Annotated in this window: 106 protein-coding genes, 7 tRNA genes, 2 pseudogenes and 1 riboswitch (1 of these 116 cut by a window edge); of the genes and pseudogenes, 49 read left to right on the top strand and 66 right to left on the bottom strand. The window is 64.6% G+C overall.

Annotation, left to right across the window (positions count from 1 at the left end; translation table 11 throughout):
• The 9 genes from QRN07_RS15940 to QRN07_RS15900 form a co-directional block, all read left to right on the top strand.
• Positions 1-933, top strand: the 3' portion of a protein-coding gene (locus tag QRN07_RS15940; protein WP_285241542.1) for an ABC transporter substrate-binding protein. Its footprint begins 612 nt before the window's first position; the window shows 933 of its 1,545 coding nt (coding positions 613-1,545); its start codon lies off the left edge, out of view; its stop codon occupies positions 931-933.
• 123 nt (positions 934-1,056) lie between these two features.
• On the top strand, positions 1,057-2,061 hold the full coding sequence (locus tag QRN07_RS15935; protein ID WP_285241541.1) for an ABC transporter permease: 1,005 nt from the start codon (positions 1,057-1,059) through the stop codon (positions 2,059-2,061).
• On the top strand, positions 2,058-2,960 hold the full coding sequence (locus QRN07_RS15930) for an ABC transporter permease (protein ID WP_285241540.1): 903 nt from the start codon (positions 2,058-2,060) through the stop codon (positions 2,958-2,960). Before QRN07_RS15935 ends, QRN07_RS15930 begins: the two co-directional genes overlap by 4 nt.
• Positions 2,957-3,940 (top strand): ABC transporter ATP-binding protein, encoded by a 984-nt coding sequence (locus QRN07_RS15925; protein WP_285241539.1) that lies wholly within the window; start codon positions 2,957-2,959, stop codon positions 3,938-3,940. Before QRN07_RS15930 ends, QRN07_RS15925 begins: the two co-directional genes overlap by 4 nt.
• Positions 3,937-4,740, top strand: a complete 804-nt coding sequence (locus QRN07_RS15920; RefSeq protein ID WP_285241538.1) for an ABC transporter ATP-binding protein — start codon at positions 3,937-3,939, stop codon at positions 4,738-4,740. Before QRN07_RS15925 ends, QRN07_RS15920 begins: the two co-directional genes overlap by 4 nt.
• A gap of 106 nt (positions 4,741-4,846) precedes the next feature.
• Positions 4,847-5,584 (top strand): alpha/beta hydrolase domain-containing protein, encoded by a 738-nt coding sequence (locus QRN07_RS15915; RefSeq protein ID WP_285241537.1) that lies wholly within the window; start codon positions 4,847-4,849, stop codon positions 5,582-5,584.
• A 32-nt stretch (positions 5,585-5,616) separates the two neighbouring features.
• A complete protein-coding gene (locus QRN07_RS15910; protein ID WP_285241536.1) occupies positions 5,617-7,248 on the top strand; it encodes an amidohydrolase in 1,632 nt (543 codons plus the stop codon).
• Positions 7,249-7,310: 62 nt separating this feature from the next.
• Positions 7,311-7,829: a DUF3237 domain-containing protein gene (locus tag QRN07_RS15905; protein ID WP_350224298.1), complete on the top strand. Its 519-nt coding sequence runs from the start codon at positions 7,311-7,313 to the stop codon at positions 7,827-7,829.
• Positions 7,830-7,874: 45 nt separating this feature from the next.
• A complete protein-coding gene (locus QRN07_RS15900; protein WP_285241534.1) occupies positions 7,875-8,432 on the top strand; it encodes a MarR family winged helix-turn-helix transcriptional regulator in 558 nt (185 codons plus the stop codon).
• 71 nt (positions 8,433-8,503) lie between these two features.
• Here the strand turns inward: QRN07_RS15900 and QRN07_RS15895 are convergent.
• From QRN07_RS15895 to QRN07_RS15850, 10 genes and pseudogenes are all read right to left on the bottom strand, one after another.
• Positions 8,504-9,120 (bottom strand): annotated as a pseudogene (locus tag QRN07_RS15895) (transposase); the annotation flags it as partial.
• Positions 9,121-9,201: 81 nt separating this feature from the next.
• Positions 9,202-10,677 carry an alpha/beta hydrolase domain-containing protein gene (locus QRN07_RS15890; protein WP_285241533.1) on the bottom strand — a complete coding sequence of 492 codons (1,476 nt, stop codon included), beginning with the start codon at positions 10,675-10,677 and terminating at the stop codon, positions 9,202-9,204.
• 26 nt (positions 10,678-10,703) lie between these two features.
• Positions 10,704-11,078, bottom strand: a complete 375-nt coding sequence (locus QRN07_RS15885; protein ID WP_285241532.1) for a nuclear transport factor 2 family protein — start codon at positions 11,076-11,078, stop codon at positions 10,704-10,706.
• Positions 11,079-11,159: 81 nt separating this feature from the next.
• Positions 11,160-12,776: an amidohydrolase gene (locus QRN07_RS15880; protein ID WP_285241531.1), complete on the bottom strand. Its 1,617-nt coding sequence runs from the start codon at positions 12,774-12,776 to the stop codon at positions 11,160-11,162.
• On the bottom strand, positions 12,773-14,482 hold the full coding sequence (locus QRN07_RS15875) for a dipeptide ABC transporter ATP-binding protein (protein ID WP_285241530.1): 1,710 nt from the start codon (positions 14,480-14,482) through the stop codon (positions 12,773-12,775). Before QRN07_RS15875 ends, QRN07_RS15880 begins: the two co-directional genes overlap by 4 nt.
• A gap of 74 nt (positions 14,483-14,556) precedes the next feature.
• The gene (locus QRN07_RS15870) at positions 14,557-16,122 is read right to left on the bottom strand and encodes an ABC transporter substrate-binding protein (RefSeq protein WP_285241529.1); all 1,566 of its coding nucleotides are present in this window, start codon (positions 16,120-16,122) and stop codon (positions 14,557-14,559) included.
• 14 nt (positions 16,123-16,136) lie between these two features.
• The gene (locus QRN07_RS15865; RefSeq protein ID WP_285241528.1) at positions 16,137-17,108 is read right to left on the bottom strand and encodes an ABC transporter permease; all 972 of its coding nucleotides are present in this window, start codon (positions 17,106-17,108) and stop codon (positions 16,137-16,139) included.
• Entirely contained in the window at positions 17,105-18,064 is a 960-nt protein-coding gene (locus tag QRN07_RS15860; protein ID WP_285241527.1) for an ABC transporter permease, read from the bottom strand. Before QRN07_RS15860 ends, QRN07_RS15865 begins: the two co-directional genes overlap by 4 nt.
• Positions 18,061-19,788 (bottom strand): CocE/NonD family hydrolase, encoded by a 1,728-nt coding sequence (locus QRN07_RS15855; protein WP_285241526.1) that lies wholly within the window; start codon positions 19,786-19,788, stop codon positions 18,061-18,063. The genes QRN07_RS15860 and QRN07_RS15855 overlap by 4 nt, the downstream gene beginning before the upstream one ends.
• A gap of 3 nt (positions 19,789-19,791) precedes the next feature.
• Positions 19,792-21,099 carry an NtaA/DmoA family FMN-dependent monooxygenase gene (locus QRN07_RS15850; protein ID WP_285241525.1) on the bottom strand — a complete coding sequence of 436 codons (1,308 nt, stop codon included), beginning with the start codon at positions 21,097-21,099 and terminating at the stop codon, positions 19,792-19,794.
• Between the two features lie 461 nt (positions 21,100-21,560).
• Between QRN07_RS15850 and QRN07_RS15845 the strand changes: the two genes are divergently transcribed.
• From QRN07_RS15845 to QRN07_RS15835, 3 genes are all read left to right on the top strand, one after another.
• Entirely contained in the window at positions 21,561-22,136 is a 576-nt protein-coding gene (locus QRN07_RS15845; RefSeq protein WP_285241524.1) for a MarR family winged helix-turn-helix transcriptional regulator, read from the top strand.
• Positions 22,137-22,173: 37 nt separating this feature from the next.
• On the top strand, positions 22,174-23,319 hold the full coding sequence (locus tag QRN07_RS15840) for a flavin reductase (protein ID WP_285241523.1): 1,146 nt from the start codon (positions 22,174-22,176) through the stop codon (positions 23,317-23,319).
• Positions 23,320-24,053: 734 nt separating this feature from the next.
• Positions 24,054-25,175 (top strand): agmatine deiminase family protein, encoded by a 1,122-nt coding sequence (locus tag QRN07_RS15835; RefSeq protein WP_502934795.1) that lies wholly within the window; start codon positions 24,054-24,056, stop codon positions 25,173-25,175.
• 658 nt (positions 25,176-25,833) lie between these two features.
• On the opposite strand, the gene QRN07_RS15830 is transcribed toward QRN07_RS15835, so the two are convergent.
• Positions 25,834-26,400, bottom strand: a complete 567-nt coding sequence (locus QRN07_RS15830; protein WP_350224297.1) for a PadR family transcriptional regulator — start codon at positions 26,398-26,400, stop codon at positions 25,834-25,836.
• A 185-nt stretch (positions 26,401-26,585) separates the two neighbouring features.
• On the opposite strand from QRN07_RS15830, the gene QRN07_RS15825 reads away from it, so the two are divergent.
• Positions 26,586-27,680, top strand: coding sequence for an aromatic ring-hydroxylating oxygenase subunit alpha (locus tag QRN07_RS15825; RefSeq protein ID WP_285241522.1), 1,095 nt, complete (start codon positions 26,586-26,588; stop codon positions 27,678-27,680).
• A 35-nt stretch (positions 27,681-27,715) separates the two neighbouring features.
• The gene (locus tag QRN07_RS15820; protein WP_285241521.1) at positions 27,716-28,726 is read left to right on the top strand and encodes a PDR/VanB family oxidoreductase; all 1,011 of its coding nucleotides are present in this window, start codon (positions 27,716-27,718) and stop codon (positions 28,724-28,726) included.
• 205 nt (positions 28,727-28,931) lie between these two features.
• Here QRN07_RS15820 and QRN07_RS15815 read toward each other — a convergent pair whose 3' ends face one another.
• Entirely contained in the window at positions 28,932-29,399 is a 468-nt protein-coding gene (locus QRN07_RS15815) for a MarR family winged helix-turn-helix transcriptional regulator (RefSeq protein WP_285241520.1), read from the bottom strand.
• Positions 29,400-29,524: 125 nt separating this feature from the next.
• On the opposite strand from QRN07_RS15815, the gene QRN07_RS15810 reads away from it, so the two are divergent.
• From QRN07_RS15810 to QRN07_RS15780, 7 genes and pseudogenes are all read left to right on the top strand, one after another.
• Positions 29,525-30,457, top strand: coding sequence for an SDR family NAD(P)-dependent oxidoreductase (locus QRN07_RS15810; RefSeq protein ID WP_285241519.1), 933 nt, complete (start codon positions 29,525-29,527; stop codon positions 30,455-30,457).
• 16 nt (positions 30,458-30,473) lie between these two features.
• Positions 30,474-31,367, top strand: coding sequence for an amidohydrolase family protein (locus QRN07_RS15805; protein WP_285241518.1), 894 nt, complete (start codon positions 30,474-30,476; stop codon positions 31,365-31,367).
• Positions 31,368-31,517: 150 nt separating this feature from the next.
• Positions 31,518-31,661, top strand: coding sequence for a hypothetical protein (locus QRN07_RS15800; RefSeq protein ID WP_285241517.1), 144 nt, complete (start codon positions 31,518-31,520; stop codon positions 31,659-31,661).
• 63 nt (positions 31,662-31,724) lie between these two features.
• The gene (locus QRN07_RS15795) at positions 31,725-32,180 is read left to right on the top strand and encodes a MaoC family dehydratase (RefSeq protein ID WP_285241516.1); all 456 of its coding nucleotides are present in this window, start codon (positions 31,725-31,727) and stop codon (positions 32,178-32,180) included.
• A gap of 8 nt (positions 32,181-32,188) precedes the next feature.
• A complete protein-coding gene (locus tag QRN07_RS15790) occupies positions 32,189-33,718 on the top strand; it encodes an acyl-CoA synthetase (protein WP_285241515.1) in 1,530 nt (509 codons plus the stop codon).
• 316 nt (positions 33,719-34,034) lie between these two features.
• Positions 34,035-34,463 (top strand): annotated as a pseudogene (locus QRN07_RS19800) (NAD-binding protein); the annotation flags it as partial.
• Positions 34,464-34,626: 163 nt separating this feature from the next.
• Positions 34,627-34,956: a carboxymuconolactone decarboxylase family protein gene (locus tag QRN07_RS15780; RefSeq protein WP_285241513.1), complete on the top strand. Its 330-nt coding sequence runs from the start codon at positions 34,627-34,629 to the stop codon at positions 34,954-34,956.
• Positions 34,957-35,373: 417 nt separating this feature from the next.
• On the opposite strand, the gene QRN07_RS15775 is transcribed toward QRN07_RS15780, so the two are convergent.
• Positions 35,374-35,880 (bottom strand): hypothetical protein, encoded by a 507-nt coding sequence (locus QRN07_RS15775; RefSeq protein ID WP_285241512.1) that lies wholly within the window; start codon positions 35,878-35,880, stop codon positions 35,374-35,376.
• A gap of 176 nt (positions 35,881-36,056) precedes the next feature.
• Here QRN07_RS15775 and QRN07_RS19795 point away from each other — a divergent pair, with 176 nt between their 5' ends.
• Positions 36,057-36,341, top strand: a complete 285-nt coding sequence (locus QRN07_RS19795; RefSeq protein WP_350224296.1) for a winged helix-turn-helix domain-containing protein — start codon at positions 36,057-36,059, stop codon at positions 36,339-36,341.
• Here the strand turns inward: QRN07_RS19795 and QRN07_RS15770 are convergent.
• From QRN07_RS15770 to QRN07_RS15730, 9 genes are all read right to left on the bottom strand, one after another.
• Positions 36,310-37,527 carry an alpha/beta hydrolase gene (locus QRN07_RS15770; RefSeq protein ID WP_285241511.1) on the bottom strand — a complete coding sequence of 406 codons (1,218 nt, stop codon included), beginning with the start codon at positions 37,525-37,527 and terminating at the stop codon, positions 36,310-36,312. The genes QRN07_RS19795 and QRN07_RS15770 overlap by 32 nt on opposite strands.
• Positions 37,505-37,963, bottom strand: a complete 459-nt coding sequence (locus tag QRN07_RS15765; protein WP_285241510.1) for a hypothetical protein — start codon at positions 37,961-37,963, stop codon at positions 37,505-37,507. Before QRN07_RS15765 ends, QRN07_RS15770 begins: the two co-directional genes overlap by 23 nt.
• Positions 37,960-38,976 (bottom strand): hypothetical protein, encoded by a 1,017-nt coding sequence (locus tag QRN07_RS15760; RefSeq protein ID WP_285241509.1) that lies wholly within the window; start codon positions 38,974-38,976, stop codon positions 37,960-37,962. Before QRN07_RS15760 ends, QRN07_RS15765 begins: the two co-directional genes overlap by 4 nt.
• Positions 38,973-39,575: a hypothetical protein gene (locus QRN07_RS15755; RefSeq protein WP_285241508.1), complete on the bottom strand. Its 603-nt coding sequence runs from the start codon at positions 39,573-39,575 to the stop codon at positions 38,973-38,975. The genes QRN07_RS15760 and QRN07_RS15755 overlap by 4 nt, the downstream gene beginning before the upstream one ends.
• Before the next feature lie 399 nt (positions 39,576-39,974).
• Entirely contained in the window at positions 39,975-40,988 is a 1,014-nt protein-coding gene (locus QRN07_RS15750; protein ID WP_285241507.1) for a hypothetical protein, read from the bottom strand.
• A gap of 1 nt (position 40,989) precedes the next feature.
• A complete protein-coding gene (locus QRN07_RS15745) occupies positions 40,990-41,628 on the bottom strand; it encodes a hypothetical protein (RefSeq protein WP_285241506.1) in 639 nt (212 codons plus the stop codon).
• 32 nt (positions 41,629-41,660) lie between these two features.
• Complete coding sequence (locus QRN07_RS15740; protein WP_285241505.1) at positions 41,661-42,116, bottom strand: hypothetical protein; 456 nt, start codon at positions 42,114-42,116, stop codon at positions 41,661-41,663.
• 231 nt (positions 42,117-42,347) lie between these two features.
• The gene (locus tag QRN07_RS15735; protein ID WP_285241504.1) at positions 42,348-43,478 is read right to left on the bottom strand and encodes a tyrosine-type recombinase/integrase; all 1,131 of its coding nucleotides are present in this window, start codon (positions 43,476-43,478) and stop codon (positions 42,348-42,350) included.
• A gap of 87 nt (positions 43,479-43,565) precedes the next feature.
• Positions 43,566-43,647, bottom strand: a tRNA-Leu gene (locus QRN07_RS15730).
• Positions 43,648-43,850: 203 nt separating this feature from the next.
• Here QRN07_RS15730 and QRN07_RS15725 point away from each other — a divergent pair.
• Positions 43,851-44,456, top strand: a complete 606-nt coding sequence (locus QRN07_RS15725; protein ID WP_050684085.1) for an ANTAR domain-containing response regulator — start codon at positions 43,851-43,853, stop codon at positions 44,454-44,456.
• Between the two features lie 78 nt (positions 44,457-44,534).
• On the opposite strand, the gene pyk is transcribed toward QRN07_RS15725, so the two are convergent.
• The 11 genes from pyk to hisI all read right to left on the bottom strand — a co-directional run bounded on the left by pyk (position 44,535) and on the right by hisI (position 59,781).
• Positions 44,535-46,025 (bottom strand): pyruvate kinase, encoded by a 1,491-nt coding sequence (gene pyk / locus QRN07_RS15720; RefSeq protein WP_050684084.1) that lies wholly within the window; start codon positions 46,023-46,025, stop codon positions 44,535-44,537.
• Between the two features lie 64 nt (positions 46,026-46,089).
• Complete coding sequence (locus tag QRN07_RS15715) at positions 46,090-47,547, bottom strand: glutamate synthase subunit beta (RefSeq protein WP_050684083.1); 1,458 nt, start codon at positions 47,545-47,547, stop codon at positions 46,090-46,092.
• On the bottom strand, positions 47,540-52,150 hold the full coding sequence (gene gltB / locus QRN07_RS15710; protein WP_285241503.1) for a glutamate synthase large subunit: 4,611 nt from the start codon (positions 52,148-52,150) through the stop codon (positions 47,540-47,542). The genes QRN07_RS15715 and gltB overlap by 8 nt, the downstream gene beginning before the upstream one ends.
• A gap of 264 nt (positions 52,151-52,414) precedes the next feature.
• Positions 52,415-53,569, bottom strand: coding sequence for a prolipoprotein diacylglyceryl transferase (lgt, locus tag QRN07_RS15705; protein WP_056599716.1), 1,155 nt, complete (start codon positions 53,567-53,569; stop codon positions 52,415-52,417).
• Positions 53,570-53,572: 3 nt separating this feature from the next.
• Positions 53,573-54,382 carry a tryptophan synthase subunit alpha gene (trpA, locus tag QRN07_RS15700; protein ID WP_050684080.1) on the bottom strand — a complete coding sequence of 270 codons (810 nt, stop codon included), beginning with the start codon at positions 54,380-54,382 and terminating at the stop codon, positions 53,573-53,575.
• Positions 54,379-55,710: a tryptophan synthase subunit beta gene (trpB, locus tag QRN07_RS15695; protein WP_285241502.1), complete on the bottom strand. Its 1,332-nt coding sequence runs from the start codon at positions 55,708-55,710 to the stop codon at positions 54,379-54,381. The genes trpA and trpB overlap by 4 nt, the downstream gene beginning before the upstream one ends.
• Positions 55,711-55,810: 100 nt before the next feature.
• Positions 55,811-56,632: an indole-3-glycerol phosphate synthase TrpC gene (trpC, locus tag QRN07_RS15690; protein ID WP_285241501.1), complete on the bottom strand. Its 822-nt coding sequence runs from the start codon at positions 56,630-56,632 to the stop codon at positions 55,811-55,813.
• Positions 56,632-56,919: an HGxxPAAW family protein gene (locus QRN07_RS15685; RefSeq protein ID WP_050684077.1), complete on the bottom strand. Its 288-nt coding sequence runs from the start codon at positions 56,917-56,919 to the stop codon at positions 56,632-56,634. Before QRN07_RS15685 ends, trpC begins: the two co-directional genes overlap by 1 nt.
• Before the next feature lie 126 nt (positions 56,920-57,045).
• Positions 57,046-57,675: a Trp biosynthesis-associated membrane protein gene (locus tag QRN07_RS15680; RefSeq protein ID WP_050684076.1), complete on the bottom strand. Its 630-nt coding sequence runs from the start codon at positions 57,673-57,675 to the stop codon at positions 57,046-57,048.
• Positions 57,675-59,237: an anthranilate synthase component I gene (locus tag QRN07_RS15675; RefSeq protein WP_050684075.1), complete on the bottom strand. Its 1,563-nt coding sequence runs from the start codon at positions 59,235-59,237 to the stop codon at positions 57,675-57,677. Before QRN07_RS15675 ends, QRN07_RS15680 begins: the two co-directional genes overlap by 1 nt.
• Before the next feature lie 100 nt (positions 59,238-59,337).
• Positions 59,338-59,781: a phosphoribosyl-AMP cyclohydrolase gene (gene hisI / locus QRN07_RS15670; RefSeq protein ID WP_050684074.1), complete on the bottom strand. Its 444-nt coding sequence runs from the start codon at positions 59,779-59,781 to the stop codon at positions 59,338-59,340.
• A 111-nt stretch (positions 59,782-59,892) separates the two neighbouring features.
• Between hisI and QRN07_RS15665 the strand changes: the two genes are divergently transcribed.
• On the top strand, positions 59,893-60,537 hold the full coding sequence (locus QRN07_RS15665; protein WP_050684120.1) for a TIGR03085 family metal-binding protein: 645 nt from the start codon (positions 59,893-59,895) through the stop codon (positions 60,535-60,537).
• 70 nt (positions 60,538-60,607) lie between these two features.
• Here QRN07_RS15665 and hisF read toward each other — a convergent pair whose 3' ends face one another.
• The 15 genes from hisF to QRN07_RS15590 all read right to left on the bottom strand — a co-directional run bounded on the left by hisF (position 60,608) and on the right by QRN07_RS15590 (position 72,409).
• Positions 60,608-61,384, bottom strand: a complete 777-nt coding sequence (gene hisF / locus QRN07_RS15660; RefSeq protein ID WP_050684073.1) for an imidazole glycerol phosphate synthase subunit HisF — start codon at positions 61,382-61,384, stop codon at positions 60,608-60,610.
• Positions 61,385-61,429: 45 nt separating this feature from the next.
• Positions 61,430-62,290, bottom strand: a complete 861-nt coding sequence (gene hisG, locus QRN07_RS15655) for an ATP phosphoribosyltransferase (RefSeq protein WP_050684072.1) — start codon at positions 62,288-62,290, stop codon at positions 61,430-61,432.
• Between the two features lie 90 nt (positions 62,291-62,380).
• Complete coding sequence (locus QRN07_RS15650) at positions 62,381-62,644, bottom strand: phosphoribosyl-ATP diphosphatase (RefSeq protein ID WP_009358176.1); 264 nt, start codon at positions 62,642-62,644, stop codon at positions 62,381-62,383.
• A gap of 96 nt (positions 62,645-62,740) precedes the next feature.
• Positions 62,741-63,226 (bottom strand): 6,7-dimethyl-8-ribityllumazine synthase, encoded by a 486-nt coding sequence (ribH, locus tag QRN07_RS15645; protein WP_050684071.1) that lies wholly within the window; start codon positions 63,224-63,226, stop codon positions 62,741-62,743.
• A gap of 18 nt (positions 63,227-63,244) precedes the next feature.
• Positions 63,245-63,973: a GTP cyclohydrolase II gene (ribA, locus tag QRN07_RS15640; RefSeq protein ID WP_050684070.1), complete on the bottom strand. Its 729-nt coding sequence runs from the start codon at positions 63,971-63,973 to the stop codon at positions 63,245-63,247.
• Positions 63,970-64,728 (bottom strand): 3,4-dihydroxy-2-butanone-4-phosphate synthase, encoded by a 759-nt coding sequence (ribB, locus tag QRN07_RS15635; RefSeq protein WP_285241500.1) that lies wholly within the window; start codon positions 64,726-64,728, stop codon positions 63,970-63,972. Before ribB ends, ribA begins: the two co-directional genes overlap by 4 nt.
• A complete protein-coding gene (locus tag QRN07_RS15630; protein ID WP_050684069.1) occupies positions 64,725-65,369 on the bottom strand; it encodes a riboflavin synthase in 645 nt (214 codons plus the stop codon). The genes ribB and QRN07_RS15630 overlap by 4 nt, the downstream gene beginning before the upstream one ends.
• The gene (ribD, locus tag QRN07_RS15625; RefSeq protein ID WP_285241499.1) at positions 65,369-66,484 is read right to left on the bottom strand and encodes a bifunctional diaminohydroxyphosphoribosylaminopyrimidine deaminase/5-amino-6-(5-phosphoribosylamino)uracil reductase RibD; all 1,116 of its coding nucleotides are present in this window, start codon (positions 66,482-66,484) and stop codon (positions 65,369-65,371) included. Before ribD ends, QRN07_RS15630 begins: the two co-directional genes overlap by 1 nt.
• Positions 66,484-67,206 carry a nicotinamide riboside transporter PnuC gene (pnuC, locus tag QRN07_RS15620; protein WP_056599735.1) on the bottom strand — a complete coding sequence of 241 codons (723 nt, stop codon included), beginning with the start codon at positions 67,204-67,206 and terminating at the stop codon, positions 66,484-66,486. The genes ribD and pnuC overlap by 1 nt, the downstream gene beginning before the upstream one ends.
• Before the next feature lie 97 nt (positions 67,207-67,303).
• Positions 67,304-67,453, bottom strand: a riboswitch (FMN riboswitch).
• A 39-nt stretch (positions 67,454-67,492) separates the two neighbouring features.
• On the bottom strand, positions 67,493-68,170 hold the full coding sequence (gene rpe / locus QRN07_RS15615) for a ribulose-phosphate 3-epimerase (protein ID WP_050684066.1): 678 nt from the start codon (positions 68,168-68,170) through the stop codon (positions 67,493-67,495).
• A gap of 53 nt (positions 68,171-68,223) precedes the next feature.
• Positions 68,224-69,807 (bottom strand): RsmB/NOP family class I SAM-dependent RNA methyltransferase, encoded by a 1,584-nt coding sequence (locus QRN07_RS15610; RefSeq protein ID WP_285241498.1) that lies wholly within the window; start codon positions 69,805-69,807, stop codon positions 68,224-68,226.
• On the bottom strand, positions 69,804-70,724 hold the full coding sequence (gene fmt, locus QRN07_RS15605) for a methionyl-tRNA formyltransferase (RefSeq protein WP_285241497.1): 921 nt from the start codon (positions 70,722-70,724) through the stop codon (positions 69,804-69,806). Before fmt ends, QRN07_RS15610 begins: the two co-directional genes overlap by 4 nt.
• On the bottom strand, positions 70,721-71,308 hold the full coding sequence (gene def / locus QRN07_RS15600; protein WP_285241496.1) for a peptide deformylase: 588 nt from the start codon (positions 71,306-71,308) through the stop codon (positions 70,721-70,723). The genes fmt and def overlap by 4 nt, the downstream gene beginning before the upstream one ends.
• Positions 71,309-71,371: 63 nt before the next feature.
• On the bottom strand, positions 71,372-72,232 hold the full coding sequence (locus tag QRN07_RS15595) for a cytochrome (RefSeq protein ID WP_285241495.1): 861 nt from the start codon (positions 72,230-72,232) through the stop codon (positions 71,372-71,374).
• 105 nt (positions 72,233-72,337) lie between these two features.
• Positions 72,338-72,409, bottom strand: a tRNA-Val gene (locus QRN07_RS15590).
• A gap of 327 nt (positions 72,410-72,736) precedes the next feature.
• Here QRN07_RS15590 and QRN07_RS15585 point away from each other — a divergent pair.
• From QRN07_RS15585 to QRN07_RS15555, 7 genes are all read left to right on the top strand, one after another.
• A tRNA-Gly gene (locus QRN07_RS15585) sits at positions 72,737-72,809 on the top strand.
• Between the two features lie 47 nt (positions 72,810-72,856).
• Positions 72,857-72,927: transfer RNA gene (locus QRN07_RS15580), tRNA-Cys, on the top strand.
• Positions 72,928-72,967: 40 nt separating this feature from the next.
• A tRNA-Val gene (locus QRN07_RS15575) sits at positions 72,968-73,039 on the top strand.
• Between the two features lie 59 nt (positions 73,040-73,098).
• Positions 73,099-73,171 (top strand) — tRNA-Gly (locus QRN07_RS15570).
• A gap of 32 nt (positions 73,172-73,203) precedes the next feature.
• Positions 73,204-73,275, top strand: a tRNA-Val gene (locus QRN07_RS15565).
• Positions 73,276-73,451: 176 nt separating this feature from the next.
• Positions 73,452-73,712, top strand: coding sequence for an antitoxin (locus QRN07_RS15560; RefSeq protein ID WP_050684119.1), 261 nt, complete (start codon positions 73,452-73,454; stop codon positions 73,710-73,712).
• A 169-nt stretch (positions 73,713-73,881) separates the two neighbouring features.
• Positions 73,882-75,102, top strand: a complete 1,221-nt coding sequence (locus QRN07_RS15555; RefSeq protein ID WP_285241494.1) for a benzoate/H(+) symporter BenE family transporter — start codon at positions 73,882-73,884, stop codon at positions 75,100-75,102.
• Between the two features lie 27 nt (positions 75,103-75,129).
• Here the strand turns inward: QRN07_RS15555 and zapE are convergent, their stop codons facing one another.
• Positions 75,130-76,167, bottom strand: a complete 1,038-nt coding sequence (gene zapE, locus QRN07_RS15550; protein ID WP_285241493.1) for a cell division protein ZapE — start codon at positions 76,165-76,167, stop codon at positions 75,130-75,132.
• Between the two features lie 215 nt (positions 76,168-76,382).
• Here zapE and QRN07_RS15545 point away from each other — a divergent pair, with 215 nt between their 5' ends.
• The 4 genes from QRN07_RS15545 to QRN07_RS15530 are packed head-to-tail and all read left to right on the top strand — an operon-like array spanning position 76,383 to position 78,821.
• The gene (locus QRN07_RS15545; protein WP_285241492.1) at positions 76,383-77,306 is read left to right on the top strand and encodes a sulfurtransferase; all 924 of its coding nucleotides are present in this window, start codon (positions 76,383-76,385) and stop codon (positions 77,304-77,306) included.
• Positions 77,307-77,332: 26 nt separating this feature from the next.
• Entirely contained in the window at positions 77,333-77,791 is a 459-nt protein-coding gene (locus QRN07_RS15540) for a SufE family protein (RefSeq protein ID WP_050684059.1), read from the top strand.
• Positions 77,792-77,800: 9 nt separating this feature from the next.
• Positions 77,801-78,295, top strand: a complete 495-nt coding sequence (ybaK, locus tag QRN07_RS15535; RefSeq protein WP_285241491.1) for a Cys-tRNA(Pro) deacylase — start codon at positions 77,801-77,803, stop codon at positions 78,293-78,295.
• A complete protein-coding gene (locus QRN07_RS15530; protein WP_285241490.1) occupies positions 78,288-78,821 on the top strand; it encodes a hypothetical protein in 534 nt (177 codons plus the stop codon). Before ybaK ends, QRN07_RS15530 begins: the two co-directional genes overlap by 8 nt.
• A gap of 24 nt (positions 78,822-78,845) precedes the next feature.
• Here QRN07_RS15530 and QRN07_RS15525 read toward each other — a convergent pair whose 3' ends face one another.
• On the bottom strand, positions 78,846-80,105 hold the full coding sequence (locus QRN07_RS15525) for an alpha/beta hydrolase family protein (protein ID WP_285241489.1): 1,260 nt from the start codon (positions 80,103-80,105) through the stop codon (positions 78,846-78,848).
• Positions 80,106-80,208: 103 nt separating this feature from the next.
• Here QRN07_RS15525 and QRN07_RS15520 point away from each other — a divergent pair, with 103 nt between their 5' ends.
• The 9 genes from QRN07_RS15520 (at position 80,209) to QRN07_RS15480 (ending at position 90,312) form a co-directional block, all read left to right on the top strand.
• Complete coding sequence (locus QRN07_RS15520; protein ID WP_285241488.1) at positions 80,209-80,700, top strand: hypothetical protein; 492 nt, start codon at positions 80,209-80,211, stop codon at positions 80,698-80,700.
• Positions 80,701-80,714: 14 nt separating this feature from the next.
• Complete coding sequence (gene msrB, locus QRN07_RS15515) at positions 80,715-81,242, top strand: peptide-methionine (R)-S-oxide reductase MsrB (RefSeq protein ID WP_082178153.1); 528 nt, start codon at positions 80,715-80,717, stop codon at positions 81,240-81,242.
• A gap of 144 nt (positions 81,243-81,386) precedes the next feature.
• The gene (locus QRN07_RS15510) at positions 81,387-82,754 is read left to right on the top strand and encodes a DUF6421 family protein (RefSeq protein WP_285241487.1); all 1,368 of its coding nucleotides are present in this window, start codon (positions 81,387-81,389) and stop codon (positions 82,752-82,754) included.
• Entirely contained in the window at positions 82,751-83,476 is a 726-nt protein-coding gene (locus QRN07_RS15505; protein ID WP_285241486.1) for an SDR family oxidoreductase, read from the top strand. The genes QRN07_RS15510 and QRN07_RS15505 overlap by 4 nt, the downstream gene beginning before the upstream one ends.
• Positions 83,477-83,560: 84 nt before the next feature.
• Positions 83,561-84,652: a threonine aldolase family protein gene (locus QRN07_RS15500; RefSeq protein WP_056599751.1), complete on the top strand. Its 1,092-nt coding sequence runs from the start codon at positions 83,561-83,563 to the stop codon at positions 84,650-84,652.
• Between the two features lie 57 nt (positions 84,653-84,709).
• Positions 84,710-85,360 carry a DUF3000 domain-containing protein gene (locus QRN07_RS15495; protein WP_056599754.1) on the top strand — a complete coding sequence of 217 codons (651 nt, stop codon included), beginning with the start codon at positions 84,710-84,712 and terminating at the stop codon, positions 85,358-85,360.
• Positions 85,361-85,418: 58 nt separating this feature from the next.
• Positions 85,419-86,753: an HRDC domain-containing protein gene (locus QRN07_RS15490; RefSeq protein WP_285241485.1), complete on the top strand. Its 1,335-nt coding sequence runs from the start codon at positions 85,419-85,421 to the stop codon at positions 86,751-86,753.
• 119 nt (positions 86,754-86,872) lie between these two features.
• A complete protein-coding gene (locus QRN07_RS15485) occupies positions 86,873-88,147 on the top strand; it encodes a thiolase family protein (protein WP_285241484.1) in 1,275 nt (424 codons plus the stop codon).
• A complete protein-coding gene (locus QRN07_RS15480) occupies positions 88,144-90,312 on the top strand; it encodes a 3-hydroxyacyl-CoA dehydrogenase NAD-binding domain-containing protein (RefSeq protein WP_285241483.1) in 2,169 nt (722 codons plus the stop codon). Before QRN07_RS15485 ends, QRN07_RS15480 begins: the two co-directional genes overlap by 4 nt.
• Before the next feature lie 152 nt (positions 90,313-90,464).
• Here QRN07_RS15480 and QRN07_RS15475 read toward each other — a convergent pair whose 3' ends face one another.
• The 3 genes from QRN07_RS15475 to QRN07_RS15465 are packed head-to-tail and all read right to left on the bottom strand — an operon-like array spanning position 90,465 to position 94,089.
• Positions 90,465-92,474 (bottom strand): ABC transporter ATP-binding protein, encoded by a 2,010-nt coding sequence (locus QRN07_RS15475; protein ID WP_285241482.1) that lies wholly within the window; start codon positions 92,472-92,474, stop codon positions 90,465-90,467.
• 2 nt (positions 92,475-92,476) lie between these two features.
• The gene (locus QRN07_RS15470) at positions 92,477-93,220 is read right to left on the bottom strand and encodes an energy-coupling factor transporter transmembrane component T (RefSeq protein ID WP_285241481.1); all 744 of its coding nucleotides are present in this window, start codon (positions 93,218-93,220) and stop codon (positions 92,477-92,479) included.
• Between the two features lie 50 nt (positions 93,221-93,270).
• Complete coding sequence (locus tag QRN07_RS15465; protein ID WP_285241480.1) at positions 93,271-94,089, bottom strand: ECF transporter S component; 819 nt, start codon at positions 94,087-94,089, stop codon at positions 93,271-93,273.
• 219 nt (positions 94,090-94,308) lie between these two features.
• On the opposite strand from QRN07_RS15465, the gene QRN07_RS15460 reads away from it, so the two are divergent.
• On the top strand, positions 94,309-95,733 hold the full coding sequence (locus QRN07_RS15460; RefSeq protein WP_285241479.1) for a mycothione reductase: 1,425 nt from the start codon (positions 94,309-94,311) through the stop codon (positions 95,731-95,733).
• A gap of 29 nt (positions 95,734-95,762) precedes the next feature.
• Here QRN07_RS15460 and QRN07_RS15455 read toward each other — a convergent pair whose 3' ends face one another.
• The 8 genes from QRN07_RS15455 to QRN07_RS15420 form a co-directional block, all read right to left on the bottom strand.
• On the bottom strand, positions 95,763-96,788 hold the full coding sequence (locus tag QRN07_RS15455; protein ID WP_285241478.1) for a nucleoside hydrolase: 1,026 nt from the start codon (positions 96,786-96,788) through the stop codon (positions 95,763-95,765).
• A gap of 6 nt (positions 96,789-96,794) precedes the next feature.
• The gene (locus tag QRN07_RS15450; protein WP_285241477.1) at positions 96,795-97,772 is read right to left on the bottom strand and encodes an aldo/keto reductase; all 978 of its coding nucleotides are present in this window, start codon (positions 97,770-97,772) and stop codon (positions 96,795-96,797) included.
• 10 nt (positions 97,773-97,782) lie between these two features.
• On the bottom strand, positions 97,783-98,343 hold the full coding sequence (locus QRN07_RS15445; RefSeq protein ID WP_056599766.1) for a hypothetical protein: 561 nt from the start codon (positions 98,341-98,343) through the stop codon (positions 97,783-97,785).
• The gene (locus tag QRN07_RS15440; RefSeq protein WP_056599793.1) at positions 98,340-98,921 is read right to left on the bottom strand and encodes a DUF402 domain-containing protein; all 582 of its coding nucleotides are present in this window, start codon (positions 98,919-98,921) and stop codon (positions 98,340-98,342) included. Before QRN07_RS15440 ends, QRN07_RS15445 begins: the two co-directional genes overlap by 4 nt.
• Positions 98,922-98,953: 32 nt before the next feature.
• Entirely contained in the window at positions 98,954-100,927 is a 1,974-nt protein-coding gene (gene dxs, locus QRN07_RS15435; RefSeq protein WP_285241476.1) for a 1-deoxy-D-xylulose-5-phosphate synthase, read from the bottom strand.
• Between the two features lie 128 nt (positions 100,928-101,055).
• Positions 101,056-103,866 carry an aconitate hydratase AcnA gene (gene acnA, locus QRN07_RS15430; RefSeq protein ID WP_056599772.1) on the bottom strand — a complete coding sequence of 937 codons (2,811 nt, stop codon included), beginning with the start codon at positions 103,864-103,866 and terminating at the stop codon, positions 101,056-101,058.
• Between the two features lie 152 nt (positions 103,867-104,018).
• Positions 104,019-105,404 (bottom strand): class I SAM-dependent RNA methyltransferase, encoded by a 1,386-nt coding sequence (locus tag QRN07_RS15425; RefSeq protein ID WP_285241475.1) that lies wholly within the window; start codon positions 105,402-105,404, stop codon positions 104,019-104,021.
• Positions 105,404-107,377, bottom strand: coding sequence for an APC family permease (locus tag QRN07_RS15420; RefSeq protein ID WP_285241474.1), 1,974 nt, complete (start codon positions 107,375-107,377; stop codon positions 105,404-105,406). Before QRN07_RS15420 ends, QRN07_RS15425 begins: the two co-directional genes overlap by 1 nt.
• A 118-nt stretch (positions 107,378-107,495) precedes the next feature.
• Here QRN07_RS15420 and QRN07_RS15415 point away from each other — a divergent pair, with 118 nt between their 5' ends.
• A complete protein-coding gene (locus tag QRN07_RS15415) occupies positions 107,496-108,170 on the top strand; it encodes a potassium channel family protein (RefSeq protein WP_050684037.1) in 675 nt (224 codons plus the stop codon).
• Positions 108,167-108,934, top strand: a complete 768-nt coding sequence (locus QRN07_RS15410; RefSeq protein WP_285241473.1) for a potassium channel family protein — start codon at positions 108,167-108,169, stop codon at positions 108,932-108,934. The genes QRN07_RS15415 and QRN07_RS15410 overlap by 4 nt, the downstream gene beginning before the upstream one ends.
• Before the next feature lie 46 nt (positions 108,935-108,980).
• On the opposite strand, the gene QRN07_RS15405 is transcribed toward QRN07_RS15410, so the two are convergent.
• The 4 genes from QRN07_RS15405 to dut all read right to left on the bottom strand — a co-directional run bounded on the left by QRN07_RS15405 (position 108,981) and on the right by dut (position 111,527).
• Positions 108,981-109,835, bottom strand: a complete 855-nt coding sequence (locus QRN07_RS15405; RefSeq protein ID WP_285241472.1) for a DUF3159 domain-containing protein — start codon at positions 109,833-109,835, stop codon at positions 108,981-108,983.
• Entirely contained in the window at positions 109,832-110,191 is a 360-nt protein-coding gene (locus QRN07_RS15400) for a single stranded DNA-binding domain-containing protein (protein WP_050687989.1), read from the bottom strand. Before QRN07_RS15400 ends, QRN07_RS15405 begins: the two co-directional genes overlap by 4 nt.
• On the bottom strand, positions 110,184-110,900 hold the full coding sequence (locus QRN07_RS15395) for a DUF3710 domain-containing protein (RefSeq protein WP_285241471.1): 717 nt from the start codon (positions 110,898-110,900) through the stop codon (positions 110,184-110,186). Before QRN07_RS15395 ends, QRN07_RS15400 begins: the two co-directional genes overlap by 8 nt.
• A 96-nt stretch (positions 110,901-110,996) precedes the next feature.
• Positions 110,997-111,527, bottom strand: coding sequence for a dUTP diphosphatase (gene dut / locus QRN07_RS15390; RefSeq protein WP_050687991.1), 531 nt, complete (start codon positions 111,525-111,527; stop codon positions 110,997-110,999).
• A 157-nt stretch (positions 111,528-111,684) separates the two neighbouring features.
• Here dut and QRN07_RS15385 point away from each other — a divergent pair, with 157 nt between their 5' ends.
• Both QRN07_RS15385 and sepH read left to right on the top strand, forming a co-directional pair.
• Complete coding sequence (locus QRN07_RS15385) at positions 111,685-112,173, top strand: DUF3093 domain-containing protein (RefSeq protein WP_050687992.1); 489 nt, start codon at positions 111,685-111,687, stop codon at positions 112,171-112,173.
• A 129-nt stretch (positions 112,174-112,302) separates the two neighbouring features.
• Complete coding sequence (sepH, locus tag QRN07_RS15380; protein ID WP_285241470.1) at positions 112,303-113,628, top strand: septation protein SepH; 1,326 nt, start codon at positions 112,303-112,305, stop codon at positions 113,626-113,628.
• Between the two features lie 149 nt (positions 113,629-113,777).
• Here sepH and QRN07_RS15375 read toward each other — a convergent pair.
• Positions 113,778-114,286, bottom strand: a 509-nt coding sequence (locus QRN07_RS15375) for a hypothetical protein (RefSeq protein ID WP_285241469.1), incomplete at its 5' end; no start/stop codon positions are given.

The raw sequence follows: 114,286 nt of genomic DNA, 5'->3' as shown, positions 1-114,286 counted from the left end.
GAGGGAAATGTCAAGGAGAATTCGTTCACACTGGTCAGAAACGAGAGGTTTGGAGGAACGAAGCCCAAAATCAAGAAGCTGGCGTTCAGCGTCGTGGCCGACACCCCGACCAGCGTCAAGCGGTTGCAGAGCGGAGATGTTGACCTCGTTCCCACATTGCCACAGGACGTGTCGGATCAGATCTCAGGGGATCTGACGGCTCCGATGGTCGACGGCCTGGCGAGTATGTTCATCGTGCCGAATAACCGCGAAGGCAGCTTGTTCCATGACGCGCGCATCCGCAAGGCCATAGCGTGGGCTATCGATCGCAAGACACTCGCGACTCCGGCGTACGGCGCTGATGCCAAAGTACAGACCGGTCCTTACCCTGTCATAGCCGAATACCCACAACCCGTAAAGGTCTATTCCCAGCAGGATGTCGCGCAGGCGAAGACGCTGCTCAAAGGGACGGCTTGCCAAAGCGGCTGTACATTCACCGCCAGCTACTTCGCCAGTGCTTCCGACGACGCTGGACGTGTGGCCACCGTGCTACAGCAGCAGTTAGAGCCGCTTGGGATGAAAATGAACATTCAGCCCGTCGAGGATCAGCAGTTCATCCAGAATTCCATCAACGGCGGATTCGACCTCAATGTCGTCACTTTCAGCAAATTCAATGTGCCGAGTTCCGCCGAGGGCATCTTCGATCCGAAATCCACCATGTGCATTTTCGCTGGTTGCAACAACGATGACATAGAGCCCGCGTTCAGGGCCCTGTTCGGGGCGCAGACACCACAACAGCAGGAAGCGGCATCCACTCACGTTCTGCAGGTTTTCGAGGACTGGACTCCGATCATCCCCATTGCAGGTGTGACGAGTCGCTACGGTGTTCGCTCAAATCTCGTTGACGTCATTGGCCTGCAGCCGAACTCGGAGTTCTGGATTGCAGGGCAGTAGGCTGCGCGCCGAAGTGTGGGATGGCGTGTTCCCTGGGGCAGAAGAAAACTATTTGAAAGCTGCCGCTGGCACCCTCCTTCCTGACAAGCCGGCTCCTTCATTTCCGGCGTCTGGTCAGCACGGATGAGCGCCACAGTAGAGGTGATTTCAACCACCCCCAGCGGCCACGGAAGGCAGCGCGGCTGGAAGCGTTTGATGCGGAGAGTCGCGCGGAGCGTTCTGCAGCTCGTGATTGTTGTCGTGCTGATTGTGGTCGGAACTGCCGTGCTTGTGCGTCTGGTGCCCGGCGATCCTGCCCAGTCAATTTTGGGTATGCAAGCTACGCCCGAGTCACTGGCTGCCCTGCGCGCTCAGCTTGGTCTGGACCAACAGCTCTCTTCCCAGATCCTGAGTCAGCTCTCAGGGCTCATGCACGGAGACTTCGGGACTTCGATGACAACTCAGCGGCCCGTTATTTCCATGGTTGGCAGCGCACTTCCCATCACGCTGTCGCTAGTGGTCACGGGAATTCTGTTCGCGCTGGTTATCTCCTTCCCGCTTGGTCTCCTGCCCGCCTTCGGAATGGGGCGCCGGGGCGTTCACGCCCTCCGTATCTCCATGGTCGTACTTGTTGCCATTCCGTCCTTCCTGGTCGGAATCTATCTATTGATCTTGTTCAGCGTTCAGCTTCACTGGGCGCCCGCGGGAGGTTGGTCGAAGGACGGGCTGAATGCATTGCGCTATCTTTGGCTTCCCAGCCTGGCTCTTGCACTGTTCATGACGCCGATCTTCGTCCGATCCATTGAGCGAGAGACGACGAGGCTGATGAGTGAGGAATTCGTGGAAGCTGCGATCAGTCGTGGTATATCCCGGGTGTCCCTAATCACCCGCCACGTCTTGCCGAACGTACTTCTTCCCGTCATCACTCTCATCGGGTTCAGTATGGCGGTACTGATTGGAGGTGCTGTGATCATCGAGGCTCTGTACGGGATTCCGGGAATCGGTTCAGTGGTAGTGACCGCTGTCGGGCAGCGCGATTACCCGGTGATCGTAGGGGTGACGGTTTTCACAGGGATTTTCACGGTCGTCATAAGCCTCATCACTGACGTCGTCTACACCATCGCTGACCCAAGGGTGCGTGTCCAATGACTAACATTCCTCTCAACACGCTCGTCGCCGCGCAGCCTAGGAAGCGACGTTCCAAAGAGCGCGGCTCGTTGCCCATAGTAGCTGGCGTTCTGGTGCTGGTGTTCTTCATCGTCATGAGCTTCCTTGCCCCTATCCTGGTCGGACATGGCCCGAATGCAGTGAGTGGTCCCCCGCTGGACCCGCCCTCTCCTGGGCACCCGTTCGGCACAGATGTTCTCGGGCGCGACGTTTTCGCCCGCACGTTCGTCGCCGTTCACGTCGACTACCTGGTAGCAGTACTTGGCGCATTGATTTCCCTCGCCATCGGCACCATTTTGGGCACTCTGGCCGGCACAGCCAAGCGGACGCAATGGGGTACGGTCCTGATGCGGGTAACGGACGCGCTCATTGCCGTACCCTTTCCGTTGCTGATTCTCATGATCCTGCTTACGGTCGGTAATCAGGTCAGTGTGCTGGGGACGGCTCCGGGAGTGTTTCAAATCCTCGTCGGTGTCGTCACCGTGGGCTGGTCGATTTACGCACGGCTCGCACGGGCGGAGTCTTCCGGACTGAGGTCGCGGGAGTATGTTATTGCCGCCGAACTCATGGGGTATGGGAAGTATCGGATTACATTCCGCCACATCATGCCTGCGGTGATTGCGGTCACAGGTACTTACGCTGTCGCCGATGCCGTGATGATCGTCGGGTTCGTGGCCAGCCTCCCGTTCCTGGGGGCCGGGGTCCCCCCGCCCACTCCGGAGTGGGGATCCATGATGTACGAAGGACGGGCGTCGATTGTTTCCGCTTGGTGGCAGGTCATATTTCCTGCGCTTGCTCTCACCGTCTCGGCAGTCGCAGCGTCGATCATCGCCGACGGATTGCTTGATCGAACTTCGAAGAAACTGAGGAAACACGAATGACTCTGCATACTGCTTCGGGTGCGCAGCCAACCCTGCGAGTCCGAGACCTTGAGTTCTCGTTAGGGGATAATGTCCGGCTGGGCCCGATCAACTTGGAGGCCGCGCCCGGAACGACCTTGGGTGTCGTAGGAGAAACGGGTTCGGGCAAGTCGCTGCTGTGCCGCGCTCTCGTCGGAATGCTAAGCCTCACAGGTGGAACTATCGATGCTGGCTCAATTAAGTTCCAGGGTGAAGAGTACGCGCGGGCCGACCGCCGCCGGTGGGCTCACTTGCGACAGCGACGCGTCGGGTACATGCCGCAGGCCTCAATGGCGGGCCTCAATCCTGTGCGCAAGGTGGGTGGTCAACTTACCGAGATTCTCGCCGGTTCCCGGGCAGCGAAGGTCGAGAAGGCGCGCTTGCTGATGCAACAGGTACAGATGCGCGATCCTGACCAGGTTCTTCGCAGCTATCCACATGAGCTCTCCGGCGGGATGCGTCAGCGCGTAATGCTGGCATTCGCACTGGCAAGCGATCCAGCTATTGTGGTCGCCGACGAACCAACGACGGCACTGGATGCGACAGTCCAGAACGAGGTGCTCCGCCTGATCCAGCAAGTGCAGAAAGAACGCGACATGGCCATGGTGCTGGTCTCCCATGACATGCGCGTGATCCGCCGCGTATGCGATCAAGTGGCGGTGATGTATGGCGGCCGCATTGTGGAGATGGGCCCCACAACAACCGTTCTCTCCACACCGTCCCATCCATATACGAAGGCGCTCCTACAGGCAGATCCTATGCTTGCCCAGCGCAAGACGATGCTCGGTGCCATCGGAGGCGCGCCCCGACCTCCCGCCGAATGGCGGGACGGTGGTTGTGTCTTCCGCGAACGGTGCCCACTGGCCACTGAGCTTTGCGCCAGCCAGGTGCCTGAACTACGGACCGTGCGCGAGGGTGCCACTGCGGCGTGCCACTATGCAGAGGAGGTCCTGGCGGCATGAGCGACATTCCGGCAGTCGAGCTATGTGATGTTCGCTATCGCTACAGGAGAGGCGGCCCTGAAGTCTTGAAGGGCATTTCTCTCACAGTTGGCGCCGGCACGATCATGGGCCTCGTGGGTGAGAGCGGATCTGGGAAGTCAACCTTGGGAAGACTGATAGTAAATGAGCGCCAGCCGACTGGGGGCAGCATACTCATCGAAGGTAGCCGCTGGGATAGCCAATCGCGGAAAAACGGCCTGCGCCGATCTGTGCAGATGGTATTTCAGGACCCGTTTGCCGCACTGAATCCTTATCTGACCCCCGTCGCCGCCGTAACTGAAGCGGTTGCCGTCGCGGACAGGCAAGGACTACCCACCGCACGGGAGCGTGCGATCGCACTGCTCAGGCAGGTTGGTCTAAGTGGCGCCATCATCGATCGCGCGCCCAGTTCCCTTAGCGGCGGCCAACGACAGCGTGTGGTGATCGCGCGCGCCTTGGCCTGCCGCCCTCGGATCCTGGTGGCTGATGAGGCGACGTCCGCGCTCGATGTTTCTGTGCAGGCACAGATTCTGAACCTTCTCATGGGGCTGCAGCGGGATCTCGGATTGACGATGCTCTTTATCAGTCATGACATATCGGTTATAGACCACCTGACCGATGAGGTGGCCGTCCTCAAGGATGGCCTGATCGTCGAAAGCGGTGCGACGGAGCAGATCCTGAACGCGCCGCAGCACGACTACACTCGCGCTCTGCTCTCGGCGTTCCGAGAATCCGATCGCGAGCAGGACATGGACAGGATGAACCGGGGGCAACAGGTCTGAGTCCCCGCGGACACTGCCGTTGTGGACTCAAAGGAAACAGATGATGCGCCTTTTTCGTATCAAACCAACACCAATTCCACTGAAGACCTAGGATGAGGCACTCCACATGATTTACGAGCTTAGCGGTGCGACGGAATCACCATCGCACCTCCCCCAGCAAATCTCGGAGAATGTTGCCGTAATCAAGGACTCTGGCTACGACATCCGAGAGTTCACAATTACCGACATGGGACGCCAGTTCGCAGAAAACAACGGCGCTATGCCCCACCCGGTGCTCGCAACGTCTTATTTCACTAACCATGTCCTTACTGTCGTCCCGCTCCGACCTGAGAGGTTCAGCGGATATGTCCATTTAGAGCTTCTGAACCCTTCCGGCGGAGTGGAGTCGTCCATGTTCTGGCCCGATGCAGCCGGGTACGTCCTGCGGCGTGCCGACGCCTACGTAGGGCTCACCTGCAAGAGCGTCATCGTCGAGGCGCTCAAGAGGAGCGCGCCTGACAGGAATGCACGATTGTCGGTGGAGTATGACGGTCTTCTCTGGGACGCGATCGCAGCTGTAGCACGAGCTCTCCGCGCCCCCGCAGGTGGCGGACTGCTTCCGGGCCTCAAAGGGGCGGAACGAATCGTCGCGAACGGATCATCGCAGTCAGGCAGTTTCCTCCGCAGCTATCTGTCGGGGCATCGCGCACTCTCAAGAGGTGAAACGCGTGCTCTGTACGGATCGCTACAGGTGTATAGGGAACGCGTTGAAAGGCGATTAGCGGAGCTCGTCGAGCGGCGTTGGTACCTGCCTGAGCACACCCCTGCTGCCCTTAACCTCGCCCTCGGCGGCGTCCGATTCTGATGGTCCGAAATGAGCTCGACAGGAGACAGGCAATGAATTCCACGATTTTTACAAACGGTTCAGTCTATGTGACCGGGGTCGGTTCGCGACCGGCCTCGGTCGGCGTTGTCGATGGTGTTATCGCTGCAATCGGCCCCCGCGAGGAAGTGCGCGACCGAGTCGGTCATGCTGATGAAGTCGACCTTGCCGGCGGTCTGCTGAGCCCGGGTTTCATCGACGCCCATTTACACCCGATGATGGGAGGCACGGAACGCGGTCAGTGCGATCTCAATCATGCGACAAGTCGTGACGAGGTTCTGCGGATCATTGCCGAATTCGCAGCCGCCCTGCCCAAAGATGCGTGGGTGGTCGGCGGAGGTTGGCAGCAGGACCTTTTCCCAAACGGTCTGCCAACCCGCCAGGAACTGGACGCGGCAGCGGAGGGCCGCCCGGCCGTGCTACGCAGCGCGGAGAGACACAGCGCCTGGGCGAGTAGCGCGGCTCTACGTGAGGCGGGCATCAACTCGACCACACCTGATCCTTCCGACGGTCGCATCGAGCGAGAAGCGGACGGCTTCCCATCCGGGGCGCTGCACGAGGGAGCCATTATACTCGTCCAGTCCATCGCGCCCGAACCTGACTTGCACGCAATGCATCGCGGGCTGCTCGTTGCCCAGGATCACTGCTTCTCGCATGGGATCACCGGCTGGCAGGATGCCCTTCTCCGAATCCATGACAACGGTGTTGATGCCCTGGACGTCTACCTTCACGCATTGGCTCGTGGCGACCTGATCGCAAAAGTTCGCGGAGCTCTGTGGTGGGATCGCAATCGAGGGACTGACCAGGTTGCCGAGCTGATCGATCGTCGAGATCGTGCACGAGAATGGGCCCCCCGATTCCGTGCCGACTCCATTAAGATCATGTTGGACGGCACCTGTGCCAACTTCACCGCGCTGCTAACCCAGCCCTACCACGACAGTCACGGCCATCCGACCGATAACCAAGGAATGCGGCTGGTACCGTTTGAGCAGCTGGGGTCTGCCGCCAGGCAACTCGACGCCGCCGGCTTCCAAATGCATTTTCACGCCCTCGGCGATCAGGCAGTTCGTGATGCACTCGATGCGATTTCGCCCCTTCCCCGCCCAGCCGAGCGACGACATCACTTGGCACACTTGCAGGTTGTGCAGCCCAAAGATGCGGATCGTTTCGCCGCGCTCGGGGCGATCGCGAACCTGCAACCGCTTTGGGCCCAGAATGACGCGTATATGCAGGATTTGACTATTCCGTTCCTGGATCCTGACCTTCGCGGGTTGCAGTATCCCTTTGGAACCCTAGAGAAGGCTGGTGCCCGGTTCGCGGCCGGAAGCGATTGGCCCGTCTCCGACATCAATCCAGTCGCAGGTATGCACGTTGCCGTAAACCGGCAAGCTGCGGGAGCCCCGGGCACCGAGCGCTTCCTTCCGGAGGAAGCATTGTCGCTGACTTCGATTTGGGATGCATATACAGCTGGTTCTGCCTACCTCAACGGACAAGAGGACAGAGTTGGCAGGCTTTCCGTCGGGTATGACGCCGACTTTGCGATCTTCGACGTTGACCCATTCGCGCAATCTCCCGAGCAAATTGGTGAGGCACGAGTGACGTCGACTTGGGTCGACGGACGTGAAGTTTTCTCTCGCCACGTTTAAGCCTGGGCGGAGCGCGGAAGCGCCTTCTCCCTGCATCTGTCTGCTTCCCTAACAATCTCACAATGTCCGGATCCCGGGCACGATCATGTCTCGCGGAATCCGATCCGCAGAAAGGAGCCCCCATGCGTGAACCAGGGCTAGAACTACTCTTCGAGGCCACCGGCGCCCTCTCACCAACCGTCACTATCGGTAACACTGCCCAGGGACTCGAAAGGGTAATTCCTATACCCGCAGGAGGGCCATTCGAGGGCCCACGTATCCGAGGAACCATGGTCGGAGGCTATGACTGGCAATTGACCCGGCCGGATGGCGTCACCGTCATCGATGCGCTTTATCTTCTCGAAACGGACGACGGCGTCCACTTGCGCTGCCGCAACCGCGGGCTTCGTCGCGGGGATCCGGCTGTTATGCAGCGGTTGGCAGCTGGCGAAGATGTGGACGCTGACGAGTACTACTTCCGATGCGTGCCCGAATTCTCCGCTCCAGCCGGACGGTACGGATGGCTCAACGACAGCGTCTTCGTCAGCACAGGCGCGCGGTACCCTGACGCCATCAAGGTTCGCTTCTACCAACTGACATGACGCGCGGCAATGTAACCGACGTACCGCGAAGCCCAAGGTATGGTGATGACGATGACAGTGCAACAGGAACCGCCGAGTCCCCCTGACGACAGCTTTCTAAGGTTCGTGAAAGCGGCCGGGGATCGCACCGTTGCCGAGCTGGGGCATCTCGGAAGTGGACCCGGCGTGATATTGACGTTGCTCCTGCGGCGCGCTTCGCGGCTGATGGCTGACAGCGACACACTTGAGCTTCCCGACGGGCTCACCTGGGCAGGCTTCCGCGTTTGCTTCACCTTGTGGGTCGCAGGCCCCCTTGAACCCCACCGTCTGGCCTCATTCACGTCCATGAGTCGCGCCGCAATTAGCGCCGCACGCAAAGCGCTCGAGGCCCAACAGCTCGTTACATCTGTCGCCTCATCCACCGACCAGCGTTCGATTCTCATGTCGCTGACGCCAAAAGGTGGCGACCTCACCCGGGAGATCCACGAACGCGCTATGCGTAGCGCTACTGCAACGCTTAGCGCCCTGACACTCCCCCAGCAGCACATGTTGGTAGGGCTCCTCGGGCAGCTCGTGGGCGATGATACGACCGACATCGATCGGTCCGTCACTGACTTGGGATGAAGTGATGGATGGCCATGACAGTGCTTGGCGGTTTTAGAGGTAGTAAGCGGTGAGGGACGGGTGTTGGTGCGCCAGCTGCGCCAGATCCCGGGGGCAGGCGCAAGGACTTTTGAGGCGGCTCGTGCGTAGACACCTTCGAGGGTACGCCCGCCGTGGTGTTCCAGGTCGAGTTGGCCTTTGAGCGTGTCCAAGACCGACTCTAACCATTGGCGGATCCCGCCGAACCGCCCGAACCGTGGTTTCTCGTTTTTGCGGTTCGGCCGGATCAGCATGACACCGAGGTCTTTGGTGATGAACCGTTCAAAGTGACGGCCGGCGAGGATGACTTGCCCGGCGTGGATGTGCCTGTGCTCGCGCTCGAGCAGCGCCTGGGCGACTTCGCGTTCCCCGAGTTCAGGGTTCGCGAGCCCCAAATCACAGGCATGCCTTCGGGGGTGATAATCAGATAGAGCCGGAATCCCCAGAAGAAGCGCCAGTGCGAGGCGCAGGACCCACAGTCTGCGTGGCCGGACAAGTCGGAGCGTTTGACGGTTCCCCGGGACATACTGCAGTGCAGCGGAGTGGAGTCGATAAGGCGCAGGATCTCGTGCCAGGACGGGCCAGCGTGGTGGCGGGAGACTAGCGGTCCTGCCGCCGGGACCCGCTTATCGTACCCGGACTGGTCCGGAATCTCCGGGAAGTGGCGGGTTTAACACCCTCCGCCAACAATTGGCAGACCCCCGGCGCAAACAGCATCGGGGGTCTGCTCTGCATAAGGCCTAGCTAGGAATTACTCATCTAGGTGTGACGGATATTTTTCACATGCCGCCCGTATGGCCAGCTCCGTGTGCTCGGGCAGTAGCCAGCCCTGGCTTACCAGCTGGGCAGCACGGCGCCTTGCCAGCTGCGCATATGCGGCTTCGCCGCCGTATCTGGCATCGGCCTCCGCCCGCGTGAAGGGGACGTGTTCCCAGGGACGCATGATGTGTCGTTGGCTAGGCACGACATGCATGCGTACCAGGGGCAGCTCGATCTCCAGGTAGCGCAGTCCGCCCATCGCGTGCCCGGTCTCATCGTGTACTGGGACGATCCCCGTGTAGTCGACCCCCAGAGTGTCGCGTGTCAATGCTCTTGGCACATCGAACGGGATCGGGTCTGCCCGCGGGGGCGGGGTGCCTTCGCTCCACAGCACCAGATGCGTGATGGTGGCCGCGATGAGCCATTGGCTTCCATTGTGGCGCGGCGGATCTTCGCTGTCGAGGTCTTCTCCATCGGACAGCCCATTCTCAGAGCGTCTCGCTGATGTAGGAAGTAGCCCTGTCTCATGGCCCCGAGCTGGCACCTGGTAGCAGCGGTACTGGTCGCCAGGCAGGTCGCTGTCAGGGCGTTGGTGCCAGAGGTGCTGCACTGCCTCGTCCTCGCTGAGGTATTCGATGACCGGAACCGGTGGCCGGCTGATGGTACGCCTGTGGTCATCAAGAGCAATAAGGCCAGGCAGCGACTCAGTTGGAGTGTAGCTCGTATCCAGCTCCATCTCCCCGTCTCGGTCGATTTCGACGTAGCCCATCGGACCAAAGCCTCCGCTCGAGACTCCTATGAGGTAGCCATCTATAATCTGCGACTCTGCTTCGCCGCCGTTGGGCACCCCTCCAGCGAGGGCGGACGAGTGCTCCTCATGGAACCGCTCCGAGAGGTAACTGCGGAGGAAGCTTCCGGATTGGGACCAACCAGTGGCGAAGCGCCTCGACGGCGCACGCAATCCAAGGAGCATACCTCCAGCCTCCTCTTGATGCGTTGCCCCCGCTACTGAACCCAGAAGATCCCAGATCATGCTGTCATGCGGGATCAATAGAGATCCGTAACGCTCCGGATCGCGGCTACGAAGGTCAGCAATAGTTACCGACTTGCAAGTCACCCCGAGGTAGGCATCGCCGCGGGCCATCAGGTGGAAGCCGGCGTCCGGCCAGAACATCGGGAAGTCTGAACCGCTTGAAGGGTTTAGTAATTCAATATGGACGACGCCGCTGAAGTCGGCGTCACGCTCCGGAGCGATAACCATCACCCGTGTGGCGTATCGCTCAGACGAAGGGATGGCATGGGGTGTCCGAAAAACGCGGGCTTCACCGGATACCCGGTACTCGCGGCTTCGATATCCTGCCGAAGCCAGCGATGGATGGGTCAGTGTGTCCCACCCATCCGGGGACAGGAATGGCGGTCGGTCCGCGAGTTGGGCAATCTCTTCTACGAGAAGGTTCAGCTTGGGCATTTCACATTCCTCTGTTTTGAATCTACTCATCGAATTCGGGTGATCTTTCGCTGGTCGAGCGTATACGTCATTTCTCCGGCCAGTTGGATGATCTCGCCCTTGACGTAGGGGCGGAGCGGAGAGTCCGGCCAGTCCTCGATGACTTCGAGCGTGTTCTGGACCAACGCGCGGATACGCGTCTCATCGGCCTCCAGAACTTGCGCACGGACGTTCTCGCGCAGATGGCGCCACGCCACTCGGTAGAAGTCAAAGAATGCGTCACGGCCCACGAGGTCGTCCATCGCGCCATCCCAGTCAAAGACGATCTCGCTGTGTAGGTAGCGCTGGAGTGCGCCGATGTCCTGTGAATTGAACGCAGACAGATAATCGTCGTACCAAGTTTTAAGTGAAACATCCTGCATGGTTGATCCTATTCTTCGAATACCGTACTGAATGGGGCGGCGGTGGCTCCAGAGCGAGTCATGATCGGCCGTGGGCCGCGTTCACGTACGCCGCCCGGCCACGAAGGTTGCAAGAACCGGCACATCCTCTAGTGCATCCGCCTCGACTGTCAGCGGGTCTGATTCAAAGATGGTGAGGTCCGCGAGAGCGCCCAGTGCGATCACACCTTCGGTTGTCTCCGCGCCGTGAAGAGTCGCTACGGCCGACGTGTAGGCCGTCAGTGCCTGCCTGGCCGTAACTGCTTCCGCGGGCAGCACGGGGTCCATGTCGGTTCCGGGTGCGCGCCGCGTCCGCGCCATGGCCATGATGGTCCGTGGATCGAACGGCCCGGTTGGCCAGTCCGAACCCAGCGCCACGACGACTCCCGCCTCGATAAGGGAGCGTACGCGGAAGACAGTTCCGGTTCGCTCGGCAAGTCTGCGTGAGAAGACACTGGAGCCATCGACACCGAGCGACATGGCAGCATGTGCCGGCTGCATGCTGGCGATCGCGCCGCTAGCGGCGAACTCATGGACGAGGTCGTCGTCGGCGATCTCGACATGTTCGATGCGGTGCCGGGGTGAATTCTCCCGCCGTTCAAGCGAGGCGATGACTCGCAGCGCGTGTTGGACCGCGGCGTCACCAATGGCGTGCGTTGCCGTGGGGATCCCTGCGTCGTGGAACTGCCGCAGAACGGCCGAGTACTGCTGGGGATCGTCCCAGACTGAACGGGTCGATTCGCCGAAGGTGTCCGCTTCGCGGAGCCACGCTGTACCGTTGTCGATTGTGCCGTCGAGGAAGAACTTGGCCCCCTCGATCATCCAGTCCCTGCCACCTACGCCTTGCATGCGTATGATCTCATCGATCGTGTAATCGCCGTCTTGCGCCCCACTGCGGCACACCGGTGAGAGCCGGACCCGCAGTGGCAGGTCTGTGTCTGCTTCGATTAGCTCGAGAGCAGACACACAGCTCTGATCGAACGTGAGGGAGTGTGTCGCGGTCAGGCCGCTGGCCGCCATCTCGCGCAGCAGCTGCAGGAGTGCGTCGGCGCGCTCCCGGTCGCTCTGCACGGGCGCCATGTCTTCGACGAGCCGCATCGCGGCGAACTCTTTCAGGTATCCAGTCGGTGCTCCCGCCGTGTCGAGCACCACCTCGGCAGCGCCTGGCAGCGGAGTCGCCCCGGTAATCCCTGCCTCTTTCAACGCGCAGGAGTTCGCCACACCAGCATGGAAGTCAATAAGACGGAGGAAAACGGGATTCTTCGGGCTTCCAAGGTCGAGGGTTTCACTGTTTGGGTCTCCCTCGAAAACTTCGGGATGTAAGTCGCGACCGATGATCCACTGACCGGGATCCAATCGCGCTGCCTCCGCCGAGAGCCTCGCGACCAGTTGCCTGGAATTCTGGACTTCACCAAGGTCGATGCCGCGCATGCCGAGCAAACCGTGCACCGGGTGTGAGTGCGGGTCTGACAGACCAGCGCAGACAGTAGCGCCGGCGAAGTCGTGGTGGGATGTGGAGCCGGCTACCGGCCAGTCTGCCACTTCGGCGGAAGTGCCGAGGGCGACGATTCGGCCTCGTCGCACTCCAAGCGCGCTGATTCCGGTTTGGCCTCCCTCACCGGTATCGATGCGCCCGGCCGTCACGACGAGGTCGAGGGGAATGTGGGAGTCACTGATCATGCTGTATTCCTTTCTTGCGCCAGCTCGGTGGCCTGAAGCAGCTGCTGTGTGTATTCCTCGCGCGGGGCTGAAAACACCGTCTCTGTTTCTCCGTACTCGATGAGTTCCCCCTGCCGCATTACGGCCACGCGGTGCGAGAGGTGCCGGATGACCGCAAGGTCGTGCGAGATGAAGAGCATGGTCACGCCCGTGCGCGCTTGGATGTCGGCTAGGAGATTGAGGATCTGCGCCTGCACTGAGACGTCGAGTGCGCTGGTTGGCTCGTCCAGCACGATAAGTTCCGGGTCTGTCGCCAGGGCGCGTGCAATTGCGATGCGTTGACGCTGTCCACCCGAGAATTCGTGCGGGTACCGACTTGCCGCGTCGGCCGGAAGCGCGACAAGTTCGAGACACTCCTCCACTCGCGCCGCGACGGCGGGGCCGCGCCGGCCTTGGGCTGACATGGGCTCAGCGATCGACCGGCCTACGGCGTGCCTTGGGTCAAGAGTGTCGTTAGGGTCCTGAAAAACGATTTGTACTCGACGGCGATGGTCACGTAGTGCACGACCCCGCAGGGTTGCGAGGTCCACTCCTTCGTAACTTACCGTTCCGCTTGTTGGGGCCTCGATACGCATGGCCAGCTTCGCGAGGGTGCTCTTTCCCGAGCCCGATTCACCGACCACACCGAAGGTCTCGCCGCGACGTAGACCGAAAGTGATGCCCTTGAGCGCTTGGGTATGACCAAAGGACGATGTGCGGTAGTCCTTGGTGACCGCGTTGAAGCGAACGAAGGATTCAGGCCCCTCGGGATCCCAGCCGCTGAGCGTCGGGGTTGGCTCGACGAGCGTCAAGGCCGTCGTTGAGGGGCGGGCCTCAGAATCCGCCGACGATGTCTGCCGCTCCATCACTTCGCTGACGACGCTCAACCGTGTCCGGGGCGGGATATGAGCTCCAGGGGCGCACTGGAGTAGTGCAGCGGTGTAGGGGCTCCGAGGGGACTGGAGCACCTTCCCTGCCCCGCCTTCCTCCACGATTCGGCCCTTGTACATGACGTTGATGCGGTCGCAGTTGGCGCCGATCATCGTCAGATCGTGGGAAATCAAGAGGATGCCCAGATTGAGCCGGTCCCGAAGCTCGAGCAGCAGAGACAGGATCTGGGTCCGTACGGTGACGTCGAGCGCAGTGGTCGGCTCGTCCGCGACCAGCAGTGCCGGATCGGCCGCGAGTGCAATGGCGATCATTACACGCTGCCGCTGGCCGCCCGAGAGCTGGTGGGGATATTGGCGCATGCGCATCTGTGGATCCGGCATGTGGACCAGTTCAAGGAGTTCAAGGGCTCGTGCGCGGGCTGCCTGGCGAGTCGCGAGCTTGTGGATACGCATTACCTCGACAATCTGGTCGCCGATGGACATTACCGGGTTGAGCGCTGTCATTGGCTCCTGGAAGACCATTGAGGCCACTCGCCCGCGCAACGCCCGGAGCTGACGTTCGCTGGCTGTTAGAAGGTCGCGTCCTGCGACCTCCAGGCGCTCGGCTTGGATCATGGCACTCGGTGGAAGCAGCCCCATCGCGGCCGTGGCGATCGTCGACTTGCCTGATCCGGATTCGCCGATTATGCCGACGACCTCACCTGGGGCGACATGCAGCGAGACGTCGGATACCACGGGCGCGCCCGGGCCGTAGGCGATGCTGAGCCGCTCGACGTGGAGGGCATGCTGCTGGTTCATTGCTCGGTCCTTTGTTTAACCGGGGGGTTCCCGCCGGAAGGCGGGAACCCCGTTCGCTGTTGGGCTTGGACGTCTCAGCCTTGGAGCCAGGCGTCTTTCAGGTGGATCCGGCCCATGAAGGGGTCGGGCTTGTAGCCCTGCACCTTCGTGGAGAGGAACTCGTAGCCGAGTACGCGCGAAGCAGGAATCAGCACCAGTACATTTTTGGTGTATTCGTCTGTTGCCTGCTGAGCCAGCTTTTGACGCTTCTCGGGGTTCGGCTCGTGGATCATCTGCAACACAAATGCACGGGCCTGTTTGGCATCGGGGTTTTCTCCCCAGAAGTCGAGTACGCTCCCGCTTGTAGGCGCGAAATAGCCACTGATGTCGGACTGGGCGATGGCCGGGATCATGATGAGTCCGGAGGGAGCTGGCGCTCCGCCGAAGATCGCTGAGATCGTTGACCAGGCTTCTGCTTTGAGGTTGAGTGTGATTCCGACACGCTTGAGCTGTTCTTTGATCACTTCGAGGATGGGGACATCGGCCGCATTGATGTCTCCCGCGTAGGTGAGGTCGATGGAGATATCGCTGAGCCCCGACTTCTTTATTAGGCTCTTCGCCTCCTCGAGGTCGTGCTTGTAGTAAGGAGCATCAGCGGGATTCTGCTCGAGTTTGCGCGGATCGCCTGGCGGTATCGGCAGTGCTGACTCGCCCTTACCGGTCATGCCCACGCGGATGATCTCGTCGCGGTCCATCGCGAGCGAGACGGCACGGCGTACGTCGATATTCTCCAACGGCGTCCCGGCTGCGGAGATCATCAGGGACATGTTCCGCAGCACGGGCGCGGCGCCCGCAACGAATCCCGCGGCCTTGGCCTGGTCGGCGATGACTGGGTCGGTGACCTCAGCTGCCTCAAGAAGGCCTTGCTGCAGCATAGCTAGCCGGGTGGAGTTGTCGGGGGCTTGCACCCATTCGATGCCGTCGAGTTTGACGTCATTGGCACTGTGGAACTTCTCGTTCTTCTTAAGCGTGAGCTTGACGCCGTCCTGCCAGCTGTCGAAGACGAATGGGCCGGAGCCGTCGGCCGAGCGCATGCGCTCATCCTTGGGGGTGCTCTCGTACCATTGCTTGCTGAAGATAAACATGCCCGACCATGCCGAGGCAATCGGAAGGAAGGACCCGTTCGGCTGGTCGAAGGTGACTACGACCTTGCCGCCGTCGGCGACACGCGCCTGTGAAAATCCAGCGAGCTGGTCGGGCGCGTTTGGCGCGGCGGCGGAGATTGAGTATGCGACATCCTCGGGGGTGAGCGGTTTACCGTCTGCGAAGGTGACGTCATTGCGGATGGTGAAGTCGAATGTCCTGCCGTCGGCAGACTCTGTCCAGGCGCTGGCGACGCCCGGCTGGATTTTGCCGGCTTCGTCGACGGTGAGCAGCGTCTCGTACATTTGGGCAAGCACGATGCGGTTGGCCAGAGCTTGGGTACCTTCGACAGGGTCCAGACCACCGACTACCGGTAGGGAGTCGACGCCGTAGCGGAGCACCCCGCCAGTTCGTGGGGAATCTTGTGACGTTGGGGCCGGGCCGCTGCAGGCGGTCAGAGCAAGTGTGGTTGCGAGTGCGGCGCCGATGCCGACTCGCAGGAGCGTGCGTTTCTTCATGCTTGATACTCCAATCAATAAATGTCGGTAGTGCGTGTGGTGGTGTGCTGCTGGCGGGGGTCGGGCGTGAGGTCCTCCGTATGCTTCGTGGCCCCGCGGGCCGGTCTCCAGCCGGCGATCAGCGCCATCAGGGCGCTCCACCGGGTGCGGGAGCCGCCGCGAATGACCCTCTGTAAACCATCAGCGAGCAGGTTCCAGGCGACCACTTGCAGAAGAATGAGGATGGCAGGCAGCACGATCAGATGTGGATACACGAGCATGTACTTTTGAAACTCATTGACCATTCGGCCAGCGGAGGGGCTCGGGGGCGGCGTACCTTGGCCGAGGTAGCTAAGGGTGGCCTCGACGAGGACGGTCTGGCCGGCGATGCCGGCCGCGGTGACAAGCAGGGGCGTGAGTACGTTCGGAAGGATGTGCCCGGTCGCAATGCTCCAGCGAGAGCACCCTGCAATCTCGGCTGCAGTCACGAAACCGCGTTCTTGGACGGCGAGCATGGGACCTCGCATGATGCGCGCGAGCACCGGGGCGAACAACACCGTCATGGTCACAAGAAGTGTGATCATTCCTGGCCCAAGAATGGCTTTCACTACGAGTGCCAGGAGCAGGCCGGGAATCGAGAGTACAAGATCGGCGCCGCGCATGATAATCAAGTCCCAGAGACCACCGAAGTAGGATGCGACAAGTGCCAGGGCTGTGCCCACAACCGCTGCAAGGAGCGTGGCAACTACAGCGAGCAGTAGCCCGCTGAGCGCTGCGGTCGAAAGTCGGGCCGACATCTCTCGTCCTAGATTGTCGGTGCCGAGCAGGTGCTGGGGTGATGGAGCGGACAGGGCGGTGGATCCATAACCCTCCGCATCGACTCCGGGCAGCAGGCTCGTCAGCGCGAAGAGCGCAAGGCCGGCGAGCAGAGCGATTCCGAGCCACAGCTCCCAGTTTCCGCCTCGCTTGTGTGTGTAACGCCTTGGGGTTTGTGCGGTTGCGGTCACTTCTTCACCAGCCTTACTCGAGGATCAATCACGGGGTAGCTCACGTCGACGAGCAGATTGATCACGACATAGAACGCGCCGAGGATCACGACGTAGCTCTGGATTGCTGGGTAATCGCTCGTGTTCATAGCCGTGATAAGTGCGGTCCCCATCCCAGGCAGCGAGAACACGTTTTCGATGACGACGGTGCCACCGATTAGAAGTGCCAGCGAGGTTCCGATGACTGTAACGACCGGGATCATGCTGTTACGGAGCGCATGTGCGAAGACGAGCCGTAGATGAGAGGCGCCCTTGGCGCGCGCGGTGCGAATATAGTCCTGATCGAGGGCATCTAGCAGCGAGCTGCGTACATAGCGGGTCAGCACGGCCCCGCTTGCGAGACCGAGCACGATGCCAGGAACTAGCAACGACATGATGTTCTTTGTAGGGCTCTGCTCCCACGGCACGTAACCAAGTAGGGGAAGGCGGAGCGTCAGCGAGTTGACGACCACCACGAGGGTCGCGGCGATGAACTCCGGGAGCGCGAGCAGGATGAAGGCGAGTGCTCGGATCGAGACATCGGGTACCCTGCCACGCCAATAGGCCGAGGCCGTTCCGAAGCACAATCCGAAGATCACCGCGACGATTGTGCCGATGACGGCCAGTTCGATCGTTACGGGCAGGCGGGTCGCGACCTGATCCTGGAGCAGTACGGGCAAGGTCAGCGAGCGGCCGAGGTTGCCCGTGAGAAGTCCGCCGAGCCATGTGAGGTACTGCTCGGGCCAGGGCCGGTCCAGACCTAGTTGCGCCCGGATGGATGCGATGTGTTCGGGTGTGGCGGAGTTGCTGTTGACGATGTTGGCAACCGGGTCCCCTGGGATAAGCCGGACGATCAAGAAGCACAACACCGAGAGGGCAAACAGCACAGCAACTGCGGCTGCTACGCGTCCTGCAATATAACGGAGCAAAGGACTCACCACTGCCCGTCGCGGACAGAGGCCTGGTCGACAGGTATCCGCAGACGACTGTCGTAACAGGGCCCCGCCAGAAGTGTCCAGGCGCCGCGGTTGCGCAGATCCTCGTGCAGGATCTGCAGCGGAGGACGTCCGGCAACTGGGGGCCGCACGTTGTAGTCTCTGCCTTGCACCACAAGCATCAGGCTCTCGCCTGCGGCGAAGTGGGTCGCCTGTGGCCAGACCTCAATCTCAAGTGGTACGGGCACTCCGGTTTCGAGCGTCTGTTCGCCCGTGTGCGGGTGCCAAGGTACGAGTGCTGTCGAGCGAACCGGGTCAAGTGCGCGATGGCTTGCACGTAGCCATCCAAGGGCGACCGGACCATCGGAGAACAGGGCATTAATGGGAAAAGTCACTTCGTCTCCAGCGCGATCCAGCTTGCGCACGATGACGAAAACGTCTGCGTCGAGCGCGACCTCCGGATCGGCCCCTTCGCCAAGGTCGACGCGCAGCCACAGCCGAAGGGACATCGGGCCGATGAGGTCGGTGTCGCGGTCGAAGACGTAGCGGAGCTCCACTGACTCACTGAGTGGGTCGATCCGCAGCTCTCCGGCTGGTGTGACCTCAGGGGTGAGCTGGCGGGTCGCCATGTCAAGGTTTAACGAACGGTAGTCCCCAGCAGGGGGCCAGAAGGCTTGCTCAACCCACCGTGCGCGATTCTTGCGGGGATCGTCCCGTACCTCGAGCCGTACACTCGGCCATCGCTCGAGCCCGCGGTCCTCCCCCTTTAGGAAGGTGTCAAAAAACGCGAGTTGTCTGGCCCGGCTTTCCGGGGCGTAAAACTGACGCCATTTCTTCTGGCCGTGCACCTCAAGCCACTTTTGTTCGGAACCTATTGCGGAGTACGCCGCGAGCGTGCCACGAGTGTGGAGGCCGTGGTCGCTCCAGGACGCGACCACATATGCCGGGATGTCGATCTCATGCAGTTGCCCGTATTTATCGGCATAGTAGGGATCGTCGAGTGGGCGGGCTATTACGTTCGCCTCAGGATCTTCGGTGCCGTTCAGCGAGTACGAAACATTCTGGGAGACCCGTGGCCGGAAGCCAGTCTCGGGGATGCCGCCGTGGTAGGCGAACTCCCGATACCAATCCGAGAAGCACTCCCACGGGTTGATGGCCTTCAGCGACGGCGGACGAGCAGCTGCCGCCTGGTACTGACTCCCCGCCAGGTAGGACACGCCCAGCATGCCGACGTTACCTGAGCACCAGTGCTGGCTGCCGATCCACTCGATAGTGTCATAGAGATCCTCGCGTTCCTGGGGGCCGTTGTGCGGGAAGATTCCCTCCGAATGCCACAGTCCGCGTGGGTCCACGAGCACGACGGCGTAGCCGTTCGCGCACCAAAATACGGGATCGGGCGCCTCGAAGCCGGTCAGAGGCGAGATCCACTCCGGGTCAACGTCTGCCCCCGGGAACATGCGGTCCGTGACCCAGTGTTTTCCGTAAGGTCCCCATGCAAGCAAAACAGGGTAAGCCTCCTCGTACTCCGGGAGGTAGGCGTCAGCATAGATGGTCGTGTTGTCACGGAGGACGATGGCGAGGTCCTTCTCGAGCCGCAGGCCATGTGTCGTGATACTCTCCCGCCGCAGAGGCGGCGGCGCCGGCTTGCCGACGACCTCGCTCGGATGAACGCCAGGCCGAGTGATTGTCGTTCGTGATGTCTTCATGGTTCCCTCGCTGATCGTCATCGGTCAGAACCGCACATTCGGGCGGGGCAGGCCCAGATGGTCGCGCAGAGTATTACCTGTGTATTCGCTTCGGAAGATGCCGCGGTCCTGTAGCTCGGGCACGAGCTTGCTGCAGATACGTTCGAACCCGTCAGGGTTATAGGGAGCATTGAGGTTGAAACCGTCGCACGCCCCTGAGTCGAACCACTGCTGCATTCGATCTGCCACCGTGGATGGGGTTCCAACGATCCACTGGTGGCCGGTGGATCGTGCACGATCAAGAACCAGCTCGCGAAGGGTAAGGCCGCCGTCCACGGCCTTACTCCGGAAGATGTTCTGCCTGCTGCTCAGCCGCTCCGGCGCTGGGAAGCGGTCTTCCGGGACACGGTCATCGAGGTCGATGTCATCGATATCGATACCAAGCTGGGCTGCGATCTCCAGGCGCCCTTGACCGTAGTCCAGCAGTTCCCCGAGCGCCTGCGCAATCTCATTCGCCTCGGCTGCAGTGTCGGCGACTACCGGAACGATGCCCGGCAGGATCTTGACGTGGCCGGCGTTGCGGCCGGCTTCCGAGATAAGCCCTCGACACTCCTCGGCGAACTCCACAGCAGCGGGAAGCAGAGACTGGGCGGTGTAGATTGCATCAGCAACAGCACTTCCGAGTGCCTTGCCTGGCCCTGACGAACCGGCCTGCACGATCACCGGGCGCCCTTGAGGTGAACGCGGCCCCGGGATTGGACCCTCGACGTTGAAGAATTCTCCTTCGAAATTGAGCCGGCGCAGCTTTCCCGGATTGAGCCATTGACCGGCGGCACGGTCGACGAGCACTGCGTCATCCGACCAACTGTCCCAAAGCGCGAGCACGACCTCCACGAACTCTTGCGCACGGCGGTAACGCTCGATCGGGTCAGGCACTTGTTTGATTCCGAAGTTGGCGAACCCGTCCGTTGAGGTTACGACATTCCACCCTGCCCGGCCGCCCGAAAGGTGGTCCAGTGCGGCCAGTTGACGAGCCGCGTTGTAGGGCTCGGTGAAACTGGTCGAGAGCGTACCGATGAGGCCGATTTTCGTCGTGCGGGCTGCGATGGCAGAGAGCACGGTCATCGGCTCGTAGAAGCCGTTCATCATCGTGTCACCGCGCATGGCTCCGTTTGCATGGGAGATGTCGCCGAAGAACACCGCGTCCAGTTTGGCCTTCTCGGCCATCTGCGCAAGAGATACTACGAATTCGAGGCCCGGGACCTCTTCGGCGCGGCTACCGGGAAGCCGCCAGCTGTTGCGGTGGTAGCCCAAGGGCAGCAGGAAGGTCGTGAGGGTCATCTGGCGGGTCATGCGATGCCTTTCGGGTACTTGGGGTCAAGGGAGAATTGCGGCTTTCACTGGTAGTCAGCCACACAATCCCGATCGCGTTCTGCCAGGGCAGCCCACGTAGTCATAGTGAAATGCGGAAATCCGCTCTAGAGATCCGTAGCAAACAATCCGGGTGGGGATATCGGCCTCTGCCGTTCGGTGACGACTTTGACATTGACGCTCCATCCATTTTGGCAACTTCACTGCGGCGCCTTACTGGCCCGGCTCGATCGTCTTCGGCGGCTCCACTTTGTGCTGGAGATCACGCTAACACCGCTTCGCAAAGTAGTCAATCAGTGAACTACTTTCAGAGAAAAGTCCGCCGAGAGCCTTGCTTTTACTGGAGAATGAACCCAAGATGGTAGCAAATAGCTGAACTAGTTCCACAGATCGAGGGTTCTAATCTGGGAGCAGACCTCCTCATCGGGGCAGAGAGAGTGCAAATGAGCGAAACAGTCGAATCTCCGGACCTTGCGACGGTTAACCAGGCCGGGGACCGCTTTGGCACGTTCCTTGATCGTGCTCGGAGCCGCGCCCGTGACGAATTCGCCGATGCAAGATTGGAGGACGCCGCCGCAATCGGTTTGCTGCTTCGCCGCGTCAATCGCCTCATGTTAAACGACGCGGAGGATGAGGTATTGCGGCCAGCAGCTCTCTCCTGGACCGAGTTCAGGGTCTGCTTCTCGCTATGGATAGCGGGTCCGCAGCAGCCGCACGAAGTTGCAACCTCTACAGCTATGAGCCGGGCCTCAGTCTCATCCACGATGAAGACGCTTAAGAAGAAAGAGCTGGTCACGACGCGCGATTCCAAGACCGACCTGCGATCGATCGTTATGACCCTAACCCCAACCGGTAGCGAGTTGGTAAGCCACGCGCACGCCAGGCATCTCGCTCTCATCGACGAGTGGCTCAACCCCCTCTCCGCACCCGAGCGGATGGTTTTGCAAGGACTCCTCGGCCAGATCATGCTCGGGCCGCGCGCCCGGCCCTATGCCGACGGACATGCCGTGAACAGCTGACCGCGACGAAACTCCTCAAATACACGAAAGGCCATTCATGCCAGTGAACCTCCCGCAGCTTCCTCCCATCGATGACGTCGCATTTCGCAACGTCATCGGCCACTTCGCCTCCGGCGTAACCATCATCACCACCACCGAAGGTGACCAGCTTTTCGGTACTACAGTCTCGGCCTTCAGTTCACTTTCAGTTGACCCGCCGATGGTACTCGTCTGCTTGAACCAATCGAGCAGCACGCACGATGCACTCCTGAGCACCGGGAAGTTCGCTGCGAATGTGCTATCGTCCGCCCAAGGCGAGTTGGCAGTACGATTTGCCCGTCCGCTTGATAATCGTTTTGAGGGGCTTCGGCTTGAGACCGGGGCTGCAGGCCAGCCACTGCTTCCCGGTCGGCTCGCAGGTATGGAATGTGCCGTGGAAGAGACGCACATCGGGGGTACCCATACCGTCTTCTTCGGGCGGGTGCTTAGCGCGGAAGCCCACCTCGGTGAGCCACTCGCCTACTACCGCGGACAGTTCGGGGAGTTCCATGAGACCCGTGAACGTCATGCATTCCTGGCTGCTCGCCGCTGGATCCTGCAGCGCGCGGTGACAGTGGGCAGTGAGGTCGACCTCGAACACATGGCATCAGACTTTGGCATCACGACGACTACCGTCTACAACACGCTGATGCGGCTGACCGCAGCAGGGCTGGTGGACAAAAACGAGGCCGATGGTTCCTTCACCGTCACACCGCTAACGGCAGATGCAGTGGATGGCGTGTATCGCACCCGTTATGCGCTTGAGAGCGGCGTGATCGATAAATACCTTAGCGACGCAAGTGATGACGAGATCGCATCGCTCGTACTGAACGCCCAGAATCTTGCCGCGATGCCGCTGGAAACCAGCGGTGACCTGGAGGCTTTCCTCGAGCTGAACCTTGACTTCCACGCTGCGGTCGTCGGGCTGGCGCACTCACGCGACCTGGTCGACCGCTTCCGGGAGTGCAGCCTCGCTGCGGCTTGGCTGGGAACCTACGACGACAAACTTTGGCAGGAGCGCCGCGGCCACAATCTGCTGGCATCCTATGTGCGCGCCCTAAGCGAACGCGACGTGGACGCTGCAAAGGGACTTTTACGTGAGCAGAACGATCTCGTCCGCGGTGCCGTCCGCAGCGCTGTACACGCTTGGGGCGGAGTGTTCTAAATGGCTACTGCCCTTTCCGTCTCAACGCACTTGTAAGGAAAACCGCCAATGGAACCGGACCTCAGAATACAAAGCAAGCACGGTCCCGAAGATAGCCACGAGCTTTTAGGACGAATTGTGAAGGTCATGGAAGCGGGCACCATGGTCCGGGTGGGACGCGTTGAATGCGTGAGCGCGAACGGAGACTTGATCTGGATTGAGGCTTCAGGTTGTGAACCCAGGGCCCTCTACGGCCTGGCGCTTGGCCACAGCGTTGTTCCCGTGGAGTAACAACGTGAGCACGGATGGCGTCACCGCCGGTAGCAGAGCAGGCTGCTATGCAGATGCTTCTCCTCGACAGCGTGATAGTCGTGTGATATCGGAAGCAATCGATTCACAAGGAGAGCATGGATGTCCTGTCGAAGACCTTCAGCCCGGCGAGTATATCCAAGCCTGGCACAACGGGAAGATCTATCACTCCGGAAGCGTCGTTAGGACATTTCCTTCATTGGGGCTGGTCAACCTTTTGAGCCCGGACGAGACCAGAGTGCGTCTCATCGATGCGGAGGTATTTTTCATCATCAAGACCCACGGACAGGTACTCGTGGAGCTCTGATGGGGTCTCCGACGAACCTTAGAGAGAACCAACGGCAGTCCAATATTGACATTTCCAATAAAGGGCCGTCCGGGCAGGCATCGTCGACGCGTATGGCCTGCTTCGGAGCCCCTGACGAATCGAAGGAACCGGATCACACATGACCTCCGCCGATATAGCAAAAGCCGCATCTGCCGCCCCTCTTGCCGCCACCCTACAAAGCCGTATGCCAGCCGAATGGGAAACGCATGACCGGACCTGGATGGCCTTCCCTCCAGCCAACGCCACCTTCGGCGCTAAGGGAAGCCCAACCTTGGAGCGCGCCCGCACCGCTTGGGCCACCGTAGCGCAAACGATCGCCAGGTATGAGCCGGTGACCGTCCTGGCTGACCCCGGCGACTTGGACGCGGCCAGAACTTGGCTTGGTGGTGGTATCACCGTCATCGAAGTGCCCTTGGATGACGCGTGGCTAAGGGACAGCGGCCCCACTTACACGCACCAAGCAGATGGGTCCCTGTCGGCCGTCGACTGGGTCTTCAACGGCTGGGGAGCCCAAGCCTGGGCTTCGTGGGGCAACGACCAGAACGTGGCCCGCGCTGTAGCGTCCGCAGCCTCGATACCGGTCAAGCGGAGTTCCTTGGTGAATGAGGGCGGCGGTTTCCACGTAGACGGTCAGGCAACCGTTCTGTTGACCGAAACCGTTCAGCTCGATCCGGGCCGCAATCCTGGCGCAACCAAGGAAAGCGTCGAAGACGAGATTCATGCGGCGCTGGGTACCACCAAAGCCATTTGGCTGCCAAGAGGACTCACTCGTGACTACGACGAGTTCGGCACCCGCGGCCATGTTGACATCGTGGCGGCATTCGCGGGCCCGGGCACTATACTGCTACATCGCCAAGATGACCCTACACATCCCGACTACGCTGTCTACCTACAAGTCAAGTCCGTCCTGGAACGCGAGATTGATGCTCAGGGTCGTCCGCTGCGCCTTGTTGACGTTCCAGCCCCTACCTCGCTCAGAGATGAAGAAGGCTACGTCGATTGGTCGTACATCAACCACTACGTTGCCAACAACGTCGTCATCCTTTGCGCTTTCGATGACCCAAATGATGCCATTGCGCAAGGGATTTTGGAACGCGCCTACCCTGGCAGGACGGTGGAACTGGTGGATGCCCGGGACATTTTCGCCTTCGGCGGCGGAATCCACTGCATTACCCAGCAACAGCCCGCGCCGGCTTCGGGCAACGGGAAGCGAACACGGCATGAGCGCTCAACGTCGTAGAGGCAACCATCACTCTGCTGCGGTCGGCGTCGAAAGCAGGTGAAATCACTAACGAGCAACTGGTGCGCCGGTACCTGCAGCGGATCGAAGAATTTGATTCGTCCGGGATGTTCCTCTACGCACTGGTGGTGATCAGCCCTGATGCGATCAAAGAGGCGACCGCCTCCGGTAGACGGCGAGCAATGCAAGCGGTGCTTGGGCCCTTAGACACAATCCATTTGGTAGTCCGCCCCGCATTGAGCACGACGCCGTTAGGGTCCGCTCCATGCACCCGCCCACCTCCGGCAGGCGCCCCTCGACGCTCGTAAGAGTTAGTGCCGAGCGAGTGGTCGTGCACCGCCCCTCCGGACAACAACCAATGTGACGATGACAGCCCGAGCGGCTTTGCCACGACTCGCAGGGGCAGGGGTTGCCAGCCCCTCGCATGGGCACGTGCGGATGAGGCATGGCTCAGGGCCACCACGGCTCGCCGTAGTACTCGCCTGAAATTGGGCTGATGTTGGCTGGGATATGCATCTGCGCCGGGATTTCTTGGGCTCGTTGGAGGGCGTTCTTGGCCACCAGGTAAAGAGCTGCCGCGGAAGCCGACCGGGGAATGCGCAAGGCAGACCTGCACCGGAGGTCCGCCGGAAGTTAGGAGCCAATCGGCTTGTTGCAGTCAGGAAGCACCATCTAATGAATCAACGAGTTTCAGGCCGCGTCGGGCCCACTCTATTTCCGTCTCAGCGCGGGCGATCAGACCCTCATAGGTGAAGATCTTGTAAGCGGTGGTGCGCCGCCGGTCCGCTTCCGGGGTCACGGCGAGGCGTTTGCTCAGCATCACATTCGTGCCCGTCCGCAGTTCATTGATCATGCCCTCCCACTGTCGCCTGCGGAGAGTGTGGTAGTAGATGTGGGCCTGCATGTGCGCCCTCGCAGACTCCGGGTCGGCCCATTCCAGATAAGCCGCCTTCAGGTGCACCGGATCCCGCTCACGGGAGTACTCCAACGGTGTGTTCATCCACGCCCGGAACGCTGCAATGCCGGACTCCGTTATCCGATACCGCGTCTTCTTGCTGTTCGGACCCCAGGGTATTTCTTCCGCGGCCAGGAGCTCGCCCTTTTCCATCCGCCTCAGCTCCGGGTAAATCTGCGAATCCGGGGCATGCCACACATACGCAACTGATGATTCGAAGCGTTTTGACAGGTCGTAACCCGTCATCGGCTCCACCGACAGCAGCGCCAACAGTGCGTACCGGAGACTCACAGAATGACCCTCTTTTCCTTCAACTCTAGTCAATAACTATATCCATAGATAGTCTGGAATCAAACGCACTAACTATGCCGATAGTTATCTAAGTGGGACAGTCCATCGTTCCCTAGCAACCCTTCGGCGCCATTGTCGACGCCCACTGTGTATGAAGGAAAACCATGACTGCTGCCAATACCCAGAGCTCCACAACCAATAAAGTTCTCGGCTATCCCTTGAACGTCTGGTACGTCGCCGCCTGGGACAAGGAAGTGACCCGTCAACCAATGTCGCGGAAAGTCGCCGGCCGCTCGCTGGCGCTTTATCGCACAGAGGACGGCAAGGCAGTGGCCCTTGCCGACGCCTGTTGGCACAGGCTCGCGCCGCTGTCCCTCGGCAAGACCCTCGGCAAGGACCAGATCCAGTGTCCCTACCACGGCATCGTGTACAACTCGGCTGGACGCTGCGTCTCCATGCCAGCGCAGGAGACCATCAACCCCAGCGCAACGGTTCCGTCGTTTCCCGTCGTCGAGCGCCACCGCTACGTGTGGGTTTGGCTCGGTGACCCAACCAAGGCCGACGCCGGGCTGGTGCCCGACATGCACCAGTTGGATTCATCGGCGTGGGCAGGCGACGGCGAAACCATTTACGCGCCGTGCAATTTCCAGCTGGTGCTGGACAACCTGATGGATCTCACCCACGAGGAATTTATTCATTCCTCTTCCATCGGACAGGACGAGCTGAGCGAATCGGACTTCGTTGTTACCCACGATGACAGCACCGTCACCGTTGCACGCTGGATGTTCAATATTGATGCTCCTCCGTTCTGGCTCAAAAATATGCGCGACAAATTCCCAGGCTTCGAAGGCAAAGTCGACAGGTGGCAAATCATCACCTACCGATCCCCGTCAGTGATCAACATCGATGTTGGAGTCGCCAAAGCAGGGTCAGGAGCATTTGAGGGTAACCGCAGCCAGGGCGTAAACGGCTTCGTGATGAATGCCATCACCCCTGAAAGCGAGAAATCCTGCCACTATTTCTGGGCATTCATGCGCAATTATCGCCTCGACAGCCAACTGATCACGACTCAGTTGCGGCAGGGAGTCCATGGTGTGTTCGGTGAGGACGAAGCCATGCTTAAGGCCCAACAGGCTGCCATTGATGCCAACCCGGACTACGAGTTCTACAACTTGAACATCGATTCCGGCGGCATGTGGGTTCGGCGCCTGATCGAGCGACAGCTGCAATCCGAAGGCCGTCTGGTTTCCCTCGCCTAGAGCGGGACAGACAGAACTAAAAAGGTGAAATTGACATGGCAGCAACAAACATAGAGGTCTGGCAACGGGGAACAGTTGTTGAGGTCCAGAAGATCGCCACCAACATCCAACGGATCGTACTCGCGTCGGATCTTCCCAAAAAAGCAGAACCTGGCACACATGTTGACGTGAGGGTCCGCATTGAGGGGCACGAGGACACGAGGTCCTACTCAGTCGTCGAGTCAAGCGAGGACGGCACGCACCTCGTCATTAGTGTTCTGAAGGTTCCCCTGTCCCGGGGCGGATCGATCTTCATGCACAACCTCAAAGCGGGCGATGTGCTTGAATTCACGCAGCCGTTGCAGAACTTCCCACTCCGAGTCGGTGCCGAACGCTACATCTTGTTGGCAGGTGGCATAGGCATCACTGCGATGACCAATATGGCCAAAGTCCTGAGGAACCTGAGCTTGGACTACACCTTGGTCTATGCCGGCCGCAGCCGCGCGGCGATGGCCTATGTGGAGGAGCTACGGCAGCTCCACGGCGAGAAGCTGGCCGTCCACATCGATGACGAGGGAACGCCGCTGAACGTAAACGAACTCGTTGCAGGCGCCACGGACGATACCGAACTGTACATGTGCGGGCCCATCCGTCTCATGGACGCCGTCCGCCGTACCTGGATCGAACGCGAACTCAGCTACCCCAACCTGCGCTACGAAACATTTGGCAACAGCGGCTGGCACGACCCGGAGGAATTCATCGTTCGGGTTCCGAATCTGGGACTGGAAGTTACGGTGGGACAGGAACGCTCCATGCTCGAAGCTCTCGAGGATGCCGGCGCGGATATGATGTTCGATTGCCGGAAAGGCGAATGTGGACTTTGTGAGGTAAGAATCCTCAAGCTTGACGGGGCCATCGACCACCGCGATGTCTTTTACAGCGCCCGCCAGCGGGCCGCCACCGAGAAGATGACATGCTGCGTGTCACGGGCAGTCACCTCACGAAAAGGCCTGATGGCCAGCGCCTCCCTCCCCGGCCCCGCGGTGGTGACCGTAGAGATTTCCTGACCATAGCGAATGTAGCCCAACGCGGAATGCCCGAGACACAGCGCGTCCTGCCGTCGGCATTCCGCTGCAGGATCGGACCCAGGGGGAGCAAGAGAACAGGACCTGCAACGAAAGTGGTGTGGTGCCATTAAACGGCTCATCCTCAGGAACCGTAATGCGGGCGACCCCGCCTGGCCTCTCCGCCACTGGAGTTGAAGGCTGTGCCTCAGCGGTTGAAGGCTACGCGCGCCAGCAGCTCGCGCAGTGTTTCCTGCTCCGCCGCGTTCAGCTGATCCAGTGCTATGGATGCACCCTGTGCGGTGACCAGACGCGCCTTCCTGTACAACTCGTGCCCGGCGGATGTTCCCGCAATAATCTTGGAACGTCGATCCTTGGGATCGGCGCGGCGCTCGACGAGTCCGCGGCTCTCCAGGTGATCGACCAGAGGCACAATCTGACTGGGTTCCAGGGAGAGGAAGTCAGCCAGTTCCCGTTGCGTGGGAGCGAGACCGCTGCAGGACAGGGACAGCACCGAGTAGGAACGGACCTTCAGCCCCAATGGCTCCAGCAGCTCATTGGCCCTCGCGACGCCCAACGCGCGGGTTCGTGCCGTCAAAAATTCGATTTCACCTGCCAGTTCACACGAGAGGAAACGATCAATCGGGTCGGTGCTCGTACTGCTTTTGCTTACCAAGTCAGTGCCTCGAGAAGTAGATAATAAAATTAATCATTGATTTTTTTAAGAGTTTAAGTTCTTATGTACCAAGCAAGGTTCCCACGATGCTTTGGTGGGAACAACACCACTTTGAAGGAGCGGACATGTCACTGGCAGGAAAAGTAGCGGTAGTCACCGGTAGCGGGCGTGGCCTCGGTCTGAGCTATGCCCAGGAGCTGGCCCGCCTGGGTGCCGCCGTGGTTATCAACGACGTCGACGCCGATGTCGCGGCAAAGGCTGTGGACTCGATCGTTGGCACGGGCGGCAACGCCGTAGCCGTGGTGGCGCCGGTTGGCTCCAGCGAAACCGCCAAGGCACTGGTTGCGGCAGCCACCCGGAACTTCGGCCGACTGGATATCCTTGTCACCAACGCCGGAGTGCTGCGTGACAAGTCCATCCTGAAGATGACCGACGAGGACTTCGATCTCGTCATAGACGTACACCTGCGTGGCACCTTCACGTGCGTTCGCGAAGTGTTCGGCTACTTCAAGGAAAACGGCGTCGCCGGGCGCATTATCACCATCGGTTCGCCCACGGGCCAGCGCGGAAACTTTGGCCAAACCAATTACGCAGCTGCCAAATCCGGCATCGTGGGGATGGTGCGCACTTGGGCGCTGGAGATGAAGCGCACGGGAGTCACCGTTAACGCGGTCATCCCGGTCGCGGCCACCGCCATGACCAAGACTGTCCCCTTCTTCGCCAAGGCCGTGGAGGCCGACGAGCGCGGCGAGGCAATGCCAGATTTCTTCCGCAAGGATCTGGGCTTCGGCACCGCCGACGATGTCGCCGGGCTGATCGCGTTCCTGGCCTCGGAGGAAGCGGGCAAGATCACCGGTCAGGCCATCGGTGCCGGCGGAGACCGCTTGCAGCTGTGGAGCCACCCGGACGCCATTATTTCTGAGTTTCATGACGGCGGCTGGGACTACTACACCCTGCAGGACCAGTTCGATGCACTCTTCGGCGACAAGCTGCAGTCAGTAGGCGAGTCCTTCCCCGAGCTTCCGGCCGAGCTGCAAACCGAAGCGGCAGCAAAGTAGCAAGGAAACGCACGCCATGAGCGTCCGCTACGAATCCGGGATCGACCCCGGGTCGATCACCGCGATTGACATGCATGTCCATGTTGAGGTCGACGACTGCGGTCACAAGGCCATGCCTGAGGACCTCTTCGAGGCATCGGCCGCCTACTTCAAGTCCGAGGAGCGCACTCCCTCAGTGGACAGGATCGCCGAGGTCTACCGTGAGGCGAGGATGGCCGCGGTCCTGTTCACCGTCGATGCACGCACCGCGCTGGGACATGAACCGAACTCGATCGATGACCTGGTTGCCGGGGCGGCGCGCAACAACGACGTGCTGATCCCCTTCGGCTCGGTTGATCCGCGCACCGGTCGGGCCGCCGTCGCCGAGGCCCGCCGTCAAGCCCAACAGCTCGGCGTGCGTGGCTTCAAGTTCCACCCCTCGCTGCAAGGCTTCGACCCCTCCAGCGAAGAGTTCTACCCGCTCTGGATTGCACTCGAGGAACTCGGGCTGCCATGCATTTTCCACACCGGACAGAATGGCATGGGTGCCGGGCTACCCGGAGGACGCGGCATCAAGCTGCGCTACTCCAACCCACTGCTCCTTGACGACGTGGCAGCCGACTTTCCGGGCCTAACGATCATCATGGCGCACCCCTCGATGCCCTGGCAGAACGAGGCCAATTCGATCGCCACGCACAAGGCGAACGTGTACATCGACCTTTCCGGCTGGAGCCCGAAGTACTTCCCGGCCTCGCTGGTGAAGATGAGCAACAACGTACTGGCCACCAAGGTGCTCTTCGGAACCGATTACCCGCTGATCACCCCTGAAAAGTGGCTCGGCGCCTTTGCCGAGCTGCCGCTCAAGGACGAGATACGCCCGCTGATCCTGAAGGATAACGCGGTCCGGGTCCTGGGACTGAACTCTACATGACCGGCTGCGCCGGGAGTGAAGCTGGGCAGGGCCGAGAGCAAAACCAGCCTGCGGATCATGCAGGAGAACCTGCCCGGTAGCTCACCAAGGTCACCGCGTCCCTTGCCACGTTAGGCCAGCCTCACCCAGGCGCAAGACAAAGGCATCTACGTGGACGAGAACTCAGCGATGGCCAAAACATTGACCGCGCGGATGCTGCGGGAGACCGCCGCGCTGGCCCGGGAAGCCTGCGGGGGCAACGAGCTAAACGCGTTGATTCTAGGACACGCCACCGCCGTCGGGGCTTTCCGCTAGACGGAAGCCTCGGCGCTACCAGCGATACCCAAACCACCATTATCTATTGAAGGAGGACCCTTCATGGGCCAGACAGTTCTTTCCTACGAGCAGCTCGCAACCGCCGCTGGCACCGACCTGGGTTACAGCGAGTTCAGGATGGTCACTCAGGACCAGGTCAATACGTTTGCCGATGCGACAGACGACCACCAGTGGATCCATACCGACCCGGAGAAAGCCAAAGAGGGCCCGTTCGGTGGGCCGATCGCCCACGGCTACCTCTCGCTAAGCCTGCAAATCGCATTCTGGTCCGAGCTTTTCGATGTCACCGGTGTGAGCACCCGGGTCAACTACGGCCTGGACAAAGTCCGCTTTCCATCACCGGTGCCGGTCGGCGCACAGATCCGCATGAAGGCACAGATCGCAGAAGTCGAAGAGGTCAAGGGCGGCTACCAGATCGCCGTCGACCAGGTCGTCGAGGTCGACGGCGCCCCGAAGCCCGCCGTCGTCTCGCGCGGCATCTACCGCTTCTACGCCTAAGACCTGTGATGTTGAACCAAGGATTGGGAAGCTGGATCCACAAACGCCGGGTCAAGTCCCGAGGGCACACCGCCATCACCGACGGCTCCTTGACCCTGACATACGAGCAACTGGCCGAGCGCATTGACCGGTTGTCCAACGCCCTGACGGGACACGGCGTCAAACGCGGGGACCGGGTGGCCTATCTGGGCAACAACCACCCCGCGTTCCTTGAAACGCTCTTCGCCTGCGGAGGCATCGGCGCGGTCTTTGTTCCCCTCAACACCCGCTTGGCCCCGCAGGAAGTGGCATTCGCCCTTGAGGATTCCGGAACGAACCTACTCATTAATGCCCGGCAGTGCGACGACCTGGCCCTGGCGGCCAGCACCGTGGCGCGCATAGCGGGTCGACTCGTCGTGGAATCAGGGCCCAACGTCGGGTCCTATGAGAAGGCGATCCGCGCGGCCTCGGCAGAGCACCAGGAGTGTGCCGTTTCGCTAAACGACACGTGCATGATCCTCTACACCTCCGGAACCACAGGGAACCCCAAGGGCGCCATCCTGACCCATGGGAACCTGACATGGAATGCCTTGAACGTGCTGGTCGACTACGACGTCACCAGCACGCAGGTGGCGCTGATGATTGCCCCGATGTTCCACGCCGCTTCCCTGGGCATGGGTGCGCTGCCGACGCTGCTCAAGGGAGGCACCTTGGTCCTGCAGGACAGGTTCGAACCTGCAGCCGTCCTGGCTGCCATTGAACACCACGGCATCACCACGCTTTCCGGGGTGCCCACGACTTACCAAATGCTGAGCGAAGATCCGAACTGGCATTCCACCGATCTTTCCTCGATCCGCATGCTCACCTGCGGCGGATCGGCGGTCCCCATGCGCGTGCTCGACGCCTACGAGGCTCGTGGACTGTCGTTCTCCGGCGGATACGGCATGACCGAAACTTCCCCGGGCGCCACATCGCTTCAACCCCGTTACTCCCGGGAGAAGGCAGGGTCGGCCGGGCTTCCGCACTTTTTCACCGATATCCGAATTGTTAACGCCGAAGGCCGGGACGCAGTTGGAAATGAGGTCGGGGAGATACTCATCCAGGGCCCCAACGTCATCCCCGGATACTGGAACAGGCTCGACGCCACGGCGAGTTCCTTTCAAGACGGAAGCTGGCTCAAGTCCGGCGACATGGGCTACGTCGATGACCAGGGGTTCTTATACATCGCCGACAGGATCAAGGACATGATCATTTCCGGCGGGGAAAACATATACGCCGCCCAGGTCGAGCAGGCCATCATGGAACTGCCTTCAGTGGCCTCCGTAGCGGTCATTGGGGTCCCCGACGAGAAGTGGGGTGAGTCCGTTCACGCCGTTATCGTTCCCTCCGAGGGACGCTCTGTCACCAGGGAAGACATCGTCGCGCACCTGGACGGAAAACTGGCGCGGTACAAGATCCCGCGGACTGTCGATATCGTCCAGGATCTGCCTCGCACGGCCAGCGGAAAAATCCGCAAGACCGAGCTGCGCGAGACTTACCGCAGGAGCACCCTGGCATAGCACAGTACCCAAGTGACTGCCACGGGCAAGCTGCCTGCGATCGCCGCATGTATTTGCAATTTCGGCGCGTCGATGCGCTACCCAAGAGCACGTGCAGCGGATGCCGCATGTCCCGACGCCGCCGTGACCGTCACGCGGATCCCCTCAGACGGGATCCGCGTTTAGCGTGCACCCTGGGTGAGCGCCAGGTTCGCCCCGAAGGATCCTCCTCGATGATCATCGACATGGGATCATCGGAACCGGGCAGCACCGACGCACTCGCGGAAGAAGCTGATACAGGGGCATCGCCTACGTCGACGCCCCAGTCTCAGGTGGTGTGGCGCGTGCCATCACCGGTGAGCTAGCCATCATGGCCGGTGGGACAACAGAGGCGTTCGATGCCGCCTCACCGCATCTGCAACCCATGGGTTCCAACATCGTGCACGTGGGAAAGACAGGGACCGGTCATGCCGCCAAGGCGCTGAACAATCTGCTTTCGGCGGCCAACCTGTCCGCTGCGGCAGAAAACCTCTGCGCCGCCGCGGCAGTAGGCAGCAAGCCCGAAAACATGGTCAAAATCATCAATGGCTCCACCGGACGCAGCCAGGCAACCGAGGTCAAATACCCCCGCCATATCCTCACCCGAAAGTTCGACTCGGGATTCGCCATGGATCTCATGCTCAAGGACCTTCGCATCGCCCGCAGCATCTTCTCCGACCATTCGATCGAAGCCCCCGTTGTCCTTGCGGCCGAAGCAACGGCTCAGACTGCGCGCGGCCACCTGGAAGCAAAGAGCCCGGATCACACCGAACTCGTTAGGCACTACGAACGCGCCAACGGGATGCTTCTGCGGGAAACCGAATCCCCGCTCACAGCGCACCCTGGACCGCAAATCCAAAGAACTGATCTTCATCGTCAGCCTCACCGTGATGCGGGCCGCCAAGGGCCACATCCAAAGCCACATCCGTGTAGCCCTGGACCTGGGACTGACATCGACAGAGATCCTCGAAGCCATCGAAATCTTGCTGCCAGAGGCCGGCATTGTTGCCTTCCAGGCAGGCTTGGAAGCATGGCGTGAAGTCGTTGGCGTGGACGGCATCGAACCCACAGTCCAGGTACACAATGCGGCAGCGGCGCCTCCTAGCGGCCGTTCAGCCATAGCCCAGTGGTTGTCCCTGCCTGTTCCGGCCGGGACAACCAGCCGGCGTTCAACCGTTTCATCCGAGAAAGAAATTACACGTACCCGACACTACTTTTGAGGTGGTGGCAACCTACAAAACTACCCCCGGCTCCGAAAACGATGTATTGGCCCACTTGCGGCGCCTTGCCGAAGCCAGCAGGCAGAAGGACGGGAACTGCAGTTCTTACTTTTTCCATGTTGTTCAGCAAGAATGGAGCCATGCCACGGATCACGCAGCCTCACGACGACGCCTGGTCGCCAGACGTTGAAGACGCTGTGGCTACGTTCGGGAACCGCTCACGGAATGAGATTCTGAGGTTCCTGACGGCTAACGGTCCTGCGTCCAGAGGGGACATTGTCGCAGCGGTCAGCGCCGGTGAGCCCAGGGTCGCTAAACACCTCATAGCCCTTGAACAGGTCGGCGCCATTGAGGTCGATGTGGAGGCCGGACGGCGCCACGGCCGCTCTCCTCGCTACTCAGCCAATCCTGCCCGCATCAAGGAGTTGCTGGACGCCCATCTCCGGTATGTCTTGGAGGAGTAGCCGCGGCACTCTCCCCATTCGGGTGCAAGCCGATGTCTTTGTTCAGGTACTCGGAGATTGCACGAAGCGTCTCCGGCGAGACGTCCCCGAGCGTCCTAGCAGCGAATGACTTCACCCGGGCTGCCCTCAGGGACTTCACAAACTCCAGCTGCGAGTCGATGCGTTCGGGAACGTCGCCTTCGACGCCGTTCAGCAAATAGGAGGGATCAACGTCGAACATCTCGCAGATAGCGGCAAGCAGCTGCGGATCGCTGACCAGGCGGCCTGTTCCATCCTTCATGTAGAACCATCTTGCTCGAGAGATCTTGATTCCTCGAGACCGGAGTCCGGCCTCAATCTCCCTGAAAGTGACGGGCAAACCCCTCTCGGCTACAACGACGTCGAGGAGCAGGTTTAACCGGCGGGCAAGTGTCGCCTGTGGTGACAACTCGCCGTTGCGGCTAGCGTCCTTTGCTGGCATGCTCCACTGCCTCGTTCCAATAGAAATACTGCTGCGTTGCCCTCAGTATTCCGCGAGCGCCGTGACTAAACAATCAACCCCACCTTGAATCTACTCCGCTGCTTGCATGAGGCGTATCCTGTTGCTGTAGACCCGTCTACAGCAACCATCCGCCATATACCTGAGCCGTGGTTTGAATGTCCACATCCATCCTGATGAACAGAACACGGAGCCAGATCCTTCGCTTCCTCATCAGAAGTGGGCCATCAACCCTTGGCGTCTTGGCATCAGGAATTCACGCTTCTCGAAGGACGGTTCGGCGTCATCTCCTCGTCCTTGAGTCGGCTGGCTACATTCAGGCTTTGGCGGACGAGCGTTACTCCGCTCACGCCTCATTCGTCGAGTGTCAGCTCATTGACCTAGCGGCCCAGTACTCACCGCAAGTGCCTCCTACGCCTGCGCGCCCGCTTGTTCAGGACTAGCGCCGGCTAGCGGGAGGCCGTGGAACCACTCCTCGACCGATCGCTCCCACTTTTCGGGGTGGACATTCCACTCAAGAGCGTGGCCCACAGATTCAAACTCCACCAATCTGACTAGGTCCGGCCTGAGACTGGCAGCTTTCTTGGATGCTTCGAAGGGCGTTGTGTCATCCCTCTTTCCGTGGAGTACGAGGATCGGCTTGTCCAGTTCAGTTGCTCGCGCCAACCAGTCCAGGGAATCGAGACATATGGGTTCAGCAAGGCCGGTCACCCACCGGAGGGCTTTGGATCGAAGAATGGTGAAACCCAGCTGCACAAATGGACGAGGAAGTCCCGCCGCCCTGCCGTTCGCTGCCAGGGTCGTTCGCCAGTCGAAAACTGGCGCGTCGAGAACCATCCCAGCTACTCGCGAGGAATTCGGCGACAGGGCCGCTGTTTGAAGGGCGATGGAAGCGCCCAGTGACCACCCAAAAAGGACAATGCGTTCAGCGCCATTGGAAATGGCGTAGTTGATGCCGGCCTCGACGTCGCGCCACTCGGTCTGGCCGAGTCCGTAGCGGCCATCGTACGACGGCGGTGCGTCGCCGTCGTTGCGGAACGAGACTACCAGCGACGTCAGTCCCAGACGCCTTGCGACCGGTATGCCGCGAAGAGTGCCTGCCCGCTTACCGCCCATACCGTGGATATGGACAGCCCACGTTCTAGGAGCTGCGACAGCGGTGGACGGGTCAAATCTCCAGGCCGGGGCGACACCATTGGCGACTGGAATCTCTACGTCTTGGTACGGCAGACCAAGTTGCTCCGGTTTCGAGTAAATGTACCCACTCCAGATACCTGCCGCGGCCTGTTGGATGTCCCCGGAGTCCACTCGTTCAACCACGCGGATTACGGCCCGTCGCTCGGGGTGGGACTCAACGACCGGACCGAGGCATGCGTGGCCTGTCCCCTGCTGAAACCAAAAGCTGTATCGTCCCGCCGCTCTCGTTTGTTTCGAAGCGGGAAGTTCGATTTCCAGCGATCCGTCTCCATTGGTGTGCACGGCCAGAACATCCAGATACTCACGACGGCTGTCTTTAGGCACTACAACTTGACGGGCGAAGTACGCTGCACCGGCGACGCCTGCAAGCAAAGCTACGGCGGAAGCAATAACTCCAACTCCCAAAGCCCTACGACTGGTTGCTGCCGGCATCGTCCGCCCCCTGGGCCCTCTGGCGTTCGTCGATCACTTGGCGGAGCTTCATCAGGGTTTCCGGAGAGATACCCTGCAACTGACGAGCGGCGAAGTTCCGCACACGTGACTCACGCAGGGCACGAAGAAGTTCCAGCTGAGCCTCTACAAGCTTTGGTATCTCGCCGACATCATCCAAGAGGTAGTGACGGTCCACTCCAAAGAACTCTGCCAGGTTACGAAGCAGCACCGGATCTGTTGCCAGGGAGCTATCTCCACTTCTCATGTAGGCCCAGCGGGAGCGGGAAAGTGGCGTTCCACGCTTGATCATGTGCCTGTTGATCTCGGGGTAAGTCAATGCTTCCGATCCCTCAGCCTCATAGAGGTCAAGAAGGAGGTTGAGCTTTCGTGCCAATCTGATCTGAGGGGTTTCGGACGAACCGTCATCATCCGTCATATCGCGCGTTCCCCCTTCCGCCTGCGAACTGAACCTTGACGCACGAAAGCTCCCGCCAGATAGTTCTCAACAGCGTTCAAGACCTTGAGGTCGTGAATGTCCAAGGAGCTGCCTAATCCGGGCTCAATTAGGAGTGCGTCCTGTACTTCAACAAGCATCCTATGGAGTCTTTGGGCCCGGTCCTGTTGCGTGATCATCTCAGTGCCTCGCACGAGCCGAACGTCTTGCCGTTTCTTGGTCGTCTTTTCCCAGATTCTCGTGAGGTCGCTAACGAGCTCCACTTCTGTCGCGGATTGCTTACGGCGGAGAACTCGACGCGCCACAGGCGGGATGGCCAGACCTACGCACAAGAAAACCATGGCAGCAACGAATGCCGCATCATAAATAGTCGAGACAGAACGCATAGCATTCAAGCGGCCCTGCAGGTGCAGAACGTCCATCACCAGGACCAGGATTACCAGGAAAACGGCAAAGGCACAGCCAACTCCGATGAGAGTGAACGATGCGCGGAAGTACGGCCTAAACATGTCTCCGCGGAACCGGAAACATGTAATGCCGGTAACACTTACCACGAAGCCTATGTACAGGAACTGGACGGATGAATAGAAGGCGGCAGGCCACTGATCCCCGTAATCCGCCATGAAACGAGTGGAACTTCCCTGAGTGACGATGGCACTGAAGCTGGCTGCAAGGCCAACGATCACCCCGGCCAAGAGAATCATGCCGCCACCGTCTCGTTTCTCGGCCGTTCCGTCGGGCGTTGCCGCCCGAATGATTGCTCTCGAGAGGAAGTAGATTCCAACGACCATGGCTACATTCGCGGCGAGGTCAACAAAGTTTCGACCGCCCAATAAGGAATCGACGCCTACATAGACCTGATCGATATTCAGCGTCAGCGCGACTGAAATCGTGATGGCGGCCGTCAGCACGCTCTGATCGCGGCGAACCCGGATTCCAGGGAGTAGACAAATGACGAGCAGCCAGATCAAAATTGCGGCCGCAACCTGGATCATTCAAAAACCCTCTCGAACGATCTGGGTTCCCTGGCGCTGTTCCTGATTGCTGCTGCGAAGAGATCCGCGAGCGATTCCGCAGCGGCCTCCAAGTCATCAGCGAAGCTGCTCCTGGCAAGGACGCGTGAGACGAGACCCGCGGAAAGGTTCGGGAACAGAACTTTCATGTAGTCGGCAGGCACGACCAACTCGTCGTGCCTCAAGACCATGTGCCCGAGTTCGTGCAGGACAAACTGTTGCCGGTGCAGCCCAGATGGACTGACGGCGTGCAAGATTATGTCGACGTCGTCCGTGGACAGCCACAGACCACAGACCGATCCACCATTCAGTACTCCGGCAGCTTCGATCTGTATGGGCCGACGCCTGACACCTTCGACCACTTCGACGAGTCGTTCCAGGTTCAGATGGTTCGGGAGCGCCAAAGAGTCAAAGGCGTTAGCGGCGCGTTCCGCGGGTGATTGTCCCGAGGGCTTTGAGTCGTTGTTCATCAGCATCCCCAGTGATGCGTTCCCGTTGGTTCGTTGGTAGTCCAGCACGGAGTCTCCGGAGTTGGGCTTTGGCGAACCCTCACTTCCATTGAACGCCTTCGCTCTGGACATGTCCAGAGTTGGGAGGTAGGGCTGGCGGGCGAGCCATCACCGTCCCTAAGTCATGTTCTTCCCCACAGGAATGCGCATGAAACGCCAACGGACATCAGCACGATTGGACTTTGACATGGACCTTGAATTTTTTGAACCCTCCGAAGCTGCAGCGCTCATGCGTTGCACGGAAGGATGGCTGCGGGACGGGGCTGCTGCTGGCCGATTTCCGCACGCATGCTGGGGTAAAGGAAAGATCGTTTTCACGTCTGATCACATAGCGGAAATAGCCAGATTAAATGAAGTTTCGGCCCCTGCGGACCGGTCTTCCTCGAATCCAAAAACAGGCCCTGGTAATGGCCGGCTCATAGGAACGCGGGCACAAAAGAGGGCGGCGTAGCGTCAAGCGGGTTGCGTACCCTACTCGGTGACTAACTCCAACTGGCTCTGCAAGACCGACTTGAGTGCCTTATATCGCTCTTCCAGTGCTGTCATGGCGTCCCTAATCACTTCGATCCTGCGACCTTTCCAGTTCGTCGCATCCTCTACGTAGAGCCGATTGAACCGAGGGATCAGAGAGTAGGCGAGAAACAAGCTTGTTTCCAGCATCACGTCGGCCCTATTTAGTTGATCAGGAAAGTGGAGTCCGTTCTTTCGGATCTCGAACCCTCCATCGACGTGCAATTTGACTTCATACGAGTGGTTATCGTCTCCAACGTAGTGAACGAAACTGATGTCTATTGGTCCAAGCGTGTCTACTTCAGCGACTGCGGTCAGGAAGTTCGACCGTTCAAAATCGACCCCGCAGCGGAGGTCGGCTGTGCGGCTTGCGCCGTCTCGGCTGCTGACGCCCGAAATCATGTCAAGGACGAGATCCTCCGCCAGCTGTGGTTGATCCCGGTGTTGCACAGCGAGCCAGAGGAAAATCTCCTCGTCGGAAAGTCGCAGATGAGACTCCCCCTTTTCGATCCTAATCGTCGGATCCGCGCTCTGGAGGATCCTGTTCAAGGACGCAATTGCACCGAAGCGTTGGTTCAAGTAGGAACGTGTCCGGGTTGAAAACAACAGCCCTATTCGACCAGTGGAGGGCTCAGTGACTATTACGTCGACGGCGTTTAGTTTTCGCGTTAGGAGTGGGTCCACTTCATTCTGATCCTTGAAACCCGAAGGTGAAGGGTCCCAGAAGTAGAAGCGTGCCTTCAGCATCTCAGGAAGCACATCAGTTGCAGGCTCGATGACAGGTTTTGAACGCGGCGGTGCGACACCCACCTGCCTTAGATTCGATTCGTAGTTGTCCGTGCTCGCCCAACCGCCCTTGAAGCCATCTAGGCTCGGCTGCATTCCTGACATTGCGTCGCGTATCTCGGCTAGCGTCATGGCTGACCGGGAATGCATCGGCAGCACTCTGACGGAATCTTGGCTCATCGTGGGCATCTTAGCGTCCTACTACTCGGAAAAAACTGGCATTTTTTGAACGCCAGATAAGTGCGTTCAGGTAGAGCTTCATAAAGGGATTCTTGTGGTGGAAGACGTAGTCGATATTGAATTCGTCACCTACCGGGGTGGACTCGTCCCTCCATCTGACCTCTGCCCAGTGCCAAGGTCCTGGTCTCCTGGGAGCCTTCCCAAGATCTATAGTAAATCCATTTGATCGGTCATCGGGCACGACTGACGGGACACCTGCTGTCTTCGACGACGCTTCACAGGTCGGCACAACCGAGGCCTGATCGATCCGAATCTGGAGTTGCGCACCGCAGAGCGCGTTTAACCTCAGAATCTGGTATCCCAACCAACCCGCCGAGGGCGCTGAAACTTTCAGAGAATAGACCTGTGATTCGGCATTGCCTGGCCGAATTCTTGCCACTACCTCGGAGATTGGGGCGTCTTCGCCTTTGACGCTCCAAACAACCTTGATTCGCGGCCAACCCAGAAAAATCTGGAGCAGAAGCTCAAGCGTGATCGCGGAGATAATTGCCGCGAATAAGAACTGAACCGGCTCTCCAAACATCGGAAAAGTCTGCTCAGCCCATGGTTCAAGCGACAGCGTGGTCCAGGCGGCCATAGCCACCTTCATGGCGTTTCCAAGAACGCCGAATATTCTGTTCGTCAAGAGAGGCGGAGCTCCCGCCACGCTGACCTCAACAGCCTCTCGGCTTCCTGAACGATAGACGTCTCAACGTAGCCGCGACGTCGTATGCTGACCCGCATCCCCGTCGAGGACTCAATGAGGTTGACTCCAACTACATAGAGACCGGCGTATTCGTCATGCAGAGATGCTTCTAGCTCGTCCCCGCCGTGGGTTGCGAGCAATTCGACTAAGTCATCGGAGATTTCGGCTTGCTCATTTGCATCCAAGGGGACGAGATAGGCATCGGCCAGCATGAATGAGGACACGACAAACCCGTGAAGCGAGGCGTAGTTGGCAAAGCGTAAAAGGTCCTGGCTTCCGAGATGCAGCTCGCTTCCTGCAGGCGTTCTGCCGGGAAAAGTCGAGCCAACCCTTCCAATGCACAGGTCAGTACCGCCGTCCGCGGACGGGCTTAGCACCACCTTGCTCATCATTGCTCCATTGTGTCGGATACCTCCGACTTTGTCGCATCCGTATGACATCCTGCGAGCGTTTTCTTCCATGCATGTTTGAAGTTGCCTCCCGCGGTGAGCAGGACGATTACCGAGCCATGTGTACGCAATGTAACCGCCCGGCGCATACCAACGGGCGTCCAGCTAGGCTTCGGAGTTTCACAGCAAGGGCTTTCAGCTAGCAAACAACACTAGGCGAGCGGCTATCGTCTTTCACCGCATGAACGCAGACACCGACCTCTCCGTCGCATCCGCCCCAGCTTGCAAGGCCTCCGGCATGAGGTGCCCATAGACACCCTCTGTGGTCCGAGTTGACGCATGGCCCAACCGACGCGAGATCGTGAAGATGGGGACACCGTCCTGAATCAACCACGAAGCGTGTGTATGCCGAAGATCGTGAATGCGTGGATTTTTGCGCAAGCCGCGTTCTTGGGCAGCTCTCACTGCAGGCATCCAGTAGTGGTGCCAGAACAACTTGTGCACAATCCGTTCCCCTTTTGGAGTGGTGAAAAGCAAGTCGGTGCTCGGGCGACCAGCCACCAAAGGAATCAAGAGGTCCACGAGAGCAGGGTTCAACCCGATGGTCCTCTTGCCGGCGCCCGTCTTCGTTGGCCCGATGTAGAACTGGTTCTTCCCATCACGCTTCCAAGCCTTGTTGATCCGAGCAGTGGCCGGCTTGCCCAGCAGATCGATGTCCGCAACGGTCAGAGCCGTCGCCTCGCCGAATCGCGTCCCTGTCATAACCAGGAAGTTCGTGAAGTCCCTGTACCGCTCCCCCATGCCATCCATGATCAGTCCGAACTCCGCGTGGGTGAGGAACATCATCTCGTCCTCAGCCTTCTCGACGCTCGGCAGCTGGACGCCACGGCAAGGATTGCGCGTGATGTACCCGAGCATCTCCGCGGTATTCATCGACGCCGAGATCAGGCCGTGCACATTCTTGATCGTCTTGGGCGATCGCCCCTTGGCCATCATCGACTTCACCCAGTAGGCGATCAGTCGATAGTCCAGCTTGTCCACGGGAACATGGCCGATGACCTTCTTCACATGGAGATCGAGCATCGTCTGATACGTCTTCACCGTGCCGCTCGACGGCCGGATCAAGAGGTCAATATGTTCCTGAATAACCTCGGCGACAGTCGGCACGCGCTTCTGGTTTGTGAGGATCGCGTGCTGGGCGATTTCGAAGTTCTGCCCATTGGCGTCGAGCAGTCGCTTGAGCGTTTCTGCCTCGGATTCAGTGGCGACAGTAAGACCCTGGGCTTTGCCAGTCTTAGGGTCACGCCAGCGGACCATAAAGGACTGAGAACCGTCCTTTTTGGGTCGTCTAGAGATGCTGGCCATGCATAAAACGCTACGCCGCTGTACACAGTTTTAGGGGTTTTGTACACAGTCAGGGGCCATATAGGCCCCTGACCTGCGACATTACTGTGCCCGAGGTGGGACTCGAACCCACACACCTTTCGATACCGCATTTTGAGTGCGGCGCGTCTGCCAATTCCGCCACTCGGGCGCGGAATACACGGAGGGGAACGGAAACCCCACGAAGGAACTGTGAGCAACGCGATCACTCCATGTACGCGGAATTACTCTACATGCAGATAGGCTGAATCCCAGAATCGCGCCGCTGACGCCGCAATTGACCATGCAGGCCATGTACAGCAGCGGTGGCACCTAAGATAGTGATGTCCCGCCGTACCTTTCCAAGGAGATCCCGTGACTGAACAGACGGAGTCAAAATCCACGTCCCAGCCGGCGCGCCGCGTCATTGTGGCTGAAGACGAAACCCTTATCCGCCTCGACATCATCGAGATTCTGCGCGGCGAAGGTTATGACGTTGTGGGCGAGGCGGACAACGGCGAAAAGGCGGTCCAGCTCGCCGAGGAACTCAAGCCTGACCTGGTCCTGATGGACGTGAAGATGCCCGTCATGGACGGCATCTCCGCGGCAGAGAAGATCGTCAAGGCCCGCATCGCCCCCGTGGTGCTGCTGACGGCGTTCAGCCAGAAGGAACTGGTGGAGCGGGCCCGCGACGCCGGCGCCATGGCCTACGTGGTGAAGCCCTTCACCCCGGCGGACCTCATCCCCGCCCTGGAGATCGCCCTGTCCCGCCACGAGGAGATCAAGGCCCTCGAAAGCGAGGTCTCCGACCTTCAGGAGCAGTTCGCCACCCGCAAGCTGGTTGAGCGCGCCAAGAGCCTGCTGACCACCAAGATGGGCCTCACGGAACCGGAAGCATTCCGCTGGATCCAGAAGACCTCCATGGACCGCCGCCTGAGCATGCGCGAAGTGGCCGAGACCATCATCAACCAGGTCAACTAAGGCCGCAGAGAACACCAGACCTAAAAGGGAAGGTCCCCGCCGCGGCGGGGACCTTCCCTTTTGTCTTTCAGAAGCCTGCTAGGACTTCTTCTTCTTTTCCGGCCAGGGGCCGAGCTTTTCCTTGTTGCTGGTCGCTTCGCCCGTGTACGTCGAGTCGGCGAGGTCGCCCACCTTGTGCACCTTCAGCGAGTTCGTGGAACCGGCCTTTCCGGGAGGGGAACCGGCAGCGATAACCACCAGGTCACCGTCTTCCACCAGTCCCATTTCCAGCAGGCTGCGGTCCACCTGGGCGGTCATCTCGTCGGTGTGGTCCACCATGGGCACCAGCACCGGCTGGATTCCCCAGGTCAGGGCCAGCTGGTTCCAGACCTGCTCCACCGGGGTGAACGCGAAGACCGGCTTGATGGGGCGCAGGCGGGAAAGCCGGCGTGCCGAATCACCGGACTGCGTGAACGCACAGATGTACTTGGCGTCCAGCTGGTCGGAAATCTCGACGGCGGCACGGGTGATGGCGCCGCCACGGGTCTTGGGCTTGGTCCCCAGCGGGGGGACGCGCTCCAGGCCGTGGACCTCGGTGGATTCGATGATCCGGGCCATGACCTTGACGGTTTCGATCGGGTACTTGCCCACGCTGGTCTCGCCGGAGAGCATCACGGCGTCAGCACCGTCCAGGACGGCGTTGGCGCAGTCGGAGGCCTCCGCGCGGGTGGGGCGCGGATTGTCGATCATGGATTCCAGCACCTGGGTGGCCACGATGACCGGCTTGGCCCAGCGGCGGGCCAGCTCGATGGCGCGCTTCTGCACGATCGGCACTTCCTCAAGGGGAAGCTCCACACCCAGGTCGCCACGGGCCACCATGATCGCATCGAACGCGTCGATGATCTCGGAGAGCTGCTCCACGGCCTGCGGCTTTTCGATCTTGGCGATCACCGGGACGCGGCGGCCTTCTTCGTCCATGATCTCGTGCACGCGGACAATGTCCTGCGCGTCGCGTACGAAGGACAGGGCGATCAGGTCCACGCCGCGGCGCATGGCCCAACGCAGGTCGTCCTCGTCCTTTTCACTCAGTGCGGGAACGTTGACGGCAACGCCGGGCAGGTTGATGCCCTTGTTGTTGGACACCATGCCGCCGACGGTCACTTCGGTGACCACCTTGACGTTGTCCACGGCCGTGGCGCGCAGCGCCACCTTGCCGTCGTCGATCAGCAGCGCGTCGCCCACGTTGACGTCCTCGGTGAGGCTCTTCAGCGTGGTGGAGCAGATCTCCTTGGTGCCGGGGACGTCCTCGGTGGTGATCGTGAAGACATCACCAACGGCGAGGGCGTGCGGTCCATCAACAAAGCGGCCCAGGCGGATCTTGGGACCCTGCAGGTCGGCCATGATGGCAACCGGCTTGCCCAGGTCCGAGGCGGCCTTGCGGACGTTCTCGTAGGTGCTGTCGTGCACGGTGTAGTCACCGTGGCTCATGTTCATCCGGGCGACGTCAACGCCGGCTTCCAACACCGCCCGGGTGTTTTCGTAGCTGGCAATTGCCGGGCCGAACGTGGCCACAATTTTTGCGCGTCTCATATACCTACCCTATTGGTAACTTGCATTGGTTAAGTTGTCGTCGAGGTGAACCCTCGGTGCATCTCTACAGGACGGCGATGGCCCGGTCGGTGGGCGCCACGGGTGCCGGCAGGATGGTGCTGCCCATCAGGAACTTGTCCACGGCAGCTGCCGCGGCGCGGCCCTCGGCGATGGCCCACACAATCAGGGACTGTCCCCGGCCGGCGTCGCCGGCCACAAACACACCTTCGGTGCTGGTCATGTAGTAACCGTCGCGGGATACGTTGCCGCGGCCGTCGAACTCGGCGTTCACCTGGTCGGTGATGCCTGCCTGCTCCGGGCCTGTGAAGCCGAGCGACAGGAACACCAAGTCTGCGGGGATGACCCGCTCGGTGCCGGCCTTGGGCAGGCGCTTGCCGTCCACAAACTCGGTCTCGGCCACCTTCACGCCGGTGAGTTTGCCGTCCTCCCCCACAAACGAAACGGTGGAAGCGAGATACGTCCGCTCGCCACCTTCCTCGTGGGCGCTGGCCACCTCGAAGAGGGTGGGGAATGTGGGCCAGGGCTGGTGCCCGGCTCGTTCCGCCGGCGGCTGCTTACCGATGGCCAGGGTGGTCACCGACGCGGCGCCATGCCGGTGGGCGGTGCCCAGGCAGTCGGCACCGGTGTCGCCGCCGCCCAGGATGACCACGTGCTTGCCCTGCGCATGTATCTGGTTCTCGACGGACTCCCCCGCCACCACACGGTTCGCGGGCACCAGGTAATCCATGGCGTAGTGCACGCCGTCCAGGTCCCGGCCGGGAATGGGCAAGTCGCGGGGAACGGTGGCGCCGGTGCAAACCACGACGGCGTCGTAGCGCCTGCGCAGCTGCTCCCAGGTCACGTCGGTGCCCACCGCAACGCCGGTCCGGAAGCGGGTGCCTTCGGCCTTCATCTGCTCAACGCGGCGGTCAACCTGCTCTTTTTCCATCTTGAAGTCGGGGATGCCGTACCGCAGCAGGCCGCCGATCTTGTCGTCGCGTTCGTACACGGCGACGGTGTGGCCCACGCGGGTCAGCTGCTGGGCCACGGCCAGGCCGGCCGGGCCGGAGCCCACCACTGCCACGGTCTTGCCGGTCAGGCGGGTGGGCGGCAGCGGGGTGACCCAGCCGTTCTCAAACGCCTCGTCGATGATGGAAACCTCAACCTGCTTGATGGTCACGGCCGGCTGGTTGATGCCCAGGACGCAGGACGCCTCGCAGGGTGCCGGGCACAGCCGGCCCGTGAACTCGGGGAAGTTGTTGGTGGCGTGCAGCCGCTCAATCGCTTCCTCGCCCTTGTCCCGCCAGGTGAGGTCGTTCCATTCCGGAATGAGGTTGCCCAGCGGGCAGCCCTGGTGACAGAACGGCACACCGCAGTCCATGCAGCGCCCGGCCTGGCTTTTCAGGACGCCCTTTTCCTGGGCCTCGTAAACTTCCTTCCAGTCCATGATGCGGACGGGAACGGGACGGCGTGGCTGGGTTTCACGCTGGCGTACTTTCAGAAATCCGCGTGGATCAGCCACCGGTCACCTCCAGGATTCGAGACCAAACTTCTTCGCCATCGGGGTCAAGGCCCTCTTCGATGGCGTCGAGACGGGTTTGCAGGACGGCCGCGTAGTCACGCGGCAGCACCTTGGTGATGCGGGCGGCGGTGTCATCGAAGTTCTCGAGGAGGCGCGCCGCCAGCAGGGAGTCAGTTTCTTCAACGTGCTTGACCAGCAGGCCATGCACAATGTCGCGGTCCTCGGCATCCAGCTCCTTGAGCTGGAGTTCCCCGGACTGCAGGGCTTCCTTGTTGACCCGGGCAGTGTCCAGGTCCAGGAGGTACGCGGTACCGCCGGACATGCCTGCGCCGAAGTTACGGCCGGTGCGGCCGATGATCAGCGTCTGGCCGCCGGTCATGTACTCGCAGCCGTGGTCGCCGATGCCTTCGACGACGGCCGTGGCACCGGAGTTGCGGACCAGGAAGCGTTCGCCCACCTGGCCGCGCAGGAACATTTCGCCGCTGGTGGCGCCGTAGCCGATCACGTTGCCGGCAATGACGTTGGTCTCGGCCTTGAACACGTTCGTGCGGTCCGGCCGGACAATGATGCGTCCGCCGGAAAGGCCCTTGCCCACGTAGTCGTTCGAGTCGCCGAACAGCCGCAGGGTGATGCCGGCGGGCAGGAACGCGCCCAGCGACTGGCCGGCGGTTCCGTTGAGGGTCACGTCGATGGTGTCGGTGGCCAGGACGTCGGTGCTGAACGTCTTGGTGACCACGTGACCCAGCATCGTGCCCACGGACCGGTCGGTGTTGATGACGTCCACGGTGATCTTGACCGGGCTGCGGTCCGTCAGGGCCTCGGTGGCCATGGTGATCAGCCGCTGGTCGAAGTGCTTGTCCAGCTCATGGTTCTGGCCGGTCATGTTCCGCAGCGGGGCGTCGTCGTCGAACTCCAGCCCGTGCAGGATGGGGTCCAGGTCCAGGCCGTCGGCCTTCCAGTGGTCCACCGCTTCGCGGGCGTCGAGGACCTCGGCGTGGCCGATCGCGTCCTCAAGGCTCCGGAAGCCGAGTTCCGCGAGCAGTTCGCGGACTTCCTCGGCCAGGAATTCGAAGAAGTTGACCACAAATTCGGGCTTGCCGGTGAAGCGTGCCCGAAGTTCCGGGTTCTGCGTGGCAACACCCACGGGGCAGGTGTCAAGGTGGCAGACGCGCATCATGATGCAGCCTTCCACCACCAACGGAGCGGTGGCGAACCCAAATTCCTCGCCGCCCAGCAGCGCGGCAATAACCACGTCGCGGCCGGTCTTAAGCTGGCCGTCCACCTGCACCACCACACGGTCGCGCAGGCCGTTGAGCATCAGCGTCTGCTGCGTCTCTGCCAGGCCGAGTTCCCAAGGAACACCGGCGTGCTTGAGCGAGTTCAGCGGCGAGGCGCCGGTTCCGCCGTCGTGCCCGGAAACCAGTACGACGTCGGCCTTCGCCTTGGTCACGCCGGACGCCACGGTGCCGATCCCCACTTCGGAGACAAGCTTCACGTGGACACGCGCCGACGGGTTGGCACGCTTCGCATCGTAGATCAGCTGCGCGAGGTCCTCGATGGAGTAGATGTCGTGGTGCGGCGGCGGGGAGATGAGTCCGACGCCGGGTGTCGAGTGCCGCGTCCGGGCCACCCAGGGGTAGACCTTCTGCGCCATCAGCTGGCCGCCTTCGCCGGGCTTGGCACCCTGCGCCATCTTGATCTGGATGTCGTCGGCGTTGGTCAGGTAGAGGCTGGTCACGCCAAACCGGCCGGACGCGATCTGCTTGACGGCGGAGCGGCGCTTGGGATCAAGCAGCCGGTCCACGTCCTCGCCGCCTTCACCGGTGTTGGACTTGCCGCCCAGCTGGTTCATGGCAATGGCCAGCGTCTCGTGGGCTTCCTGCGAGATGGAGCCGTAGCTCATGGCGCCGGTGGAGAACCGCTTGACGATGCTGGAGACCGGCTCCACCTCTTCGAGCGGAACCGACGGCCGGTTGTCCTTGAACTTCAGCAGCCCGCGGAGCGTCATCAGGTTGGTGGACTGGTCATCCACACCTTTGGTGTACTGCTTGAAGATGTCGTAACGGCGCTCACGCGTGGCGTGCTGCAGCCGGAACACCGTCTCCGGGTTGAACAGGTGCGGCTCGCCGTCGCGGCGCCACTGGTACTCGCCGCCGCCCAGGAGCGGGCGGTGGGGCTGCTCGATGCCGCCCTCGGGGTAGGCCATCTGGTGCCGGGCCGAAACCTCCGCGGCAATCACGTCGAGGCCCACGCCGCCCAGCTGGGAGTGCGTGCCGGCGAAGAATTCGTCCACCAGTTCCTGGCCCAGGCCCAGCGCCTCGAACGTCTGGGCGCCGGTGTAGGACGCCACGGTGGAGATGCCCATCTTGGACATGATCTTCAGGACGCCCTTGCCGAGGCCCTTGATGAGGTTGTAGACGCCGTCCTGCGCGGTGACCCCGGTGACGTCGCCGGAGCTGATGAGCTGCTCCACGGATTCCATGGCGAGGTAGGGGTTCACGGCGGACGCGCCGTAGCCGATCAAAACGGCGACGTGGTGCGTTTCGCGGACGTCGCCAGCCTCGACCACCAGGGCGGTCTTGGTGCGGTTGGCGCTGCGCAGCAGGTGGTGGTGGACGGCGCTGACCAGCAGCAGGGACGGGATGGGTGCCCACTGTGCGTTGGAGTCCCGGTCGGAGAGCACAATGTACTGCACACCGCGGTTGATGGCGCCGGAGACCTGCTCGCAGATTTCGGTGAGCCGGGCACGGAGCGCGTTTTCGCCGCCCTCGGGGCGGTACAGGCCACGGACCTTCATGGCCACGCGGTCGCCGTCGGGGCTTTCGATGTTGGCGATTTTGGCGAGCTGGTCGTTGTTGATCACCGGGAACGGAAGCTGGACCTGCGGCTGCCGGACCTGTTTGGTGTCCAGGAGGTTGCCGTTGGGGCCGATGGCGCACGTCAGGGACGTGACCAGTTCCTCGCGGATGGCGTCCAGCGGCGGGTTGGTGACCTGCGCGAACGACTGCACAAAGTAGTCAAAGAGCAGGCGGGGCCGCTTGGACAGCACAGCCACGGGGGTGTCTGAGCCCATGGCGCCCAGAGGCTCGGCGCCGGTGCGGGACATGGGGCCCAGCAGGATCTTCAGTTCCTCGGTGGTGTAGCCGAAGGTGCGCTGGCGGATGTTCACGGAGGCGGCCGTGTGGACCACGTGCTCACGCTCGGGCAGGTCGTTGAGGTCGATCAGGTTGTCCTTGACCCATTCGGCCCACGGGTTGGCCGCGGCAACTTCTGCCTTGACCTCTTCGTCGTCGATGATCCGGCCGGCGTCCGTGTCCACCAGGAACATCTTGCCGGGCGAGACGCGGCCCTTCTTGACCACCTTGGAGGCTTCGACGTCGATCACGCCCACCTCGGAGGCGAAGATGATCAGGCCGTCTTCGGTGATCCAGAACCGGCCGGGGCGCAGCCCGTTGCGGTCCAGGGTGGCACCCACCAGGTTGCCGTCGGTGAAGGAGACGGCGGCGGGGCCGTCCCACGGTTCCATCAGCAGGGAGTGGTATTCGTAGAACGCGCGCCGGGCCGGGTCCATCGTGGCGTGGTTTTCCCAGGCCTCGGGGATCATCATCATGATCGAGTGCGTGATGGGGCGGCCGGATAGCCACAGGAGCTCGGCAACCTCGTCGAAGGACGCCGAGTCGGAGGCCCCGGGGGTGCAGATGGGGTACAGCTCTTCCGGGGAATCCCCCAGCAGCGGGTTGGCCAGCTGGGACTGCCGGGCGCGCATCCAGTTCCGGTTGCCCTTGACGGTGTTGATTTCACCGTTGTGGGCGATGGTGCGGAAGGGCTGGGCCAGCGGCCAGGACGGGAACGTGTTGGTGGAGAAGCGCGAGTGGACGATGGCCAGCTTGGTTTTGAACCGCTTGTCCGAGAGGTCCGGGTAGAACGGCTCGAGCTGCGCGGTGGTCAGCATGCCCTTGTAGACGATGGTGCGCGAGGACAGCGACGGGAAGTACACCCCGAACTTGTTCTGCGCACGCTTGCGGATCCGCCAGGCGCGGGAGTCCAGCTCGTTGCGGTCCAGTTCCTCGCCCGTGGCCGAGGCAAGGAACGGCTGCGAGAAGTAGGGCATGCAGGCACGGGCCATGGCACCCACAAGGTCTGCCACGATTGGGACTTCGCGCCAGCCGAGAACGGCGAGGCCCTCATCTGCCGCGAGGCCTTCGATGCCGGCCTTGGCGGCGTCGGCTTCGCGCTGTTCAGCCGGCAGGAAGGCGGTGCCTGCCACGAACTGGCCGGGCGCAGGCAATTCGAATTCGGTGACCGCCCGGAAGAACTCGTCGGGGATCTGCATCAGCAGGCCCGCACCGTCGCCGGTGCCTTCGTCAGCGCCAACGGCACCGCGGTGCTCAAGGTTGCGCAGGGCCGTGAGGGCGGCGTCAACAATGTCGTACCCGGGTTCGCCGCGGAGCGTGGCGATGATCGCCAGGCCGCAGGCGTCCTTCTCCTGCTCCGGGTTGTACAGCCCGCGTGCCTCCGGCAGGTTGGCGAAGCGCTTGAACGGCGAAACGGCAGCCTGGGACTGATCGGGTTCCGACCAGCTGGGCGTTGGTGTTGGGGTCATGGGAGACGTCCTTCCTCATGAAAGTGCGTATGGAAGGGACGCCATTGGCCCCACTCGTGTCCACGCCAAGTGACGGGCGCAACAAAGTGTTACTTACTGGAAATTGTAGGCCAGCACGGCCTGCTGAACTAACAGTTACGCAGGCCCCTGACCAAGGCCTGCCCCGGCAGCAGCTCTATGCTGTCCGGCTCGGCCCCATCCCACGACGCTGTGGATTCAGGGCGCTTCGAGCGGTGGCTCTGCTGCCCTGCCGGGCCGGACCGGTTACTTGCTGGTACCGGTGTCCGGCACGGATCCGGTGGCTGTGCTGCCGGAGCTTCCGGCAGCCGTGGCATTCGGTTCCGGCGTGGTGCCGGCCGGTGCCGCCTTGGCATCTTCCGTGGGGTCGGAAGCGTGCCAGGACCCGCTGTGGTTATCTGGGAGATTACCACGCGATTCACTATCTGAGACAGCAGAGTCCGGATTCCGGACCCCTGGGGATGCCGTCCCAACTGTTGTTCCGGCGTCGTCCGCTGCCGGTTCCTTGCCCGGCAGGAACACGCTGTCCGGCGTTGGCCTGCCCTTGAGGCCCAGCAGGATAAAGACCACCAGGGCCGCGACGAACACAAAGATGCTGGTCCAGACGTTGAGTCGGGTGGTGATGCCGAAGAGGTCGATCTGCTCGGCGTCATCGATGCGCATGGCTTCGATCCAGACCCGGCCCAGGGTGTAGTACATGGCGTAGAGCCAGAAGAGCCTGCTGCGGCGGAACCTGTTCCTGCGGTCCAGGGCCAGCAGGATCACCACACCCACGAGGTTCCACAGTGATTCGTAGAGGAACGTGGGGTGGAACAGGGTGTCGGCGGCGTAACCCGACGGGAAGTTGGCGTTGTCGGCGTCCACCTGCAGTCCCCAGGGCAGCGTGGTGGGTCCACCGAAGAGTTCCTGGTTGAAGTAGTTGCCCCACCGGCCGATGGCCTGGGCCAGGAGGAGTCCAGGCGCCGCGGCATCCAGGAACGCCGTCAGCTTGACGCCGCTGCGCCGGCAGCCGATCCAGGCCCCCACAACACCGAGGACAACAGCACCCCAGATGCCCAGCCCGCCGCGTTGGATCTGCGGGATCAGGGAGAGGTCGCCGGTGCCGTCGAAGCCCGGGCCGAAGTAGGCGTCCGGAGAGGAGACCACGTGGTAGAGCCGGCCGCCGATGATGCCGAACGGGATGGCCCAGATGACGATGTCCCAGAGGCTCCCTTCCGGTGCACCGCGCCGGGCCCAGCGCAGCGAGGTCAGCCAGAGGCCCACCACAATGCCTGCGAGGATGCAGAGCGCGTAGGCGTGGATGCGCAGGGCGCCCCACGGGAGGGGAATGTCGAAGCCGGACCAGTCCGGGCTCGGGATGCTGGCGGGCACCAGGGTGGCCGCAGCCAGGAGGGTCTGCATGGTTTAGGCGTCTTCCCTGGTCAGGCCGGTGCTGAGTTCCTTGGTGAGGGTGGCAACGGCGTCCACGCCGCCGTCGCGAATGGCGGCCACCAGGGCGGTACCGACGATCACGCCTTCTGCGTATTCCGCGATCTCACGGACCTGCGCGGCGGTGGACACACCCAGGCCAACGCAGACGCGTTCGGCGCCCGCGGCGTGGGCTGCTGCCACAACGTCCTTGGCGGCGGTGCTGACGGTGGACCGGGCACCGGTGACGCCCATGATGGACACGGCGTAGACAAAGCCGCGGCTCGCGTCCACTGTCCGCTGCATCCGCTCGGGAGTGGAGGACGGTGCCACCAGGAACACGCGGTCCAGGCCGTACTTGTCCGAGGCTGCCAGCCATTCGGCGGCTTCATCCGGGATCAGGTCCGGGGTGATGAGCCCGGCGCCGCCGGCCTCGGCCAGTCGGCGGGAGAACTCGTCCACGCCCATCCGGACCACGGGGTTCCAGTACGTCATGACCAGGACGGCGGCATCGGTTTTGCTGGTGATGCCGGCGACGACGTCAAAGACCTGGCGGACCGTGAAGCCCTTGGCCAGCGCTTCGGTGGTGGCAGCCTGGATGACCTGCCCGTCCATCACCGGATCGGAGTAGGGAATCCCGATTTCGATCAGGTCGGCGCCGTTTTCGGCCAGGGCAATGCCGGCCGCAATGGTTGCCTCAACGCTGGGGTAACCCGCGGGAAGGTAGCCGATCAGGGCGGCCCGGCCTTCGGCGCGGGCCTTGTCAATGGCTGCCGCCGCTTTGCTGGTGGCTTGTGCGGTGCTCACAGCTGTTCCCCCTCCTTGCCGATTTCCGACTCGGCGGAATCCTTGTCCAACAGGTCAAACCATTCAGCGGCGGTGGCCACGTCCTTGTCGCCGCGGCCGGACAGGTTCACAATCACGATCCTGTCCTGGGCCGTGCCGTTGCCGGTCTCAGCGACCTCGGCGGCCAACCGCTGGCCCACCTTGATGGCGCCGGCCAGGGCGTGCGCTGACTCGATGGCCGGGATGATGCCCTCGGTCCGGCACAGGATGCGGAACGCTTCCATGGCTTCGGTGTCGGTAATGGGTTCGTAGCTCACCCTGCCGATGTCGGAGAGGTAGGAGTGCTCCGGGCCAACACCCGGATAGTCCAGTCCGGCGGAGATGGAGTGCGATTCGATGGTCTGGCCGTCGTCGTCCTGCATCAGGTAGGACCGGGCGCCGTGCAGCACGCCGGGCTTGCCCAGGGTGATGGTGGCTGCGTGCCGGCCGGTCTCCACACCGTCGCCGCCGGCTTCGAAACCGTAGATCTTGACGGAGGGGTCATCCAGGAAGCCGTGGAAGATGCCGATGGCGTTGGAGCCACCGCCGATGCAGGCGACGACGGCGTCCGGCAGCCGGCCCACCTGGTCGAGGATCTGCGCGCGGGCTTCCTCGCCGATCACCTCGTGGAAGTAGCGGACCATCGCGGGGAACGGGTGCGCCCCCGCGGCGGTGCCCAGCAGGTAGTGGGTATTGTCCACGTTGGCCACCCAGTCGCGGAGGGCGTCGTTAATGGCGTCCTTGAGCGTCTGGGATCCGCTGGTGACGGGGATGACGGTGGCGCCCAGCAGTTCCATCCTGGCCACGTTCAGGGCCTGCCGGCGGCAGTCCTCGGCCCCCATGTAGACCACACATTCCAGGCCCATCAGTGCCGCGGCGGTGGCGCTGGCCACGCCGTGCTGGCCGGCGCCGGTTTCGGCGATCACGCGGGTCTTGCCCATGCGCTTGGCGAGCAGCGCCTGGCCCAGGACGTTGTTGATTTTGTGCGAGCCGGTGTGGTTCAGGTCTTCCCGCTTGAGGAACACCCGCACTCCCCCGGCGTGCTCGGCAAAGCGCTTGGCTTCGGTGAGCAGCGAGGGCCGGCCGGAGTAGTTTTTGTTCAGGTCCGCGATCTGGGCCCGGAAGTCAGGATCGTTTTTGGCCTTCTCGAACGTCTCCTCCAGTTCGTCCAGGGCGGCGATGAGGGATTCGGGCATCCAGCGTCCGCCGAAACTGCCGAAGTACGGCCCCGGGGCGTGGCGCAGGGAACCGCCCTGAAGGAAGGCTTCCGTGGCATTGTTATCAGCGTTGCCTGAGGGTGCGTGGGCCATCAGTCCCGTCCTGTTCAAATTGGTGGGTCAAGGGAAGTGTGGTGCGCCGGGCTGACCCGGCGGCGGGGTGCCGCACCCGGAGGGCACGGCGGCCTGGGGCTCAGCGGCGCGAGGCAATCGCTGCGGCGCCGGCCGCGGTGAATTCCGCGATCCGTTCCTGGGGCGTGGCGTGGCTGACCAGCGCCTCACCCACCAGGATGGCGTTGGCACCGTTGGCGGCGTAGTGGGTGACGTCGGCGGCATCGCGGACACCGGATTCGGCCACCACCACTGCCCCGGCCGGGATGCGGCCGGCAAGCGACGCAAACACGGAACGATCGACGTCGAGCGTCTTCAGGTTGCGCACGTTCACGCCGATGATGCGTGCGTTTGCCGCGGCGGCCCGCTCGATCTCCGCTTCGGTATGCGTCTCCACGAGCACATTCATGCCCAGTTCGGCGCTGAGGGCGCTGAACTCGGCAAGCTGGGCATCGGACAGGGCTGCGACGATGAGCAGGACCAGGTCCGCGCCGTGGGCGCGGGCTTCCCAGATCTGGTACTCGTCCAGCGTGAAGTCCTTGCGGAGCAGCGGCACGTCCACGGCGGCACGGACAGCATCGAGGTCCGCAAGGGACCCGTTGAAGCGGCGCTGTTCGGTCAGGACGCTGATGACGGCGGCGCCGCCGTCGGCGTACTGCCGGGCCAGCGAGGCGGGATCTGCGATGCTGGCGAGGTCACCCTTTGAGGGGCTGCGGCGTTTGATTTCCGCAATGACCTTGAGCTGTTCCCGGGACGTCGAGGTGCCGCCGAGGGCCTGCCAGGCGTCCCGGACGGGCGGCGCCAGACGGGCCCGGTCCTGCAGTTCGGACAGGGACACCAGGCGTTTGCGGCTGTCCATGTCCTCCCTGACACCGGCGTTGATGTCATCGAGAACAGTTGCCATCAGTGGCCGGAGTTCTTCAGCTTGCTGCCTTCAACGCCGTAGCCGGCCTTGCGCATGGCGTAGCCCAGGATCAGGCCAACCACCATGACTGCTGCGCCGGCGATGAAGATGGGGGTGCTGGCAATAACGAAGGCGATCGAGGCGATGAGCGCGCCAACCAGCATCACGATGACGCAGGTCCAGGCGGCGGGGCTGTTGCCGTGGCCGAGTTCCTGGCTGTGGTCGACGGCGCCGGGGGCCACCACTCGGGTGCCGGACGGGGAAACGGACGCGGGTGCTTTGCTCATGGAAATCTCCTCAGGGTGAATACTGCTTACATTCTGCCATTTTTTGGCGGCCCACCGCGTATCGGCAGGCCGCCGTACGCCGTCCGGCGCATGCCCGCTGGCTTACTGGGCCCCCGCCGGCGTGGTTCAGGTAGGGTCGTCGCCCCGGGACAGCCGGTCCCAGCTGTCGATCTCGTCGACGGGCCCGGCCGGCGCCGCAGTTCCGGCTGCAGCGGGCTGGTCATATTTGGTGCGCGCCTTCCAGTGCCGGCTTGCGGGCAGCACCAGGAGCCCGGCCACGGCCAGCAGGCACCCGGCCACCACGGCCAGGATGGGGAAGACTGTCAGGTCCACCTGCGCCTGGCTGCCGGTGACGCCGGTGGCGGCGGCAATGGAACCCTGCGACGCGGCAAGCGGGTCGGCCAGGACGGTGGCCGCCGCGGCGACGATGCCGGCCGAGGCCAGGACGATGATGGCGGTGATGATCCACCGGGCGATCCTGCCGGCAATCGACGCTGCCAGTCCTCCGGCCAGGGCCACCAGGGCCAGGGCCGTGACGGTGGTGGCCGCCTTGCTGCCCTGGACCGCCAGCGCTTCCAGGGAGCCGCCGGCCTGGCCCACCGTGCTGGGATCCAGGGTGACGGTCATCCACGTTTGGGTTGTAGTGCCGAAAACGCCAAGGGCGAGGACCGCGATGAGCAGCACCAGCGTGGACTTCCGGGCCCAGGCCGGAGCACGGGTGGCCTTGGTGCTGGTGGCGGGTGCGGCGCCGGCCATCAGGAATCAGCTCCGTCGGCCAGGGTCTCCGCCGAGATGTTCCGCAGCGATCCTGCCGTGTGCACGGCGCGCAGCGGGGCCGCCGCCTTGTTCACCGTTTCGAGGGCCTCAGTGGCGTTGACGGAGTCCGCCACGATGCCGCCGCCGGCCTGGACGTAAGCGCGGCCTTCCCGGACCAGGGCCGAGCGGATGGCGATGGCCATGTCCATGTCGCCGGCGAAGTCCAGGTAGCCCACCACGCCGCCGTAGATGCCGCGGCGGTGCGGTTCGAGTTCGTCCAGCAGGCGCAGGGCGCGGGGCTTGGGCGCGCCGGACAGCGTGCCGGCAGGGAATGTGGCCTTGAGGACGTCGTAGGCCTTGGCCTGCGGGGAAAGTTTGCCCACCACGGTGGAAACCAGGTGCATGATGTGGCTGAACCTCTCCACCTCCATGAACTGGGTGACGTCCACGGTCCCGGCCACACAGACCTTGGACAGGTCGTTGCGGGACAGGTCCACCAGCATCAGGTGCTCGGCCCGTTCCTTTTGGTCTGCCAGCAGCTCCTCGGCCAGGGCCTTGTCCGCTTCAACGTTTTTGCCCCGTGGCCGGGAACCGGCAATGGGGTGCGTGATGACGTCCTCGCCGGTGACGGTGACCAGCGCCTCGGGTGAGGAACCCACAATCGAGTATTCCCGGCCGTCAGCATCCTCAAGGCTGAAGATGTACATGTAGGGGCTGGGGTTGGTGTTGCGCAGCACGCGGTACACGTCCAGGGCGGAGGCGTTGCATTCCATTTCAAAGCGTCGCGAGATCACCACCTGGAAAACCTCACCATCCACGATGGCTTCCTTGCCGCGGTCCAGGGCGGCAAGGTATTCGGATTCGTCCCAGCGTTCCTGCACGCTGGCGGCGAAATCGAGCGCGGCCGGTTCCAGGACGGTGACGGGCTGTGCCACGGGGGTGCTGACCTTCGCGAGCAGCGCCTTCACCCGGGCAACAGCGTCATGCCAGGCGTCGTCGACGCGCTCGGAGCTGTCGTCGAAGTTGATGGCATTGGCGATCAGCAGCACGGTGCCGTCCACGTTGTCGTGCACGGCCATGTCGGTAACCAGGTTCAACGCCATTTCCGGCAGGTGCAGGTCATCCTCCGGCGGGCTCACCAGGCGTTCCCAGTGCCGCACGGTTTCCCAGCCCAGGAAGCCCACCAGGCCGGAGGTGAAGGGCGGCAGACCATCAAAGCGGTCGGTACGCAGCGCCTCGATGGTGTCCCGGACCGCGTCCACGGGGTTGCCGTCCACGGGCACACCGGCCGGGGGCTCACCCAGCCAGTGGGCGCTGCCGTCCTTGGTGGTCAGCGTGGCACGGGACCTGGCGCCGATGAACGAGTAACGGGACCAGGCCCCGCCCACGGCCGCGGACTCCATCAAAAAGGTTCCGGGCTGGCCCTGGGCCAGCTTGCGGTACAGGCCAATGGGCGTTTCGGCGTCGGCAAGGACTTTGAGCCGGACGGGAATGACACGGCTGTGGCCGGCGAGTTCGCGGAACTCCGCCAGGCTGGGGCTGATGGTTCCAAGATCCTGCATGGCTATGGGTTCCGCCTGTTCTTGTGCGGGCCGGATGCGCCGGCCCTTGGAGGTGGGGTGCAGAGGGGGTGCCGTGGTTCCGGGGAACGGCCCCGGAGCGTCAGTTGGCGGTGCCGGTTTCGACGGCGAGGTCCCTGCCGTCGAAGCAGGTGCGGGTGCCCGTGTGGCAGGCCGCGCCCACCTGGTCCACGCGGACCAGCAGGGCATCGCCATCGCAGTCCATCGCCACCGATTTGACCCATTGCACGTGGCCGGACGTATCGCCCTTGCGCCAGTATTCCTGCCGGGACCGGGAGTAGAACGTGACCCGGCCGCTGGTCATGGTGCGGTGCAGGGCTTCATCGTCCATCCAGCCCAGCATCAGCACCTCATTGGTGTCGTACTGCTGGACAATGGCGGCCACCAGGCCCGCGCTGTCGCGCTTCAGGGCGCCGGCGAGGGAAGCGGGCAGCGGGCTGCCGGCAGGGACCGGCGCCGGGTCCGCGGAAGGGGCTTCGGGCGTGGCGGAACCGGGGAACGGGGCGGGGGCGGGCTGCTCAGACATCAGGTCAAGTCTAGTGCCTTCGCCGTTGCCGGATCGGATGTGAACGGCGGCACGCCAGCGGCGGGGCCGGCGGTGCCCAAGTACGCGCGTCTCGTGCTAGTTTTCCAAGTGATGCATTTCGTCGAACCGTCCCGAGAAGTCCTGGCCGAGACCCTGCTTGCGGCCGGCCCTGATGCGCCCACCCTCTGTGCTGGCTGGCGCACCAGGGATCTTGCCGCGCACCTTTACCTGCGCGAACGCAAGGCCGCTGTGGGGCTGGGCCTGATCATCAAGCGCCTGGCCAAGGCGTCAGATGCGGCCACGTCCCGGCTGGCTTCGAAGCTAACGTCCGCCGAGGACTACGCCGGACTGGTCAACACCTTCCGCGCCGGCCCGCCGGCGCTCTCTCCCATGAAGATCCGGGCGCTGGACGAAAGCTCCAACCTGATCGAATACTTTGTCCACACCGAGGACGTCCGCCGCGCCGTGGACCGCTGGGCGCCCCGCGCGCTGGACGAGGCCTACTCGGACGCCCTCTGGGATGACCTGGTGAAGCGTGCCGCCATCCTGTACCGCGGCGTGGACCTCGGGATCGTCCTGGTCCGTCCGTCCGGTCCCCGGCACGTGGCCAAGCGTGCACCCGTGTCGGTGGCCATTGTTGGCGAGCCGGGCGAACTGCTGATGCACGCCCACGGCCGGACGCGCCATGCCCTGGTCACCTTCGAAGGCCAGCCGGACGCCGTCGCGCTCCTGCAGTCAGCCGAAGTAGGCCTCTAGCCTTACGTTGCGCTATCACTTAGGGTCGCTAAAACGGCCTTTTGGGGACCAAAAGTGATAGCGCAACGGGTTAGCGGACCTCGAAGCCTGCCGCGCGGATGGCGTCCTTGACCTGGGACATCATGTTGTCCGGTCCCCAGTGGAAGATCGAGGCGGCCAGGACAGCATCGGCACCGGCAGCAACCGCAGGCGGGAAATGTGCGGGCTCCCCCGCGCCGCCGGAGGCGATGATGGGCACCTTAACGGCGGCCCGGACCAGCCGAATGAGCTCCAGGTCGAAGCCGTCCTTGGTGCCGTCCGCGTCGATGGAGTTGAGCAGGATCTCCCCCACCCCGCGGTGCGCAGCCTCACGCGCCCATTCGATGGCATCGATGCCGGTTCCGGTGCGGCCGCCGTGGGTGGTTACTTCAAAACCCGAGGGCGTGGGCTGCGAGCCGGGACGGGTGCGGCGGGCGTCGACGGACAGGACCAGGACCTGGGAACCGAAGTGCCGGGTGATTTCGTCGATCACTTCCGGGCGGGCCACGGCAGCAGTGTTGATGGCGGCCTTGTCTGCCCCGTAGCGCAGGAGCTTGTCCACCTCGGCGACGCCGCGGACGCCGCCGCCGACGCACAGCGGGATGAAGACTTCCTCGGCGGTGCGGCGGACCACGTCAAAGGTGGTTTCGCGGTTGCCGGAGGAGGCCGTGACGTCCAGGAACGTCAGTTCGTCGGCGCCGGCGTTGTCGTAGCGGTGGGCCAGCTCCACGGGGTCGCCGGCGTCGCGGAGGCCCTCGAAGTTGATCCCCTTGACGACGCGCCCGGCGTCCACGTCAAGGCAGGGAATGACACGTACTGCTACCGCCATGGGAGGCTCCTGGGGTTCGCTGGTGGGTGCTGCTGCGCGGAAGGATCAGATGCGGCAGGCGTGGATGCTGCTGACCAGGATGGCGCGGGCGCCGAGGTCGTAGAGCTCATCCATAATCCGGTTGGTGACCTTCTTTGGCACCATGGACCGGACAGCCACCCATTCGGAGTCCCGCAGCGGCGAAACGGTGGGTGACTCCAGGCCGGGGGTCAGCGCTGCGGCCTGCTCCACCAGTTCCTTGCGGATGTCGTAGTCCATCAGCACGTACTGCCGGGCCACCAGGACGCCTTGGAGGCGCCGGATCAGGACCTCGATTTCCTTGGCGGTGCCGTTGGCGGCGCCACCGTCGCCGGTCCGGCGGATCAGGACGGCCTCGGACTTGAGGATGGGCTCGCCGAAGATTTCCATCCCGGCGGCCTTGAGGGTGTTTCCGGTTTCCACAACGTCAGCGATCGCATCGGCCACGCCCAGGCGCACGGAGGATTCCACGGCGCCGTCCAGGCGGACCACCTTGGCGTCGATCCCGCGTTCGGCGAGGTAGTTGCGGAGCAGGCCGTCGTAGCTGGTGGCCAGGCGTTTGCCGGCCAGCTGCTCAGCCGAGGCGAAGTCGCCCACGGGACCGGCAAACCGGAACGTGGAGGCCGCGAAACCCAACGGAAGCAGTTCTTCGGCTTCCACCTCCGCGTCCAGCAGGAGGTCGCGGCCGGTGATGCCGACGTCGAGCGTTCCCTGCCCCACGTACACGGCGATGTCGCGGGGGCGGAGGAAAAAGAACTCGATGTCGTTGTCCGGGTCCATCATGACCAGCTCGCGGCTGTCGCGCCGCTGCCGGTAACCGGCCTCGGCGAGCATGGCGGACGCGGCTTCGGACAGGGAGCCCTTATTGGGGACGGCTACTCGCAACATGGGAATCTTTCTGGATCAACGGGTCTTGGGGTTCAGGCAATGCAGGCCACAGCAGGCACGGCGGCAGGGTAATGCGCGCCGGGCAGGTGGCTACAGATGCTTGTAGACGTCTTCCAGGGTCAGGCCTTTGGCGAGCATCAGGACCTGCAGGTGGTACAGCAGCTGGGAGATTTCCTCGGCCGCGGCTTCATCGGATTCATATTCGGCAGCCATCCAGACTTCGGCTGCTTCCTCAACGACTTTTTTGCCGATGCCGTGAACACCGGACTCCAATTCAGCGACGGTGCGGGAGCCTTCCGGGCGGGTGGCTGCCTTCTCGCTGAGCTCAGCGAACAGCGTCTCGAAATTCTTCACGCCCACCAGCCTACTTGCTGCGGCCCGCACGGCGCGTCCCGGGCCGTTGCATGACGGGCGCGATGTGAGCGAATACACACCGCGCCCGGAGATCTGCTACGTGTACTGCTTCAGGACCAGGGCGGTGGCCAGGGCAGCGGTGACAGCCTCATGGCCCTTGTCTTCCTTGGAGCCGGCCAGGCCGGCGCGGTCCAGGCCCTGCTGTTCCGTATCGCAGGTCAGCACGCCGAAGCCCACCGGAACCCCCGTGGCGACGCTGACGTCGGTGAGTCCCGACGTGGCGGCCTGGCAGACGTAATCAAAGTGCGGGGTACCGCCGCGGATTACGACGCCGAGCGCCACCACCGCGTCAAAGTGCGGCGCCAGCCGCGCGGCAGCCACAGGCAGCTCGAAGCTGCCGGGTACACGCAGCACCGTGGGCTCTGCGATGCCGGCGTCCTTGGCGGCGCGCAGGGCACCGTCCAGGAGGCCGTCCATGATGGTGGTGTGCCAGCTGGCGGCAACAATCGCGAGCCGGAGCTGCGACGTTTCCGCAGGGTTGAGTGTGGTCAGGTCGATTTCGGGGGCGCCGTGTCCGCTCATGGGTAAGTGCTTTTCCGTTCAGTTCGTTGCGTCGGTGGGGTCGTTGAAAGGGGTGCCGGGGCTGGTGACAGGCAGCGGGACAACTGTCGTGTCCAGCAGCAGCCGGTGTTCCATCCGGTCTTTTTTGGTGCGCAGGTAGCGGATGTTCTGCTCCCGTGAAGGTACTTCGGTGGGGACCATCTCCACCACGTTGACGCCTGCGTGGGCCAGCCGGTGCTGCTTGTCCGGGTTGTTGCTCAGGAGCCGGACCTCGTGCAGGCCCATCTCCGCCAGGACCTGCGCGGCGGCGTTATAGGACCGGGCATCCACGGGCAGGCCAAGCTGTTCGTTGGCTTCCACGGTGTCGAAGCCGGCTTCCTGCAGCGCGTAGGCCTTGATTTTGTTGGCCAGGCCAATGCCGCGGCCTTCCTGGCCGCGGAGGTAGAGAAGGGTGCCGCCCTGTTCATGGATCATTTCCAGGGCGTAGGCAAGCTGTTCGCCGCAGTCGCACCGGTAGGAGCCGAAGACGTCGCCCGTGAGGCATTCGGAGTGGAGGCGCACCAGTGGGGCTTTGCCGTCGCTGGGCGGGGTGGGTGAGCTGACGGCGAGGTGCTCCACGCCGGTCACCAGGTCGGTCCAGGCCTGCGCCACAAAGTCACCGTAGGCGGTGGGCAGCTGCACTATGGGCCCGCCGCTGACCGGATGGGCCATGGCTGTTCTGCCGGTCCGTCCGCGGTGGCCGTCACTGCTGGCTGCGGATGCCGTCATCGTTTCTCCTTTGCTCCGCCCGGAACATCCCGGACGTTGTGTGCGGGGGCGTCCCCGGCCCCTGCTTCAAGATATGCCACCAGGTCAGCGATGGAGACCAGGGGGCAGCCGTGCTCTGCCGCGAAAGCACGGAGTCCGTCCAGGCGCATCATTTCGCCGTCGTCGTACACCACTTCCGCGATCACGCCCACCGGAGCGAGTCCGGCCAGGCGGCACAGGTCCACCGCGGCCTCGGTGTGGCCGGGGCGTTCCCGCACACCTCCCTCAACGGCCCGGAGCGGGAAAATATGCCCGGGACGGGTCACCGATTCCGGTGCGGACTGCACATCCGCCAGCACCCGGGCGGTCAGGGCCCGGTCAGTGGCGGAGATTCCTGTGCTGACACCGAGGGCAGCGTCGCAGGACACCGTGTACGCGGTACCTTTGGCGTCCTCGTTGACGGCCACCATGGGCGGCAGCGCCAGGGCGTCGGCCCGTTCGCCGCTCAGCGGGACGCAGATGACGCCGGAGCTGTACCGGATGGTCCAGCCCATCAGGGCGGGAGTGGCGAACTCGGCCGCGAAAATGATGTCTCCCTCGTTTTCGCGGTCCTCGTTATCCACCACCAGGACGGGTTTCCCCGCGGCCATGGCCGCCACGGCGTCCACAATGGCGGACAGGCCCTGCGGCGGAACCGGTGCCAACCCGGGGGCGGCCAGTGCCGACGGGGCAACGGCCGGGGTGCCGGCCGGATCCACGTGGACGACGGCGCTCATCGGGTTTCCCCGGTGGCGTCGCCGTCAGTGGTGGTCCGGAAAGCCAGGAGGCGTTCGGTGTACTTGGCCAGCACGTCCACCTCCAGGTTCACCGGGCTGCCGGTGGACTTGGCGCCGAGGCCGGTTTCGGCCAGCGTGGTGGGAATCAGTCCCACCTCGAACCACGGGTCCGGGTGGTTTGCTTCGCTGACGGCCGTAACGGTGAGCGAGACGCCGTCAATCGCGATGGATCCTTTTTCCGCGATGTAGCGGGCCAGGTTGCCCGGCACGCCGAAGCGGAGCCGTTCCCAGTTGCCCAGGGCCTCGCGTTCGCGCAGGCTCCCGACGCCGTCAACGTGGCCCTGGACCACATGGCCGTCCAGCCGCCCGCCGGCCGGGACGCAGCGTTCGAGGTTCACGGCGTCGCCGGCGGCCAGGCCGCCGATGGTGCTGCGGATGAGGGTCTCCCCCATCACGTCGACGCTGAAGTCCTTGCCGTCGATGGCCGTGGCGGTGAGGCACACCCCGTTGACGGCGATGGACCCGCCGAGGGCCAGTCCTTCGGTGGTGCCGGGGGCATGCAGCCGCACGGTGGCGCTAATGTCGCCGTTGCGGTCGACTGAGAGCACATGTCCCTGCTCGGCGATAATTCCGGTAAACATCAGTTGCCTCCCTGGGCTTGCTCCGCGGAAGTGCGGGCGTTCTCTGGTGCAGCGGTGCGCTGCGGTCGTAAATGCAAACGGAGGTCCCGGCCCAGCGTCCGGACGGATCCGCCGTCGGCCTGGTCCCATTCCCAGTGCTGGGCGTCTGCCAGCGTGCCAATGCCCAGTCCGGCCAGGGCGGGGGTGCCCGATCCGAGCAGGGTGGGGGCCAGGTAGACGATCAGCTCGTCCACCAGGCCAGCGGTGAGGAAAGCACTCAGGATCCGCGAGCCGCCTTCCACCATCACGTGGCGGGCGCCACCTCCGTACAGCAGCCCAAGGGCCTCGGCCGGATCGCGGGTGGGCAGATGGACTGCCAACCCGTCGGCGCCGTGGATCGCAGCGCCGGCCGGGACGCCGCGGAGGCCCATCACGGCGCGGACCGGTTGCCTGGCCGCAGGTTCCCCCTGGCTGTCCCTCGCGGTGAGGCGGGGATTGTCCACCAGGACCGTCTGGGTGCCCACCAGGATGGCGTCGATGCGGCTGCGGAGGGCGTGGTTGTCCGCCAGGGAGGCCGGGCTGGAGATCCACTGGCTGGTGCCGTCGTCGGCCGCGATCCGGCTGTCCAGCGTCTGCGCAATATGCAGCGTCACGAAGGGCCGCTGGGCAGCCACCGCTTCGAACCACTGCCGGTTCAACTCAAACGCTTCCACGCCGGCCAGTCCGCTGCGGACGCTGATGCCGGCGGCGCGGAGGGTTGCGGCGCCACCGGCGGCCGGATCATGGGGATCGTCCACGGCGTACACCACGTCCGTGATGCCGGCCGCAATGATGGCCTCGGTGCAGGGGCCGGTGCGGCCCACATGGTTGCACGGTTCCAGCGTGACCACCATGGTGCAGCCGGCCAGGTCCACGCCCGCCGCCGTCGCCTGTGCAATGGCGTCCGCTTCGGCGTGCGCAGTTCCGGCGCCCCGGTGGTACCCGGTTGCCAGCGTGGTTCCGTCCGGACCGACGACGACGGCCCCCACCAGGGGGTTGGCGCCCCTCGGGCCCAGCAGCGCGGCGTCCAGGGCCTGCGCCATGGCCTGGGCCTCCGTAGCCCGGAAGGGCGCGGCGACGGCGTTTTCGGCGGCCATCAGAGCTTCACCCTGGGGTCCGGGAAGCCTGTTTCAACCGAGGCCGCGGGCGTGTCCCCTGCGCTGGCGGAGGACGTGGCGTTCCGGGATGCCTTCCACCAGACAAAAAATCCGGTCAGCGTGAAGAACCCGTAGAACAGGTACATAAACGCGCTGGCGTAATAGCCGGCGCTGAACAGGAGGGGCACGCCCACAATGTCCACGGCCACCCAGACCAGCCAGAATTCGGTCCAGCCGCGGGCCATCCCGTAGGTGGCCAGCAGGGAACCGGCGAAGGTCCACGCGTCTGCCCACACCGGCGGGTAGGAGCCCAGCCGGTCAAACAGCGGCGTCAGGGCCAGGGTCCCGGCCACCATCGCGGCGCCCAGAATCCACCGGGTGCGGGTGCTGGCCCATTGGGGCACGACGGCGGTGTTCCCGCCGCCGGCGTCGCGGCGTTGCTTCCAGCGGTGCCAACCGTACGCTGCCACCACGATGAACATCACCTGCCGGCCGGCCTGGCCCCACAGCGTGGCGGGTGTCGCGGAGCCAAAGACGTTGCCCAGGAAAACCGTGAGCAGCAGGAGGTTGCCGGCGATGCCCACCGGCCAGGCCCAGACTTTGCGGCGCATGCCGCCAAAGGCGCTTGCCAGGCCAAAAATGTTGCCCAGCACTTCTCTCAGAATCAGGACAGATCCCCCGACGGGGATCTGAGCGTCAAAGAGCCATCGCAGGAGGTCCATGTGTGTGTCGTTCCTTCCCGTTCGAACCGCGATGGCTCCGGGGGTATACGACAGCAGAGGGCTGCGGCGCCCCAAAAAAGGACACCGCAGTACAGCTGTACGTGCTTCTCTCATCCAGACTTTAACTGTCGGTACCGGAATTTCACCAGTTCAACCGTCCGCCGGGATTTTCCGAAGAAAAGCACCGGCTCGCGGGTCGCGGACTATCACCGCCGGTTCGGACTTACACCGACCCCGGAGCACGTATGTGTGTTGCTATTGTGCCATAACAGCAGGGCGCCGCCGGCTATTCCGTCGCTCCGCGTAACGAACGGCTGCCCCGCTCCCGCAGCCGCGTGATGGCTGCCTCCGGGTCCGCTGCACCGTACACGGCGGAGCCTGCCACAAAGACGTTGGCGCCGGCTTCCGCGGCGCGGATGATGGTTTCTTCGGTGATGCCGCCGTCCACCTGGATGGCCACGCCGATCCCCGAACCATCGATCGCGGCCCGGGCGCGCCGGATCTTGGGCAGGGTCAGGTCAAGGAAGGCCTGGCCGCCGAATCCGGGCTCAACGGTCATGATCAGGAGCATGTCCAGCTCTTCGAGCATGTCCAGGTAGGGCTCCACCGGGGTGGCAGGACGGAGGGCCATGCCGGCCTTCGCACCCCGGCTGCGCAGCTCGCGGGCCAGCTTGACCGGCGCAATGGATGCCTCCGCGTGGAAGGTTACCGAGGCCAGGCCGGCATCGGCGAACCCCGGCGCCCAGCGGTCGGCGTCGGCGATCATCAGGTGGGCATCCAGCGGAACCGGGCTGACGGCCTGGATCCGCTGCACCACCGGCAGCCCCAGCGTCAGGTTGGGCACAAAATGGTTGTCCATCACGTCCACGTGCACAGCGTCAGCCGTGCTGATGCGCTGCAGTTCCGCCTCGAGGTTCACGAAATCTGCGGAGAGGATGCTCGGGTTGATGCAGCATTGCGTCACGGGGGCGCCTTTCAGTGGCTGGCTGGGAGGAGGGGGTGCCGTAAAGCCGGCGGTCAGGCCTTTTTGCGGATCAGCGCCAGGAACATGGCGTCCGTGCCGTGCACGTGCGGCCAGAGCTGGGCGGTGGATTCGTGGCCTGCACCGAGGTTGCCGGTGAGGCTGACGGCATCCAGCGCAGACCCTGCGTCGAGCAGTTCCAGGTCGTCCCGCTTACGCATGGCGTCGGCCACCACGGCTTTGGTCTCTGCCGGGTGCGGCGAGCAGGTGACATAGGCAACCACTCCCCCGGGACGGACCGCGGCCAGTGCCGAGGCCAGCAGTTCCCGCTGCAGCGAACCGAGGTCCGCCAGGTCCTTGGGTGTGCGCCGCCAGCGGGACTCGGGCCGGCGGCGCAGGGCGCCAAGGCCGCTGCACGGCACGTCCACCAGAACACGGTCAAAGGTTTCCGGCTGTTCGGTGCCCACGTCGCGGCCATCACCGGTGCGGACCTGCCAGGTCTCCCGGGGTACGGCGGACAGTGCCTGGCTGACCAGTTTGGCCCGGTGCGGTGCGGGTTCGTTGGCCAGCAGGGTGGCCCCACGCTGGCCGGCAAGGGCGGCCAGAAGGGCGGCCTTCCCACCGGGTCCGGCGCAAAGGTCCAGCCATCGCTCGCCGTCGGCGCCCGTCCCTTCCTTGTGTTGAGCGTCCGGCAGGTCCAGATCCACGGCGGCCATGGCGCGGGCCACCAGCTGGGACCCCACGTCCTGGACGCGGGTGGTGCCTTCCCGCACAGAGGTCAGCCGGCCAAGGTCACCGCCGCTGGAGAGGGCAGAGCCTTCCACCAGTTCGCCGGGTGTGGCGCCGCCTTCAAGCGCTTCGGCCAGGCTTCCCAGGCCGGGCAGCGCCACCAGGTTGACCACCGGTGCTGCGTTGTCGGCTTCGAGCAGGCCGGTGATTTCCGACGCCGGCCTGCCGTGGATCACCAGGGACTGCCGCATGGCGCGCACGATCCATTCCGGGTGGGCGTGCCGGAGCGAGGCGATTTTGGTCTCGTCGGTTTCGCCGGCCACGAGGAGGTCCAGCCAGCCGTCAAGGGTGTGCGCCGTGACCTTCCGGAGCACGGCGTTGATAAGCGCTGATGGTCCGGCGCCGATCACTGCGCGGGCCAGGCCCACTGTCTGGTCAAGTGCCGCGTGCGCCGGAACACGCATGGCCAGGAGTTGGTGGACGCCGATGCGCAGGGCATCGAGGATGGCGGGATCCAGCTGGTCGAGGGGCCGGTCCACGCACCGTGCCAGGATGGCGTCGTAGGTGCCCTGGCTGCGGAGCGCGCCGTAGCTCAGCTCGGTGGCGAACCCGGCGTCGCGCTTCTCCAGCTTGTGCTGGCGGATCCTGGCCGGCAGCACCAGGTTGGCGTACGCGTCCTCGGCTGCCACCGCCCGCAGGACTTCGAAGGCCACCAGCCGGGCGGGATCGGCCCGGCGGGTGCGCTGGGCCGGTGCGTTTTCGGTAAAGCTGCGCTGCGGTCCGCGGTTGCGTTCGCGGCCCTGGGCGTTGCGCCTGCTGGCGTCGCGCGGACCGCCGTTGCCGCGGCCGCCGCGCGGGACACCCTGCCCGGCGTTGCCGCCGCCTCCTGGATTGCCGCCGGAGCCGCTCATTCAAACACCACGCTTTCAAGGGAAGCCATACCGCGTGCCCAGTCGGCAGCGGCCATCATCTTTTTGCCCGCAGGCTGGATCCGGGTCAGTTCAACGGCGTGCGAGCCGGTTCCCACCAGCACCGACTTGCCGTGGAGCGCCACGGCACCCGGGGCCAAGGCCGTCACGTCGGGGCGGATCAGGACCGGCTCGAGCTTGATGCGCTGCCCGTCCAGGAGGGTCCAGGCCCCGGGTTCCGGCGTGACGCCGCGCGCCTGCCGGTTCAGCGCCAAGGCAGGGTGGCGCCAGTCCATGTGCCCATCCTCGAGCGTCAGCTTGGGTGCCAGGGTGACCTCACCGGCCTGCGGCCGGGGCGACGCAGTGCCGGCGTAGATGGCGGAGAGCGTCTGGGCCAGCAGGACTGAGCCGCTGTGGGACAGCCGTGCCAGCAGTTCGCCGGCCGTGTCTGCGGGAGCTACGGCCTCGGTGAGGGTGCCGAACACCGGTCCCGTGTCCAGGCCCTGTTCCAGCTGGAACGTGACCGCCCCGGTGATGTCGTCCCCTGCCATCACGGACCGCTGCACGGGCGCGGCTCCCCGCCACGCCGGCAGCAGGGAGAAGTGCAGGTTGACCCAGCCGTGCCGGGGAATGGTGAGGGCTGCGGGCGGCACCAGGCCGCCGTAGGCCACGATGGCCGCCACGTCGGGGGCCGCGGCCGTGATGGCGGCAATGGCGTGTGCGTCCACCCGGGCTGCGCGGATGACGTCGATGCCCAGCTCCGCGGCGCGCGCCGCAACGGGGGAAGGGGTGAGGACGCGTTTCCGGCCGATCGGGGCGTCCGGCCGCGTCAGGACAGCAACAACGTCAAAGCCCGCGCCCACCAGGGCCTCGAGGGACGGGACGGCAACGGCAGGGGTGCCCGCAAAAAGGACCCTCACCCTTTGGTGCCCGCGGCGCCGGCGCCAAAGGCGGCCCCGCCGAAACTGGATCCGACGGTTTTGGCGCGCTTGGCTGTGGTCCGCTCCATCACGGCGTCGTAGTTGGCGTTGCGGATGGACCGGAGGGCCGCCTTGCGGTCCTCACCCTCGAGCCTGTCCGTAAAGAGGACCCCGTCCAGGTGGTCGTTTTCATGCTGGAAGCAGCGCGCCAGCAGGTCCTCGGCGGCCACCTCCACCGGATTGTTGTCCTTGTCCACGCCCGTGATGCGGGTGGTCCGGAACCGCTTGACCGGGAATCCCAAGCCGGGGATGGACAGGCAGCCTTCCACGTGGTCCGCCTGGAAGTCCTCGCTGTTTTCGAGGACGGGATTGACGATGTGCCCCTCCACGCCGTTGATGCGGTACGTGAAGACCCTTTTACTGACGCCGACCTGGGGTGCGGCCAGCCCGGCGCCGTCCACATCCTCCATGGTCTCGGTCATGTCCGCCACGAGTTTGGCCAGCTCCGGCCCGAAATCCGTCACGGGATCGGCAACTGTGCGCAGCACAGGATCCCCGATGATGCGGATATTCAGAATAGCCATGCGCTGTTTTTCCTCACGTTGAGCGGCAAAGGGAACCCATCCAGTTTAGGTGCTCGCGCCTGGCTAGGCGGTGCGGGCGTGGGCCAGCGCCGGCGGGGCGATGGGGAGCAGTGCCGTGCCGGCGCTGACGGTGTCCGCGTTCAGCTCCCAGACGCGGCGCAGCGCGCAGAATTTCCACCAGTGGTGCTTCAGGACCTCGGGGTTGGCCCGGACAGGCCGGACCTCGGTTTCGCCAATGGCCACTGCCAGCAGGATGGGGTCGTTGCCATGCTGCCACGGCTCCCAGGTGCCGGCTTGGGCGTCCACCAGGCTTTCCTCGGCCTTCATGCCGGCCACCAGCTGCATCACCACTTTGTCGTCGAGGGGTTTGACCTGCCCGTCCCGGGTGGTGCCTTTGGTTTTGTAGTCGATCAGGCAGACCCGGCCATTGATGCGGGCCACGAGGTCCAGCGTCCCGGCGTAGCCCACGGTGCTGTTCCACACCGTGATCTCCGGTGCGATGGGTTCCACCTTGAACAGTTCCCACCATTCATCGAACCGGACGGCGAAGGATTCCTCGCCGTTGGCTGCCAGCGCCTCCCGGGTTTCCTTCATGGTGTGCGGCCGGCCCAGTGCCCGCAGGGCCACCTGCTCGCAGTAGTTGTGCACCCTGTCCCCGCGGCGGGCGGCGTCATCACGGTACGTTTCGGCTGCCTTGGCTGCGCGGTTCACTGCCTGCCGGATCTTCGCCGGACTGCCCAGGCTGTCTGCCAGCAGCGGGTCCTTGGCCAGGCTGCTGGCCCCCATGTAGCCGAACCAGCCGTCGAGGCCGTGCGGCTGCTGCCCGATGACGTTGGTGATGGACGGCACGGCAAACTGCTCCGACGTGGACCGCGCATACATCCGGCCGTATTCGGTGGCGTGGGCGAGGAGTGGATCTGTCATACAGGAAACTCTTTCACAGGGGGCCGACAATATCTCCGGGGTCTGGCACCGGGCACAAAAAAGGTCCGCTTCCACTCTCAACGAGCGGAAACGGACCTTCTGCGGTGGGCGATACTGGGTTCGAACCAGTGACCTCTTCGGTGTGAACGAAGCGCGCTACCACTGCGCCAATCGCCCTGATGCACTTGAATGCTAGCCGACGCCGGGGCCATTTGAAAAATCGGCCGACGGCGGCCGGTTCCGGACTCCCCTCACGGCACCCAGGAGCGGTGGCGCGTGAGGCGAAAGCAGCCCTTACCGGCCGCCGGTACCCTCTTTACGCTGGGAACGGCGTCGGGAATTACACGGCTGTAACTTCCAAGTTCCGCGCCATTGCTGGGAAGGGAGGCCGCCGGCGCCGGACGACGACCCGCGATTTGGAGAATCCCGGAACCTCCTATATTGTTTTTACTCGTTGGAACGCGAGGAAATGCCGGGAACGGCAGCGAATCTTACCTCCAAAATGCGGACGTAGCTCAGCTGGTAGAGCACCACCTTGCCAAGGTGGATGTCGCGAGTTCGAATCTCGTCGTCCGCTCGCAGGACACTGTCACGGCAAGCATTCCCCGGAATGGGCGCTTACACGGTGGGTTGGCCGAGAGGCGAGGCAGCGGCCTGCAAAGCCGTTCACACGGGTTCGAATCCCGTACCCACCTCGGTTAAAACCATGGCTTTCCAGGTCATACTGGAAGCAATGGGCGATTGGCGCAGCGGTAGCGCGCTTCCCTGACACGGAAGAGGTCACTGGTTCGATCCCAGTATCGCCCACTCGGCAAGGTAACTTGCCTGCTTGCAGTTGGAACGGTTCCGGCCGGAAAACTGCAGACGCGGACGTAGCTCAGCTGGTAGAGCACCACCTTGCCAAGGTGGATGTCGCGAGTTCGAATCTCGTCGTCCGCTCTGAAATCCCATTGACCGGTTTTCCCGGTTCCGGGCGATTGGCGCAGCGGTAGCGCGCTTCCCTGACACGGAAGAGGTCACTGGTTCGATCCCAGTATCGCCCACACTTGCAGCAGCTCTTCCGGAGCTGCTTTTTTTGTGCCCTTTCGACACCCGCCAGCCACTGGCATCCGCTGCGGGCGAACAGCTAAACCCACTGTTTTCCTTGGCACCTGCTGGTTCCGGGGCTAGGATCGAAGGCGGAGGAGCGACCTGGCTCCGCGATTGAAGGGAGGTGCTCGTGGGACTGATTGACGATCTAAAGGGCAAGGCTCAGGGTCTTATCCACGGAAACGAGCAGGCCATCAAGAACGGCATCACCAAGGCCGGCGATTTTGTTGATACCAAGACGGGCGGAAAGTACGCCGGTCATGTGGACAAAATCCAGGATGGCGCTTCCAAACTCGTGGACAAAAACGGTACCCCCGGTCAGGCACCTGCCAATGAGCAGGTTCCGCCGGCCCCTGTGAACCCGGTTCCGCCGGTTGACAGGGCTCCGTAAAGGATTCGGCCAGGGTTTTGCCCTAGCACGTCAAGGGGGCGCGGGTCCCGCCGGGAGGCGGCGCCCGCGCCTTTGGCGTTTAATCAGGCAGCTACCGCCCAGCGGGACCGATTCACCGTTCTGCGGGACCGATTCACCGTCCGTCCGGCCGCGCCGGTAACCTGCCCTCATGGCGAAATTTCCCGCACCACCACGGCAGCAACCGGCACGCAGGCTGTCCGGGCTGGATTCCCGTCCCATCGTGGCCGGAATCGTTACCGCCCTGGTGGGCTTCACCTCGTCGTTCGCCGTGGTCCTGGCCGGCCTCAGGGCCGTGGGCGCCGATGCCAGCCAGGCCGCATCCGGCCTGCTGGCCGTAACGCTGGCCGTAGGCCTGGGCGTCCTGGTGCTTTCCTTCCGGGCCAAGGTGCCGGTGACCCTTGCCTGGTCCACTCCCGGGGCTGCCCTGCTGGCAACATCCGGAGCGGTCGACTGCGGCTGGCCGGCCGCCGTCGGCGCCTTCCTGGCGACGGGGGTACTGATCGCCATGACGGGCCTGGTGCCCGCCCTCGGCCCGCTGATGGCCAGGATTCCCACGTCGCTGGCGCAGGCCATGCTGGCCGGCGTGCTCCTGCAGCTGTGCCTGGCACCATTCAAGGCACTGGGCAGCGTTCCCCTGTTTGTGGCCCCGGTGATCATCTGCTGGCTGGCCATGATGAAGTTTGCGCCGCGCTGGTCTGTTCCGGCGGCCCTGGTGGTGGCGCTCGGGGTCATCGGGATCTCGCTGGCCGCCACGGGTACAGGCCTGGGCGACGGCGCCCTCCTGCCTGCCCTGGTGTGGACGGCGCCCGCTTTCAGCCTCCAGGCCATGGCCGGGATCGCCCTGCCGCTGTTTGTGGTGACCATGGCATCCCAGAACATCCCGGGCGTGGCGGTGCTCCGGTCCTTTGGCTACGAAACCCCGTGGCGGCCCTCGATGCTGGTCACCGGTGCAGGGACGGCGCTCGGGGCGCCCTTCGGCGGCCACGCGATCAACCTCGCAGCCTTGAGCGCCGCCCTCGCAGCGGGGGAAGAAGCGGGCACTGACCGGAGCCGGCGCTGGCTGGCCGGCTTCACCTCCGGGCTGGCCTACCTGGTGCTGGCAGCCTCCTCGGCCGCCCTGGTCACCCTGGTCAGCGCGGCACCAGCAGGAATGCTCGAAGCCGTTGCGGGGCTTGCGCTGCTGGGCACCCTGGCAGGCTCCATCTCATCGGCCCTGGCGGACCCGGAAGACCGGATCGCTCCGGCTGTTACGTTCCTGATGGCAGCGTCCGGGCTGGCCTTTGCCGGCATCGGCTCTGCCTTCTGGGCCCTGGTGGCAGGGCTGGTGGTGCGCGCAGCACTCCGACCGGACAGGCAGGCAACGGACTGAAACCGGCGGCCGCCTGCAGCAGACGGGTCAGGACGGTTCGTGGTTCTGGCCTTCCCGGGCCAGTGCCGTGAGCCGGGAAACCGCACGGAAGTACTTCTTCATGTACCCGCCGGTCATCATTTCCTCGGTGAACAGCTTGTCGAACGGCACGCCGCTGGCGAGGATGGGCACGTCCTTGTCGTAGAGCCTGTCGGCGAGGACCACAAACCGCAGGGCCACGGACTGTTCGGTGATGGTTTCCACGTTGCGCCACACGATCCCGTCGATGCCGCTGATCAGCTGGCGGTACCGGCTGGGGTGCACCCCCGCCAGGTGCGCCAGCAGGGTGCTGAACTCATCGTCCGCCACCGTTTTACCATCAAATTCGGCCTTCACGTGTGCCGAGAGGTCGCTGTTTTTCAGCGGGGCGGGGGCGGCGGGCAGGCCGCGGTGCCGGAAATCCTCGCCGTCGATCCGCAGCACGTCGAACTGGTCCGCCAGGACCTGGATCTCGCGCTGGAAATCCACGGCGGCGAACCGGCCGTCGCCCAGGGAACCCGGCAGGGTGTTGGACGTCGCAGCGAGCTTCACGCCGGCGTCGGCCAGTTCCCGCATCAGGCGGGACATCAGGACGGTGTCGCCCGGGTCGTCAAGTTCGAACTCGTCAATGCAGACCAGTTTGTAGCTGCTCAGGGCCTCCACGGTCTTGCGGAAGGACAGCGCCCCCACCAGGTTGGTGTACTCCACAAAGGTGCCGAACGCCTTGGGGCCCGGGGCCAGGTGCCAGAGTGAGGCGAGGAGGTGGGTTTTGCCCACACCGAATCCGCCGTCAAGGTAGATGCCCGCACGGGATTCGTCCTTTTTGCCGAACAGCTTCTTGAACAGGCCACCCCCGCCGCCGGTACCGACGCCTTCGGCGAAGCCCTGCAGGGCGTGGACAGCAGCGGCCTGGCTGGGCTGGTTGGGATCCGGCCGGTAGCTTTCAAAGGACACCTGGCCGAACCGCGGCGACGGGAAGAACCCTTTGAGGAGTTCATCCACCGACACCGCCGGTGTGCGGGCGGCGAGCTGTTCGATCTGTACCAAGGTGGTCCGTTCTGCTGGTGGGTGGTCCCGGGAAATGATACCGGCAATGCCCGGCGCGGACGGGCGCTGCCGCCGGGGGACCACGGCGGCGTGACCAAGGCAACATTTCGCCCTGTTAACGGAATACGGACATCGTTCCGGGCGCTGGCTAGGGTGGGAGCAGGTCCCAATGCCGGTCCCGCGGTGCTCCCGTGTTCTCAATGAAAGGCCAAAACATGCCCTACGCGGTTGAACAGAACGACAAGTTCGCAGCCTACGCCCACCCCGAACGCCTGGTTTCCACCGAATGGCTCGCCGCCGCCCTGGCCGACGGCGCCGTGGAGAACGGCGGCCTGGTGGTGGTGGAATCCGACGAGGACGTCCTGCTGTACGAGACCGGCCACATCCCCGGCGCCGTAAAGATCGACTGGCACACCGACCTCAACGACGACGTCACCCGTGACTACGTTGACGGCGCCGCGTTCGCGGCCCTGGCCGCAGCCAAGGGCATCTCGCGCGACAGCACCGTGGTCATCTATGGCGACAAGTCCAACTGGTGGGCAGCCTACGCCCTCTGGGTATTCACCCTCTTTGGGCACCAGGACGTCCGGCTGCTCGACGGCGGCCGGGACAAGTGGGTGGCGGAGGAGCGGGAACTGACCCGAAACAGGCCGTCCCCGGCAGCCGGCACGTACCCCGAGGTTGAGCGCAACGACGCCCCCATCCGTGCGTTCAAGGACGATGTCCTGGCACACCTGGGCAAGCCCCTGATCGATGTCCGCTCCCCCGAGGAGTACACCGGGCAGCGGACCCACATGCCCGCTTACCCGGAAGAGGGCGCCCTGCGCGGCGGCCACATTCCCACCGCAGCGTCCATCCCGTGGGCCAGGGCCGCCGCACCTGACGGCACGTTCCGGGACCGCGCCGAGCTTGAGGCCCTGTACCTCGGCGAGGCCGGGCTCACCGAAGGCGACGATGTTGTGGCGTACTGCCGGATCGGCGAGCGTTCCAGCCACACCTGGTTCGCCCTCAAGTACCTCCTGGGCTTCGAGTCGGTCCGCAACTACGACGGTTCCTGGACTGAATGGGGCAACGCCGTGCGCGTCCCCATCGTCAAGGGTGCCGAGCGCGGCTCCGTGGCCGTCACAACGGGAGTCTGACCCGCCGTCGACGTAGACTTGGGCTGATGACTACTCAAGCCCTGCCTTCCGCCCTGGCGGCAATCGTTGACGACTTCCAGGCCCTCACCGAGCCTGAACGGCTGCAGCTGCTGCTGGAATTCTCGGAGGGACTCCCCCAGCTTCCGGACCGGCTCAAGGACCACCCCGAGCTGCTGGAGCAGGTAGTGGAGTGCCAGTCGCCGCTGTTCCTGACCATTGAAACGGAAAAGAACGCCGGTCCGGCCAGCCCCGTCCACTTGTACTTCAAGGCACCGGTCGAAGCCCCCACCACGCGGGGCTTCGCCGGGGTCCTGCACGAGGGCCTGGACGGGCTCTCCGCGGAGCAGATCCTGGCGGTGCCGGATGACATGCCGGAGCTGCTGGGCCTCACGCGGGCCATCACGCCGCTGCGGATGCGCGGCATGACGGCCATGCTGGGCCGGATCAAGCGCAAGGTCTCCGCAGCGTCGGGCATCGGCCGCTGACGCAGCCTGATGGCACGGAAGAACACCTCACAGGGAACTCCTGCAACAGCGGCACTTGCCGCGGCAGGGGTTCCCTTTGTGCTGCACCCGTATACGCATGATCCGGCAGCGCCCAGTTACGGGACCGAGGCCGCACAGGCCCTGGGCATGGACCCGGCCCGGGTTTTCAAAACACTCATGGTGGATGTTGAAGGCAGGCTGGCCGTGGGCATCGTCCCCGTCAGCGGGACCCTGGACCTGAAGGCCATCGCAGCTGCCCTGGGAGCCAAAAAAGCCGCCATGGCTGACCCGGCTGCGGCCCAGCGCCGCACGGGCTACGTGCTGGGCGGCATCTCGCCCCTGGGCCAGCGGCTGCCCTCCCCCACCGTCCTGGACAGCAGCGCCCTGGCCTTGGCCACGGTGCTGGTCTCCGGCGGCAGGCGGGGCCTGGACATCGAACTGGCGCCGGCTGACCTGATCCGGCTTACGTCTGCCGTCACGGCGGCCATCGGCTCGCGTGCCTGAGCACCAGGCGGCACCTCCACCGGAGGGCGGGCCGGACGGCGGGCCCTCCGGTGGACGTGAGCGCAGGCCGGGCGGCAGGACGCCGGTGGTCCTGGGTCCGTTCGCTTTTATCAAAGGCTGGCTGATTGCCGTGGTGCTGTGGGTGGCGGGCCTGTGCATTGTCCAGGTGACGCAGGAAATTATCTCGTCCCGGCAGGCTGATGGCGGCGCGAACTTTGTGCCTGGCATGATCATGATGCTGGTGGTCTACGGTTTCGGGACCGCGTTGTTGGTGGCCACGCCGCTGGCGGCCCTGCTGGCGTTCCTGCTGCGGCCCGTGCAGAACCAGTGGCTGCATGTGGCAGCTTTTTTCGCCGTGCCAACCCTCACCTATTGGGTCCTGGGCGGCCTGCTGGGGCTGGGCTGGACGCCGGCTGCGCTGGGTTTCTGGGCCACGGTGGGTGCGTCCGCCGCGGTGGGACGCCTTGCCGTGTGGCGAAACGTGACGGCGTGGCAGGACGATGCCCTGCAACCCGGCGGAAGTTAGCCCACTGCCCGCAGGACGGGCCCGTCAGTTGGCCCCGGGGTTACGGCGGGGTGCCAGCTGCTGCCGCAGCCACGCCTTCACCAGCCGCTCCCAGCGTTCCGGATCCACGTTCCATTCCTTGGTGTGCCGGGCACGGCTGAACGGCTCGAACGTCACCATCTCCGGGTTCCGCTCGGCCAGCAGGGTGGATGGCGGGTAGGGGACGTACTCGTCGTCCACACTGTGCAGGATCAGGGTGGGCGTCCGCAGTTCCACGGCCCGGGACACCCAGTCCATGGCTTTGAGGTCCACGGGGGCTGACAGGCCGGTGAGCCGGCGGCCCAGTGGGTGGCCGAGCATCAGCTGCCCGTAGCGTCCCACCAGGGAAGGAATGCGGTTCAGCTGGGCGTGGTGGGCCAGGACGTTGACCCAGTCGATCACCGGTGCATCCAGCACCATGGCGCGGATGAGGTGGCGGTAGCGGGAGAGGTCCGCGGTCTGCAGGCAGATGGCGCCGCCCATCGACCAGCCGAAGAGCACTATTTCTTGTGCACCCTTCGCCAGCGCGTACCCGATGGCTGCCTCGATGTCCTGCCATTCGGTGGAGCCAAGCCCGTACCGGCCGTCGTCCGCCGACGGTGCCAGCCCGTCGTTGCGGTAGGACACCAGCAGGCTGGTCAGCCCCAGTTCCAGCGCCGGGCCCACGGCCCGCAGCGCCTCCTGCCTGCTGGCGCCCCTGCCGTGCACCATGATGGCCCACGTCCGGGGGTTGCCCCCGGCCCGGACCAGCCACGCTGGGGCCTGGCCCCGGTCAACGTCAATCAGGACGTCCTCCGCGGGATACCCCGCGGTGGCCGGGTCAGGGTGGAGCGCACCGCTCCACCAGCCCCAGCGGGCCTTTTCCAGGTCGCCGCTGTACACCGCTTCAACCTCCCGCAGCACCGTCCGTTCGGCCGGCGAGTAGGAAATGATCCGGCCGATGCGCGCGTGCCCTTTGCCGCCGTCGAAATAAAACCCGTACGTACCCTCCACGGTGGTGTCGTCGCTGGCGGCGAAGATCACCTGCCGGGCCTGCCCGTCCCGGATGACGGCCAGCACTTCCTGGTCCGCCGTACGCTGCCGGGCGGGGGTGATGACCCGACGGGCAAAGTACACGGCGAGCGCCGAGGAACCGGTGGCCAGCAACCCTGCCAGGGCTCCGCCGCCGATCGTGCCGCCAATGGCCCATTTGGTCCGCAGCGACATCCTGGCGGGCTCCGGGGAGGCGGCGGTGCGGGAACGGCGGGTGCGCTGCGAAGAAGCCATGCTCCTATTCTTACCGCCCCCTGCGGTGTTGCCCGCATTTTGCCGGCGGTGCGTGCCGCGGCCCGGGCGTGCGGCCCCAGGTGCGCAGGACTAGGCTAAGGCCATGAGTGATCCCATCGTCATCCTGACCGAAGAACCCCTGGGGGCGGACGACCGCCTGAACATCGAGCGCCTGGTGGACGGAGCTGATTCGACGCTGCTGCTGCTTGTTCCTGCCAACACGGAACGGCATCTGCTGGTGGACTTCCTGGAGAACCTCTCCATGCTGGACATTGCCAAAGCCTTCAGGGACCTCACCGCCTCGACCCCGGACCCCGGTACGGAACGCGCCCAGGCCGCCGAAACCCTTGCCGTCTCCCTTGAGGCGTTGTCGGGCCTCGGCTCCGGCGTCACCGGCGAGGTGGTGGAAGTCCGCCCGGTTGACGCCCTGGTGGCAAAGGTCCGCGATTCCGGTGCCACCCAGGCCGTGGTGATCACCCGCCCGCACGCCGTGGCGGACACCTTCCACACCGATTGGGCCAACAAGGCACAGGACCAGCTGGGTGTTCCCGTCCTGCACCTGTACGCGGGTTCGGGATTTATCGGCGACTCCTGAGCGTTGCAACGACTATGAGCATCTTCGGCAACAGCATTTTCAAAAAACAGGCAACCACCGCGGTCCCCGCCCCGGCAGGAACCGGTGACGACGCAACCCCCGCAGGTCCCAGCGTTGAAAAGAGCGATGCCCAGTGGCGGCAGGAACTGACTCCCGAGGAGTACCAGGTCCTGCGCAAGGCCGGCACCGAGCGCCCCTACACGGGTGAGTACTGGGACACCCACACCTCGGGCGTCTACCAGTGCAGGGCCTGCGGCACCGAGCTTTTCACCAGCAACGAGAAGTTCGACTCACACTGTGGCTGGCCTTCCTTCTGGGCCCCGTTGGCGGACGGCACCGTCCGCTACATCCACGACCGGACCCTGGGTATGGAGCGCATCGAGGTGCGCTGCGCCACGTGCGACTCGCACCTGGGCCACGTGTTTGAGGGTGAGGGCTACAACAACCCCACTGACCAGCGGTTCTGCATCAACTCGGTATCGCTCAAGCTGGTGGAAAAGGAAACCGGCCTGCCGGCCAGTCCCGGGTCAACGGGCGCCTGATCCCTTAGCGCCGGGCCGGTCTCACCAGACCGGCCCGGCCATTGAGCAATAGTATTTCTTAGGCTAAGCCGTATTTTAGATTAGTTATCCTGGTTGCTTGCTACGCTTTTTGCAGACCTAAAGCAATCAGGAAGGCAGCCTCCGATGACTGAAACCATCACCACCGCCATCGCCGGGATTTCCGCCGACAACCCGGACTGGACCGCACTCAAGGCGGCGGCCGGCACCCTGCAGGCCCTGCAGGCACAGGACGGTTCAGTCCCGGATCCGGCGGACCATCCCGCGGCGGCAGCACACGTCGAGGACATCATTGCCGCGATCGGCGCCCTGGCCCCGGCCTTCCCGCACGATGCCCGGTATCTGGCCGCTGTGTGCACCGATTTCGACGCCTGGGCTGCGGCCGGCTTCGCCGTGCCTGACTTCCTGGCATCCCTGCTGGCCTTCCAGCCACAGGAGCAGCGCGTGAACGGCCTGCAGCACCTGGTCATCTTCCCGATGTACACCCAGAACGGCAGCAGCAGCCGCTTGGTCGAAGCAGTCCTCCTTGAAGTGATCTGGCCCGAATTCATCGCCGCGCTGGAAGCCGGGGACTACTCCAACAAGCTGTTTGTCCCCATCCGTTTTGTGGACTTCACCGCAGGCTACGACACCAACTCCGCGGTCCTGTTCCCCGAAACGGTTGCCGTCAGCACCACTCCCACGTTCACGTGGGGCGCCATTTTCGCCGACCGCGAGGCAGTGCGGTTCCGCCGGGTCCTTAAAGCCGCCGCAGGCATCACGGGCCTGGAACTTCCGGCGGGTGCCGCGGAACTGCTCGCGGACCAGGACCTCACGGAGGCCACCTTCGTGATGTGGGACCTGATCCACGACCGCACCCACATGCGCGGCGACCTGCCCTTCGACCCGTTCATGATCAAACAGCGGATGCCGTTTTTCCTGTACTCGCTGGAGGAACTCCGCTGCGACCTCACGGCGTTCCGCGAGTCGGTCCGCATCGACAAGGACGAAAATGCCGATCCGGAAGCCCGCCGGCACGCCAGGCTGGTGCAGTACGCCATCATCTTCGACAGGATCTTCCGGTTCGCCATCACCGGCAGCCGGGTCCGCAACTACGACGGCCTGGGCGGCCAGCTCCTCTTCGCCTGGCTGCACCAGCGGCACGTGCTGCATTGGACGGACACCCGCCTCAGCATCGACTGGGACAACGTGGCGGACGCCGTGATCGCCCTGGGGACCGCCATCGACGACCTGTACTGGCGCTCCATCGACCGGCCCAAAACCGCGCACTGGCTTGCCGCCTACCAGTTGGTGGCCGGCACCCTCACGCCCAACCCGGCATCGGCCTGGGCCAAGGGCCCGGACGCCCTGCCGCTGGACGGTCCGCCGCGGGGCCTGACCGACCAGGTCCTTGACGATGAATTCCCGCTGTCCATGTTCTACGAAGCATTGGAGAAGAAGATGCGTCCCGTCATCGAATCCACCGCGGGGCTCACGGGCGGGTCGCCGCTGTGAGCCTTGGGTCCACGCCGGCAACCGTCTTGGTCACCGGCGGCAGCGGCCCCTCCGGCGTAGCAGTCGCCCGGGCCCTGCACGCCGCCGGGCACCGGGTGTGCACCGTTGGTTCCGATCCGGACCGGATCGCCGACGCCGCCCGGCAGGCGGGTGCCGGCGTCACCGCCTTCACCTGCGACCTTTCAGTGCCCGACGACGTCCGGCAGCTCCGCGCGGACGTCACGGCGGCCGCCGGGCCGGTGGACGCCGTGATCCACCTGGTGGGCGGCTGGCGGGGTGCCAAAGGCATCGCGGACCAGACGGACGAGGACTGGGACTTCCTGGCGCGCGGCGCCATCACCACGCTCCGCAACGTCTCCCGGGTGTTTTACGACGACCTCGCTAAGTCTTCGGCCGGCAGGTTCGCCATGGTGTCCTCTACCGCGGTGACCCGCCCCACGGCGGCAACCGCCAGCTACGTGGCCGCGAAGGCGGCGGCCGAGGCCTGGACCATGGCCATGGCAGACGGGTTCCGGCGGGATGCCGGCCCGGGGGACGAACTGCACGCGGCCGCCGTCGTCCTGGTGGTCAAGGCCCTGGTGGACGACCAACTGCGCAGCAGCCATCCCGACCGGACCTTTCCCGGCGCCACCGACGTCGCGGACCTGGGTGCCGCCGTCGTTAATCTCTTCACCACTCCGGCGGACCAGCTTAATGGCACCCGGCTGGTCCTGGCCCCCTGACCCCCGGCAGCCGCGCAACCCGCAGCCGCGGACCCGCACCGCGGCGCCTGCGGCTGTCCCTAAACTGAAAGTGTGAGCAAACCTTTGACAACCACAGCCGAATCCGCCACCGCCGCGCGCCTCCACAACCCGGACATCCGCGGCTTCGCATCCGATAACTATTCCGGCGTCCACCCGGAAGTCCTGGCTGCGCTGGCGGCCGCCAACGAAGGCCACCAGGTCTCCTACGGCGAGGACGACTACACCGCCCGGCTGCAGGACCTGCTGGCCGAACACTTCGGCGCAGGCATCGAATCTTTCCCGGTCTTCAACGGAACCGGCGCCAACGTGCTGGCGCTGCAGTCGCTGCTGCCGCGCTGGGGCGCCGTCGTCTGCGCGTCCACCGCCCACATCAACATGGACGAGAACGGCGCGCCGGAACGCATCGGCGGGATCAAGCTCCTGCACGTCCCCACGCCTGACGGCAAGCTGACACCGGAACTGATCGACCGCGAGGCTTGGGGCTGGGGCGATGAACACCGGGCCCAGCCGCTGGCCGTCTCCATCACCCAGACCACCGAGCTGGGGACCTGCTACACCCCGGAGGAAGTGGCGGCCATCGCCGAACACGCCCACGCCAAGGGCATGAAGCTGCACATGGACGGCGCCCGGCTGGCCAACGCCGCAGCCCACCTCCAGGTTCCGCTGCGGGCCTTCACCAGGGACGCGGGCGTGGACATTCTCTCCTTCGGCGGCACCAAAAACGGCCTGTTGTTCGGCGAGGTGGTGGTGGCCCTGAACCCGGAGGCGGCCTCAGGCCTGGTGTACCTGCGGAAAATGAACATGCAGCTGGCTTCGAAAATGCGGTTTATGTCCGCCCAGTTCATCGCGCTGCTCGAGGACGGCCTGTGGCTGCGCAGCGCGTCGCACGCCAATGCCATGGCCACCAGGCTGCGCGCCGCAGTCGACAGCATCGACGGGGTGCTGCCCACGCAGAAAACCGAATCCAACGGTGTCTTCGCCGTCCTCCCGGAGGGCGTGGCTGACCGCCTGCGTGCCTCGTTCCGCTTTTACGACTGGAATGAGGCTGCACGGGAAGTGCGGTGGATGTGTTCATTCGACACCACCGAGGAGGACATCGATGCGTTTGCCGCCGCGATCCGCCATGAACTTCGGGACTACCGCCAGGGCAGCTAAGCGCTGCCAACGGCGAGCCTTCCGGCGCTCACCTGCACCGTTGCGTACTCTGCGAAGGTGAACGCACTTGACCAGGTTCCCCCGGACTTCCTCCGGGCGTTGGGAACCCTCAGGAAAGCCCAGTGCCGCAAGGAACTGCGCCTGGCCGAGATTCCGGCCCCGGCCCGCCTGGCGCCCTTTGCCGTGGCGCTGGGCGCGGAGGTCATGGCCCACGGCGCCGGCACAGCCGCCACCGCCCTGCACGGACCCGCCGCAATGGCCCTCGCGGCCGCGGCGGGTTCCGCCGGCGATGACGATACGGAACTTGCCACCGGCCGTTTCATCCTCCTGCACGACCCCGACGGCTCGGCCGTGTGGGACGGCGAATTCCGCATCGTGACCTACATCAGGGCAGAGCTGGAAGCCGAGATGGGCAACGACGAGATGCTGGGCACGGTTGCCTGGACCTGGCTGGTGGAAGCGCTGGAAAACCACAAGGCCGACTACCGGGCAGCCGGCGGCACCGCCACCCGCGTCCTGTCCGAAAGTTTCGGCACCCTCTCCGAACGGCCCGGCACCATCGACATCGAACTCCGCGCATCCTGGACGCCTGCCACCGCCGATGTGACAGCGCACCTTGAGGCCTGGTCCGACATGGTCTGCACGTTCGCCGGCCTGCCGCCGCTGCCGGACGGCGTCACCGCCCTGCCCCACCGGCGCCGGAACTAGGATGCCGAACCGTCCCCCGACAGTCCCCAACCGGGCCGCCCGGTAAACTGGAAGCATCATGACCCCAAACATTCCGGAAAACACCACGGCCGGCGACCCGGCTGCTGAGACCGCACCCCACATCACGGTGGAGGGCTTCGAAAGCCCCATCCCCGAAGTCATCGAGCTCGACACCCCCCGCGAGGGCGTCCCGCTGGTCATCGAAACGGCCGCCGGACTGGAACGGTGCGCCGCGGCCATCGCCGCCGGCACGGGGCCTGCAGGGGTCGACGCCGAACGGGCGTCAGGGTTCCGCTACGGCCAGCGTGCCTTCCTGGTCCAGATCCGGCGCGAAGGCGCCGGCACCTGGCTGATCGACCCCGAGCCGTTCGACAACCTGGGCATCATCAACGACGCCCTCTCCGGCGTCGAATGGATCCTGCACGCCGCCAGCCAGGACCTGCCCTGCCTGTCAGAGCTGGGCATGTGGCCGGACCGGCTCTTCGACACCGAACTCGCCGCCCGCATCGCCGGGCTCCCCCGCGTTGGCCTGGCCGCCGTGATTGAGCAGCTGCTGGGCTTCGGCCTCGCCAAGGAGCACTCCGCAGCGGACTGGTCCACCCGCCCCCTCCCCGAGCCCTGGCTGCGGTACGCGGCCCTGGACGTGGAGGTCCTCGCCGAGCTCCGCGAGGAACTGATCGAACTGCTGGCAGCCGACGGCAAACTGGACTACGCCGAGCAGGAGTTTGCCGCAATCCTGGCAGGGGGTGTGGCGCCGCCCCGGGTTGACCCCTGGCGGAAAACCTCCGGCCTGCACCAGATCCGGGACCGGCGCCAGCTGGCTGCCGTCCGCGAGCTGTGGCTGGAACGCGACTCGCTGGCCCAAAAGCGCGACGTCGCCCCGGGCCGGCTTATCCCCGATTCGTCCCTGGTGGCGGCAGCCAAGGCCATGCCCACCACCGTCCCGCAGCTCCTGGGCACCAAGGGCTTCCACGGCCGCGCTGCCCAGCGTGAAGCACCGCGGTGGCTGCGCTGCATCGCCACCGCCCGCGCCATGGAGGACCTGCCGCCGCTGCACCTGCCCACCAACGCCCCGCCGCCGCCGCGCGTCTGGGCCGACAGGGATCCCGAGGCCGCAGCCCGGCTGGCCACGGCCCGCCCGGCCCTGCAGGAGCTGGCGGAGAAGCTGAACCTGCCGCTGGAAAACCTTTTGACCCCGGACACCCTCCGCCGGGTGTCCTGGCGGCCGCCGGCCGAGATCACGGCGGAGGGCGTCGCAGCCGGTCTGCTGGCCCTGGGTGCCCGCCAGTGGCAGGTTGACCTGACGGCGCCGTTGATCACCGAGGCCTTTCTTCACCCGCAGCCGCTTCCCCCCAAGGAACCGCGGCAGGCCGTGGCTGCCGCGGGACAGTAGCCGCCTGCCTCAGGGCCCTTGCGGCCTAAGTTACTCACGAGTAACATCGAGTTTACCGACGCCTGGCACTGCCGCACTCCGGCACGCGGCCGGCGCACCGTCTCGATGAGGAGTAATACGTGAGCCACCACGGAAGCGGCGCAGCCCAGCGCACCGTCCGCGACGTCGTTTTTGTCGACGGCGTCCGCACCCCCTTTGGCCGGGCGGGAGAGAAGGGGATCTACGCCGGAACCCGCGCCGATGACCTGATCGTCAAATGCATCCGCGAACTGATGCGCCGGAACCCGTCACTGCCGGCAGAGCGGATCGACGAGGTGGCCATTGCCGCCACCACCCAGACCGGCGACCAGGGACTCACCCTGGGCCGCACCGCCGCACTCCTGGCGGGGCTCCCGCGTACCGTTCCCGGTTTCGCCATCGACAGGATGTGCGCCGGGGCAATGACCGCCGTCACGGCCACCGCCGGCGGCATCGGGTTCGGCGCCTACGACGTTGTCATCGCCGGCGGCGTGGAGCACATGGGCAACCATCCCATGGGTGCCGGGGCGGACCCCAACCCGCGTTTTATGTCCGAACGGCTGGTAGACCCGGCAGCCCTGAACATGGGCAACACCGCAGAAAACCTGCACGACCGTTTTCCCGCCATCACCAAGCAGCGGACCGATGCTTACGCCGTCGCTTCACAGGACAAACTGGCCGCCGCCTACGGTGCAGGCAACATCCAGCCGGACCTGGTTCCGGTGGCCACCAAGAAGCCGGGCCAGGGCTGGACGGTCAACAGCGTGGACGAGCCGCCCCGCCCCGGCACCACCCTGGCCGACCTTGGAACGCTTCGCACCCCGTTCCGCGCCCACGGCCGGGTCACGGCCGGCAACGCAGCGGGCCTGAACGACGGTGCCACGGCCGCACTGCTGGCGTCCTCGGAAGCCGCCGCCGAACTTGGCCTGCCCGTGAAGATGCGGATGGTCAGCTTCGCGTATGCCGGCGTCGAGCCTGAGGTTATGGGCATCGGGCCCGTCCCCGCCACCAAAAAGGCCCTCCGCAACGCCGGGCTGGACATCTCCGACATTGGTCTGTTCGAGATCAACGAGGCTTTCGCGGTCCAGGTCCTGAGCTTCCTGGACCACTTCGGCATTGCCGACGACGACCCCCGGGTCAACCGCTACGGCGGTGCCATTGCCGTAGGGCACCCGCTGGCATCCTCCGGGGTGCGGCTGATGACCCAGCTGGCGCACCAGTTCGAGGCCGACCCTTCCGTCCGGTACGGCCTCACCACCATGTGCGTGGGCCTGGGCATGGGGGCCACGGTGATCTGGGAAAACCCGCACCATCCCGACTACAGCGGCACCGCGTCCACCGCCGCCGCATCTGCTGCCGAAGGAGCATCCGCATGAGCGCCACCGATTACCGGGAACTGGCAGCCCTCTTCCCCAACGAGACCATTACCCACTCCTACGTCCAGGACATCGAGCTTCCGGCTGCCAACGGCAAGCCGGGCGGCGTCTTCGCCCTGGTCACGCTCGACAACGGGTTGGACCACACGAAGCCCACCACCCTGGGGCCCAACACGCTCATTGAGCTGGGCCAGGCCCTCGAAGCCCTCCGGGACCGTGCGGCCCGCGGTGAGATCGTCGGCGTCGGCGTGACCGGAAAACCCTATTACCTGGTGGCAGGGGCCGATCTGTCCGCCGTGAAGTCGCTGGAGCAGCGCGAGCATGGCATGTGGATGGCGCAGCTGGGGCACGATGTCTACTCCACCCTTGCCAACCTGGGGGTGCCCAGTTTTGCGTTCATCAACGGCGCTGCCCTGGGCGGCGGGCTGGAGGTGGCGCTGCAGTCCACTTACCGCACCGTTTCCACTGGCGCCGGCGCCCTGGCCTTGCCGGAGGCTTTTATCGGCCTGGTGCCCGGCTGGGGCGGCGTCTACATCCTGCCCCGCCTGATCGGCCCCGAAAACGCCGTTAAGGTCATGATCGAAAACCCGCTCAGCAACAACCGGACCCTGACCGGCCAGCAGGCCTTCGGGCTGGGGATCGCCGACGCCCTGTTCGAACCCGCAGACTTCATGGAGCAGTCCCTGGCATGGGCTGCCCGCGTGATCTCCGGTGACGTGGTGCCGGAGCGGCCCGACGCCGTCGACCCCGCCGATCCTGCCACCGCTGAACGCTGGGACGCCGCGGTGGCGGCGGGCCGGCAGCTGGTGGAAGCCAAAACGTCCAACGCCGCGCCCGCACCGGGCAAGGTCCTGGATGTGATGGCGGCCAACCGGACCATGACCCAGGCCGAGTCCGCGGCGCTGGAATGCGCAACGCTGGCCGACCTGATGCAGACCGACGAGTTCCGCTCCACCGTCTACGCCTTCCTGGACCTGGTCCAGAAGCGGTCCAAGCGTCCAGCAGGCGCCCCCGACCGCAAGCTCGCCCGGCCGGTCACGAAAGTGGGGGTGGTGGGCGCGGGCCTGATGGCCGGCCAGCTGGCCCTGCTGTTTGCCCGGCAGCTCAAGGTTCCCGTGGTGCTGACGGACATTGACCAGGCCCGGGTGGACAAGGGCGTGGGCTACGTCCATGCCGAAGTGGACAAGCTGCTGGCCAAGAAGCGCATCAGCCAGGACGCCGCCAACCGGACCAAGGCCCTCGTGACAGGGTCCGTGTCCAAGACCGCGTTTGCCGACGCCGACTTTGTCATCGAAGCGGTCTTTGAAGAACTGAACGTCAAGAAGCAGGTTTTTGCCGAACTCGAAGGCATCGTGTCGGCCGACTGCATCCTGGCCACCAACACGTCGTCGCTGTCCGTCACAGCCATGGCGGCGGACCTGCAGCATCCCGAGCGGCTGGTGGGGTTCCACTTCTTCAATCCGGTGGCGGTGATGCCGCTGCTCGAAATCGTCCGGGCCCCGCGGACCGACGACGCGGTCCTGGCCACGGCCTTCGAACTCGCCAAGGGCCTGCGGAAGACGGGTGTGCTGGTCAAGGATGCGGCGGCGTTTGTGGTCAACCGCATCCTCCTGCGCCTGATGGGAGAGGTCACCGCTGCGCTGGACGAAGGGACGCCGGCTGACACCGCCGACACCGCACTGCGGCCCATGGGCCTGCCCATGTCGCCCTTCACCTTGCTGGCCATGGTGGGCCTGCCGGTGGCGCAGCACGTCCAGGAATCCCTGAACACGGCCTTTGGCAGCCGCTTCCCGGTCTCTTCCAACCTGCAGAAACTAATCGACAGCGGCGTCAAGGGACTCTGGGAAGACGTGGACGGCACCCGACGGATCCCCGATTCGACGCTCGCCCTCATGTCCTTCGGGACCCAGCCGTCCACGGCCGAACAGGTGCTGCGCCGCACCCAGGACGCCCTGGCGGAGGAGATCGGCCTGATGCTCGCCGAAGGCGTGGTGGCCGGGCCGGAGGACATCGACCTCTGCATGATCCTTGGCGCGGGCTGGCCAATGTTCCTGGGCGGCATCACGCCTTACCTGGACCGGGTGGGGGCTTCCGAGCGGGTCAACGGCGAGCGGTTCCTGCCGGCCGGTGTGGCGTCCAGCGTCGCGGTGGGCGCGGACGCCTGATCCGGGCCGGGTTTCCGGTGCCGGCCGGGTTTCCGGTGCCGGGCCGGGATTCGGTGCCGGGCCGGGATTCGGTGCCGGCCGGGTTTCCGGTGCCGGGCCGGGATTCGGTGCCGGCCGGGTTTCCGGTGCCGGGCCGCGTTTCCGGTGCCGGCTTAGCCCGGAACCAGGCTGCCGCCCGTCAACCGGAGAATGCGGTGCGCCGCCGTCCGGGCGTACTCCACATCGTGGGTGACCAGCACGACGGCGGCGCCCGCCTCCGCGGCCGACCTCACCGCGGCGTCCAGGACCGCCAGCCCGTTGCCGTCCAGCCCGACGGTGGGCTCGTCCAGCGCCAGGACGGCTGGCCTGCGCGCCAGGACTGTGGCCAGGGCCAGGAGCCGCTGGTGGGAGCCGGGCAGTTCGGCGGGGTGCTCCCCTGCTGAATCCGCCAGGCCCACCTGGGCCAGGGCAGCCAGTGCCCGGTCGCCGCTTGGAGCCTGGCCGTCCCGGGCGGCGTCGATGCGGCCCAGGGGGCTCAGGCGGTCCAGGCGGTCCAGGTGGTCCAGGTGGTCCAGGCCGAACTGCACCTCGCGCAGCAATGACCGTTCAAACAGCTGGTCGCGCGGGTGCTGGAAGAGCAGCCCCACGTGAGCGGCCGTGCGGCCCACCGGGACGCCGGCAATATCTGCGCCGTTCACCAGCACCTTGCCGGTCACAGGTCGCAGGAGTCCGTTGAACATCCGCAGCAGGGTCGATTTCCCGACGCCGTTGGGCCCCGTGATGGCAACAATCTCGCCCGGGTGCACCTCAAGGAAAAGGTCCCGCAGGATGGACCCCCAGGCTGGTTGCACGCCAGCGTCAACGGCTGCGTTCCGGGTTGTTTCCAGAGCTGGGTCCGTTGTTGCCGGTTCTGCTGGTGTCTGTTTTGTTGTTGTGGGGTCTTCCAGTGTCGGTTCCGCCGGCGCCCGGCGCCAACGGCTGCGCCAGGGCCGTCCGGCCGTTGCCCGCGCTGCGGTTGCGGGCGCTGCGGTTGGGGGTGCGTCGAACCCAAAGGTGACGTCCGTAAGCTGCAGTGCCGGTGCGCACTTGCCCTGCAGACGTGGTGCTTGCGGGTTCCGGACGCCCGGGGCAGCCGGCACCGGAGTTGCGGCGAAGGATCCGCCGGCCGCTGGGTGACCTGCCCGCGCAACCGACGTTCCGGCGGCGACCCCGCCGGTGCCCTGACGACCTGCCGCGCGGCGGATGCCCGCCGGCAGCAGGGCGGGCGCGGACATCAGCCCGTCAGGTGTCCCGCTGGTTACCACGGTGCCTTGGTCGAGGATCAGCCAGGAGTCCGCGTCCAGGAGCGGCGGGTCGATGGCCTGGCCCAGGATCACCACCGCAGTCCCGGCCTTGGTCAGGTTGCGCACAAAGTCAGCCAAACCCGCCGCGCCAGCAGCATCCAGCGAAGCGTACGGCTCATCCATCAGCACCAACGGCGGCCCGGTGATGACGGCGCAGCCGATCGCCAGACGCCGGAGCTGCCCCCCGGAAAGCCGGTCAGGGCGGCGGTCCAGGAGCGCGGAGAGTCCCAGCAGGCCAGCAGTCCGGGTCACGGCTTCGCGCATGGCCGCTGGCGCCGTGCCCAGGTTTTCGAGCCCGAACGCCAGCTCCTCGGCCACGGTGGCCCGGACAGTGGACAGGATGGCTGCCGCGTCCTGGGGAACGAAGCCCACCTGGCGTCCCCAGGCGGCGGGATCGATGCGGGGGTCCACGGCGGTCCCGCCAAACGCGATCCGCGTCCCGGAAACCTCGAGGTGGCCCTGCAGTGTTCCCCCGCTTCCGGGCAGCAGCCAGCCGGCCAGGAGCCTGCCCAGGGTCGATTTGCCGCTGCCCGAGGCGCCCAGTATCGCTGTCAGCGAGCCAGGCTCTACTGCTAGATCAATGTCCTGCAGGGCAGCTGCCGTATGGTCGGGGTAGGTGAAGTTGCGGATGCTGGCTGCCAGGACATGCCCGGCACCTGCAGCTGCAGGTGCACCTGCTGTGGCGGGCGTCCTGGCCTCCGCTTCCTGCCCGGCACCTGGAGCACCTGCTGTGGCGGGCGTCCCGTCCCGAGGTGTCTGCCCCGCAGCTGCACCCCGCGCGGCGGGCGTCCCGTCCCGGGGTTTTTGCCCGGCGGCACCGAGCCGTTGTGGTTCAGCCATGGCTACGCTCCCCCGCTTCCGGGCCACAGCCGCCATGCCACAGCAGCGGCGGCCGCAAGGACCAGGGCGGGACGCAGCAGCCGCTGAGCGGCAGAGTCGGGCACTTCCCGGTAGCTGGTGCGTGGTCCCGGCGCACCAAAGCCCCGGGCCTCAAGGGCTGCGGCGCGGGTGCCGGCATCTTCCACCAGGGACAGCACCAGGGGCACTGCCTGTTGCCGGAAGGCTGCCAGCCGGGCCACCGGCCCGCGCCGGATCACCAGGCCGCGCGCTTCCTGGGCCTGTCGGATGTGGTCCACGCGTGCGGCGATGGCAGGCAACAGCGTCAGGGTGGAAGCCAGGACAAAGGCGAACCGGCCCCGCACACCGCGGGCGGACAGCGCGGCCACCAGGTCCGGCACGCTGACGCTGAACGAAAACAGCAGGAGGACCAGCACCACTGCCGAAAGCTGCACTCCCCGCCCGCCAGCAAACGCCAGTCCTTCAGCGGTGACGCGGACAGGACCCCACTGCGCCAGCACGGTCACCCCGCCGGGAAAGGAAAGCCCATGGACCAGCAGCAGCGAAAACCCCAACGGCACCAGGATGGCCACGGCGGTGGGCAGCAGCCGGCGGGCCGAACCGCTGACGGCCGAAATGCCAACCGCCACGACAGCAACGGTGAGGGACAGCGGCAGGCTGGCTGCCGCCGTCGTCATAACTGCTGTGCTGCCGGCAGCTGCCAGCAAGGTCAACGGGTGTAGGCGCACTGGCGTCAGCTACAGGTGTTCGGGGGTTCGGTGGATCACGGGCTTGCTGCTCAGGCAGCCCGGTCCGTGGTGTCGCCGGCCAGGACGCGGTGCTTGCGCAGGAAAGGGAACTGCATCCGGGCCCGGCGCGGCAATGCGTAGACCAGTACCGCCACGACGGTGAAAACGATGGCCTTGTCCATGGGGTCCGAGATCAGGGCCTGCTTGGTGATGGCCGCCAGAAGTGTGTCGCCCATCGCGCGGAACGCACCCACTATCGCACCGGTGGCGACGCCGGAGGTACCGCCGAAGACAAATGCGGCCACCGGCGCCGAGACCACACCGCCGATGATGCCCGTCACAAAACCCGCCACCGGGGCGAGGTAGAAGCGGCGGAAGAAGCCGTGCCGGGCGGCCAGGCCTGCCAGGGCGCCGATCAGGGCGGCGCCGGCAGCAAACGGAAGCACCGTGGGATTAAAGAAGGACCAGATGATGCTGCTGAGGGCGCCCGTGGCGGCACCGGCGGCCGGTCCTGCCAGGACGGCGATCAGCACGGTTCCCACCGCGTCAAGGTAGAACGGGACCAGGGTGCTGCCCACAAACTGGCCCAGCACGATGTTCAGCACCAGCGCCACCGGGATCAGGGCCACGGTGGATGCCGGCAGGGTGGGCAGGACTGCGGCGATCAGCAGGACCGCGCCCACCAGGAACCCGGAGAGGGCAATGAGGGCCGGGGCACTGCCGGGGCCGCCGGTGATGTCAGCAGGCTGGTTCAGCACCAGGTAGATGTAGGTTCCGGCGATGGCCAGGGCACCGGCGGCCTCCAGCAGCCTGCGCTTCCGGGCTGCGCCGGGGCCGGCTGCGGGCAATGTCAGGGAGGGCGATGACATGGGGTTTCCTTCAGGGGTGCGGGCACGGGGACCCGGAATTGCCGGGCCGCGCGGAACGCCGCCTATGTCACCTCGGCAGCGGCCTGCGGACAATGCGTCCGGCGGGCCGCCCACCATTCTACGGGCCGGGCGCGGCATGCTGCGCCGTCCTGCCATAAACTGCCGGAGGAAGGCCGGGCGGACCCGGAGCCCATTTTTTACCCCCGGAAAGACGGATACATGCCCCACTATGACCTGGCCATCATCGGCTCCGGATCCGGCAACTCGCTGATTACGCCGTTTTGGGACACCAAGCGGGTGGCCCTGATTGACGGCGGCGTGTTCGGCGGAACCTGCCTGAACGTGGGCTGCATCCCCACCAAGATGTACGTCTATCCGGCGGGCCTGGCGGCAGCGCCTGCCGAGGCTGCGCGGCTCGGGGTGGATATGAGCCTGGACAAGGTGCACTGGAACGGCATCCGCGACCGGATATTCGGCCGGATCGACGCCATCGCCGAGTCCGGGCGGAAGTACCGGGCAGATGAGCTGGACAACGTGGACCTGTACCAGGAGTACGTGCGGTTCACGGGGCCCCGCACCCTCGTGGGCACTTCCGGGGTCGAAATCACCGCCGACCAGGTGGTGGTGGCGGCAGGGTCCCGGGCGGTCCTGCCTGACGTACCGGGTATCGACCTGCCCCAGGTGCACACCTCCGACACCGTGATGCGCATCGACGGGCTGCCCGCCAGGGTTGTGGTGGTGGGTGGTGGCTACATCGCCGCCGAGTTCGCGTCCGTCTTCGCCGGATTCGGCTCCGAGGTCACCCAGGTGAACCGGTCAGGCCGGCTGCTGCGCGGCATCGACGCCGACGTTTCAACGCGCTTCGCCGCCGCGGCCGCCGCCCGCTGGAACCTGGTGCTGGACCACTCCCTGGAAGCCATCAACGATAACGGCGACGGCACCGTGACTGCCGTGTTCAAGGCCGCGGACGGCAGCCCGCTGCGCCTCGAGGCGGACGTGGTGCTGATGGCCACCGGCCGGGTCCCCAACTCCGACCGGCTGGACGTGGCTGCGGCCGGCTTCGACCTCACCAGCAACGGCACCCTTGCCGTGGACGGCAACCTGCGGATCCTGTCGGAGGGCAAGCCAGTAGCGGGCCTCTATGCGCTCGGGGACATCGCCAACGAATACCAGCTCAAGCACGTTGCCAACCGGGAAACCCGGGTGGTGGCCAACAACCTGGAAAACCCGGACCGGATGCGCAGCATCGACTACACCGCCGTCCCGTTTGCCGTGTTCTCGAACCCGCAGGTGGCATCCGTTGGCTTGTCCGAGGAGGACGCGCGGGCAGCAGCGGAACCGGGCACCGACATTGTGGCGGCAGTCCAGGACTACGGCAGCACGGCCTATGGCTGGGCCATGGAGGACGAAGAGGGCGTGGTCAAGCTGGTGGCGGAGAAGGCCACCGGCCGGCTGCTGGGAGCGCACATCATGGGCCATGAGGCCTCCATCCTGATCCAACCCCTGGTCCAGGCCATGGTGGCCGGCACAACAGTCCACCAGTTGGCGCGCGGCCCGTACTGGATCCACCCCGCGCTGACCGAAGTGGTGGAGAACGCGCTCCTCTCCTTGGACGTGGACGTCCCCGCAGACGCGCCCCTGTAGGCCGGTCCGTTGCCGTCGTCGGAAAGCCTTCAGCCCAGCCGGGTGGCGAGGCGTCCGACGGCGGCCACCAGCTCCGTGAAGGCCTGCTCCGGGTTGTTTGCCGAAACGATCCAGGCGTTGGGCGGTGCATTCCATAGCGCGCGGTAGTCCGCAACGGTGGTGCCGATCAGCAGTGGCGATTCCGTTTCGACGTCCACCGTGGCCAGCCGGGTGGCGTGTTCCAGGGTTCCGGCTGCCACCCCTGCAGCGAAGAAGTCGTGGACGTGGGCCAGGTAGCCCTGGTCGTAGCGCCGGTGGAATTCGAAGTAGAACCGCAGTGCGTCGGACAGGTGCCGGATCAGCGCGTTGCTGCTGGTGCTGGCCTGCCCCTCGGGCTGGTCCGGCAGGACCAGTTCGGGAACCGCTGCGCCGGCCGCTGCCGCAAGCTCCTGCACGTGGCGGGGATGCAGCTCCATCCGCTCGGTGGTGTCCAGTGAGCAGATGACGGGCAACCGGTCCAGGGGTTTGCCCCGGTATGCGGCAAACACCTCCTTGGCCGCGTGCGGATCAACGTGGGTGTTCCATTCCGCGGTGGGTGTGGTGTTTCCCTGGTGGTAGAAACTGCCGCCCATGATCACCACCCTGGCCAGCAGGTCCGGCAGGTCCGGTGCCCGGCGCAAAGCCAGCGCAAAGTTGGTCAGCGGCGCCGTGATGAGCGCCGTCAGCTCCCCCGGCTTGGCCCGCGCGTGTTCAATCCACAGGTCAACGGCGTCGCGGTCCGAAACGGCACCGTCGGGTTCCGGCAGGACGGCGTAGCCGATTCCCTGGGGGCCGTGGGTTTCCGGCGTTGTGACCAGTGGAATGGACAGCGGCACCCGCGCGCCAACCGCCACCTCGACGCCGGGCCGCCCGCACAGTTCCAGCAGCGCCAGGGTTGTGCGGGCCACCTGGTCCGCGTCCACGTTCCCCGGCGAGGCCGTCACGGCCACAAACTCCGTGTCAGGGAGTGCCGCGAGGTAGGCGATGGCCAGGGCGTCGTCGATCCCGGTGTCGACGTCGAGGAGGTAGGACGTCATGGTTGCCTAGAAGAGTGCCACCTTGGGGACAGCCGGAAAGATGCTGTCCAGTTCGGCCAGGTCAGCCGTGCCGGGCTGCCAGTCTGCCGCGGCGGCGTTCTGGTGCACCTGTTCGGGCTTGGTGGCGCCGGCGATCACGCTGGCAACCGACGGCTGGGCGGCGAGCCAGGAGAAGGCCACCTCGATTTCCGTCAGGCCGCGTTCCTTGGCGAACCGGCTGTAGGCGCCCAGCTGGTCCCAGTCGGCGTCGTTCACCAGGTTGGTGCGGGTGTGGCTGAGCCTGGAACCGTCCGGGGCGTGGCCGGGCGAGTACTTGCCGGTCAGCAGGCCGTTGGCCAGGGGGAAGTAGGGCAGGACACCCAGCCCAAACTCCTCCGCTGCGGGAGTCACCTCCAGTTCGGCGCGCCGGTCCAGGAGGTTGTAGTGGTTCTGGGTGGAGATGAACCGGGTGCTGCCCAGTTCGCGGGCCACGTACTCGGCCTGGGCGATCTGCCAGCCGGAGCGGTTGGAGTGCCCGATGTAGCGGACCTTCCCACTGCTGACCAATGCGTCGAGTGCTGCAAGCGTCTCATCAATGGGCGTGAGCGGGTCCGGTGTGTGGAACTGGTAAAGGTCGATCCAGTCCGTTCCGAGCCGGCGCAGGGACGCGTCCACGGCCTGGATGATGTAGCGGCGGGATCCCCGGGCGCCGAAGTCCGGTCCGCTGGCGCCCTTCATGTCCATGCCGAACTTGGTGGCCACCACGGCGGCGTTGCGCCGGCCGGCCAGGGCCTTGCCCAGCATGGTCTCGCTCAGGCCGGGTTCGCGGCCGTAGGCATCAGCGACGTCGAAAAAGGTGATGCCGGCGTCGAGTGCTGCGTGCACCACGGCGTCAGTGCCGGCCTGGGACTCGGTGGCGGTGCTGGCCCGGCCAAGGTTGTTGCAGCCCAGCCCCACGGTGGAGACTGTCAGTCCGGATTTTCCGACGCGGCGGTACGAGGTCACAGGCGGGCTCCTAAAGGGTGAAACTGTTGGCGGGCTTGGCGGAATGCTTGAGCTTGAAGGTGCCCGGTTCGTTGAACGCGGCGGCACCGATGCTGAGCTTGGTGAAGTCGAGGTCTTCACCGCGGGCGCAGACCTTGATGGCGTTGACGGCCTTGTTGACGTCCGGCACCAGGCAGAAGATGTTCAGCTTGAAGGCGGTGAATTCCGAGCGTTCAACAGTGCCCAGGCCGCGCCACGCCAGATGGCTGATGAAGGCGTCCGTGGCTTTCTCCTCAAGGTAGCGGTCCCGTTCGGTGCCTTCACGGGTTTTGAGGGCAAACTGGGCCACCACCCAGGACAGCTCGGATTCGGGAATTTCGGCATAGCCGTCTTCGGCGCACTGTGCCGCGAACGCGTCCAGGAGGCCGTCGGCTTCGGCACTGCCGGGCACGTCGGTTTCCTCTGTTTTGCTCTGGTGGCCCACTACGCCGTAGTTCATCACAAACTGGTTGTAGTCCTCATCGAACCAGGCTTCCCGGAACTGCAGGACACCTTCGTCGTCGCGTTTGTAGACCCTGACAATTTCGCTCATGTGCGTCCCTTGGTAAACCATGCGGCATCGGTGCCGTCGAACGGCGCCTGCTGCGCCGTGACGGCCTGGTAAAGCTCCTGGGTGGACTGCTGCAGCGATGCTGCCAGCCCGTCCGGATAATCCATCTGTTCGCGGTGTTCGGCGAACTCGTCTTCGTCGTCGATGAACACCCCGCGGCTGTCCATCCGGATCACGTCAAGGTCCATGTCGATCACATGGAATTCCATCACTCCGCGGCGGATGGGCTGCCATTCGTGGGCCACGGCGAGGTCGATGTAGACGCGCATCCCGTGGGGGTGGGCGTCGTCGTAGAACGTGGCCACCCAGTCCCCCTGGCGCGGAACCAGCAGGACGGCGTCGGACTCGGTGTAAAACGCGAGGCCGGGGCGGGAGCAGAATTCGTTGGTGCCCTGGAAGATCCACCAGCCGTGCTCGTCCTCGCCCAGATAGCGTCCGGGCACCACCCAGTGGGCGGTGCCGTCCCATTTGCGGTTGCGGGCCACCACCAGCTGTCCCGGTTCCAGGCCCACCGGAACGCGGGTGGCGCCCGGCTCCCCGTGTCCGGCGGGTGCCCCCAGGACTCCGGGGTACTGCAGGATCTCCCCGCCCCTCACAGGATCGGCAGGCTGCCGGTGGTGGGGTGCTCCTGGCCCGGCAGCGGGCGTGCGAACGGCACCTTGGTGCCCAGCACCTGGGCAACAACGTCATGCGTGATCTGCTGGGCTGTCAGGCCAACGCGTTCCATCACCTGGCCGCGGGTGCCGTGGTCCAGGAATTCAACGGGCAGGCCCACTTCGTTCAGGGCCGTGTCAACACCGGCGGCCCGCATCTCCTGGCGGATCCTGGAGCCAACGCCACCGGCCCGGACGCCGTCCTCGATGCAGACCACCAGGCGGTGGTGCGATGCCAGAGCGATGATCGAGCGCCGCACGGGCAGGACCCAGCGGGGGTCAACCACCGTGGTGCTGATGCCCTGCGCGCCGAGCCGGTTGGCAATATCGAGGGCGAGTTCCGACATGGCGCCGACGCTGACGATCAGGACGTCGTTTTCGGTGGCGCCGGACGGGCGGCGGGACAGGACATCCACGCCGTCGCTGAGCCGCTCAAGGGCCTCGACCTCGGCACCGACGGAGCCTTTTGAGTAGCGGACCACGCTGGGCGCGTCGCTGATGGCCACGGCTTCGCGGAGTTCCTCGCGCAGCCGGGTGGCGTCACGGGGCGCTGCCAGGTGCAGGCCGGGGACGATCTGCACCATTGACATGTCCCACATACCGTGATGGCTGGCGCCGTCCGGTCCGGTCACGCCGGCCCGGTCAAGGACGATGGTCACGCCCGCTTTGTGCAGGGCGACATCCATCAGCAGTTGGTCGAAGGCCCGGTTGAGGAATGTGGCGTAGACAGCGACCACCGGGTGCAGGCCGCCGAAGGCCATGCCGGCGGCGGACGTCAGGGCGTGCTGTTCGGCGATGCCGACGTCGATCACGCGGTCCGGGTGCCTGGCCGCGAACTTGTGCAGGCCCACGGGGATGAGCATGGCGCCTGTGATGCCCACAACGTCTTTGCGTTCATCGGCGATCGCCGCGATTTCGTCGGCGAAGACGGACGTCCAGGACTGGGCGCCGGCGCTGCCCGTAGGTTCGCCGGTTTCCGGGTCGATGATGCCCACGGCGTGGAACTGGTCCGCTTCGTGGGCCCGGGCCGGGGCGTAGCCGTGGCCTTTTTCGGTCATGGCGTGGACAATCACGGGGCCGGCGTAGTTCCTGGCCGTGGACAGGGCGTGTTCCATGGCCTGCAGGTTGTGGCCGTCCACCGGGCCGATGTACTTCATGCCGAGGTCCTCGAACATGCCCTGGGGTGCCCACCAGTCCTTGATGCCCTTTTTCATGGCATGCAGGCTCTTATAGGTGAACTGGCCGGCAGGGCCGCCGTTCTGCAGCTTCCGCTTCCACCAGTCCAGGGCGCCTTCGTACGCTGGCGCAGCGCGGAACGAGTCGATGGTGGGCCGCAGGGACGCCAGGTAGTCTGCGAAACCGCCTACGGTGGGCGCGTAGGACCGGCCGTTGTCGTTGACCACGATGACTACGCGGCGGCGTTTGTCGGCGGCGATGTTGTTGATGGCCTCCCAGGCCATGCCGCCGGTCAGGGCACCGTCGCCCACCACGGCGACGACGTGCCGGTCACCTTCGCCCGTCAGCTGCCGGGCGCGGGAGATGCCGTCCGCCCAGGACAGGGAAGACGAGGCGTGGGAACTTTCCACGATGTCGTGGACGGATTCAGCACGTGACGGGTAGCCGGACATGCCGCCTTCCTGGCGGAGGGTGCTGAAGTCCTGGCGTCCCGTGAGCAGCTTGTGGACGTACGACTGGTGGCCGGTGTCAAACACAATGCTGTCGCGGGGTGAATCGAAGATGCGGTGCACGGCAAGCGTCAGTTCCACCACGCCGAGGTTCGGTCCGAGGTGGCCGCCCGTCTGTGAGACGTTTGTGATCAGGAAGTCCCTGATCTCGGAGGACAGCGTTTCCAGCTGCTCCCCGCTCAACTCGTTCAGGTCCTGCGGTGTCCGGATGGTGTCCAGGATTCCCAAATGGCCCCTCCTTCGGGTGGTAGACGTGCCGCTTAACTCTAACGCCTCGGCCCACCCGAACAGCCGAAGCCCCGGCTGGTCGGTGACCGGCCGGGGCTTCGGGGTGGTGCCTGCTGGCAGGACCTGCGCTAGTTCGCGGAGATCTGGCGCAGCACGTACTGCAGGATGCCGCCGTTGCGGTAGTAATCCGCTTCGCCCGGCGTATCGATGCGCAGGACGGCGTCGAACGACTTCGAGGAGCCGTCTTCAGCCGTCGCCGTGACCTTGAGGGTCTTCGGCGTGGTGCCCTCGTTCAGGGCGGTGACGCCCTCAACGGAGAACGTCTCCGTGCCGGTCAGGCCCAGCGTGGCTGCGGACTCGCCGGCCGGGTACTGCAGCGGCAGGACGCCCATGCCGATGAGGTTGGAGCGGTGGATCCGCTCGTAGCTCTCGGCGACGACAGCCTTGACGCCCAGCAGCGCGGTGCCCTTGGCGGCCCAGTCACGCGAGGATCCCGAACCGTATTCCTTGCCGGCCAGGACCACCAGCGGGGTGCCGGCAGCCTGGTAGTTCTGCGCGGCGTCGTAGACGTAGGCCTGGGGACCGTCGGCCTGGGTGAAGTCGCGGGTGAAGCCACCCTCAACGCCGTCCAGGATCTGGTTCCGGATGCGGATGTTCGCGAACGTGCCGCGGATCATCACTTCGTGGTTGCCACGGCGTGAACCGTAGGAGTTGAAGTCCTTGCGCTCCACACCGTTGGCCAGGAGGTACTGGCCTGCGGGGGTGTCGGACTTGAACGAACCGGCCGGGGAGATGTGGTCGGTGGTGACCGAATCGCCCAGCTTGAGCAGCACCCGGGCACCGGCGATGTCCGTCACCGGCGCGGGTTCTGCCTGCATGCCCTCGAAGTACGGGGGCTTCCGGACGTACGTGGAGTTCGGATCCCAGGCGAACGTGTCGCCGGCGGGGGTGTCCAGGGCCTTCCAGCGGTCGTCGCCGTCGAAGACGCCCTCGTAGCCGCGGGCGAACATGTCGGAGTCGATCGAGGAATCGATAACCTGCTGGACCTCGACCGGGTTGGGCCAGATGTCCTTCAGGAAGATCTCGTTGCCGGCTTCGTCCTTGCCCAGCGCGTCGGTGTCGAAGTCGAAGTCCATGGAACCGGCCAGGGCGTAGGCGATGACCAGCGGCGGGGAGGCCAGGTAGTTCATCTTGACGTCCGGGTTGATCCGGCCTTCGAAGTTGCGGTTACCGGAGAGCACTGCGGTGACGGAGAGGTCGTTGGCCTGGATGGCCTCGGAGATCTCGGCGTCCAGCGGGCCGGAGTTGCCGATGCAGGTGGCGCAGCCGTAGCCCACGATGTAGAAGCCGAGCTTCTCCAGGTACGGGGTGAGGCCTGACTTCTCGTAGTAGTCGGTGACTACCTTGGAGCCCGGCGCCACGGAGGTCTTGACCCACGGCTTGGAGGTCAGGCCCTTGTCCACGGCGTTGCGTGCCAGCAGTGCTGCGGCAAGCATGACCGAGGGGTTGGACGTGTTGGTGCAGGACGTGATGGAGGCGATGGAGACCGCTCCGTGGTCCAGCTCGAATTCGCGTCCGTCAGCCGTGGTGACGTGCACCGGGTTGGACGGGCGGCCCACCGCACCGTTGGCGGCGGATTCCACGCGGCTGGTTTCGGTGGTGTGCGAATCAGCGTGCGTGAACGACGGGGCGTCCGAGGCCGGGAACGACTCGTCCAGGGACTCGTCGACGCTGCCGTCCTCGATGGCCACGTAGTTGTGGATGTCCTTGCGGAACTGCTCCTTGGCGTCCGTGAGCTCGATGCGGTCCTGCGGACGCTTCGGGCCGGAAATGGACGGCACAACGGTGGACAGGTCCAGCTCAAGGTACTCGGAGAACTTGATCTCACGGGAAGGATCGTGCCAGAGGCCCTGTTCCTTCGCGTAGGACTCCACCAGGGCGACGTTCTCTTCCGCGCGGCCGGTGAGGCGCAGGTAGTCGAGGGTGACGTCGTCGATCGGGAACATGGCGGCCGTGGAGCCGAACTCCGGGCTCATGTTGCCGATCGTGGCGCGGTTTGCCAGCGGCACCGCGGCAACACCTTCGCCGTAGAACTCCACGAACTTGCCCACGACACCGTGCTTGCGAAGCTGCTCGGTGATGGTCAGCACCACATCAGTGGCGGTGGCGCCGGCCGGGATGGACCCGGTCAGCTTGAAGCCCACAACGCGCGGGATCAGCATGGAGACGGGCTGGCCCAGCATGGCAGCCTCGGCTTCGATGCCGCCAACGCCCCAGCCGAGCACGCCCAGGCCGTTGACCATGGTGGTGTGCGAGTCGGTGCCCACGCAGGTGTCGGGGTAGGCACGCAGGGCGCCATCCACCTCGCGGGTCATGACGGTGCGGGCCAGGTATTCGATGTTGACCTGGTGCACAATGCCGGTTCCCGGCGGAACGACCTTGAAGTCATCAAATGCCGTCTGGCCCCAGCGCAGGAACTGGTAACGCTCCCCGTTGCGCTGGTATTCGATCTCCATGTTGCGCTCCAGCGCGCCGGAGTTACCGAATGCATCGATCTGGACCGAGTGGTCAATGACCATCTCGGCAGGAGCCAGGGGGTTCACCCGCTTGGGGTCACCGCCCAGTTCCTTGACCGCTTCACGCATTGTCGCCAGGTCCACCACACAGGGGACGCCGGTGAAGTCCTGCATGATCACGCGTGCCGGCGTGAACTGGATTTCTGTATCGGGCTGGGCATTTGGATCCCAGCCTGCCAAGGCGCGGACGTGATCGGCAGTGATGTTCGCGCCGTCCTCGGTCCTCAACAGGTTTTCAAGCAATACCTTGAGGCTGAACGGAAGGTTTTCTGCACCTTCAACGGAGTTCAACCGGAAAATTTCGTATTCGGTTCCGGCTACATTAAGTTTGCCTTTTGAACCGAAGCTGTCCACAGTGCTCATCGCAGGACTCCTCTCGCAACAGTTTCATCTTTGTCGCGCGGTTGACCGCTTGCTAGTTAGGAAGCCCTAATTAGTCCGGGCTCGAAAATTGCACACGGCCGGCCGTGGAAACGGAGCGCGACGTGGGACTACTTAGCCCCATAGTAGTGGTATCAGCCGCGCGGAGTCAGCAGTGCCACCGTCTCCAGGTGGTGGGTGTGCGGATAAAGATCGAACCCGCGCAGCCCGGCAAGCTCCCAGCCCTCCTGCTGGAAGTAACCCACGTCACGGGCGAACGACGCCGGATCGCAGGATACGTAGGCAATGGCCCGGGGTGCCGCGGCAACGAGTTGGCGCACCACGTCCTTGCCGGCGCCGGCGCGGGGCGGGTCAAGGACCAGGGCGTCGAAATTCCGCGGCTTCTGGCGCAGGACGCGTTCCACACGCCCCTGTTCGATCTCCACCTGCGGTGCTGCGTGCAGGTTTTTGCGGGCGTCGCGGCTGGAGCCGGTGGCGCCTTCGACGGACAGGACCGAGCCTGTCTCACCCACCGCGTCAGCCAGGACTGCGGTGAACAGCCCGGCTCCGGCGTACAGGTCAGCCACCACTGAGCCTGGTTCCAGGAAGCCGCCGCCGTGCAGGAATTCTGTGACAGCGCCCACAAGCGCTCCGGGCGCGTCGCGGTGGATCTGCCAGAAGCCTGCACCGGTGACCCGGTACTCGTGGCCGACGGCGGTTTCCTGGACCCAGGTGCGGCCCCGTAGCTGCTGGACTTCTTCGGTCTCCGGATCAAGCGCCGCGACGGACACGTCATCGGGAAGCTGGGCGGCGATCCGGCTCAGCCGCTTGGGTGTGGTTCCGCCCGGCGCCAGGAGCACCAGCGGGCGGGAGCCGTTGGCGGGTGCCGCGACTTCGACGCGTTCGATGCCCTGCAGGTCGATGTCCCAAAGGTTCAAGGCGTTGACGGCGTCCGTGGCCAGGGGCATCCCGCGGACGGGGACGATATGCGTGGAGCGGTGCGCGTGCATGCCCAGCTTGCCGCCGGTGGTAACCGAGAAGCTGGCCCGCGTGCGCCACCCAAGGCCTGTCCCGCCGTCGGCCGCTTCACCTGCCGCTTCCACGGCGTCACCGGACCAGCCGGCCACGGGCCCGTCGATGCCGGCGAGCCGCTGGAGCTGTTCGTTGAGCACCTCGGCCTTAAGCCGGCGCTGCCGGGCCAGGGTAATGTGTCCGAACTCGGCGCCGCCCACGGGCGGGTGGCCGGCCCCCCAGGCCCGGCCGGAGTCGGCTGCGCGCCAGAAATGCTCCACCCGGTCCGGGGACGCCTCCAGCACCTCCACAACGTCGGCCCGCCAGAACTTGGCCTTCTCCCCCGCGTCCGTCAGCCGGACCCGGACTTTCTCGCCGGGGATGCCGTGCCGGACAAAAATGACCCGGCCCTGGTGCCGCGCGACGCAGTGGCCGCCATGCGCCACGGGGCCCACCTCGAGGATGAACTCCTCTCCGGCGTGCGCGCCGGAATCAGCGGGGGCGGGATGGGTGGAGGTCTTGCCGGTCATTACACGTCCTGGAGGTTCTTTGCTTCTTCGGATGATTTGAGCTGCCACGGCACGCTGGCCACCATGACCCCGGGCTCGAAGTGAAGGCGGGTCTTGATGCGCAGCGCTGTCTGGTTGTGCACCAGCTGCTCCCACCACTTTCCCACCACGTATTCGGGGATATAGACCACAATCAGGTCGCGCGGGGAATCCAGGCGCATCTGCTTGACATAGTCCATGATCGGGGTGACGGTTTCGCGGTAGGGGCTGGCGAGGACCGTGAGGGGAACAGGGATTTCGAGCTTTTCCCAGTCCGCCACGGTGTGTGCCGTTTCGCCGGGTTCAATGTCCACCGTAATCGCATCGAGCCGCGAGGGCCGCGAGGCGCGGGCGTAGGCCAGTGCGCGCAGGACGGGTTTGCGGACGTGGGAGACCAGCAGGACGGCGTGCACGCGGGTGGGCAGGGCGCGGGGCGAGGAGTCCTCGTCCACGGCCAGTTCCTTGGCCACGTTGTCGTAGTGGGCGCGGATGCTCCACATGATCAGGAACAGGACAAACATGGCCAGCAGGGCGATCCAGGCGCCCTGCTCGAACTTGGTGATCAGGACAATGACCAGCACCAGCGCCGTCATGCCGAAACCGATGCTGTTGATGGTGCGGGACTTCGCCATCCTGCGCCGGACAGCTTTGTCCTTGGCCAGTTTCAGTTCCCGGCCCCAGTGCCGGATCATGCCCAGCTGGCTGGCCGTGAAGGAAATGAACACCCCCACGATGTAGAGCTGGATCAGCTTGGTGACGTCGGCATTGAAGGCGATGATCAGCACCAGGGCGCCCGCGGCGAGGGCAAGGACTCCGTTGCTGAACGCGAGCCGGTCACCGCGGGTCCGCAGCTGGCGGGGCAGGTAGCCATCCTGGGCCAGGATGGAGCCCAGCACCGGGAAGCCGTTGAAGGCGGTGTTGGAGGCGAAAACCAGGATGATGCCGGTGGCGGCCACCACGATGTAGAACGGGATCGAGCCGGGGCCGAAGATGGTCTGGGCGATCTGGCTGATGGCGGGGTTCTGGATGTAGTTGTCCGGCAGCGGCTGGCCGTTGAGCAGGAACTCCTTGGCAGGATCCAGCACAATGTGCACCTTCGTGGCGTTGGCCAGGTACATGATGCCGGCCAGCATCGACGCGCCGATCACGCCCAGCAGCAACAGGGTGGTGGCCGCGTTTTTGCTTTTGGGCTTTTTGAAGTTGGGCACGCCGTTGCTGATGGCCTCCACGCCGGTCAGGGCGGCGGCACCCGAGGAGAAGGCCCGCAGGAGCAGGAAGGCGCCGGCGAGGCCCACCAGGCCTTCATCGAAGCCCTGGGCGGGCACGATCGTGAACGCCGCGGACGGCGCCTCGCCGAGCTGGCCGGTGGCCGCCTGGTAGACGCCCACGCCGGTCATGCCCAGGATCGAGGCCATGAAGATGTAGGTGGGCACGGCAAAGACGCTGCCCGCCTCCTTGATGCCGCGGAGGTTCACCAACGCAAGGATTACGACGCCGATGGTGGCGATGAGCGCTTGTTGCCCGTGCAGGGCGGGCACGGCCGTGGTCAGGTACGCGGCGGCCGAGGACATGGACACGGCCACAGTCAGGACATAGTCCACCAGGAGTGCGGACGCGACGGTGAGCCCGGCGTATTTGCCCAGGTTCTCGTTGGCGATCTCGTAATCGCCGCCACCGGAGGGATAGGCGTGCACATTCTGCCGGTAGGAAGCCACCACCGTGAGCAACACCACCATCACGGCCAACCCAACCCACGGGGAGAAGGCCACCGCGCTGACCCCGGCCAGGGCCAGGGTGAGCAGGATTTCATCCGGCGCATAAGCCACGGAGGAGAGGGCGTCGGAGGCGAAGACCGGCAGTGCAATCCTTTTGGGAAGCAAGGTGTGGGCCAGGCGGTCGTTCCTGAAGGGCCGGCCCACCAGCACGCGTTTGACGGCGTTCAATATTGTCAGCACTCCACAAAGCTAGTCTGAATCAAGGGCTGTGTCATGGCGGCCCGGGGAAGGCGATTAACGGCGGCATGCCGGTAGAGTTCTAGCTGCACGGCCCGGGCTTGAATACAGAGGAGAATCGGTGGCGCATTTCGTGATCATGGGATGTGGCAGGGTGGGGGCGACGCTGGCGCACACGCTGGAGGACGCCGGCCATTCCGTCGCCATCATCGACCAGGACGACAGGGCCTTCCGCCGGCTCCGCCCGGGATTTACGGGCCGCAAGGTGACCGGCGTCGGATTCGACCGGGACACCATGAAGCAGGCCGGTGTTGACGACGCCTACGCCTTCGCTGCTGTCTCCAGCGGCGATAATTCGAACATCCTGGCCACGCGGGTGGCCCGGGAGACGTTCCATGTGCCGCATGTTGTGGCCCGGATCTACGATCCCGGCCGCGCGGAAATCTACCAGCGGCTGGGCATCCCCACCGTAGCTGCGGTCCGCTGGAGCGCGGACCAGGTCCTGCGCCGCATCCTGCCCGAACAGCACCTGGCCGGTGACTACCGTGAGCCGTCAGGGCGCCTGGTGCTCGCGGAGGTGGACCTCGACGCCGGGTGGATCGGGCACCGGATCAGCAGCATTGAACAGGCTGCGTCCGTCCGGGTTGCGTACCTGACCCGCTTCGGGGAAGGCCTGCTGCCCGACGCCGGGACCGCCTACCAGGACGGCGATACCGTGCACGCCATGCTGCAGGTTGACCGCAGCGCCCAGGTCGCCCAGATCCTGGCCAAAGCCCCCGCCAAGGAGTTGCAGTGAAAGTGGTCATCGTCGGCGCCGGCAGCGTCGGATCCTCGATCGCCCGGGAGCTTTTGTCCCACAAGCATGAGATCCTGCTGATCGACCTGAAGCCCGAAGTGATTGGCCGCAGCGGCCTGCGGGGAGCGCGGTGGCTGGTGGGCGACGCCTGTGAGCTGAGCACACTGCAGAACGCCAAAATGGAGGACGCCGACGTGGTGGTGTCCGCCACCGGTGACGACAAGGTCAACCTGGTGGTCTCCCTGCTGGCCAAGACCGAGTTCGGCGTGGGCCGCACGGTGGGCCGGGTGAACAACCCCAAAAACGACTGGATGTTCAACGATTCCTGGGGTGTGGACGTGGCCGTCAACACCCCGCAGTTGATGACGGCGCTGGTCGAGGAAGCCGTGGAAATTGGCGACCTGGTGAGGCTGCTGACGCTCCAGACGGGGGTGTCCTCGATTGTTGAGTTCACCGTGCCGCACGACTCGCACGTGATCGGCCGGACCGTGGGCACCATTGAATGGCCGGAGGATTCCACCCTGGTGGCGATCCTGCGGGACCACGCCCCCATCACGCCCAGCCGCGACGATGTGATCGATGGCGGGGACGAGCTCTTTTTTGTCACCACCATCGCCGCCGAAGACGAACTGCGGGCCTTGCTGTCCGCAGAGTCGGCCGGCACGGAGCCAGCCGATGCTGATCCGGACGGAGCTGACCGGACCGGCGCTGATCGGACCGGCGCCACGGGTCAGCATGCGCCGGAGGACGGGTTCGACGGGTAGCCCAGCGGGTTATTGCGGTGGGGTTGGGATGCCTGCTGTTTGCCTGCTAGGGCTGCAGCCCTTCAGCCTGCCCGTCCTTCGTGTTTCCGGCAGTTGCCTCGCTTGACCCTGCGGGCCGGGTGACCAGCCAGGCGATCCACACGCCCAGGATGTAGAGGGGCGCACCCATAATGAGGCGGGTAGTGGCCAGGGCGGCAAGGCCGTCCGGGCCCATCAGGTACAGCGGGACCTGGACCAGGAGCCGAAGGGCCAGGACAGCCACGATGATCCAGGTCCCCAGCCGGTAGGCCTTGAGCCGGGCCGGGTCTTTGCGCCAGTCCAGTCCTTCATTACGGATAAACCCGAAAAGAAGTCCGGCCACGGGCCATTTGATGATGATGGAGAGGACCATCGCCAGGACGTACGCGGCGTTGGTGATGAGCCCGGGCAGGTAGAAGTCTTCGGCTTTCCCGGTGCTGTTGGCGAGCCAGGCGGAGATGCCTACGCCCACCACACCTGCCAGGGCCTGGGTGAGCGGCTTGCGCTGGACCAGGCGAACCACGGTGAACACCGCTGCCGTGCCCAGTGCTGCCACGAGCGACGGGGTGAGGTCCCGGGTGATGGTGAACGCGATCAGGAACACAAGTCCCGGCGCGATGCTTTCGGCGATGCCCTGGATGCCGCCAGCGCTGCGCAGCACGTCCACCTGGCCAGTGTGGGTCCGGTGCAGACCTGCCTTGGCCGCATATTCGGCGGCAAGTGCGGAGGTTGGCGTTGTGGTGTCCCGTACGTTTGAGGCCGGGCCGTTGTCCCGGCCCGACGCTTCGGCTTCGGCGATGCCGGACTCGCTGGCGGCGCCGGGTTCGCCCAAGGCGCCGGGGCCTTCCGGGGTGGAGGACGGTTCGTGCTGGGGCGCGGTCATTCGTTCTCCTGGTGGGAAAGTATCTCGTAACGAGGATTGAAGATCGTTGGCAGGCCTTCGCTCCGGGAGAGCATTCCTTCGAGGCGAAGTTCAGTGCCTGCTTCGATGCCTGGGACACGCCGCCGGCCCAGCCAGACCACGCGGAGCCGGGCCCGGCGGCCGGCCGTGGCGGTACTGCCGGGGCGGGGCGGTTCGGCGTCCGACATGATGGCGGTGAACGCCGCGGTCCGGTCGGCCGGGAAATAAGTGACGGACTCTATCCGGCCCCGGCAGAGGACCCGGCCCTTCGCCGGTAGTTGGCTGAGCGGGACGGGAACGCCGGCGGCCGGGACTCCGCCCTGCTCCGGATCAGCCAATCTGAGTGGTTTCGGGACCGCGTTCGGGCTCTTCGAGGACAGGTCCACCGGCGGGTGTGGGGCTGGCGGCAGCATCCTTGGGCAGGCGCAGCTGCAGCAGGTCGCGGGGAGGCATGGGAACGTCGCCGCGGATCACTACCACTTGGCGGAACAATGACTCGAGGGCTTCGGCAGCCGGGCGTTCCAACGCTGCCGGGCCGCCCAGCACGCCACGGAGGAACCAGCGGGGACCGTCGACGCCGATGAAGCGCGCCACCCGGTAGCCCTGGCTGCCGTCGGGGAGTCCGGCGGGGAGCTTGGCAACCAGTTCGGTGCCGAATGATCCTTCAACTTCCTCAACCTGGCCGCCCTGCGAACCGACCGACTGGCCGATCTGGCCGCGGATCTCGTCCCAGAGTTCCTCGGTCTTGGGTGCAGCGAACGCCTGCAACTGAAGGCTTGAACCGTTGAGGTCAAGGGTCACGGCCACAACGCGCTGGGTGGCTTCCTCCACCTCGAGCCGCAACTGGAGGCCCTCGCTCGGCGCGATCAGGAGAGCGCCGAGGTCGATGTAACCGTCCTGGCTGCTGATCTCCGATTCGTCGAACGGTCCTGTGGCGCTCCGCTCCGTACTCTCCGCCTTGGCTTCCGCAGCTTCTGCGGTGTCCAGCGAATCGTCCGGTTCGGCTGCCTTTTCCTTATTGGCTTTCCTGCCGAGCCCAAAGACCATGGGGTTCTCCTTTGTAGTAGCTGTTCCGGTCCGGCCCGAGGGGTCCCGCCGTCGTTCTGTGCTGCTCCAGCAGCAGCGCGGTGCAGGAGCCGGAAACTAGGCGCTGGGGAGGCCGAAGCCTCCTGTGGATCCGAACCCGCCGGTGCCCCGGGCGGATCCGGTCAATTCGTTGACCGGGACGAACTGCGCGTATTCAACGCGCTGAATGACCATCTGGGCAATTCTATCGCCGCGTTTGAGTTCGATCGCGTTACTGGTGTCGGTATTGAGGAGGGTCACGGAAATTTCGCCGCGGTACCCGGCGTCCACTGTCCCCGGGGCGTTGACGATTGTCAGGCCGTGCTTGGTGGCCAGCCCGGAACGGGGGTGGATCAGGGCGACGAAACCGGCCGGGAGGGCAATGGCCACACCGGTTGGCACAAGCCTTCGCTCACCCGGCTGCAGGGTTACGTCCTCGCGGGCCCGAAGGTCTGCTCCGGCATCGCCCGGGTGTGCGTACGACGGCGGTTCAAGTCCGGAATCAAGCATTTTCAGCTGCACCTGGAGAGTGGGAGCCGTTGCGGCTGCGTCCGTCTCTGCGGTGGCTTGTTCGGGCAGGGCATCAGTTGTGGCGGGTTGATCAGTCACAGTCACACACTCTAACCCCCGTCGCCAGCACCGGCCTAGGCGGCGGGGACGCCTGCCGACACGGATCTGCTGAGTCTTGGCCCGCCGTCGGACGCCTTGCTTCCTGTTGCCGGTCTGCCAAGGTGAAATAGGCAGGCAAAGGTGGAAAGCTGGGCACATGCCCGAATCAAGCACGCCCACTCCTGTTCCCAGTACTCCGACTCCCGGGACTTCCATCATCTACCGGGAGAAGCTCTGGCCGAACGTGTGGATCTGGATCATCTCGGCGGGCATTGCCGGCGCGGGAATCCTGGTGTTTGCACCCATCAGCGCTGGTGCCGGCTACACGGCGGCGGCAGTGCTGTTTGTGATCATCGCGGCACTGCTTATCTTGTCCACCCCCACCATTGTGGTGACTGGGGATTCGGTGACGGTGGGACGTGCCACCATCGAACGCCGCTTCGTTGGTTCCGTGGAGGCCTTCCGGGCCCGCGAGGCGACGGCGGAGCGCGGCACCCGGCTCAACGGCCTGACGTACCTGTGCATCCGCGGCTGGATTGATCCCGTGGTGAAGATCGAGATCACCGATCCCGCCGACCGGACACCGTTTTGGCTGACCTCCAGCCGCCGGCCGGACGAACTGGTTGCGGCACTGACCCGGAACTGAAGTTCCCACGCCGCATGAATTACTGCAGAAAACGCCGGAAATTTGCGGCGCGCCCTGCCACTTGAACCGATTCCGCCCTGCCGGATGGCAGAGTTTCGTTTGATAGTAATGCCAGGGTGGAGGATTTGTATGCAGGATCTACGGCTTGTAGGCGTACACGACGACGGGACTCACCTCCTGTTGAGCGGGGCCGGCGGCGAGATGTTCCAGCTGCCGATCGATGAAGCGCTGAGGACAGCAAGCAGGGCCACGGCAAAGCCGAAGGCTGACGTGCCGGCCATTCCCATGTCCCCGCGGGACATCCAGGCGCGGATCCGCGCCGGTGCCACGGCGGCGGACGTGGCGGAGCTTTCAGGGCTGCCGTTGGCCAAGGTTGAGCGCTACGAGGGCCCGGTCCTCGCGGAACGTGACTACGTTGCCCAGCAGGCCCGCAAGGTGGAAGTTGCCACCCCCTCCCCCGGCCACGACATTTACCGCTCTGCTTTTGGGGACAACCCGGCAACGCTCGCCGACATGGTGGCCCACCGGCTCTCAGCCCACGGCATTAGTGCCTCCACCGTTGAATGGGACTCCTGGCGCCGCCAGGACGGCCTGTGGACGGTTTCGGCCGCGTTCGAAACCGAAAACGGCGCCACCGCCGGGATCGGTGAGGAACCGCCCGCCCTGTGGACGTTCAACCCGGGCCGCAAAACCCTGCTGAACGCCAACCGGTGGGCCCAGCAACTCAGTGAGCTTGAGCCCTTGGACGGGCCCGTTCCGGCACGTCGCCTTTCCGCCGTCTCGGACCGGCCCTTTGATTTCGAAACCGATGCAGACGCCGCAGCCGCCGGCGCTGCCTCTGTCGCTGCCGGCACCGATCCTGACGGAATCCTCGATATGCTCCGCTCCCGTCGCGGGCAGCGGCTGGGTGTGGACGAGCAGTCCGATGACGCCCTGGCCCTGCTCCTCACACACGGAGTCCCGGCCGCCCACCCGCGGCCTTCAGAGGTCATCCCGGAGCCGGAACCAGCCGAAGACGAATCCACGGATGACGCAGTCGAAACGCCGGCCGCTCAGGATGGCCAGCCCGGCCAGGGCGATTCGTTCGTCAAGCGCCGGGAACCCCGGCCGTCCATGCTGTCACGGCTCAGCCTCATCCCGCCGCACCGGGACTCCCAAGACGACGACGCTCTCCGGCTCCATGATGGGGTGAGCACGGCGACACGTGAAGTCACCATTGTTGCTTCGCCGCAGAAATCCGGCAACGAGCAGGCGCCCGCAGTTGGATCGTCAGGCACGGCAGGACTCAACGAACTCCTGGGTGGCAACCCGCGTCGGTCTGCACCCCGGAACGAGGACGCTTCCGGCTCTGGCCAGGGACCGGACTCCGAGACTCCAGAACGGCAGCCAGCGCGGCCCAAGCGTTCCAGCGTCCCTTCGTGGGATGAAATCGTCTTCGGTACGCGGGGCGACTAGCTTCACCTGACGCCACGGGCAACTGCCCGTGGCGTTGTTGGTTCGGGCATGCGAAGCGTTGGCGCGCAGCGGTTCTCGGCTGCTGGCTACTGATTACTGACCCGGGATATGGCGAAACTGGCCAGCGGTCATCACCTTGCGGTCAGACTTCACCTGACGGGCGACGCTGAGGCCAGCAGATACGTCACCCATTCCTTGGGCGGATCGCCAACGGATGGTTCAGGACATGCCGGGAGTTGGTCCCAACGCGGATCGTCCGGGCGGAGTTCTTGGACGGTGACAAAGTCCTCATCGTCGGGTTCCCTCCCCAGCGACTCATAGCCTGGCGGAGTTGGATACGGCGGCAAGGTCAAGTGCACGTCGTCTGTGGATTCATCGAAGGCATCCGCCGGTACATTTCCAAGTTCGGGATTCTCGTCGCGGCAGTTCAGGCTGCCCAACCAAGCTTCGTAAGCATTTAGTTCCGCGTGCACCAACTGCACCTGACGTCCGGGCTCATCAGCACCCAACGGGTCTTCACGAATGAGTTCCTGGTCCTGGAGATCCCAATCATCGGCGCCCCGTTCACTTGACTCCTGGTCGTCACGCTTCGCGCCCATGGGTGGTGTGGGGTGTTGTTGGGTCCAGGTGGTGGGCCAGGTGGGTGGTTCGTGGTCGG

Source organism: Pseudarthrobacter sp. MEB009 (assembly GCF_030208875.1).
Taxonomy (GTDB): Bacteria; Actinomycetota; Actinomycetes; order Actinomycetales; family Micrococcaceae; genus Arthrobacter.
The sequence above is the reverse complement of the archived record's forward strand: the minus strand, read 5'-3'. Positions and strand labels throughout refer to the sequence as shown.

Coding starts and splice junctions, on each gene's coding strand:
- QRN07_RS15935 (WP_285241541.1), top strand. CDS start 1,057: ATGAGCGCCACAGTAGAGGTGATTTCAACCACCCCCAGCGGCCACGGA.
- QRN07_RS15930 (WP_285241540.1), top strand. CDS start 2,058: ATGACTAACATTCCTCTCAACACGCTCGTCGCCGCGCAGCCTAGGAAG.
- QRN07_RS15925 (WP_285241539.1), top strand. CDS start 2,957: ATGACTCTGCATACTGCTTCGGGTGCGCAGCCAACCCTGCGAGTCCGA.
- QRN07_RS15920 (WP_285241538.1), top strand. CDS start 3,937: ATGAGCGACATTCCGGCAGTCGAGCTATGTGATGTTCGCTATCGCTAC.
- QRN07_RS15915 (WP_285241537.1), top strand. CDS start 4,847: ATGATTTACGAGCTTAGCGGTGCGACGGAATCACCATCGCACCTCCCC.
- QRN07_RS15910 (WP_285241536.1), top strand. CDS start 5,617: ATGAATTCCACGATTTTTACAAACGGTTCAGTCTATGTGACCGGGGTC.
- QRN07_RS15905 (WP_350224298.1), top strand. CDS start 7,311: ATGTCCGGATCCCGGGCACGATCATGTCTCGCGGAATCCGATCCGCAG.
- QRN07_RS15900 (WP_285241534.1), top strand. CDS start 7,875: ATGACGATGACAGTGCAACAGGAACCGCCGAGTCCCCCTGACGACAGC.
- QRN07_RS15890 (WP_285241533.1), bottom strand. CDS start 10,677: ATGCCCAAGCTGAACCTTCTCGTAGAAGAGATTGCCCAACTCGCGGAC.
- QRN07_RS15885 (WP_285241532.1), bottom strand. CDS start 11,078: ATGCAGGATGTTTCACTTAAAACTTGGTACGACGATTATCTGTCTGCG.
- QRN07_RS15880 (WP_285241531.1), bottom strand. CDS start 12,776: ATGATCAGTGACTCCCACATTCCCCTCGACCTCGTCGTGACGGCCGGG.
- QRN07_RS15875 (WP_285241530.1), bottom strand. CDS start 14,482: ATGAACCAGCAGCATGCCCTCCACGTCGAGCGGCTCAGCATCGCCTAC.
- QRN07_RS15870 (WP_285241529.1), bottom strand. CDS start 16,122: ATGAAGAAACGCACGCTCCTGCGAGTCGGCATCGGCGCCGCACTCGCA.
- QRN07_RS15855 (WP_285241526.1), bottom strand. CDS start 19,788: ATGACGATCAGCGAGGGAACCATGAAGACATCACGAACGACAATCACT.
- QRN07_RS15850 (WP_285241525.1), bottom strand. CDS start 21,099: ATGACCCGCCAGATGACCCTCACGACCTTCCTGCTGCCCTTGGGCTAC.
- QRN07_RS15845 (WP_285241524.1), top strand. CDS start 21,561: ATGAGCGAAACAGTCGAATCTCCGGACCTTGCGACGGTTAACCAGGCC.
- QRN07_RS15840 (WP_285241523.1), top strand. CDS start 22,174: ATGCCAGTGAACCTCCCGCAGCTTCCTCCCATCGATGACGTCGCATTT.
- QRN07_RS15835 (WP_502934795.1), top strand. CDS start 24,054: ATGACCTCCGCCGATATAGCAAAAGCCGCATCTGCCGCCCCTCTTGCC.
- QRN07_RS15825 (WP_285241522.1), top strand. CDS start 26,586: ATGACTGCTGCCAATACCCAGAGCTCCACAACCAATAAAGTTCTCGGC.
- QRN07_RS15820 (WP_285241521.1), top strand. CDS start 27,716: ATGGCAGCAACAAACATAGAGGTCTGGCAACGGGGAACAGTTGTTGAG.
- QRN07_RS15810 (WP_285241519.1), top strand. CDS start 29,525: ATGTCACTGGCAGGAAAAGTAGCGGTAGTCACCGGTAGCGGGCGTGGC.
- QRN07_RS15805 (WP_285241518.1), top strand. CDS start 30,474: ATGAGCGTCCGCTACGAATCCGGGATCGACCCCGGGTCGATCACCGCG.
- QRN07_RS15795 (WP_285241516.1), top strand. CDS start 31,725: ATGGGCCAGACAGTTCTTTCCTACGAGCAGCTCGCAACCGCCGCTGGC.
- QRN07_RS15790 (WP_285241515.1), top strand. CDS start 32,189: ATGTTGAACCAAGGATTGGGAAGCTGGATCCACAAACGCCGGGTCAAG.
- QRN07_RS15780 (WP_285241513.1), top strand. CDS start 34,627: ATGCGGGCCGCCAAGGGCCACATCCAAAGCCACATCCGTGTAGCCCTG.
- QRN07_RS15775 (WP_285241512.1), bottom strand. CDS start 35,880: ATGCCAGCAAAGGACGCTAGCCGCAACGGCGAGTTGTCACCACAGGCG.
- QRN07_RS19795 (WP_350224296.1), top strand. CDS start 36,057: ATGTCCACATCCATCCTGATGAACAGAACACGGAGCCAGATCCTTCGC.
- QRN07_RS15770 (WP_285241511.1), bottom strand. CDS start 37,527: ATGCCGGCAGCAACCAGTCGTAGGGCTTTGGGAGTTGGAGTTATTGCT.
- QRN07_RS15765 (WP_285241510.1), bottom strand. CDS start 37,963: ATGACGGATGATGACGGTTCGTCCGAAACCCCTCAGATCAGATTGGCA.
- QRN07_RS15760 (WP_285241509.1), bottom strand. CDS start 38,976: ATGATCCAGGTTGCGGCCGCAATTTTGATCTGGCTGCTCGTCATTTGT.
- QRN07_RS15755 (WP_285241508.1), bottom strand. CDS start 39,575: ATGTCCAGAGCGAAGGCGTTCAATGGAAGTGAGGGTTCGCCAAAGCCC.
- QRN07_RS15750 (WP_285241507.1), bottom strand. CDS start 40,988: ATGCCCACGATGAGCCAAGATTCCGTCAGAGTGCTGCCGATGCATTCC.
- QRN07_RS15745 (WP_285241506.1), bottom strand. CDS start 41,628: ATGAAGGTGGCTATGGCCGCCTGGACCACGCTGTCGCTTGAACCATGG.
- QRN07_RS15740 (WP_285241505.1), bottom strand. CDS start 42,116: ATGATGAGCAAGGTGGTGCTAAGCCCGTCCGCGGACGGCGGTACTGAC.
- QRN07_RS15735 (WP_285241504.1), bottom strand. CDS start 43,478: ATGGCCAGCATCTCTAGACGACCCAAAAAGGACGGTTCTCAGTCCTTT.
- pyk (WP_050684084.1), bottom strand. CDS start 46,025: ATGAGACGCGCAAAAATTGTGGCCACGTTCGGCCCGGCAATTGCCAGC.
- gltB (WP_285241503.1), bottom strand. CDS start 52,150: ATGACCCCAACACCAACGCCCAGCTGGTCGGAACCCGATCAGTCCCAG.
- lgt (WP_056599716.1), bottom strand. CDS start 53,569: ATGCAGACCCTCCTGGCTGCGGCCACCCTGGTGCCCGCCAGCATCCCG.
- trpB (WP_285241502.1), bottom strand. CDS start 55,710: ATGGCCCACGCACCCTCAGGCAACGCTGATAACAATGCCACGGAAGCC.
- trpC (WP_285241501.1), bottom strand. CDS start 56,632: ATGGCAACTGTTCTCGATGACATCAACGCCGGTGTCAGGGAGGACATG.
- QRN07_RS15685 (WP_050684077.1), bottom strand. CDS start 56,919: ATGAGCAAAGCACCCGCGTCCGTTTCCCCGTCCGGCACCCGAGTGGTG.
- QRN07_RS15680 (WP_050684076.1), bottom strand. CDS start 57,675: ATGGCCGGCGCCGCACCCGCCACCAGCACCAAGGCCACCCGTGCTCCG.
- QRN07_RS15675 (WP_050684075.1), bottom strand. CDS start 59,237: ATGCAGGATCTTGGAACCATCAGCCCCAGCCTGGCGGAGTTCCGCGAA.
- hisI (WP_050684074.1), bottom strand. CDS start 59,781: ATGTCTGAGCAGCCCGCCCCCGCCCCGTTCCCCGGTTCCGCCACGCCC.
- QRN07_RS15665 (WP_050684120.1), top strand. CDS start 59,893: ATGCATTTCGTCGAACCGTCCCGAGAAGTCCTGGCCGAGACCCTGCTT.
- hisF (WP_050684073.1), bottom strand. CDS start 61,384: ATGGCGGTAGCAGTACGTGTCATTCCCTGCCTTGACGTGGACGCCGGG.
- hisG (WP_050684072.1), bottom strand. CDS start 62,290: ATGTTGCGAGTAGCCGTCCCCAATAAGGGCTCCCTGTCCGAAGCCGCG.
- ribH (WP_050684071.1), bottom strand. CDS start 63,226: ATGAGCGGACACGGCGCCCCCGAAATCGACCTGACCACACTCAACCCT.
- ribA (WP_050684070.1), bottom strand. CDS start 63,973: ATGACGGCATCCGCAGCCAGCAGTGACGGCCACCGCGGACGGACCGGC.
- ribB (WP_285241500.1), bottom strand. CDS start 64,728: ATGAGCGCCGTCGTCCACGTGGATCCGGCCGGCACCCCGGCCGTTGCC.
- QRN07_RS15630 (WP_050684069.1), bottom strand. CDS start 65,369: ATGTTTACCGGAATTATCGCCGAGCAGGGACATGTGCTCTCAGTCGAC.
- ribD (WP_285241499.1), bottom strand. CDS start 66,484: ATGGCCGCCGAAAACGCCGTCGCCGCGCCCTTCCGGGCTACGGAGGCC.
- pnuC (WP_056599735.1), bottom strand. CDS start 67,206: ATGGACCTCCTGCGATGGCTCTTTGACGCTCAGATCCCCGTCGGGGGA.
- QRN07_RS15610 (WP_285241498.1), bottom strand. CDS start 69,807: ATGAGCGGCTCCGGCGGCAATCCAGGAGGCGGCGGCAACGCCGGGCAG.
- def (WP_285241496.1), bottom strand. CDS start 71,308: ATGGCTATTCTGAATATCCGCATCATCGGGGATCCTGTGCTGCGCACA.
- QRN07_RS15595 (WP_285241495.1), bottom strand. CDS start 72,232: ATGACAGATCCACTCCTCGCCCACGCCACCGAATACGGCCGGATGTAT.
- QRN07_RS15555 (WP_285241494.1), top strand. CDS start 73,882: ATGGCGAAATTTCCCGCACCACCACGGCAGCAACCGGCACGCAGGCTG.
- QRN07_RS15545 (WP_285241492.1), top strand. CDS start 76,383: ATGCCCTACGCGGTTGAACAGAACGACAAGTTCGCAGCCTACGCCCAC.
- QRN07_RS15540 (WP_050684059.1), top strand. CDS start 77,333: ATGACTACTCAAGCCCTGCCTTCCGCCCTGGCGGCAATCGTTGACGAC.
- ybaK (WP_285241491.1), top strand. CDS start 77,801: ATGGCACGGAAGAACACCTCACAGGGAACTCCTGCAACAGCGGCACTT.
- QRN07_RS15525 (WP_285241489.1), bottom strand. CDS start 80,105: ATGGCTTCTTCGCAGCGCACCCGCCGTTCCCGCACCGCCGCCTCCCCG.
- QRN07_RS15520 (WP_285241488.1), top strand. CDS start 80,209: ATGAGTGATCCCATCGTCATCCTGACCGAAGAACCCCTGGGGGCGGAC.
- msrB (WP_082178153.1), top strand. CDS start 80,715: ATGAGCATCTTCGGCAACAGCATTTTCAAAAAACAGGCAACCACCGCG.
- QRN07_RS15510 (WP_285241487.1), top strand. CDS start 81,387: ATGACTGAAACCATCACCACCGCCATCGCCGGGATTTCCGCCGACAAC.
- QRN07_RS15490 (WP_285241485.1), top strand. CDS start 85,419: ATGACCCCAAACATTCCGGAAAACACCACGGCCGGCGACCCGGCTGCT.
- QRN07_RS15480 (WP_285241483.1), top strand. CDS start 88,144: ATGAGCGCCACCGATTACCGGGAACTGGCAGCCCTCTTCCCCAACGAG.
- QRN07_RS15475 (WP_285241482.1), bottom strand. CDS start 92,474: ATGGCTGAACCACAACGGCTCGGTGCCGCCGGGCAAAAACCCCGGGAC.
- QRN07_RS15465 (WP_285241480.1), bottom strand. CDS start 94,089: ATGTCATCGCCCTCCCTGACATTGCCCGCAGCCGGCCCCGGCGCAGCC.
- QRN07_RS15460 (WP_285241479.1), top strand. CDS start 94,309: ATGCCCCACTATGACCTGGCCATCATCGGCTCCGGATCCGGCAACTCG.
- QRN07_RS15455 (WP_285241478.1), bottom strand. CDS start 96,788: ATGACGTCCTACCTCCTCGACGTCGACACCGGGATCGACGACGCCCTG.
- QRN07_RS15445 (WP_056599766.1), bottom strand. CDS start 98,343: ATGAGCGAAATTGTCAGGGTCTACAAACGCGACGACGAAGGTGTCCTG.
- acnA (WP_056599772.1), bottom strand. CDS start 103,866: ATGAGCACTGTGGACAGCTTCGGTTCAAAAGGCAAACTTAATGTAGCC.
- QRN07_RS15425 (WP_285241475.1), bottom strand. CDS start 105,404: ATGACCGGCAAGACCTCCACCCATCCCGCCCCCGCTGATTCCGGCGCG.
- QRN07_RS15405 (WP_285241472.1), bottom strand. CDS start 109,835: ATGACCGCGCCCCAGCACGAACCGTCCTCCACCCCGGAAGGCCCCGGC.
- QRN07_RS15395 (WP_285241471.1), bottom strand. CDS start 110,900: ATGGTCTTTGGGCTCGGCAGGAAAGCCAATAAGGAAAAGGCAGCCGAA.
- QRN07_RS15385 (WP_050687992.1), top strand. CDS start 111,685: ATGCCCGAATCAAGCACGCCCACTCCTGTTCCCAGTACTCCGACTCCC.
- sepH (WP_285241470.1), top strand. CDS start 112,303: ATGCAGGATCTACGGCTTGTAGGCGTACACGACGACGGGACTCACCTC.